Source organism: Solitalea agri (assembly GCF_023914155.1).
In the GTDB taxonomy this organism is placed as follows: Bacteria; Bacteroidota; Bacteroidia; order Sphingobacteriales; family Sphingobacteriaceae; genus Solitalea; species Solitalea agri.
In genome coordinates, this window is record NZ_JAMWYS010000028.1 from 115,084 (window position 1) to 230,426 (window position 115,343).

Consider the following 115,343-nt stretch of genomic DNA (forward strand, 5'->3'; position numbering starts at 1 on the left):
AGGAAAAAAAGTTGAAGCTGAAGAGGTTTTTCGCCTCCTCAGCTTTGCTTCTCCTTATCTCGAGTTGCTCGAAGACTTTTCCCTTAGCGAGCTCATCGATTTTCATTTCGGCTTTAAACAATTTGTGCCTGGTTTCGATAAGCATCAGGTAATTGAATTGCTTGGCTTTCAGAACTATCGGAATCGTTTGATAAAAAACTATTCATCAGGGATGAAACAGCGTGTGAAGCTGGCTTTAGCCGTTTGTTCAGATGCCCCCCTACTTTTATTAGATGAGCCAACTGCAAACCTTGATCATCAGGGCGTTGATTGGTATTTGAGCCTGATCGAGCGCTTTGCTGCAAATCGTTTAACAATTATTTGTTCAAATCAGGAACATGAATATTCGTTTTGTAAACAGCAATTAAATATTGTTGATTATAAACGGGTTTAATCTTTAATTATCCTTCAATCCTCATTTATTCTCGAAACATAATCTTTCTGACTTTTTTTGAAAGACTAACTGATTTTTAATCCCGAAAGCAATCAGGATCAAGAACCCAGTAACTAACTTTCGTGGTTGTTGGTACATTTTTAATTCATGTGGGTTTTATTATCTTTGCGGCTCAATTTCAAATACTTTAAATTTTTATGGCTAAGGCTTCGGACGTAAAAACCGGTAATATTCTTCGCTTTAACGGCGAATTGGTGTTGGTAGAAGAATTCATTCACCGTACACCAGGAAACCTTCGTGCTTTCTATCAGGCTAGCATGCGAAATGTAAAAACCAACAAATTGGTTGAATATCGTTTCCGTACTGATGAAGAGGTGACCATTGCTCGTGTTGAAACTCAAAACTATCAATACTTATATGAAGACGGTGAGAATTTGGTTGTAATGGATAATAACACTTACGATCAAATCTATGTTCCAAAAGCAATGTTTGGCGATGCAGTAAAATTCTTGGCCGAAGGAATGCAGGTAATGGTGGCACTTGAGAATGAAGAGCCTATTATGGCTACCATGCCAAGCCACGTAACCTTAGAAATTACGTATTCAGAACCGGCTGTTAAAGGGGATACTGCAACCAACGTAACCAAAGCGGCTACCGTTTCTACTGGAGCTGAAATCCGTGTTCCTTTATTTATTAACGAAGGCGACAAAGTAAGAATTGATACCCGTACAGGTGACTATATCGAGCGTGTAAAAGAATAACAGAATTTACTTCAAATAATAAAAGAGGGCCTTTGATTGATCAAAGGCCCTTTTGCTTTAATAGCTACCGGTTTAAAATATTAGTTTATAGCCTCTGCCGTGCACATTGATAATCTCAACGGCTTCATCTTCCTTAAAAATCTTCCTTAATTTACTAATGTAAACATCCATGCTTCTGGCATTAAAGTAGTTATCGTTACCCCATATGCTTATCAATGCCTGTTCCCTGCTCAGTACATCATTTTTATGTTTGCAAAGCAAGTGAAGCAACTCAGATTCTTTTGACGAGAGTTTTTGGGAATTATATCCGTTATAAATCTCCTGAAGCAATGGATCGAACAAAACCGACCCCACCTGAAATTTATCAGGCTGCTTTTCTTCTATAACCTGATTGCTACTCCGTTTTAACAGAGCGTTAATGCGTAATAACAACTCTTCAATTCTAAATGGTTTAGTAATATAATCATCACCTCCAATGTTAAATCCCTGAACTTTATCTTCAAGCATCGACTTTGCGGTGGCAAAAATGATTGGAATATTTTGATTCAATTCCCTGATCTCCTGACCAAGCGTAAAGCCATCTTTTTTCGGCATCATTACATCCAAAATACAGATGTCGAAGCTTTTTAGTTTGAATGCATCTAGGCCCTGCATCCCATCAATACACAAAGTAACCTCATATCCGCCTTTAAACTGTAAATATTCCTGCAGCACCATGCCCAGATTAGGATCATCTTCAACAAGTAAAACTTTTTTGCTCATTATTTAGTCGATAAATTAACTTATCAGAAAACTTAATTCGAAAGTGCTGCCTTTTTGTGGTTCACTTTTAACCGAAATATTCCCCTTTAACAGTTTAACAATGGAATATACATAGTTAAGACCCAATCCGAATCCTTTTACGTTGTGTAAATTTCCTGTATGTGCCCGATAAAACTGATCGAAAACTTTGCTTTGTTGCTCCCGGGTCATTCCAATGCCGTTGTCTAGAACTCTAATCAATAGTAAATTGCCAAGGTTTTGTGTTGAAATAGTGATTTCAGGAGTGCCTTCAGAATACTTTAATGCATTATCCAACAAATTGAAGATCACATTTGAGAGATGCAGCTCATCACCTGTTATCACGTACTCTGTTGCCTGTAAATCGAAATTCAAAATAGCGGTTCTGCGTTTAAATTGAAGATCCATGCTATCAGCAACTGCCGCGATCAGGTTATGCATATTGATCTGCTTCTGATCGAGTTTAAGGTCACTTTTTTCCAGACGAGCCATGCTTAATACACGTTCAACATAACTGCTCAGTCTAAGATTTTCATCATAAATAATTCCTGCATATCTGTTGATCATCTTTTTGTCGGCTGCCATTTCTTCATCTCGTAAGGCTTCACTCGCCAGCATAATGGTGGCCACAGGAGTTTTAAACTCATGGGTCATATTGTTAATGAAATCACTCTTCATTTCTGATAATTTCTTTTGCCGTAAGAGTGCTGAAATAACTACTGCAAAGCAGGCCATAATTACGAGTACTATTAAGGAAGATGCAAGAATCAGTATGCCCATTTTCTTCCATAAAAAATCGGATTTATTAGGAAATACGACTACCAAAGTTCCGGCGCTGTGCAAAACATCTTGGGGAAAAAGAGCGGTTTGGTATGTGCCTTTAATGGTTTTTTGAGAATTAGGCTTAGTTGACACCGAATGAAATACGGTTTTGCTGCTGTCGTTCACCAACGAAAATTGATAATTCAAATCGATTCGGGCCTGATTAAAACCCTCCTTTAATAACGAATCTACATTTGAGGGTCGTACTCTTTCTAACAGCGATTGTTTTTTCCAATTAGCTTCGACAGCTAGTTTTTCAAAAACTTCCACCCGCTTTTTAAATCTTGATACCGAGTCGAGCCAGGCAGAAACCAGAACATCCTCTTTTGGCTCTTTTTCGTCTTCAACCAGGTCAAATCTTCTTTCAACCATAAACTCATGCTGCCGATCACGTTGCACATCAGGAACAATCATTGGATTGGGGTGACGGAAATAAATGACGGTTGAATCCATCTCTCCATTAGGGCCCACTCTTACAATAACCCGATTGTTTAGTTTATTTCGTTTTACTTTTATCTTCGGAGCTTTATCAATGGATTTAATATCATTTGCATCCAGCATATTTCCATCGAGCATATTTCCTTCTAATTGATTAAAAACAAATATTTTAGGATGAGCTGTAAGTGAGTCTAGTCGATAACTTTCGTTGGCAATTGCCGGGGTTCTGGCTACTCTAATTTCCTCGGTATACTGTTTCTTTTTCCCTGTTCTTTTCAAATGTTTTTTAGTAGGAGGCGCAAGCGTAAAAACCGGAGGCGTTTCCGCTTGGGTCCGGATGAAACCTAAGGCCTCATTTTTCTCAAGTTTGGCAGCAACAGTTTGCATAACTGTTTTTACTGTTTGGTCGAACAGCTGCGATTTTACTTTATAAGAATCATATAAAAAATAGCCTTGCATTGCCATGAGGCCAATCAGGCCTATGCCAATTGCAACTACAATCAATACAAAACTTTTTTTCTTCATCTTATTAGTGCTTATTAAAGCAAAGCTAATCACCAAGATTAACGCTGGCGAACATTTAACACTTTTTAACATGCCTTTAACATTTTTTCACCAAGCGTACCACTACTTTTGAGGTATAAACATGTATTTAGAAATGAGAAAGTACGTACTAATTGTCACACTGGCCTCGTTGAGCATTGCTGGCTATGCGCAAGAAAAATCGCCTAAGAAAGAAGTCGTTTACCGCAAAATTGAAATTAAGGGTAATGACACTATTGTGGATGTAACTAAAAACTACGACCAGCTTTCAGAGGCTGAACGCAAAGAACTTGACCAATTAAAAGAGATAAAAATATCCCCCGACACTCACCGAGTTAAAGTAATTAGAAAACTTGACAGCGCTGGAATGGCTAAATTGAAAAAGGAAGGGAAATGGGTAGAATCAAAAGATAGTGACGTTTTTATTGTTAAAAGCGATAGCCCTAAAATCATTATGGATGGTCCTGGAAATGAGGGAAAGGTTATTGAAAAAAGAATAAATAAACGTGTGGAGGTAACTGTTGATAGTACTGGTAAAAGAAAGGTTATCGTTATTAATGCTGATGGACCTGATGATGAAATTATTGCGCCTGGAATGATTGACGAAGATATCATAATTGAAGGTGCTCCTAAAATGAAAGGAGAACGGATTAGAATCCGTAAACAGTTCTCTCCAGAATATGACTTAAATTTTAAACTTCCTACAAAAGGCTCAATTCTGGTGAGTGTAAACGATGAAGATGGCAAAGAGGTTTACAAAGAAACCATTAACAACTTTGCCGGTAGTTTTTCTAAAACCATCGAGTTGCATCCGGGTAAGTACCAGGTTTCAATTAGCCAAAAAGGCAAGCAAATTTTGAGCTATAGTTTTGTTAAGTAACTTCTCAACACATATAATGTAAAAGCCGTTCATACATACCTGAACGGCTTTATTGACTTATAATAAGGGCATTAATTCCTTTGCGACACGTTCCCCTGATCGTACTGCACCATCGATATAACCATTCCAAATCTCCGAAGTTTCGGTGCCGGCCCAATGAATATTTCCTACTGGTTCGCGCAAAGTCTTACCAACGCTGGTCCATGCACCTGGAGGCATAATGCCTGCGAAACAGCCACGGCTCCACTCTTCTTCGGCCCAGGCCTGCTCCAGATATTGTTCGTAGTTTCGGGCATCAGGTCCTAGAAATGAAGCAAAGCTATTAATAACAGCTTTTTCTCTTTCTGAAGTGGTTAATTCCATAAATGCTTTAGCCTGATTAGCTAATACAAATCCCATAAGCATCCCTTTCGAGCCATCTTTGGGCGAATTATCAAATGTTACAGAGATTAACCCGTTGTTGGTAGTGCATAAGCCATTTAATCCTTTATCGCGCCAAAAAGACTTATCGTAAATGGCATAACATTTTACTACGCTACCCATAAACATACGCTGCATCAACTGATCACGGTTGGGTGGCAGTGGTTGGTTGAACTCAATTCTGGCAGCCATGGCGGGTGGAACAGCAACTATTACTTTTCGAGCGCGATAGTTAAATCCCTCGCCAATTACATCATCGCCTTCACTATCTTGGTTTATTCGTTTAACAGGCGAATTAAGCTGAATTTCATCCGCTAATAGCGCGGCCATTCTGTTAACAACCTCCTGGGCTCCGCCAACGAAACGTTCTTCTTGGGCGCCTTTTTTAATATTCATCAGGCAATCGAAATCGGTGCCTGATTTTGTATAGAAAAGCGCATGTAATAATGATACTTCGGATGGGTGAGCTGCGAAAATAGCTTCAGCGGCTACCTGGAAAAATGACCGGGCTACTTTTGAACCCATTTGTGACTCCATCCAACTTTGTAAAGTCATTGAATCATACTGTTTAGCATTCTGACTTTGCCATGGAGCATGTAAGTCGATGCCTTTAGAAAGTTTGTTGATTTTCTTAATGGCCGCATCTAAACTTAATAAGGCATACACGGGTAAAGGAGGAATAAGTCCTTTGTAAGCTTTTACTTTGTCTTTATAAAGCAATGTGCTTTTACCCTCATCATAGGTTTTAAAAGTTTCTACCTCAAATTCTTTTGCAAGCGCATAGATTCGATCTTGAGTTGGGCCAATCCATTGACCTCCTAAATCAACGTAATTCCCATCATTTAAATATTTGGTATAAACACGCCCTCCAACTCGGTCTCGCGCTTCAAGTACTAAAACTTTTTTCCCAGCTCGTTTTAAATTTAAAGCGGCAGTAACTCCTGCATATCCGGCACCAATAATAATAACATCGAAATTCATAACAGTTTTAGTTTGATTGAGGGAGCGATGAATTTGTAAGAAACAATATCAGCTTTTATTGGTAACTTTTAGCTATTAAACGATGTTTTTCATTCAATTTTTATGCTTATTAGTTCAACTAGGACTTTAAAGAAATTTAAATAGGCATAAAAAAACCGACGCGATGGCCGGTTAGTATTCTTTTAATCAATTTGTTAGAAAGGAAGATCGTCAGCTTCACCCGGTTCACTTGATAAATCAGGAGGAGTGAATGATGGCATCTCATCAACCGGTGCTCCGGCAGCCGCTCCTGTAAGAATATTCACTCTCCAGATTTGAAGTGTATTAAAATAATCAGTCTTACCTGTCTTTGGATTGTTCCAAGCACGACCTTTTAAATTAAACGCCACTTCCACCATATCTCCCACTTTACATTTATCCATTAGTGAAACTCTATCCTGAATAGCCTCAAATTTAATGAACTCAGGATATGAAGGATTTTCTGCGTATTCAATAACTAACTCACGTTTACGGAAAGAAGATGTAACCTCCATTACTTCCGAAATTTCGTGTACTTTACCTTTAATGTCCATAATATTGACGAATTTAGCCTGCAAAATTAATAATCAATTCCTTATTAACAGATGTCTGTTTTCAACAAACCTGAAAAAATTATTGTTACCTGTCCTAAACACCTTGCAACCTACCTCCGAAGAGAGATTTTGTACATGGGGTTTGAAATTGTGGATGAGGGGCAAACGTATATAGAAACCCACGGAACGCTTACCGACTGTATTAGGCTGAACCTTAATTTACGTACCGGAAACAATGTGTTGTATGAATTGAAAAGCTTCCGTGCAATGGATGCTGATAAATTATACGACGAACTGATTCAGATGCCTTGGGAAGCATGGCTGGATGAAGCGGGTTATGTTTCTGTTACTTGTAACGTTAACAATCCGTTTATTGATAACACCATGTTTGCCAATATGCGTGTTAAAGATGCAATTGTTGATCGGTTAACACAAAAACGTGGCCGCCGACCTGATTCTGGACCTAAACGTGATAAGGCCGTAATTCACCTACATTGGCAGGAAGACAGAGTTTCTGTATATATTGATTCTTCAGGTGAAACGCTTTCGAAACATGGTTATCGCAAGCATCCCGGCTTGGCACCTATGCAGGAAAGTTTGGCAGCGGCGGTAGTGATGGCTACCGGTTGGAATGGAAGCGGAAATCTGATCAACCCAATGTGCGGAAGTGGAACCCTGGCAATTGAAGCAGCGTTGTTCGCATTAAATCGTTCGGTTGGTTTATTCCGCGATAATTTCGGCTTTATGCATATTAAAGGATTTGAGGAAGAAGTTTATGTTACTGAACGCCGCAAGGCTCGTGAGTTAGCGAAAAAACTGATTCCAGGTAAAATCATCGCAACGGACTTAAATCCTAAAGCAGTTGAATTAGCGCGTAAAAACGCCATTACTGCCGGAGTAGAACAATACATTGATTTTGAGGTCTGTGATTTCCGCGATACTGAAATTCCTGAAGGCGAGGGTGTGGTTGTTTTCAATCCTGAATATGGCGAACGTTTGGGTGATTATGAAGAACTGGTTGAAATTTACAAAGCAATTGGCGATTTCCTGAAACAAAAATGCAAAGGCTATAACGGATATATTTTTACTGGAAGCCCGAATTTGGCAAAAAAAGTGGGACTTAAAGCTTCTCGTAAAATTGAATTCTTTAACTCAAAGCTCGAGTGTCGTTTATTAGAATATGAATTGTACGACGGTACCAAGCGGAGCGAAGAAGATAGGCCAAAGAAGAAAACAGAGTAAAAGTATTAATCAACTATAATTTGTCATTCCGATAAAGGAGGAATCTCTTGCTTCGGAATGGCATATTGAAAACGTAAATTTTTCAATTGACACCATTCTCTTTTCAATCCATCGGCATTGTTCACTCTCCGTTTAAAGAGAAATTTGGTATTCCACGTCAACCGGGGCTAGCTCCTTCTTCGAAAGCCGTTCTTGAGTTATTGCCACCTTTTAATGTGCCTGATGCGGTAAATGGTCTTGATCAGTTTTCGCATATCTGGGTTGTTTTTGTTTTTCATGAAACAGCTCAAAGAGGATGGACTCCAACAGTTCGTCCGCCACGCTTAGGAGGTAACGAACGAATGGGAGTATTTGCCACGCGTTCTACCCACCGTCCCAATCCCATTGGCTTATCAGTCGTTGAACTAGATAGAATAGAAGTGAATGGAGAGAAAGTACTTCTTCATCTAAAAAATATCGATCTCTTAGACGGCACGCCTGTACTCGATATCAAACCTTATATTCCTTATTCAGATGCTTTGCCACAAGCCAATGCCGGTTTTGCTGCCAGTGCACCGGAAAGGATCATGACTGTGAGTTTTGATTCAGCAATTGCAGAACAACTTGCGGACTTGCCCGATCTAAAACAGCTTATTATTGATGTGCTTAGTTTCGACCCACGACCGGCTTATAAAGTCGAAAAGTCAGAAGATAGAGTTTATGGAATGGCTATTGGCGATAAGGATGTTAAGTTTATAATTGATAAGAACAAACTAAGGGTAATTGGGTTATAATAGCTGTCTACAAACAACACCCCAATATTGAAAAACAATTACTATGAATATCGAACTTCTACGTGATTTTTGCATTACCCAGAAAGGTGTAACTGAAGAATTTCCTTTTGATCAGGATACATTGGTTTTTAAAGTGATGGGTAAAATGTTTTGTCTGATCAGTTTAAGTAACCCGAATTCTTGTAATTTGAAATGCGATCCTGAAAAAGCTGTTCAACTTCGTGAGGAACATCCGGAAATTACAGGTGCTTTTCATATGAACAAAACTCATTGGAACACCGTTCGGTTTGATGGAACACTTAGTGACATGGGTATTTTCGAGTGGATAAAAGATTCTTATAACCTGGTTGTTGCCGGATTGCCAAAGAAGCTGCGCATGGAGCTAGAAGATTTGGAAAAATAAGAAAGTATTAATGCAATGATTCTGCAGAGCTTTTTAGTAATTTGATATACTCTTTTAAAATCAAAAAAATATGTGGGCAGTAGTTGAAAATAAACTTACCCGAACATTTCAGTTTGGAAGCTTTGTTGAAGCGTGGGGCTTCATGAGTAAAATAGCCCTAATCGCAGAGCGCATGAATCATCATCCCGAGTGGACAAATGTTTACAATCAGGTTGAGATCAAACTAAGCACTCATGATGCAGGAGATATCGTAACCAAAAAAGATCATGAGCTGGCTCAGGCGATTGATCAATTGTTGCATTAAGTCTCATCTTATCACAACAAAGTGACGCAGGGCTTGCTCAGCTACCTGTAAATTCCTTCTCTGATTTTATACTTTAGGGCTCCATTATATAGATTTATGAAGAAGACCCTATCGTTGATTTTTTCTTGTGCTTTAGCTCTCTGTAGTAGTGCCCAACAAACTCCTTTTGAAAAGAGTAATGGGAAAGAGACCGCTACTTATACTGAGCTTATTAGTTACTTTAAAAACATTACCCAAAAATATCCCGAAGCTAAATTGTTGGAGTATGGCACTACTGATATTGGTAAGCCATTAAATCTTCTGGTTTTATCAAAATCAAAAGATTTCGATCCTGTTTCTCTTCATACCAAGGGCAAAGCAATCATACTTATCAATAACGGAATTCATCCGGGAGAGCCTGAAGGAATCGATGCCACAATGATGCTGGTTCGTGATTTGTTGGAAAAGAAACAACTTCCTGATAATGTAGTTTTATGCTTTATTCCGGTGTACAATATCGATGGTATGCTAAACCGAGGGCCAAATTCTCGTGTAAATCAAAATGGACCTGTTGAGTATGGTTTCCGAGGGAATTCCCGAAATCTCGATCTGAACCGTGATTGTATTAAAACAGATTCTCGTAACTCACTTGCTTTTCAACAAATCTTTCAGAACTGGAAACCTGAAGTTTTTCTAGATAATCATACCAGTAACGGGGCCGACTATCAGCATGTGATGACTTATATAGCTACGCAAAAAGATAAGCTTAACCCTGAAGTATCGGCTTACATGAATAATAAACTGATTCCGGTGTTATTGGCAAAGATGAAGGAGCGTAAGTTTGAAATGGTTCCCTATGTAAACGTTTGGGGCAACACTCCTGATAAAGGATATGAGGGATTCAATGATTCACCACGTTACACTACCGGTTACAGCACCCTTTTTAACAGTATTGGTTTTGTGGTAGAAACACATATGTGGAAGCCTTTTGATCAACGAGTTTGGGCCACTTATGCATTTATGCAAGAGTTGATCAACCAAACGGAGAAAGATGCGAAGGAAATAATTGATACTAAACGCAAAGCGGACGAAATGGTAAAGAATCAAACTGCATTTGCCATGGATTGGAAGGTGGATACTTCAAAAGTTGAACAAATTGCCTTTAAAGGATTTGAAGGAAAGTATAAGCCAAGTGAGGTAAGCGGTTTAGATCGTTTATATTACGATAGAAGTGCTCCGTTTGAGAAACAAATTGATTATAAAAACTCTTTTAAGCCAACTCAATTAGTAGGAAAACCATGGGCCTATGTGATTTCGCAATCTTGGGGAAAAGTGATTGAGTTGTTGAAGTTGAATGGTGTGCAGATGAAACCTTTAACAAAAGATATGGCATTACGCGGTGAAATGTATTTTATCGATGATTATAAAACAGGAACACGACCGTATGAAGGGCACTATCTTCATTCAACTATAAAGGTTACGAAAGACACCATGAACGTTCAGTTTTATAAGGGTGACTATGTTGTTCAGGTTGATCAGGCTGTTAATCGTTATATTGTTGAAACGTTAGAGCCGCAAGCGATTGACTCCTATTTTAACTGGAATTTTTTCGACAGTATTTTGGGACAAAAAGAAGGCTTTTCGGATTATTTATTTGAAGACATAGCTACCGAAATCCTTAAAAAAGACCCTGAATTAAAAGCAAAATTGGAAGAGAAACGAAAGGCTGATCCAAAGTTTGCTCAAAGTGCTTATGCTCAGCTCGACTTTATTTATAAAAACTCACCTTATTACGAGAAAACACATAACCGTTATCCGATAATGCGGTTACTACAACCGGTTTATTTAGGAAACTAATAATAGAACGCCCGAAATTTCGGGCGTTTCTATTTATCAAAAAGAGTTAAAACTAATTTGCGCTGGCAGCCGGCATCATTGCCGAAACATCAATACCTAAACCGGATGCAATTCCGGCGCCTAATCTTGGGTCGGCGCTGAACCAGTGGCAAAGTTGACGGTTGATGATTTCCAATCGTTTGAAGTCCTTCTATTCCACTTATTGCTCCTGTAATATTCCTAATAGCATTCTTTTTTGCTTCATCGCTTATTAAACGAAACAGGTTGCCAGGTTGGGTATAATGATCATCATCGTCTGGAGCATTCCGGTCGTACCAATCAGCAATGGCTGAATCCAATACCCTCCTACCACCGTTACCATCTAGTGTTTTCAAAACCAGACTAGATTAACCATCAATCAAATTGATTGTTTTTATAATCAAATAGAAAAATTCGATATTTGCTCGGTTGTTTGATAGAAACGACTTATTGATATGACATTAACTCAATTAGAATATATTGTTGCGGTTGATACACACCGGCATTTTGCAACTGCAGCTGATAGTTGTTTTATAACACAGCCAACCTTAAGTATGCAAATTCAAAAGCTGGAAGAGGAGTTGGGGATAAAACTTTTCGACCGCAGCAAGCAACCTGTTTTACCTACCGAAGCGGGTAAAGAGGTTATTGCTCAGGCTCGGGTGGTTTTGCAAGAATCGGCCAGACTGAAAGAAATTGTAAAGAATAAGGTAGGTGAAATAGAAGGTCATTTGCGCTTGGGGATAATACCTACACTTGCCCCGTATCTGCTGCCCTTGTTTTTGAATTCATTCCTTGAAAAGTATCCCAAAGTGAAAATCAGTGTTTGGGAGGAAACCACAGAAAACATTATTGAACACCTGAAGTATAACCGATTGGATGCCGGAATTTTAGCTACTCCACTGAATGATAGCAGTATTTTTGAATATCCATTGTTTTATGAGGAATTGCTGTTGTATGTTTCGCAACGCAACGAGCTAATGAATAAAGAATTTGTTTTGACAGATGATATTGATATAAAGAAGTTATGGCTCTTGCAGGAAAGTCATTGCATGCGCTCACAAATTATGAATTTGTGTCACCTTCGTAGTCAGCTTAAGGAGGATAACAACTTTGAATATGAAGCAGGAAGTATAGAAACACTGAAGAAAATGGTTGAGCTGAACAATGGCATTACCGTTTTACCCGAATTGGCCATTTATGACTTAACGGAAGAAAAAAAATCGCAAGTGCGGCACTTTATTGCACCTGTGCCTGTTAGAGAGATAAGTATTGTTACCCATCGAAGTTATGTGAAAAAGCGCTTGCTCGATGCTTTGAAAGCTGAAATACTGAAAGTAGTGCCATCGCATATGCTTGAACGCGAACAGCTGAATATAGTGCCCATCTAGCAGTATGCAGTCGACAGTCGGCAGTCTCCAGTCAAACAAAATACAACTGATTGGACAGAGCTGATTGCACAAGAGCACTGCCGACTGCAGACCGCCGACTGGAGACCCTTTTTTCTTACGGCAAAAAAAAATACCTTAGCCACCCATTAATTTTTATGCAAGAGATCTTACAAACAACGCCCGTTGCGGCCATCATATTTGCTTTTACTGTTTTAACCAGTGCTTATGGTTTGTTTTTTAACCATGATGTCAATTCTCAGTTCAGCCTTCATCCTTATAGTATTAATCGGGGTAGCCGTTATTATACCGTTTTTACCAGTGGACTGATTCATGCCGATCTAGGGCACCTGCTTTTTAACATGCTAACCTTTTATTTTTTTGCCTTTCCACTTGAACAGATCTTTGTAATGGCAAAAGGGCCAGCCGGTCATTGGTGGTTTGCCGGAATGTATGTTTTAGCACTTGTTTTAAGCGATATTTCAACCATTATTAAACAAAAAAACAATATTCATTATTACAGTTTGGGTGCTTCGGGAGCTATTTCGGCGGTTTTGTTTAGCATGATACTCTTTATGCCGCAAATGAAAATTTCAATGATGTTTATACCAATAGGAATTCCGGCATACATTTTTGGTCCACTCTATTTGGCCTATTGTGTTTATGCATCAAGGAATCATCGCGATAATGTTAACCACGATGCCCACTTTTATGGAGCGGTAGCAGGATTGCTATTTACCATTATATTGTTTCCAGGTATATTCTCAGAGTTTGTTGGACAATTGATCAGATAAAAAGAGTTCTTTTTAAATCAAAAGATAGTGAGAGTCCGGTTCATAATAGGCCGGACTTTTTTATTTCAAATTAGATAATGCTCAAACTTATTTTAATTAATTCCCGGCGGAGTAACAAGGTATGGTTGGAATTTAAAGAGCATTGAAAACAAAAAAAGTTCGGGCAAGTTGCTGCTGATATATTCAGGGCGGTATTCAACCTTGGATCACCACATGGGTGAGGATGCACCAATTGTATTTATGATTATCTTTTTTATATTCACCTCTTTGTAAAGGCTTTCCGCGTGAAAAATTATTCAGATATAGAGCTGCTAAATCTCATAAAACAGGATAATAAAAACGCTTTTGAAGAATTATATAACAGACATTGGGAACGATTATTCGCAATAGCCTGTTATAAGCTATCTTCAAAAGATGATGCTATTGATCTGTTGCAAGATCTGTTTTTTCTATTTTGGGAGAAACGTAATGAAATTGTTATAACAGAGTCGGTAGCAGCATATCTCAACGTAATGCTTAAGTACCGGGTGTTTAACTTCTATAAACATACGCAGGTAAAACAGATGCACTCTGATCATGTTAAAGCCACCCATAGCGAACAGGATTCGTCTACCATTGATCAGCTTAATCTAAATGAACTAAACAGATCGTTAAAGCTAGAGATCGAACAAATGCCCGAGAAAATGCGTGAAGTGTTTTTACTGAGCCGAATGGAGGGTTTGTCGATCAGCGAAATTGCCCACCGGTTATCCATTTCAGAGCAAACCGTAAAAAATCAGATCAGCAACGGGATAAAACGTTTAAAAAATCGTTTCGGCACTAATTATTCTGCTGAATGATTATTCAGGTATTGTTTATTCTGCCTTTCTTAAAATTTATTAAAAAAAATTTTACACTCCTCTAGTACTATCTATTTTCATAATTGTCTTTATGACTGAAAACCCTAATAAATTGCAACAAAAGGACCCTATAAAGAAACCATCCGGTAAGTTTTACCCTTCAACAGTGGAGGAGCAAAAACAATTGGATGAATGGTTTGAATCATTGCCTGGCAATGATTCGGGGGCTCCTTTTGAAGATGAAAACGAAAAAAAGGTGATCCGCCAACATGTGCTCAATAGTGTGTTTAGTCGGATAGCGGAAAATGATCAGGAGGCAGAGGGAACTCCGGTGCGTACATTGAAATGGACCTGGTTAAAAGTTGCAGCCTCAGTTGCCGCAGTTACAACCATAGGCTGGATGGGGTATTCTTATTGGGCTAAGCCACATCCTATAGAGTACCTGACTGTTACTGCTCAGGGAGGAAAAGTAATGCAGGTAACATTGCCGGATAATACTACTATTTGGATGCAGTCCGGCAGTACCTTAAAATATCCCAAGCAGTTTAGTGATACTACCCGGGAGATTTACCTTGAAGAAGGTTTGGCCTATTTCAAGGTTACACATAATGCCGAGAAACCATTTATTGTGCATACTCCCAAACTAGATACCAGGGTGCTGGGAACATCATTTGTGATTAAGGCTTATCAGCAGATGGAGGACGTAGAAGTGGAGTTGATTACTGGTAAGGTAAGGGTGAGTCATGATCAGCAGATTTTAGGAGAGCTTGCCCCCAATATGCGTTTAACCTATCATAAGGCTTCTGCAAAAGCTGAAATTGAGGAGTTAAATACAGAAACTTCTGCTTCGTTTGTAAACGGTGTGATTGTATTACAAAGGGCAGGTTTTGATGAACTTTTTGCAACACTTCAGTCGCTTTATTCAGTGCATTTTAATTATGATAAAGCATTGTTAAAAGACTGCAGGTTCAACTTAAGGTTCAATACAAACTTAAAAGTGGAGCAGGTATTAGAAATTGTTAATGGTATTCATCCAATTAAATATGATGTAAAAGGGAAGGAAATTACAATAAAAACGGAAAGTTGTGATAGGTAGATAAAAAAAACAGCGCTTGCTGCAACAAGCGCTGAACGAACTGATTGTCGTGTTTTTTAAAGCCATGAAATGGTTGCTTTCGCAACTATAATGGGATGGCTTTGTGTTTTAGTGTTCAACCCAAAACAATTCAAATATATGAGAAAAACGTTTACAAAGCTAATCTGGCAAACCATGAGGCTAAGTGTAATTGTAGCAAGCATCATTATGATGACCTTCGGAGTGCTCAAAGCCGAAAAAGGCTGGGGACAAAACCTAAAGGAGCAAAAAGTTAGCGTAACCATTGAAAGCGGAACACTGGAGGCCGCTATCAGACGAATTGAGTCTACAAGTAAAATAGGTTTTGCCTATGATTACGATGTTTTAAAGAACATTCAGGTTGCGGAACACCGTTTTTTAAATCAGCCGTTGGATCAAATTTTAAATGATCTGTTAAAAAGCAATGGATTAATCTATAGTCTAAAGAATAACACTATTCTGATTGTAAAGGCGCCAAAAACAGAAAGTAAAAAGGCTACGGGGGTTATTAAAGGAAGAGTTGTTGAGAACAGTTCAGAAGCTAGCCCGCTTCCTGGAGTAACAGTAAAAGTAGAGGGCTCCACCGCCGCCACCTCAACAGATGGCGATGGTGCTTATAAACTAAACCTACCTCCCGGTAAATATCGTTTAGTATTCAGCTTTATAGGGTTTGAAACCCGCATCGTAGATAATATAATAGTAGAAGAGGGTAAAAGCCGTGATATCAATATCAGCTTGAAAGCTGCAATTGCCTTTTTGCAAGAAGCAGTAGTTGTTGGTTATGGCGTACAGGAAAAGCGTAGTTTAACTGGTTCAATTGGATCATATAAACCTATTGACGAAGTAGGACAAATCCCATTAACCATAGATAACGCCCTTATTGGTAAAATTGCGGGGGTTCAGGTGGCTCAAACTTCAGGCATGCCGGGTAGCGCTTCTGCTATCATTATTCGAGGCGTAAGCACATTAAATAAGAATGGCAACACTCCCCTGGTTGTTATTGACGGAGTGCCGGTTTATAGTATTGATAGAAATAATAATACGACAGATTTCAGTGGAAATAAACTGCCGGGATTCTCATTTGGTGGGACCGGTGTAAACGAACCCTATGCAAATGGTTCTGAAAACAAGATTGAGAATAACCCTTTGGCAAGTATTAATCCCGAAGATATTGAATCAATTGAGGTATTGAAAGATGCTTATGCCACTGCCATTTATGGTTCTCGGGGTGCAGCAGGTGTAATCTTAATTACTACGAAGAAGGGTAAGTCTGGGAAAATGAAAGTGGATTTCTCCCTGTCCTCTTCAACAAGTGATCCGGTAAAAACACCAAGCATGATGAACGGCGATCAGTATGCGGATTTTTATTCCAATTATATGAAGGCCAAGAATCCAAATGCTCCAATGGACATCTTTCCGAAGGGAGTTAACACTAACTGGCTTGATGAAGTTACCCGCACAGCGTTGGGTACAAATGCCAATTTGTCTTTATCGGGTGGTTCAGAAAATATGATTTACTCGGTCAGTGGTGGATATGATAAACAACAAAGCTATATCATCAACAATGATTTTTCCCGCTACCAAGGACGTGTAAATCTTGAAGGCAATCTTTCTAAAAGCTTTAAGGTAGGCGCTAATGTAGCCATGTCATATGTTGATAATAATGCGCTAAACGCTCAACGTGTTTACAGAAATGCGGTATTGCGTGCTCCAAATACGGCAATAACCGATGAGCAAGGGCAATATGTATGGCGCTTTACCCCAAATAAACAAGGCGCCAATGAAGATACCAATCCAGTTGCATGGGCAAACACAGGCAAAAATCATCGTGTGGATACCCGCATGTTAGGAAATGTTTTTGGTGAAGTAAAGTTCAACTCGTGGGCTACCTGGCACTCTGATTTTGGCGTTGACTGGATTAACGGTGATGCTTATTCACGTGAAGTGGATAAACTTAGTACCCGTGAAGGAATGGCCACTTCAACTTCTAACAATAACCACAGATGGGTAATTAGTAACGAACTGCGTATTAATAAAGTGTTGGGCTATAAGCATGGTTTTAATGCCACACTGGGTCAATCGTTCGAGTCGTCGAATGAAAGTATAAGCAGTGTTGTAGGCGAAGGCTTTCAGAGTGATGGCATATTAAGTATTAATGCCGCCAATACAAAGAAGGTTACCAATTCAATGGATCAAAAGTGGGCCTTGGTTTCCTATTTCGGTCGTTTGAATTACCAATATAACAACCGCTACCTGGCTGGTGTTACTTACCGTTTGGATGGCTCATCAAAATTTGGGAAGAATCATCAATACGTCGGATTTCCGTCCTTCTCATTAGGATGGGTTCCGAGTGAAGAAGCTTTCATGAAAGACATTAAATGGATTGATCAGCTTAAATTCAGAGGAAGCTTAGGTTATACCGGAAACGACGGTGGAACAGGTTATTATGGTAATCAGGGCACCTACAAATTGAGTCCTTACGGAGCTAATTACGGGAGTCTGAGTTCATTGGAGGTATCGGCACCTAATAATCCTAATCTGGAATGGGAAACCACTACGATGCTGGATTTGGGTATGGATCTAACGCTTCTTCGTTCAAGGGTAACGCTAGGCCTTGATTACTATAACAAAGACACTAAAAACTCCATTGTAGGATCGCCATTGCCAAGCTTTATGGGCTTCAGCTCTCAATCCCAAAATCTAGCCGATATAACAAACAAAGGTTGGGAGATCACTATTAATTCTCGAAATATTGCAGGGAAGAAATTTCAATGGTTTACCAACTTCAATATTTCACGAAATAGCAATACCATTAACAAACTGCATAAAATTGATGCCGAGCAAAGTGCTCGTTTAGCAGAGACAAACGGAGGCCGCTATTGGTACCCGGGAGGATCATCGACCTCTTTTTATATGTATGAGTGGGGAGGAATAAACCCACAAAATGGTAATCCTATTTGGATCAATAAAAACGGAGAGAAAGTAGAGCAACCTATCCCCTCAACAGAATATACCAACCCTGATCAACACCGTAAAGTTATGGGTGATGCTTTACCTAAGTTTTATGGTGGTTTGGGAAATACCTTCAGCTACAAAGGCTTTGAGTTAAATGCCTTCTTATCCTTCTCTTACGGTAATAAAATCTTTAACGGAGCTAAAGCCTCTATGATGAACTATACCGAAGGTACGTTCTCAGGTTTAAATGCTGCCAATTTATCAACAGACTTACTGAATTACTGGAAAAATGCCGGCGATAAAACCGATATCCCAGGTTTGGTAAATGCATCTAACAATGTTTCTATGGGCTTTTTCGGGGCTACAGATTATACGCAAGGTCGATACACTTCGCGTTTTCTAGAAGATGCATCTTACATAAAACTGCGCAGCCTCACCCTGGCCTATACATTTAAAACAAAAATGGTCTCGAATTTATACCGTTTCAAAGTATTTGTTGAAGGCAACAACTTGTTTACCATCACCAAATACTCAGGTATGGATCCTGAAGTAAGTGCATTCGGTTCTTCGGCATTAAACATGGGTTACGACGAGTTGACCTTGCCGGCTATGCGCACATTCAGATTAGGATTACAAATAGGGCTTTAATTTTTAATCAAACAATCGTTAACCATGAACAAATTAACCCTTAATAAAAACTTCTTAACAGCTGTATTTGCTGCAGCAGTATTGCTGTCGGCTTGTGATAAGCAAATAGATTTGGCACCAGAGTCTATTACAACAGAAAAAGATGCCTTAACTTATCAGAAAGGCACCGAACGGGTTTTAGGTGGCGCCTATTTAAGTTTACTTGATGCATCAAAAGGAGACGCTTTTGAGATTGGCGACTTAACTACTGGAATTGCGACCAGTTTCACCACAGATTTTGCAACCGGCGCACTTGATTCAAGAAACTCAATTGTTGGTTCTTTTTGGTCAACTAATTATAAGACGATTAACCTGGCCAATGTGATCATTAACAAATTACCAAAGTACGCAACTTTTGACCTTTCTATTCAAAATCAGCTTATTGGTGAGGCCAAGTTCATCCGTGCATTCGCCTATTTCAATCTGCTAAAGCACTTTGGCGAGGGTGCATTGGAAGGCAAAATGGATAACATGGCAGTTCCCCTTCGTTTAGATGCTTTTGATGGATATGATGGTTCTCAAAATCTACCCCGAGCTACCAATGCCGAGGTTTACGCTCAAATACTTAAAGATTTAGATGAGGCCATTCCTGTGTTGATGAATAAGTTTAGCACTAATGTTGATCAGCACTCAAGAGCTACCAAGTCCGCGGCACGGGCATTGGCTTCAAGAGTTGCTTTGTACAGCAGGAATTATGCAAAGAGCCTGAGTTATAGCGATGCTGTTTTGGCTGATGTAAACTTTAAGCTTGAAAACCGTGTCGATCTGGTGTTTCCGATTAATGGGATGGGTGCTAGAGATATCAGCTTTAGTGATGAGATTCTCTTTGGATTTCCTGTTAGCTGGAATAAAGATGTTACCCAGTACAAAGAACATGGAATCTACTATGCTTATGGATTTATCAAGCCGGATACTACGGTTTTTATGAAAACATATGCTGTTACAGATATGCGCAGAAGTAAGTTCTTTCCTGATGCTGCGAATCTTAAACGGAATATGAAGTTTTCTCATCCTGAACTTTTAGATAACCTGATCATGCTGCGCCTTTCTGAAATTCTTTTGAATAAAGCCGAAGCTGAAGCTAATTTGAATGGCGTTACCGCTGCTGCTGTTGATGCGCTGAATAAGGTTTATCAGCGTGCATTTGCTAATGATCAAAAACCGGGCTTATACACTACTGTCGACTTTGCTTCAAAACAGCTGCTCCTCGACCGTATTTTGAAGGAACGCAGATGGGAGCTGGCTTTTGAAGGACAGGATCGTTACGATATGATTCGCACTGGAAGGGCTCCGAATGCGAGCCTTCCTTCATCGAAATATGCTTTGCCTATTCCTCAGCGCGAGATCGATATAACAGATGGCTTAATAAAGCAAAACCCAGGATACTAAATAACCTAACCAATCAATAGCCAAGTGCGGGGCCATTTCGTGGATTCCGGCCCCGCTTCTATTGCCTTTTCAAACGAAAAAAAGAAGATATAGCGAGAAATTTTTACTTAACAAATAAGCCTGAGTGCTTTTTAAAATCACAACCAACAGTAAAAAGTAATGAACAAAATTCTTCTATCGGCAGCTGTTTGCTGCGCGCTGGCCTTGAGTGTGAAGGCTCAAACCCGGGAAATAAACTTTAAGCACGATGCTCCATTTAAGGAGGTACTTGCTGAAGCTAAGAAACAAAACAAACTGATCTTTTTCGATGCCTATACTTCCTGGTGCGGCCCCTGTAAAGTAATGGCCAATACGGTTTTTAAAACCGATAGTGTAGCCGATTTCTTTAACCAAACATTCGTAAACCTAAAGGTAGATATGGAAAAGGGGGAAGGCCCAAAGCTCAAAGATCGCTTTGATGTTGCAGCCTATCCAACCTTATTATTTATTGATGGTGATGGAAACCTGGTACACAAAATTGTGGGTTCTGCTCCTGTAAATGAGTTCATGGCCGAATCGCGCAAAGCCTTGCACCCTGAAAATACAGTGTACGGGTTGGAGAAAAAATTTAATGCCGGCGACCATTCTGAAGCAACCAGCCTTGCCTACATGACAGCACTTGAAACCGCTTACGAACATACTAAGATGGGTGAGGTTGCTAAGGTTTATTTCGATGCATTGCCCCAGAATACTTTGCTTGACAGCAAAAACTGGGAATTGGAAAGCCGCTTTTTGTTCGATGTTAGTTCAAAAGCCTTTGCTTACCTGTATGGCAAATCGGATGATTTAAAAGCTAAGTACGGAGCAGGAAAAGTCGATATGTATTTTAATCAGGTTTTCGGTAATACCATTGGCTCATTAAAGAAAGCGTACGCCAGCAACATTAATTTACCGGCAGCAAAAAATAGAGCCACAGCGATGGAAGCTTTATTGGCTTCAAGTAATTCTCCGTCGGATCAGCAGCAGCTTACTGCCTTGCATTTAGCACAGTTTGCAGGCACTAATCAATGGGATCAATATTGCGCATTGATCAACAATACACTGAAAAAGGCACCCGCAGGTCAAAAGCCGAACTCGTATTCAATTTTATGGGCAGGAATGGAAATGGTGCGTTCAGCTCCGGTGAAATACAGCACTACCGCTTTAAAATGGGCCGATTATTACAATGAGGATAAGGAAGATCTGTTCACGCAGATTTTAGCTTCTGACCTACGGAAAATGGCAAGCAAAAAGCTTGGCAAAACCAAAGAGGCCGAAGCGTTTGCTTTAAATTCTGAAAACTTAAGAAAGCAAGCGGCTGCTCAGGGCAAAATGACTCCTCCAATCATGAATAACTAATTAGATAAAGCATAAGAAGATAGAACGATGAAAAATAATATTATAAAGGTTTTAGCATTGACAGGGGCGGTATTGTTGACAACGGGCGCATTGCATGCCCAATCTGCTAAATATATAACCGTAACCGGAAAAGTAAAGTTTGTGCCGTCAAAAGAACACCAACAAAAGTTTCCTTTCTTATTACAAAAAAGATCGGGTGACGATTTAAAGGTTATCGATACCATTCGTGTTAAAGCTGATGGTTCTTACAGTTTTAAAGTAAATGCCAGTAAGCCTGATTTTTATGAACTGGATGTTTATAAATGGGATCGCGCCAGTTTTTGGGCCAATAAAGAGAATCTGAAGATTGATTTCAGAGGAGAAGATACGGCAAAGATAAAGATCAAAAATCCTCCGTATGTATTTATTGAAGGCGGAGATGAAAACAATCTGATCAACGATGTGAACTTCATCGTTTACCGTAATTATCAGAACACCATCGCTATTAGTCAGCTGCAGTATAAAGCTTCTTTGAAGAAAGATACCACAATGGCGAAGAACTTAGAAAAGTTTATGTGGGACCAGTATGACGATATGGATGAGCGTATTAAGCTATTAGTAAAAATGAACAGCACGAAGCCGCAGGTTCTTTACGCACTAAATTATTTAAGCCCGCGAAGGAATAAAGAATTTATAGTGGCAACACTTAATAAGCTAATAACACTTTATCCTAAGTTTACTCCTGCCAAAAACCAGCTCGAAAACATTGCTAAGGCTGAAGCAATTGCCAAGAAAACGGCTGTGGGTAGTCCGGCAATGGATTTTACTCAGAATGATGTGAATGGTAAGCCCATTAAACTTTCTTCTTATAAAGGGAAATATGTATTGGTTGATTTCTGGGCTTCATGGTGTGGGCCGTGTCGCGCAGAAAACCCCAACGTAGTAAAAGCCTATAATAAATATCATGCAAAAGGCTTCGAAATTCTGGGCGTATCCTTAGATGATAAAAAAGACAAATGGGTAGAAGCGATTACAAAAGACGGACTTACCTGGGCCCATGTAAGCGATCTGAAAGGCTGGAAAAATGCAGCTGCTAAAATGTATAACATTAATGCTGTGCCAAGCAACCTCTTGTTAGATAAAAACGGGAACATTATTGCCAAAGACCTAAGAGCTGAAGAGCTGCAGCAAAAGTTACAAGAGATTTTTGGCAAACAAGATTAATAAGATCATCTGCATGAAAAGATTTAGTAAGAAGCTCCTGATGGTTTACACTGGCGGGATGCTGAGTTTATTAGGTTTCAGTGCCAAGGCTCAGATGGCTGAAGCACAAAAGCAAACCATTAATGTGTCGAAAACAACGACCTATAATGTTAGCCCGTCCGAGGTTTGGGAGATCGTATCTAAAGTGAATCAAGTGGAAAGTTATGCCAACGGGTATGTTTCATCGTCGGTTACAAATGGTTCTGAGTTCCCTATAACCCGAACCATGAAATTCAAATCAGGAGTAGAACGGAAGGATGTGGTTCAGCAATTAAATGAACCCTACAAGTTTTACTGCTTTAACATTACTTCATTACCTCAAGGTATTGAAGAAGCAACGCTTGCCTGTACGATCACTTTGAATGAAACGGACTCGAATAAATCGGATGTAAAATGGTGGGCGATTGTAAAGGGAAATGCTGAGAGTAAGAAGAAACTCATTGCTGAAATTGAAAATGAGTTCGACAACTATGCGGAAGGCTTAAAGAAATTATTGAATAAGTAAAATAGTATAAAAAGAATAGCAATGTATAAGAGAAGATTAGGATTAGCGGTTGCGGCTCTTTTTGCAGCAACATCTTTGTTTGCGCAATCGGGCAAAAGCATTACCGTTACAGGAAAAGTGAAATTTCCTGATCCAAGCGGTAAAGACAAAATTTATTTGGGACAATATGTGGGTGAAGGTTTTAACAAAGCCTTTAAAGCAATTGATAGTACTTCCCTTGATGCCAATAATACTTTTCAGTTTAAGGTTAATACAAATAAGCCTGATTTTTATCAGATCCGCGTTTATTACATGGATAGGATTGATTTCTGGGCCGATAAGGATGATTTAAAAATCAGCTTCAGAGGGATTGATACTGCGAAGGTAAAAATTAAAAATCCTCCACATATTCACATAGAAGGTTCGGCAGACAATGATGTAATCAATCATGCCAATTTTGAGGCGTATAGAAACTATCAATCAATGATTTTGGTTTATAATCAGTTGTATTGCGCAGAGAAATCCAAAGATTCGCTTTGGATTGTAAATGCGAAAGCAAACACCGATAGTTTAACTTCTGATTTCTTTTCAAGAATGCGTTACCTGGTAAAAATGTATCAGGACAAGCCAACGGTTTTATATCCACTTCAGTTTTTAAGCTGGAAACGTGATGGTGATCTGATGATGCAAACATTGGATCATTTGGCTAAGAAATACCCGAACCTGCCGCAGGTGAAAAAGCAAAAAGAAGAAATTCTCGCTAACATGGCACAAACCAAGAAAATCGAAAATGGTCGCCCGGCACCTGATTTTGCCTATGCCGATTTGCAGGGTAAAAAGTTAGGACCTAAAGACTTCAAAGGCAAATACCTGATCATCGATTTCTGGGCATCATGGTGTGGTCCTTGCCGTCAGGAAATTCCTCACCTGAAAGAAGTTTACAAAAAGTATAAAGATAAAGGCCTGGAGATTTTGGCCGTATCGTTAGATGCCAAAGCCGATCAGTGGAAAAAAGCCATGGATGAGGAAAAAATGACATGGCCACAAGTAAACGCGCCTGATTCGAAACCGGTAATGAGCTCGTACTTGTTCAGCGGTATTCCTTACCTGGTGGTGGTTGATAAAGACGGGAAAATTATTGAGAAAAACCTTCGTGGCGAAAGTCTTGATGAAAAACTGAAAGAAATTTTCGGAATCTAAAAGCTTCTCTTTTATATAACCTAAGTCAACGTTGGGGTCTGAAAATGGCCCCTTCAATTCTGAACTTACATTAAATTAAAAAGAATGAAAAAGATATTTAGTTTGATGGTGCTGGGATTAATAATAATTACCAGCCCTAAACCAGCTCATGCCCAAATGGGTGCAGCGGCTACCATTCAATGGGATGTAACCAAAAAAGCCTCCATTAAAGCTGAGCAAGAGGCGGTTTGGAGCCTGCTTTCTGACTTAAAAGAAATAACCTTATACAGTAAAGACTTTATAAAATCGGCTGTAATTAAGGGCTCTTCAATGCCATTTGACCGTGTACTTACATTCGCCAACGGTACAACCCGAGTTGAGCAGATTGACCAGATAGAGCAAGAGCATAAGTTTATCGCTTATCGCTTTACACAAGAATCATTGCCTAAAGGAATTGAGAGTGCAGAAATTGCTGTATTTACTAAAGCAAGTGGAAAAACCACTGATGTAGAATGGTTGGCCCGTATTGAAGGAAATGCGGAAGCAAAGAAGGCATTAATAGCTCAGCTTACTGCCGAATTTGAAGTCTATGCGACAGGAATGACTAATCTGTTTAAAAATACCATTCCTGCAACACCAATGAATTAGTGGTTCTTTAATAGTTGTGTTTTTTCGGTTATGAGCCATCTCAATAAGTAGATGGCTCTTTTATTTATAATCATTCTAAAATTTAGGGTTAACGATAATTTAAAACCTGGCTAAAGCCTGCGTTACATTGGGGGGATACTTTCGCGTTGAAAATAAAAACCTGATGAACAAATTAACTTTTACTCTACTATCATTTGCCGTTACCGGAATAGCTGTAACTGCTTGTACCAACGACGACACGAAAAAGGATACTCCGGAAGTGAGCAAGGTCGTTTTAAAAAACTATTCTGAAACTCCAGCTTTATTGAAGAAACTCTCGGGTTTCGAAAACGTTGAAACGTATACTTTAATCAGCTCTAACGACGAGTTTACCAACTATCGTTTCGGTGGCTCTGCTGATGGTATTGGCATGATTAAAAATCCTGCCGGCGGTTTTGTGATGTTCGTTAACAACGAGGATAACTACTCAGTTTCACGTGTTGAGTTGGATGAAACCTTAAAACCTGTTAAAGGTTCATATGCTTTAAATTCTGATGGAGGACAGTGGCGGCTATGTTCGGGAACAATGGTTACTCCTGAAGAACATGGTTTTGGTCCGTACTATTTTTCTGTTGGTGAAAGTAATGTGGAAGCCATGACCCACAAGATCGATCCTTTTCAGAATTATATTTTACCTAATAACACAAGTCGCGGTATACCAGCCTTGGGCCACTGGAGCGGAGAAAACTCAGTTCCATTGAATAAGAATGCTTACCCGGGGAAAACTGTAATTGTAATGGGCGAAGATGCTTCTGACGCTACTGGCGGTCAGATGGCCATGTATGTTGCTAGTGCAGGCGATTTGAATACTGGTTCATTATACATGCTTAAACGTGTTGATGGTGTTCAGAAAGAAACTGATATGACCGTTGGAAAACAATATGATGTTGAGTTTGCTAAAATCGATAATCATTTGAATTTAACGGGTGCACAGATTCAGGCGTTGGTTGATCCTTTAAAAGCGATCAAATTTGGTCGTGTTGAGGATGTTGATTACCGTAAAGGAAGTGGAACCAATGCACATGAGGTATACTTTAACGTAACAGGTCAGGATCCTAGCGGCGATAATGCTGATAAGTCACGTACTGTTTGGGGTCGTGTGTATAGAATCACCCTTGATGCTACGAATCCATTAAAAGGTAAACTGGAAGTAATTTTAGACGGAGATGATGACAATGGTCCCGCTAAAGATTTCCAGAACCCTGATAACATTTGCGTAACGCAAAACTATGTTTACGTACAAGAAGATTCAAATGGTTACGGAACCGAAACCCATGATGCCTATATCTATCAATATAATATCGCCACAAAAGAACTTAAGAAAGTATTTGAGTTGGATCACCGCAGAAATGCTGCTGATGCTGTGACCTATAACGGCACTAGTTCATCCACTTTCGGTTCGTGGGAATATGGTGGCTTAATTGATATTTCTTCAGTAGTTGGTATCGATGATGTATTTGCATTATGTATTCAACCTCATACCTGGAAAAGCGAAAAGTTTGCAGGCGTTGATGGTGGCAGCAAGCGTAAAACTGAAAACCAAGGCAGTGAAGTTGTGATCTTAAAGGGCCTTCCTCGTTAATAGCTAACCTTACACTTCTACATATATTTAAAACCCTCTGATTGCTTTCGGAGGGTTTTTAGTCTTTTTTGGCATGCAAAAAAAAATTATTGTAATAGTAATAGCATTGAGCCTTGTTGCTTCTTTTCAGGCTTGTTTAAAGAAATCGAACAATGCTGAAACAGTTAGAGCATCACTCCTAATCGGGATAGATGACCTGAAGCAAAGCATCCTTAAGTTGGAGGGTGATATCCGAAAAAATGCAACACAAAAGCAGGTGCAACATGATTTTCTCGAGGCTCGATTTCAGTATAAAAAAATAGAGTTTCTGGTCGAATATTTTTGTCCTTACACTGCTGATTTTATCAATGGTGCGCCGTTGGACGAAATTGAAGTGGCCGACAAACGCGTTATAGCTCCCGAAGGTTTCCAGGTAATTGAACCTTTTATATTTCCATCGCTTGATACCACAAATAAGCAAGAGCTGTTGGGTCAAGTTCATTCACTTGCTATTACTATGAATCGATTGACCGATCAGGCTAATACAATTCCCGTTACCGATCAGCATGTATTTGATGCCATGCGCTTGGAAGTTTACCGCATTATATCAATGGGTATTTCAGGTTTTGATACTCCCTCGGCACAAAACTCTATGAATGAAGCAGCTGCAGCTATACTGAGTATGCAGCAAACGTTAAGGTTATATAACCAAGATTCGGAATGGGGAACGGCTGCTGTGCAATATCTTCAAAAACACTCCGACTTCAATAGCTTTAACCGTCTGCAATTCATTACTGATTTTGCCAATCCATTATCGACAGAACTGCACAATGTTCAATTAAGTTTAGGCATACAGCCATTTAAAGAGCTTAGAGCCGTTAAAACCACAGTTGTAACACTTTTTGATGAAGATGCGTTTGATGAAAATTTCTTCACCCCCAATTATGATTCCCATACATCAACGCAAAAGGTGGCATTGGGGAAGATGCTTTTTTTCGATCCTATTTTATCCGGAAATCATAATCGGGCCTGTGTTTCTTGTCACCAACCTGAAAAAGCATTTACCGATGGGCTGGAAAAGAGTGTGGCGTTTGATGAGGCAAGCGTGGTTGAGCGAAATGCGCCGACTTTATTAAACTCAGGGTTTCAGAAGGCACAGTTTTATGATAGCCGTGTGTCCAATCTGGAGGATCAGGCAGCCGCAGTAATTAATAATAAGAACGAGTTGCATGGCTCATTCGAAAAAGCCGTAACTAGACTAAAAGGCAGTGTAGAATATGTACAATTATTCAAAAAAGCATTCCCGGCAGAAAATGAATCAATCTCATCATCATCAATAAAGAATGCAATTGCTGCTTATGTTCGTTCGTTAAAAAGCATGAATTCCAGATTCGATCAATATGTAAGAGGCGATAAGAGTAAAATGAATAAGGACGAGATCGTCGGGTTTAATATATTCATGGGCAAAGGTAAATGTGGCACCTGTCACTTCGCGCCTTTATTTAATGGAACAGTCCCTCCTAACTATGATAGAAGTGAGTCGGAAGTGATCGGCGTTCCACAAAGCAATGCGGCAAAGTCTAAGCTTGATGGAGACAGAGGTAAGTTTAATCTTTATCAGTTTGAGCAATATCGGTATTCATTTAAAACCCCAACCGTTAGAAATATTGCTTTAACAGCGCCATATATGCATAATGGCGCCTTTAAAACCTTAGAAGAGGTGATTGATTTTTATAATAAAGGCGGTGCCGCAGGAATTGGAGCTGATCTTCCGTATTTAACCTTGCCTTTTGATAAGCTGAACCTAACAGAAAATGAGAAGAAACAACTAGTGGCTTTTATGAAAACACTAACGGACACAAGCGTTTCATCAAGTATGCCCAAACAACTACCAAAACTTGCCGAACTTACGGCAAGCCGTAAGGCAACTTATTAATAGATAATCTTTTGGCATTCATAGGAGAAGTTTTACTTGTTTTTGTGCAAGGAGTGTAACAATTATAGATACGCATTGAACCTGGTTTGGAGCCAGTGTTCTATCTGCTTATTTTAGTAGAACGAGCCGTTAACTATTAATCACACCTTATCTATAAACTTATGAAAAATGGGCTTTTCATCTTGTTGGGCTTTATACTATTGATCAGTTGTAAAAAGGATGACAATGAGACAGAGGAACCTCCTGACCAAACGCATCCAAAGATGTTTTATCGTAACCTTGGAGACATTGAAGTGAAATTTGGCCAGATTAAATATTTAGACATTGACAACGACGGGGTACGGGATTTCTATTTTAACGTTCAATTAGTGGGTGACCCTGTTTTGCAAAGAGACCGCATTCAGTATTTAGCAAACTCTCTACAGCAGCGTTACTTATTGAATGATGCTCAGGATCAATCTCCGGTATTAAATAAACTCGATCCGATTTCTAAAACGTATGAAGGCTATACCTGGTATGAGATATCTTCCATTTTACTTGCTGAAAAAATTGTAACCTTCAATGGCAATTTCTGGGAGGGGCTCTGGAAAGACGCCGATCATAAGTTTCTTCCAGTACAGGTTAAGAAGAATAGAGAACTATATCACGGCTGGATAGAGCTCTCTTTCGATAAGGGAAAAGAGTTGCTAATCTTACATCGAAGCGGTATCAGTACTGAAGAAGATAAAGAAGTAAAAGCCGGATATTAACATTCGGCTTTCAGTAGGATTTAGTACCCCCCCGCCCCTAATCACAATCGTTTTACTGATCACTTTGGTTGGACTATAGTGCAATTACTTTTAGGTGCTATTAATCCCTATTGTATAGAAGTCTGTAGCTATCTTTGGTCCTCACCAAAAATAAACATCTTAATAAAGCTACATTATGGAAGAAAGATTAGCCCAAATGCAAAAGGAATTGGTTCGACTCAAATGGTATGCGGGTATCTCAACATTACTTTTTATTACCGCAGGTCTCTTTGCATTTACCAGTTCGGGCATTTCACGTTTTAAAGAAATTTCAGTAGAACGTATTAATATTATAGAGGATAACGGCCAATTACGGATGGTTATTTCCAACAAAAGCCGATCACCTGAGGTGCTTGCGTACGGTAAGGGCCTTACGCCTCCAATTCCAGGGGCAAACAGACCCGGGCTGATTTTTTATAATGACGAAGGCACGGAAAATGGCGGATTGGTATTTAGGGGAGCGAAGGATAGTAGTGGCCAATACCACGCTACAGGTCACTTGTCTTTTGACCAGTATAATCAGAACCAGGTACTCTATCTAACTTATGCCGATGATAATGGCGATCAGAACACAGGTTTGCATGTAGATGATTGGCAAACTGCACCAGCATTTTGGGATTGGCGCGCTGAGTATAAAAAAGCACAGGAACTTCCTGATGGTCCGGCTAAAGAAGAACTATTAAAGAAATTAATGGAGCCTCGAAAAGGGCAAAGGGCGGTTGCTCAGCGAGTTTTTATCGGTAAGGACGATAGCAAAACAGCCATGGTAACACTTGCTGATCGTTTAGGAAAGCCGAGACTTCAATTGCTTGTTGATTCAAACGGAAATGCTAAACTGAACTTTTTGGATCAACAGGGAAACATTACGTATAGTTTGCCTAAATAGCGGGCGGGTAGTATGCAGGATATTTGACATAAAAAATAAAGCTCTCCAAAGCTCTTCCTCTGGAAATGCTTTGGAGAGTTTTAAACACAATATTCTAAAGTTCCCTTTCGACAAAATTCTTCATGTAATCCTTAATCAAATTACGGGTATGAATAAACGCTTCCCTATTTTGTTCATAATCTCCTGGCAGTTTAGCTGGATCAGGAAAATCATGATGGAATTGCTTTGCTTTTGATGGAAAAACCGGGCAGCGCTCCTTAGCGTTATCACAAACAGTAATTACAAAATCGAAATCAATTCCAGCGTATTCGTCAACATTGTTTGAGGTGTGTGCTGAAATATCAATTCCATCTTCGGCCATTGCTTTAACCGCTTTTGGATTAATTCCGTGTGTTTCTACTCCAGCACTGTAAATTTTTGCTTTATCACCTGCAAATAATTGTAAGTAGCCATGCGCCATCTGACTGCGACATGAATTGCCTGTGCAGAGTACCAATACGTTTTTCATTTTTTAAATTGTTGCTGATTATTTAGGTTGACTTATTACTTCCTTGAATTTTGTTTTTTGTTTGAGGGCGAAATTTACCAACAGGATAAGTGCAGGCACTTCAATTAATGGACCGATAACAGCCGCAAAAGCAACTCCTGAGTTGATCCCGAAGACTGCAATAGCCACAGCAATACCCAGTTCAAAGTTGTTTCCGGCAGCAGTAAACGCTAGCGAAGTAGACTTTTCATAGTCAGTGCCTGCCTTTTTTGCCAGAAAGAAGGCTGAGAAAAACATGATTCCAAAGTATAACAGTAAAGGAATAGCGATATGTACCACATCAAAAGGAATTTTTACAATTAAATCACCTTTTAAACTGAACATTATTACAATGGTAAATAATAAAGAGATTAAGGTAATTGGACTGATTGCAGGCAAAAAGGTATGTTCGTACCATTCTGTTCCTTTAAGTTTCATAAGAATGTTTCGAGACAGGAACCCGGCAATAAATGGAATCCCCAAATAGATGAATACACTTTGGGCAATCTGTCCAATACTGATATCAACTATTGCAGACTGGACTCCGAAAAGCAACGGTAGTTTGGTTACAAAAATCCAGGCATATAAACTATAAAACAATACCTGAAAAATACTGTTGAAAGCAACTAAGCCCGCCACATATTCCCGGTCGCCTCCGGCTAAATCATTCCAGACGATCACCATTGCTATGCATCGGGCAATACCTATCATAATTAAACCGATCATATATTCTGGATAATCCCGAAGAAATACAACGGCGAGTATAAACATCAAGACAGGACCTATGATCCAGTTCTGGATTAAGGATAAACCCAATATTTTTTTATTTCTGAATACATCTCCCAGCCTGTCGTATCGCACCTTGGCTAATGGGGGATACATCATTAAAATTAAACCGATAGCAATAGGTACATTCGTAGTACCACTGTTAAAACGGTTAATGAAATCCGGGGTTGAGGGGAAAAAGTATCCAATTCCTACACCTAAAGCCATGGCAAGAAAGATCCACAGCGTTAGGTTTCGGTCTAAAAAAGAAAGTCGCTTTTGCATATTATTCAATTCCTACTACTTTGCTTCTTCGTTCCAATAGAATAGTATCTCTCCAAATACCGTCCATTTTGCCAATTTTTTCACGCTTGCCCACTATTCTAAAATCAAATTTTTGGTGTAGTGCTAAGCTGCCTTTGTTTTCAGGGAAAATGCCCGCTTGAAGCGTCCAGAGATTGTTTTTCTCACTTTCAACAACCAAATGATTGAGTAATAAAGCTCCAATACCATTGCCACGGTAGTTCTCTCCAACGTAAACACTTACTTCGGCCACACCCGCATATACGCAACGGCCCGAAACCTTGCTTAAGGCGGCCCAGCCTGCAATTTTATTGTCAATAAGTGCTACGAATCGACATGCTTGTAAATGACCTTCATTCCATTCTTCCCAAGTTGGAGCCGATTGTTGAAAGGTGGCATTTCCGGTTGCAATACCTTCCTCATAAATTGTTTTTACTGCTTCCCAATGTTCGGGAAGCATAGGAGTAATCGTCATATTATTGATAAGTTATTAATGATAAATATCGAATAGAAAATGCTGAACATCAAATGCAGTTCAAGTTTCTCTTGAGAAGAACCTAATGTTCCCTTTAGGGGATTTAGGGATTAGCAACAGCCCGGTTGACAACAAGCCTCAGGTTTTTCGGCATAAACAGTAATGCTGTAAATTCCAAGTTTACTTTCTTTATAAGTGGATAGTTCTTCTTCACTTAAGTAATTCAAAAGTATATCATCCGGAATATTGATAACTTTTTCTTTCTGCAGGTTTATATTCTCAAAGCCGGCTTTAGCAATAAATCCAAGATATTCATCTTTTTGAATTGCTCCTGAAACACAGCCTGCATACATTTCTGCGGTTTGCTTCAAAGTTTCCGGTAATGCTCCTACCAGTACTATATCCGAAATGCTAAAATGTCCGCCAGGTTTAAGTACACGGTAAATTTCGTTGATCACATTCTCTTTATTAGGCACTAGGTTTAACACGCAGTTGCTCACAATTACGTCGGCGATTGCAGATGTAACAGGCATTTTTTCAATGTCGCCATAACGAAATTCTACATTGTTATAACCCAGTTTCTCTGCATTAGCACGAGCTTTGTTAATCATCGCTTCAGTGAAATCAATGCCAATCACTTTGCCCGTTTCACCGGTTTGACTTCTGGCAACAAAGCAGTCGTTTCCAGCTCCCGAGCCAAGGTCAATTACCACATCGCCATTTTTAATTTTGGCAAATTCTGTCGGCAAACCACAACCCAAACCTAGATCTGCATCGGCGTTGTAACCTTCGAGTTTCGAATAGTCATCGCTCATGATGTTATACACCTCATCCGAGCAGCAGGTCGACCCGCAGCAAGAGCCCATATTGGTTTCCTTGTCCTGTAAAGCTATTTCGGTATACTTTTCTTTTACAAGGTTTTTTAATTCTACTTCGGTTTTCATAATTATAAGGGGTTAAATGTTAAATACGGGTTAATAGTATCGGTAATACATTGCTTTCTACTTTTTTATTCGGCTGAAACTTGTCTTTTGGACAGCAATCTGCTTTGCAGCAAGAATCATTTGCCATCAGTATAACTTCATGATCTGCAGGACTTGTGTGTTTTACTGTTTTCATATTATTTAGCTTGAATGCTTAATTGCAATATTGCGATAGATAAGATTAAATTTTTTTAACAACAAGATTTACCTTCAACAAAGCTTTTGAAGAGTTCTCCAAACGTTTTGCTATAATGTTTCCAAACTTCTTCGTTAATACAATAGCAAACGCTGGTGCCTTCAATGGTGCCTTTAATAATTCCCACAGCTTTTAATTCGCGCAAGTGCTGTGAAATAGTAGCTTGTGCTAAACCGATCTCGTCAACCAGATCACCACAAATACAGCTTTGCGATTTCAATAGCTGTTGAATAATTGCAATGCGAGCAGGGTGGGCCAATGCTTTCATCATTTGCGCCAACTCGTTTTGCTCTTGTGTAAATATTTCGGTGCGGGTAACTCCCATTTCGTTAATTTATATATCGCAATATTACGATTAATTATTTAATTCAAAAATTATTTTTGAAAAACATAATGGCTTCGGATTATAAAGGGTAGGCCGTATCGCTTTTAGCTTCCGATAAAACAAAGAAACTTTGTACGGTTGTGATATTGGGGAGCATAGCTAGTTTATTGCGATAAAAGTCGTGGTAGGCATCCATATCGGTAGTGGCAATGCGGAGAATAAAGTCGAACGATCCGCTCATTTGCAAACATTCCATTACTTCCGGAAACTTTATAACCTCTTGCTCAAACTGGTGAAGTGTGCTGGCTGTGTGAGCGTTCAATAGCACATGACTAAAAGTGACCAACTTTCTGTTAATCTTTTTTCGATCCAAAATAGCTACGGTTCGCTTTATTACACCTTTTTCATGCAAGCGCCTTACACGGTCATGTATGGTGGCAATAGATTTACGCAAATGAAATGCTAGCTCTTTATTCGTTAATGAGGCATCTTTTTGAAGTAATTTCAAGATTTCAATGTCTACCTGATCTAATTCAGCCATTTGCGTACAAGTTTGTGTTTCAGAAAAAAAAGCAATATTAAGATTTAAATTACAACTAAACTGAAAAAAGAGTTAGTAAAATACCTTTTTTCCTGAAAATTTTCGGTAATCAAAGAGACTATTGTTATTAAAATCGGATATGTACACTTTTACATCGTGATAGTTGATCAATGACCGTTGAAGTAGTGATTAACTAATGCGTTGTTTAAGAGTGATTTAAAAAATGATCCGGGTTCAACCCATTGTGTTATTTTAATAGCGGATCATCAAAAATAGTTTGTTGTAAGTTTGCTGGATAGGCGCATGCTGGGAGTGCGCCGAATCCGAAAACAATACCAAAATCAATTAACCGACCAAAAATAAACTTTTCTTCATAACCTAAATCAAAAGAAGTGCGTTGTGTAACCAACGCACTCTTTTTTTGATCATCATTCATCCAGTCGAGATCATTTTCTGTCACTCAACCAGAACCGCATTAGTGTTACATAATGATGCTGAAAAGTAATAATAGAGTTTCTAACTAAAAATAAATATCCCGAACATGTTTGAATGGTTTTCAGTATCTTTTTCTTTTCACGGGGAAGATTAGCCTTTGTAAATTATGTATTTTTGGACTTTAACGTTAATATCCAGTTCCCTTGAAAAGAATCCTCCGTTTTCTGCTGATACTACTGGTTATTTTGTTTGTAGCCGGCGCCTGCCTGTTAAAGCGAAATGACTTTACCCCTCTTGAGCAAACGCAATATTATCCGGCAACCATGAAAGCTTTATCAGCTTTGCAACCAAACAAAGGGTATGGTAAACTTTTGAAATGTGGCTGGGCTGCTGAAAATATTACACCCGATTTTGATGTGCATGTAGCTGGTTACGGTGTTCGCTGGAAAAGCTTCTCTGGTATTCATGATAGCATTTTTGTTCGTACCCTGGTCTTTGATAACGGCTTGCAAAAAGCTGCCCTAGTTTCACTCGATATGATGATCGTTCCACCATTGGTGGTTGATCAGGTGATGCCTCAGCTAGAAAAAATGGGCTTCTCAAGAGCACAGGTTTACTTTGGAGCCACTCATACACACAGCAGTGCTGGTGGGTGGGCGAAAGGTTTAGGAGGATGGGCGTTAGCTGGTCCGTTTAATGAAGACATGATTGATAAAGTTGCCAATGGGATTATAGCGGGAGTGCAAAAAGCCCAAGCGAGCAGTTCTAATTGTACCATTGGTTTTGAGGCGATTAATGCAGCAGATCTGGTGGAAAATCGATTGTTCGGATCCTCGTTTCCCGAAGATCCTTATTTACGGGTAATTAAAATAGTAAAAGATAATCACGAGTCGGCGATGATGCTAAGTTATTCGGCACATGCAACTTGTATTCCTAAACGTGATAATTTGATAAGCTGCGATTATCCGGGTATGCTGGTGCAAAAACTCGAGCGAGGTGGCAGCTGCAATTTTGCAACTTTTTTTGCAGGAGCGGTGGGTAGTATGCGCCCGATAAAAGACACTCTAAAGGGAGTTCAACGTGCCGAAGCGTTGGCAGCCAAGCTTCAGCAGCGACTTAACCAACATGATAGTATAAAAACCGATACTACTTCATTTATTTCTACTGCTTATTTGCCTCTGCAATTGCATGATCCGCAGTTACGGGTAAATGATGAATATCGTTTGCGCCCTTGGGTGTTCAATGCACTATTGGGTAAACAACAAATTGGGATGAACCGCCTGCAAATCGGAAACATTGTTTTTATTGGAACCCCATGTGATTATTCGGGTGAAATGGTAGAACTGTCGCAAGAAATAAGTAATAAAAAACAACGCAATCTTCTTATCACTTCATTCAATGGAGGCTATATTGGTTACATCACCCCAGATAAGTACTATGATAGTGTTAAAGCAGAAACGCGCGAAATGAATTGGTATGGTCCAAATAATGGGCGCTATTTCAGTGAGTTGGTGAACGGATTGATCTTAAAGTAATATTCGCATTTCGTTATTATAATGGATGAAAATGCTTAGGCTCTTTTGGGGAGAGCAACTTTTTTAATAAGACAATTTGACCTAGATGATAATGACAATGTTCAATAAGTCCATGCAAATTGCGGTAGTAGTTTCCATATTTTTCATCAGTAAAAGCTTCCCAAAGTTTGCTTTCAGGCAGCTGATCTATCAACTTGCTTAAGTTCTCGGCGTCTGCCCAGGTTTTATTAAGCAGATTTTCCCAATCCAGCTCTGATTCAATGGGCGCCAAATCGAAGCTAAATTTATCGTGAGCATTGAGGGGTTCGCCTTGCAGAACCTTTAAAACATTGCTTACATAATAGTTGGTATGAAAAACCAAGGCGGCAATGGTATTGCAAGAGTAAACCACCGTTGTAGCTTGCTGCCACGTAACATTACTTAAGCCATCCTTAAAGCTTACAGAGGTCCAGTTTCCACCAAAGTAAACGCTTTTAAAATGCTGAGCTATTTGAGTTGTTATGGTCATGTTTTTAATTGGTTAATGGTGAATTAATAATTAATCGCCATTTAGTTTATGAATCCGATTCTGTTGAGCTGAGGATCTTTGTTAAGATGATTGCATTGATTTTCAGAGTACTAATTATTTAGGAATTTATAAAAAATACATTAGGTTTAAAACCCTCTGGTTAAACATTTCTTGCCACATTAAAGTAAAGTTCAGAAGCTCCAATTCATTTTGTAGGCTTGCGATGCTTATCCTCAGATCTATTTAAGATTTATAATTTCTTATTTTAGATAAAGCAAACGACAGAAACTATGAGTAACTCATTTAAGGAAACCTTTAACATTAAGGGCGAGGAACTGTTAAATAAGATCAAAGAATTGATCAACGAAGGGAACGTACGCAAGATCATTATTTCGGATAAAACCGGAAAAGAAATTATGTCTGTACCGCTTACAATAGGTGTAGTAGGAGCTGTTTTTGCTCCTGTTTTAGCCGCTATTGGAGCAATGGCTGCTTTGATTGGCGAGTGCTCTATTACTGTGGAGAGGGAGGTGGAGTAGGCAGGGACAATGTGTAAAAAACTAACCTCAGTTAATGGAAAGTTTAATCCTGCGTTATTTGAGATTTTCTATTTCTTCACGCATTCTGTCAATTGGAAATCCATACTTTATAGCTCCCATTGGCGTATCATTGAGGCGCTGACCAATATCATTAGCATCGCAATTATGAATGCCTCCATTTATTTCTATCATAAATTTTGTCTGGTACACATAATCATTTATTGAACCAAGTACTTTTTTATCGTTGTCGGTGTTTTTTAGTGTAATAGAGTCATAGTGCTTACGTAATATAAGCTCGTGGTTATCTTTTATTAATTGATCTGTCTTAAGTTGGTTTATGAATCCCTCAATGAACAGAGAAGGAAGATCTTTTAAATCCTTCTTTAAAATATCTAGGAGAATAAAAGTATAAAGTGTTGTTTTATGAACAAAAATTAAGCACTTCCTTCTATCGGCCGAAAATAAGTGAGCATTCCAGGCTTGCAGGCTTTCTTCAGTATTTATAGAACTATTCTTTTTAGATGGAAGTTCTAAAAGCTTAGCGAATTTTTGTGAACAGAAAATTTGAATCATTGGGATAATAAGCTACTTGTGAATATTGGTTTTTGATAGTGCCTCAGCATTTTATCGACTCAATCCTTAACCCATACGAATTCGTTAAAATATTTTTGTTCTGTTTATAGTTCTTTTGATAGCGCTTCAATTTTATCAGAAGGGTTTTGCAATCACAAAGCTCAATTAATTTGCACCTTTTTCATTTTTGCCAATCCTTTCCCATGCTTCCCGGGTCAGAATTGCAAGTATATCCTTATTACAATCCCATAATGAAACATAGTTTTTTGACATAACAATGTGCTGTTTCCACTTTGCAAATTTTTCATAAAGCATAAGCGTACAAATGTCGGTTGCTGTAATAAAGTCGCCAGTTTCAGGAAGATGAGAATGCATGGTTATTATCCCGTTTTGCTCTTGCTTGTCTTCATAATTTATTGGAATAATATTTTTATGTAGCCGTTTCACGCTAACTAATGCATGGTCGTTGTCATATGTTAAAAGATAATCATTCCCGAACACAACAACTCCGCTCACACTTGGCCCTGTCAGTACGTATACCTTTTTCTGATTGTTTTCAATTAAAGGAATAAGATTAAGGTTGGTGTTGTTATAATGTTTAAAAAGAGTGTCGGATTTAATAGTGGCTAGTGCTTTTTTTCGTATTTGATACAAAGACATCTCTTTAGGGGAGAAAACACGTTCTGTAGCATCAACCCTTGCTGTATTTACATTATAGGTGCTATCAAATGAAACTGATCCAATAACTTTCGGAATCTCATCGTTTGAGAAGAATATACATTTGGCTCCTTCATTTTCACCATATGAAAAATAGCCGCCAACTTTAGGAGCTTTATCTTTAAGCTTTTCACGGAAAATATCAGTACCATACCAAGACGCCATTTCCGATTGATATAGCAGCTTACCTTCTTTTAAGATTGCTGAAGTGGCTTGACTGATATCGTTCTGGCTAAAAACGTTATTAATTGTAAATAAGTAAAATAGGAATATTAAAAGTTTTTTCATAGAAGATAAAGGTATATTCAGGGTTTTCAAAATTTCGCTTAACGTATTACTGTTAGTAAGCCATTCGGTTCTCCAAATTAATTATTTTATTTAAATCTCAAAGCTGATAAAAGTTGAGGTAGAAGTTTTCTGTCAATCCTAGTAGGGCAACTCCACACTTTCGTTAAACGCTCCCTGTTCGTTTACAATAAAACTCATAGGCTGTTCAGGGTTTTTATAGATCTCGAACAACACAAGGCCCCATGGTTTCCAAAAGGCTTCTAACACCTGGCAATAGGTTTTGTTGTTCCAATTGTCGAAAAGGGCTCGTCCTTCACCACCGTGTAGCGGCATAGCGCTAATGGTATAGTTCTTTGTAGTGTCGGCAGGGGGCAGGCTAACATATTGCGGAATACGGTTGAATAAATAGGCTGAATAGTAGAAACGAGCGTTCATCTCCTGGAACTGAATAGGATGTAACTCTTTGCCCCTAACCAATTCAATTGCCGGGCGGTGCAGACGCTTATTTTCGCCATTGTCTTGCATGCAAACCACAACGCCAAATCCATTCATTTGCAATGAAGCTACCAGCGTGTTCATTTCATTACGGTAATCGAAACAGTCTTCGCTCTGCTTTACTTTATAAACACTTACCGACCAAGGTGTGAACTCTTCAAACTCTGTTGGAATAAATAGCGATTGAACAAACCGAAGGTGGTTGGAGAATTTGTTAATCAGGGTAGCTGAAAAGGAAAGAGGCTCTCCTGCTGGCTTTTCAAGCAAAGCAATCTGAATCTCGTTGAAGATGATGCCATACATTATCTTACCAAACCATAAAAACAATTCGTGCTCACTTAAGTCTTTTACTGCTTCGTATCCTTCAGTAAATGCTTTCTCGATTTTAGCTTCAAACGGATTAATAACTTCTGCTTGCAAACTCGCACTTACCGGTACTTTCAGCTTTCCGTAAGTGGTGTATTTCTCATTTAAATGACGGAATGCTTTGTCTTGCAGTTGAAAGCGGTTTTGCAGCCACAATGGAAATACTTCTGTTTTTTGATCTGTAGAGGTAAGAGATTCTCCGCTCAAATAACAGGTTTTATTGCCAAAGTTGAAATTATCGAAAGGGGTATGAAGATTCATGAATGATAAAAATTATAACTCTTCGTTAACAGCATTGGTGCCGAAAAGTTGAAAACGGAGGCAAAAATAGAGAATAAAAAACAAGCCGGATTAAGTAATGCAATTAAATGTATACTTAATCCGGCTTTATGCTGTAATTGCGGAACGACTTAATTTACGTAATACCGCTTCAATTTATTGGTCAGTTGGTCGTAAATGGGTTTGGTAAATTCTACAAACAAATCCTGAGGAGGCGGAGGAAGAAGCTCCCGTTTATTGCAAATGCTTAACTGATCTTTGGAAAGAGCACGTTCATCACCATTGAATGAACCCCACTCATACGCCCATACAAAGGTTCCTGGTAAGCGTTCTTGCTGTATCACTTTGTTAGAATATGAATCGATCAGTCTTACTGTTAATGCTCCAGAAGTTGAGACTTCTTTGCGCAAGATCTTTACTTTGGCCTTTACAGTTCCGTAAACATTCTTGTTATCCAACTTACCCACAATTACCGAGTCTTTACGCATATCGTAGTTGTTCTCTTTCACGTAAGTATTTCCAACAATGTATTCGTCAAAGGCTAATTGTAAAACCTGATCAGGTTGTTTTAATCCGCTTTGTTTAAAATCTTTCGGGTTGTAAAAGTAAACGAATGAATTGTCGCGATTAGAAAGCCCATTGAGGTATTTCCAAACCTGCTCACGGAAAAAATCGTTACTCAAACTAAACGCTCTGCTTTGCACCGGGATGTCTTCAACTAAAACCTTAACGGTAGCATCCCAGTAAGCATCATCTGCTTTTTTACGAGCATCTTTATAACCCGAGTACAATTGATCAGCAGCCATAAAGTGATCATAAGCAGTACGGGCGTTTTCACGATAGCCGGTAGCAAGTTCCTTTTCTCCTAGCTTATAACGTACTTCGGCTGCATTTAAAAAAGCTTCGCTTTCAGCAGCTTTATAATTTTCAGTGGGTCCAATGATTTTCATGCAGGCCGGACAATAATTCAGTTGGTTCACCAAAGCATTTATAGCCCGGTATTCACGCCCCACCGATTCCCAACGGTATACATCATTAGAAAGTTTAGCATCGTTAATAATGCGCAAGTGGTCATTTTTTGCAAACTCAAAAGCATTTTTTAAAACGGCCAGGGCTTTTTTATCCTCTGGGTCTTTTTTTAACCGTGTTACCGATTGGGAAAATGCCTTGGTATAATCTCCTTTATCAAAAGAACTTTTAGGTGAGGAGCACGAAGCAATAATAAGTGTACAAGGAATAAGTACCCGAATAAGGTTTTTCATACAAACTGATTTGGTTCAAAAACGAATATAAGTTTCTAAACAGTTAAAAGATAACCGTTAAGAAATCGGGCTAAAAATAAAGCACTTTTAGTAATTACTATAGAAATTATTTATTTGATATGTAAAATCATCATAGAGCCGTCGGGTTAGCTCATCGAATAGGAATTGATTTTGAGGAGGGGCTACTTCCGATATGCTCACTAATCGTTGACTATTGCTATCAAGAGCACGTCGGTCGCCTCTGGAAGTCGCCCATGAGTACGTCCAAATAAAATCGGAATAAGCACGATTTGAATAGATAAATGCACCTGTATGATTGTCTAAAATCTGGTAAAATAGTTCGGCTCGGGTATTTACTGTTTTGGTATAAATGGTTACGGTTGAGCTAACGGTTTCCATAATTTCTTTCCCATCTACACTTTTCTTGCCGGTACCTACCTGTTGTGAGTTAGTAACGGTTTGCTTAGTTATGATCGGTCGGCTAAAGCTGATCATCGGGAAACTCATTTGTATCACTTGGTCGGGGCGTTTTGAACTATTATTATAACCCGGAGTGGTGCCGTTGATAAAACTGGTAAAGCTACCAGGCTTATTTAATTGAAAAAGGTAATTACTTACCTGGTTATAAAAAGGGTTATAATTGAGTGAATACATTGGTTGTATGTTTCCAAAGTCTTGAATAAAGACCGTGACAGTAGCCGCGTCACGAGCTTGCTGTGCTAACTGAGCCGCATCTTTATAATTGGGAACAAGCTGCGCGGCTTTACTAAATTCATTGTAGGCTTGTTTGGCACCTTCACGCGTATTTAGAGCCATGGCTTGTTCTCCGTAATGATACCTGGCATCCGCGGCATGGTTAAAAGCATCTTGTTGTTCAGGTTTAAAATCGCGGTAATTCTCTTTAAAATTTTCACAGCAATTTACACTTTGCAATAGGTCATACATCTTGTTAATGGTAACATATTCGGCTGCTATGGTTTCATATTTATAAGGATTGTTGCTTGCTTCAAGCGATTTGATTTTGTCGAGCTGTTGACTAACACCTGTTTTATATGAATCTTTAAGAATCTCAATCAGCCTGTTATCGTTGGGTTTGCTTTTCAGTTCTTTTGCAGCTCTTTCAAAGGATGAGACATAATCGCCTTTTTCAAATGATTTTTGAGCCGAGCCGCACGAAAAGGTTACAAAAGCGATTATTAAAATGGGGATGGATACTTTCATATAAATGTTAACTTGGCGCCCTTGTGATTTGTTATTCAACGCTAACCATGCTGCTGAATATTAAATATAAATATTCCTTAATCCATTATGAAGTTAAGTTTCAAGGCATTTGATTTAAAACTGAAGTATCCCTTTACAATTGCTAATTTCTCCCGAACCTCTACTCCCTTAATGTTAACGCAAATTGAGTACGACGGGTTGGTCGGCCATGGGGAAGCCTCGATGCCTCCTTATTTGGGTGAGTCGCAACAAACCGCTGCCGACTTTTTAGTTAAAGTTGATCTGTCGCAATTCTCATCTCCAGAAAATATAGAAGAGATTCTTGCCTATGTTGATGCTATTGCTCCTGGAAATCCTGCGGCCAAAGCGTCAATTGATATTGCCTTGCATGACCTTATCGGAAAGATTAAAAATCAACCTTGTTACAGTTTATTCGGTAGTCAACCTGCTCAAATGCCGGTTACCAGTTGCACCATTGGGATTGATAAGGCCGAGACAGTAAAGAAAAAACTGCTTGAGACATCGGATTTTAAGGTGTTGAAAGTAAAATTGGGAGGTGCTAACGACCGGGAGATGATCGAGACCATTCGTTCAGTAACCGATAAGCCATTATATATTGATGCTAACCAGGGATGGAAAGACAGGCATGAAGCTTTGGAAAAGATCTTTTGGCTGGCTGAGCATGGTGCCGTATTTGTTGAGCAAGCTATGCCTAAAACACTTGTAGATGATAATGCCTGGCTTACCGAAAATAGTCCGATTCCAACCTTTGGCGATGAGGCCGTACAACGATTTGGTGACGTAGAAAAGGCCAAAGGAGTGTATTCAGGTGTTAATATAAAACTGATGAAATGCACCGGAATGCATGAAGCTGCTAAAATGATAGCTAAGGCCCGTCAATTAGATTTGAAAGTGATGATTGGTTGCATGAGCGAAACTTCATGCGCTATTATGGCCGCCGCCTCTTTGGCTCCTTTATGTGATTATGCTGATTTAGACGGTCCTTGGCTAACGATTGATAAACCTTATGACGATCCGATATTGCAAGATGGGAAGATCATCTTGCCAAATACCGTGGGACTCGGAATAACTCCAAAAGCTTAATTAAATGAAGAGCGATTTGAATTGTCAAATCGCTCTTCCTCTTCACACTTGCTCATTCATTGAAAATTACTTGTTTTGCTAGCTGAAGTTGTTAAAGCTAACAGGCAAAAATTATAGAAGTAGCATCTATATTTTTCAATAAAATACTTATTTCTTAACAATAATTACCTTTACGCCGTATAAGGGTTTTATGAGCAAGCAGGATTTTGAAATTGATCTGGTATATCTTTGGGTAAATGGGAATGATCCACAATGGTTAGCCAGAAAAAATGCGTTTTTGGGTATAGATTTAAATGATACAGAGCGAAATTGTAAAGGAAGATATGTAAATAACGATGAGTTGAGATTCTCCCTTCGTTCTGTAGAAAAGCATGCTCCATGGATTCGGAAAATCTTTATCGTTACCGATGGACAAACCCCTGAATGGCTGGATACCACGAATTCTAAAATTCAGATAGTGGACCACAAGGAAATTTTACCGCCAGAATCCTTGCCTTGCTACAACTCGAATGTGCTCGAATACTTTATTTATAAAATACCAGGGTTATCCGAGCACTTTTTATTTTCAAATGACGACATGTTCTTTAATGCCAGTCTGTCGCCTGATTTTTTCTTTGCGAACGATGGATATCCTATTGTACGACTGATTAACAAACCATTTGGTAAATGGAGGTTTATTTGGAAAAAGCTAAACCGCAAAAAACTATCGATTTATCGTGAAAAGATATTCAGGGCAGCTCAATTGGTAGAAAAAATGTTTGGCAAGTATTATTCTGCTATTCCACACCACAATATTGATGCTTATCGTAAAAGTGATTATCAAAAGTCTGTTGAACAGATCTTTAGTAAAGAAATAAGTCCTACTATTTCACACCATTTACGCAATACCAAAGATATTCACCGGAGTGCATTTATGTTTTATTCGTTGGCTGTTAAAAACGCGCACTTAAAATATATTACCCCTTCTGAGTCTTATGTTGTTAAAATGCATTTGCCTAAGTCTTATGTAAAATTTGAAGGGCAGATGCCAAAGCTTTTTTGTATGAATGATAGTGAGTATGTTTCTGACCACCACCGTGTAAAAGCAAAAGAGTATTTAGCGAATCATTATCCTTCCAAATCATTGTTTGAGAAATAATGTTATTGCCATCAAAATCCTACTTAGTTGATTCCAGGTTGATTTTCTAGCGATTGATCAATGGAAATACTTATTGTTTTGGTTGATATAGTAAAATTGGTCTCTAAAATGACCTAGATAAAGTTGCGGTTATATTTTTATTACTTTTGTGCGATATGGGAAAGCAAAATTTGGAAATAGATTTGATTTATCTATGGGTGGATGGCAACGACCCACAATGGATGGCAAAAAAAATAGCGATCACTGGGAAGTCGAATGATAATTCTGAGACTAATAATAAAGGCCGCTATTTCAATAATGATGAATTGAAATATTCGTTGCGGTCGGCAGAGCAAAATGTTCCATGGATTAGGCAAATTTATATCGTTACGGATAACCAAAAACCTGAATGGTTAAATACAGATCATCCGAAAATTAAGGTGATTGACCACAAAGATATTTTACCTCCTGAAGCTTTACCTTGTTTTAATTCAAGTGTTATAGAGTATTTCTTGTACAAGATTCCCGGCTTATCCGAGCATTTTTTGTTTTCTAACGACGATATGTTCTTTAATCATAAGCTTTCGCCCGACTTCTTCTTCACAAAAGAGGGTTTGCCAATCGTTCGACTAAAAAAGAAACTGTTTGGGAGGTGGCATAATGACGTGAAGATGGCGGTTGGAAAAGAGCTTGGGCATTACGCTAGAATGCTAATGGACTCGGCTGTTTTGGTGAATGAAAAATTTGGGAAATACTATTCAGGTGTTCCTCATCATAATATTGACGCTTACCGAAAATCAGATTATAAAGAGGCTGTGGAATCAGTGTTCATCGAGCAGGTAAAAAAATCACAAGGTAACCATGTTCGAACCTTTGGTGACTTGCACCGATCCGCTTTTTCATACTATGTGTTAGCTATAGGCCATGCAGTGGTGAAATATGTTAAGCGCAAAGAATCGAGCCGAATTCTAGTCAGCAGACACAATTTTAAGAAATACATAGAGAGTTACCACCCTAAGCTCTTTTGTTTAAACGACGACCAAAAAGTTAGTGATAAGAACCGGGAAGCTGTGAAACCATTTCTGGAAACGCATTTTCCTGTTAAATCAGCATTCGAGAAATAAGCTCAAGATTTTTAATGTACCCCCAACAGGGCTTGGGGTACATTAAAAATAGTGAATCAAGGTGAATTAACCTTGAGGATTCTTAGATCTGTAATTTTTGTATAGCTTTCTACCCATTAAACCTTCAGATAGTTTTCCATTTTAAGTATTAATTTAGAAAAGATATTCGCGTACAATTTTTTAATATCCCTATAAGCTATTGTCCTCAGTTTTCTCAAATAATAATATGAGTATAAAATATTGCATATAAGTTTGATCATTTTTGATAATTGCTTTTAATTTTACATTATATGGTAAATCAAAATTTCGAAATAGATTTAGTATACCTGTGGGTTGATGGAAGTGATCCACAGTGGATGGCAAAAAAGATAGCCGTTACAGGAAATGCAAATGATAACTCAGAGGTTAATAACAAAGGTAGATATTTCAATAACGATGAATTAAAGTACTCATTACGGTCGGTAGAAATAAATGCCGCTTGGATTAGGAAAGTTTTTATAGTTACTGATAATCAAAAACCTGATTGGTTAGATCTTAACAATCCGAAAGTTAAAATAGTGGACCATAAGGATATTTTACTTCCGGAGGCTCTGCCAAGCTTCAACTCGAGTGTAATAGAATATTTTCTTTATAAGATTCCTGGCTTGTCTGAGCATTTTTTGTTTGCCAACGACGACATGTTTTTTAATGCCAAGCTTTCTCCCAATTATTTCTTTTCGCAAGATGGATTGCCAATAGTCCGTTTAAAAAGGAAGCTGTTTGGGAAATGGCACAATAGATTAAAAACATTATTGGGCAAAAAACTAGGACAATACCGACAAAAGGTAATGGATGGAGCAATTCTGGTGGAGAAGAAATTTGGAAAATACTATTCAAGTTTACCACATCATAATATTGATGCCTACAGAAAATCTGATTATCAGCATGCTGTGGAGGTAATTTTTAAAGAGCAGGTAACAAAATCTCTTGGGAGTAAGGTGCGTACCTACGGTGATATACATCGTTCCGCCTTTTCGTTTTACTCATTAGCCATTGGGCAAGCTTATTTAAAACATGTAGGCAGAACAGAGTCGAGTAGAATACTTGTGTATCGACACAACTTCAAGAAATATTTAGATCATTATCAGCCTGACCTCTTCTGTTTAAATGATGATCAGCATGTTAATGATGAGAACAGGGAAAGAGTTAAACCTTTTCTGGAACAACTCTTTCCTGTAAAGTCGTCGTTTGAAAAATAGCTATTAAGCTAGTTTCCTATAGCTCAAAGCTTGATTTTTCAGGCAAAATACTTTCAAAAGCTACCTGGACTCCTTGCATGGTTTCTTCATAATTCCTGATATGTTCATTATCGTTAATACAAACCAAAGAATAGGACTGTTCGGTAATGGCTTTAACGGCTTTTTTCGATTTAAACAAAAGTGGAAACATTTTCGTGTCCTTATAGGTGTTATAAGGTTCGAAATTCGATTTACAGATTTGCCAGGTTCTGAAAAGTTCTTGTGTATAATCCTTCGGGCTGCGGAATCTATGAGCCGACATTTCGGTCAACTCCTTTCCTACATGTGCCCATACATCTTCAAAAGTGCTTTTTAGGTAAGGTTGAGCATTATGTGGTGTGCGCAAGGTAATAAACTCATCGTAGAATGATAAAAGGTGGTTTAATCGAGCCTTGCTACCGTATGATTCATCAAACCATTTGTGGTGGTCCCGTTTCATCACCTCTTTTTTGTCGAAAAATTTATTGATGATCGCAATGTTGTTTTTCAAGCACTTGCTCCATAATGATAACCCTAAATTGGTTCTGAATGTAGCAATGTCATTTGGCAATCCATTCTTAAAGAACCTTTCTTGTGTTATATGATTAATGATGAAGAAATCATCGTTGAAATACACAAAATGCTCAGCAAGATCCGGGATTTTATGGAGATAGATCTCTATTAAACTTGAGTTAAAGACAGGTAGAAATTGTTTCGGTATATAGTCCTCATGACTTACCATTTGTAACTTAGGGTGATTGATATTCAGCCAATCAGGTTGTTGGCCACATGTTACAAAATGAACCTTTCTTACCCAAGGTGCAAACTTTTCTATCCCTCTGAACCAATATTTTAAAAAGCCATAGTCTCTAAAACGAGCTACAGAAACCTCATTTTTCGTATTATCTATTTTACCTGAATACTTGGCGAAATCTTGTTTCCATTTCGGATCGTCCATGTCAACCCAGGTAACTACAAAGTCTATATCCATAAAGTTTTAAAAAGTTATAGTCTCCAATCAGGTTAAGGCTTCTTAATGAAGTTTTTTATCCTGTAGAAACAGTAATTTATTAGCTATCATCCTATGCTACTCGCTTTTCATGAGATCAATTTCCTGTATTCACAGGAATTGGCTGGTTCAGAATAGAAGAAGTAGTAGGTCTGTTGTTTGGCAAAAAGCTGAACCGGGCAAAGGTAATGGGTATTGCCGGTAAAATGAAATGTAAAAGTTGAACCGTGGTCTATCCCTTAAGTTGGTATACTTACTATTCATCCAATAAGTGTAAGATTAGTAAATAATGCTTCCTTTATTTATGCAATACCATTCATAAAACTTTTGTAATCCTTCTTTTAGTTCGGTTTTAGGCTGATAATTTAATAAACGTATAGCTTTCGAAACATCTGCATAGGTTTTAGGTACATCGCCGGGTTGAAGTGGCAAACGATTGATAATTGCTTTCTTGCCGCAGGTTAGTTCAATGGCTTCGATCAGTTCGTTAAGAGTAACGGTTTGGTGGTTACCAAGGTTGATGATCTCATAGTTACTCTGCTCATAATCGATACAAGCTTTTATACCCGAAATGATATCACTTATAAAAGTATAATCACGACTTGTGCTGCCATCTCCAAAAACAGGAATTGACTCATTGTTCATAATTGCTTTAAAGAACTTATGAATAGCTAAGTCGGGGCGCTGACCTGGGCCGTAAACGGTAAAAAAGCGTAAGGCAAGAAAACGAATGCCGTACAAATGACTGTAAACATGGCCCAGTTGCTCACAGGAAAGCTTGGTACTTGCATAAGGACTGATAGGCATCAAGGGTTCACTTTCATTCCAAGGAACGTTAGGGTTAATTCCATAAACGCTACTTGATGATGCAAAAACAAACTGCTTTATTCCTTTATTTTTAGCAAATTCCAATAAGTTTTGGGTGGCATTTACATTTGCCCGCTGATAGGCCAAAGGTTGTTCAATGCTTGGTCTAACGCCGGCTTTGCCTGCAAGGTGAATTATTGCATCATATTGACTCCGTAGTTGTTCTTTAATACTTGTTTCATCGGCCAAGTCAAATTCCAGTAATTCAAAGTCAGGATGGTTTTTAAATGGCACCAGATTAAGTTCCTTAATATTGCGAGGGTAGAATGGGTCAAAATTATCGACACAGGTAATTTTAAATTTTCGCTCCGATAATAAAAGTTTTATAAGATTACTGCCAATAAAACCGGCACCACCGGTTATCAATAAATGTTTCATGTAATAATTATTGAACCGGCGTAAATTTCTAAAAAAAAGTACAGGCAAACGAATACTACGTTCAACTTCTCTTAACAATCATTATGAGTTCATTTTTACAATGAATAGGATATGGATTGATGTTTAATTAGTGGGAGCTGTTGTGGCTGGAACCGGAAGCTTGCTACGGGTATAGCTGGCAACCTCGCTTTGCCCCTGATAAAGTGTAAGAGTTGATCCTCTGAGCTTATAATTATCAACCGATTCGAGTAAACTTAAATACAGTCGTTCAGCCCGCATTTTTTCACAAGCCATTTTAGTAGAAGAAAGCTCGGAAAGGTTCATTTTATTTTCGTTGACAGTAAGTTTTCCTGCAATTGTATTACAGCCTGTTGATCCGTTAAACTGATTTTTGGCCTCGTCAAATGTTAAGTAAATTTCGGCTTTAGGGTTTACCATGTAGTCGATCACAACCCCCTGCACTTCATTTAGTTCCCAGCGAGAATTGTAAAGTGATGTGTTCTTTGTGCTGCTGCAGGCTTGCACAAGTAAGATGATACACCATAGGGTAGCTGTGTTTAATAAAGTTCTTTTCATTGCGGAGCATAAATTTAGAAATGTAAATCAGGTAAGGCCGGCTTTTTTGCAGGCATCCCTTAATTTAATTAAAATTTACGACTTAGCAATTGTAGATATTTAACCAGTGTGGAATAATTGAATGCTGTAAATACAGCGAAGATGTTTAAAGAAAAAGGCAATTTGAAACGATCAAATTGCCTTTTAATACTTTTATCAGCGTTGCTTTCCTTTTAGTTCCTTATGCACGTTACGAACATACATTACTTTAATTGCTAAAAAAACAATAAAAGCAACCACCGCGATACCTACATTGGTCCAGTTACGAGCTTCAAACGAATATAAAAGCATAATAAACGAAATGAAGAGCATAATGGTTATGCAAGTATTTAAAATGATCTTCTTGCCCATATAACTAGCTTATGTTCATGCTCGGGTCTATTTCAGCAGCCCAAGCCATAATACCGCCTTGAAGGTTTGAAAGGTTGGTAAAGCCTAATTGCATTTCTAATTGCATAATGGCCGCTGCACTACGCTTCCCGCTACGACAATGAACTATAACCGGTTTGTCTTTAGAAATTTTATCGGCTTCTAATAAAATATTACCCAATGGAATCAATAAGCCACCAATATTGGCATCCTGATATTCAAATTCCTCGCGAACATCAATTAATTGAAAATCTTCGTTGTTATCAATCTTTTGCTTTAATTCCTGTACTGTAATCTCGTTCATTTAAATAAAAATTGAAGTGTAAAATCTGATAAATCATTCAGATTCTTTCACTGGGGGTTTAACAATGTTTTTACTTATTACTAATTAATAATAAGTCAATTTGTTTTAGTTTAGGCTCACAAAGATACAAGTTTATAAATCTGCTTTCATTTTGACAAACTTTATCTTCTTAAAAGCCAATTGAAACGAATGAATTACAAAGCATTAGCTGCTACATGTGCAATCATCCTGTCGGCAGAACTCACATTTGCCCAGCACGCCCTTCGCTACAATGTTTCATTTCCTAACTACAAACACCATGAGGCTGAAATAAGCCTGGATGTAGATGAATTAGAATCATCTCCAGTCCAGTTTCTCATGAGTCGCTCTTCTCCAGGACGTTATGCCACCCATGAGTTTGGCAAGAACGTTTATAATGTTAAGGCTTTCGATGAACAGGGTAAACCGCTGGAGGTAAAACGAGTGGCTGGTGACTTGTATGAAGTAACGAATCATAAGGGAGCTATTAAACTGGTTTATACGCTTTACGGAGCGCATGCCGATGGCACTTATGCTGATATCGATGAAACGCAGGCTCATTTGAATATTCCGGCTAGTTTTATATGGGTAAAAGGAAAAGAGAATAACCCCGTTGAGGTGAAATTCAATATTCCCTCAAATCTGAATTGGAAGGTGGCATCACAACTTAAATTGCAAGCCAACGGAGCGTATTATGCTCCTAATATGCAATACTTCATGGATAGCCCAACCGAGCTTAGCAATCATTTTCAGCGCAGTTGGAAAGTGAAAAATCCGGATGGAATGGAGCAAACAATTAACTTGGCTTTACATACTGTTGCATCTGAGCATGAAGTTGATAACTACGCTGAAATGGTGAAAAGATTAGTTGCTGAGGAGAAGGCTGTTTTCGGAGAACTACCTAGCTATGATTTTGGCAACTATACGTTTATTCAAAATGTGAACTTGTTTGTTGATGGTGATGGCATGGAACACCGCAACTCCACTATGATTACTGATCAGGAGTCATTCAGTGGAAATGAAACTGATCTTTTAAATACCGTTTCACATGAGTTTTTTCACCAATGGAATGTGGAGCGTATAAGACCAAAAACGTTGGAGCCTTTTAATTTTGAGCATGCCAATATGAGTAACGAATTGTGGTTCGCTGAAGGATTTACCAATTATTACGGTATTCTTCTTCTTAAAAGGGCTGGTTTTTATTCTTTAGAAAATTATTGTCAAAAACTTAATTCTTGCTTGAATAGCGTATTAACAATGCCGGGCGCAGCATGCTACTCTCCTGTAACGATGAGTAATCAGGCCGTGTTTGTTGATGCTGGTGTGGCAATTGATGAGACCAATTATTCAAATATTTTCGTTTCTTATTATCCTTATGGTGAAGCTACTGCATTGGCTTTAGACTTAAGATTAAGGACCGAGTTTAAAAATCTGACGCTTGATAAGTTTATGCAATTGGTTTGGCAAAAACACGGTAAAACAGAGATCCCATACACCAATGCTGATTTACAAAACTTGTTAGGTTCGTTTACCGGAAGCAAAGCCTTTGCAGACAATTTCTTTAACCATTACATCTATGAGGCGGAAAAGAATGATTATAAGCAACTTTTAGCTAAGGCAGGTTTGCTAATGCACAAGATCAGCGAAGGTAAGGCTTGGGCCGGAAACTTTCGTCCGCAGGAATTGGAAGGCGGAGGTTTGCAAATCGCCTCGGCTACTCAAATTGGGAGCCCTTTGTATGAAGCTGGTTTAGATATTAATGACATCATTATCACTATCGAAGGACAAAATCTGGCTGGTATGAATTCTTACCAGCAGGTTTTATCAAAACACAAACCCGGAGATAAGGTAACTGTTGAATTTGATCATCGTGGTGTTAGAAAAACTGCTGAAATGGTTTTGCAAGAAAACCCACGATTGGAAGTTCTTACATATGAACAAACTGGTTTGATAGTTACTGAAGACATGAAAAAACTAAGAGAAGAATGGCTGGGAACAAAACTCACAAGCAGTCATTAATGATATTAAATGAAACTGGCGCACCTTCTAAAGTGAGCCAGTTTCATTATTAACGAGGTCCGATTTCTAGTTTAGATCTTTGACACATCTGAAACCTACATGGTTTGATGCCGAACGATACTCACCTTTTCCACGTGTTCCAACCATATAACGGGTACAATATTGATCGGTGCACAAAAATGACCCTCCGCGTTGCACTTTCTTTTTCTCCTTAGGTTCTGCCGGGTCGTAAGGTGTATCAGGTCCTTGAGGATTATCAGAAACCTCATTTTTAGCTAATGTGTTATAATAATCTGCACGGTACCAATCTTCGCACCACTCCCAAACGTTTCCGGCAATATCATATAATCCATAGTTATTAGCTTTAAATTGTTTTGATGGGGCTATGCCAATAAACCCATCCTGCCCTAAATCTTTAACAGGAAATTCTCCCTGGAAGATATTCGCCATCCATTTACCTTCTGGTTTAAACTGATTTCCCCATGAGTAAAGTTTACCATAATCACCACCTCGGGCTGCAAATTCCCATTCAGCCTCTGTTGGCAAACGCTTGCCGGCCCATTTGGCATAGGCTTGCGCATCTTCCCACGCAATATGAACAACTGGGAAATTATCCTTTCCGGCAATTGAGCTTTCGGGCCCTGATGGGTGGCGCCAGCTAGCTCCTTCAATATAATTCCACCATTTGTAATGATTGTTTAGTGGAACTTTTCCGGCAGGAGGTGTAAATACAACTGAGCCTGCTACGAGGTTCTCTTCCGGTGCGCCGGGAAATTCTTCTTTTGTGGGCTTTTGTTCTGCAACAGTAACATAGCCCGTAGCTTTTATGAAAGCAGCAAACTGGGCGTTTGTTACCTCTGTTGCATCCATATAAAAACCTTTAACTCTTACACGGTGAATTGGTCGGGCATCATCCATAGGCTGTTCACCTCCGTCGCCCATTCCTACAGGGTTTACTCCGCCCATGCTAAACTCCCCGCCGGGAATAAAAACCATTCCTGAAGGTACAGGGGTTGTGGGTTTGATGCTACTTATTTTTGATTCATAGAAATCTTTACCCCCTCCTTGCATATATAAGGCGCTGTCGGTTGGAAATAAACCATTTGAAGTGCAGGAAACAATGCCGTCTACCTTGCCGTTTGCAAACAATTGGGTTGTTTGGGTGCTCTTTGCTTTTTGACAGGAAATCAACCCGAGTCCCAATAAAAGCCCTAATAGCGTAAATAATTGAGTTCTTTTCAAATGCATTATTAAAATACTTAATCTATATGCAAGGTATAGAATATTTTGGATTCTACCAGCCATGACCGCCATAAAATCCCACTCCTACGGTAGGCGTAACCATTGGCCCATATGGCCCGTATGGCCCACCCATATAACTAACTCCATAACCTACGCCAACGGTCATGTTGCTGCAGGCGGTTAGAAATGCAATCATTAAGAGTGCTATAATAATTTTAAAGTATCTTTTCATAATCAGGAAGGTTAGTTTTGAGGTGTGAATTCTTGTAATACTAATGGAGCCCTTTGTGGATCGAGGATAATAGCTACGCTGCTATTCCTAACTTCGGGCGAGGGAGCTAATAATATGGTGGCTCCTGCGGCTTTTGCTTTATCAAGAGTTGATACAACATTTTCAACGCGTATATAAGGCATCCAGTGAGTTCGAACATTCGCGACCGGATTTTTTAGGATAGCAGCACAAATCTTTCCTTGCTTAGTGAAAGCTGTAAATTGCATCTTAGTTTCTTTAATATCCTCGGTTTCATAACCTACTAATGACCTGTAGAAACTTTTCGATTCTTCCACATTATTGGTCCACAGTTCCATACCAAGCCAACTGTTAAGTTCAGGCTTCTTAATTACAGGATCTCCTCCTATAGCTTTTATATAAGCCAATATTCCACCTTGAGGATCACTAACCAACGCAGTTTTTCCCCGCCCATTTAATTCTTTAACTCCTCGAAGTATTTTACCCCCTGCCAAAACAGTTTGGTTTACAGCTTCATTAATATTATTCACAGATAAAGAGGCTACCCATTCTCCAGTGTTAACTTTAGAAGATGAAGGGATAGGGAAAATGCCTCCTATATCTTCATCCCCTTTTTTGATGACAGTATAGGAGGTTTCTCCTGACCCAATGGTCTCGAAATTCCAGCCAAAAACTTCACCATAAAACTTTTTTGATTGTTCAACATCAGGAGTAACTAAGTCATGCCATACAAATCTGCCTGGAGTATAAACATTTGTAGGTTCTTTGCTTACAGGAGGAACGTTAAACTTTTGCTGGCAGGATGAAATGAGAAGAGAGTAAAATACTAAAATTAGAGCTTGCGTAAATTTCATATAGCGTTGATTTTAAGATGAAAGCATATTCTTAAATATAAACATTGGAGAGAAAAGAAATAAATGCTAGCTGATTATTTTATCCGAATCCCATAACCCTCATTTAAAATGAATGGATAAGAAGGGGGATATTCAACTTATGAGAGGAGAGAGTTTATCGCGAGAAGTATCAACCAAAATCTCAAAAATTTCCCTTAACTTAAAGAGTAGATTAACCTGTTCCCTTCGTTTAATCATGTTTCCCTCCTTAAAAAACAACCTTGTGCTATGGAAATCTTAAAACAAATTATTCACGAAGCGCCGGAGTTTGCTGTGTTTTTTTCGCTCGCACTCGGGCACGCTGTAGGGCGTTTAAAAATTGGAAGTTTTAGCTTGGGTAGCGTTGCAAGTACACTCATATTTGCATTACTAATCGGTCAGTTAGGAGTTACCCTTTCCCCCGTTTTTAAAACTGCTTGTTTTGCTTTATTTGTGTATTCAATTGGTTTTAAAAGTGGTCCTGAATTTTTTGGAAGCCTTAACCGTGGAACCGTTAAGCTATTGATATTAGCAGTAGTAGTTTGTGTTACGGGGTTGGTGTTGGTTATTACTCTTTGTCATTTATTGGACATGAATAAAGGCTTGGCTGCAGGTCTGGCTGCAGGGGCTCTTACCGAATCAGCTACAATGGGTACCGCCTCTGATGCTATTAATCGATTAGGCTTAGATGCGAAGGAAACACAAAACCTTAGTTCAAACATGGCTGTAGCTTTTGCAATTACCTATGTTTTAGGAACTATTACGGTAATCATATTTCTTAGAAACATAGTCCCCTCAATTTTAAAAGTAAACCTTAAGGAAGAAGCCAAAAAGCTCGAAGCATCATTGTCGGGTGAAGGCAGAGAAATTTCCGGATCAATCAATCCTTATTCACCGGTAATCGCAAGGGCTTATAAAGTAGTTTTTATTCCTGATACGGTTCGGACAGCGGGGGATGTTGAGCAGTTACTGGGTAATAGAACTACTGTTTTCAGAGTGGTAAAGGAAGGTAAAATTATGGATAGCACTCCAGCCACACCTATAAATAAAGGAGATATATTGGCAATAATGGGAACCTATACAACCATTATGAATGCCGAACAGGTTATAGGTCCCGAGGTAAATAACCCTGAAGCATTGCGCTATAATGGAAAGTTGCTAAAAGTAGTACTCACCAATAATGCGTATCATAATAAAAGTATTAAAGAAATATCTGAACAAGCCGATCCGCATGATTTAAGGGGCGTTTTTCTGATCAGTATTAAACGACAAGAAAATGAGATCCCATTATTCCCGAATACAGTTTTACGCCGTGGAGATGTGATTCAGCTAATGGGTGATGAAGGTCAGGTTGATACAATTGCTAAGCGGGCGGGTTATGTCGAAAAGTCGAGTGATAAAAGTGACCTGGTAATGCTTACCCTGGGCATTGTACTAGGAATTCTTTTAGGGCTTCTTTCAGTAAATATTGGCGGCATTCCGATAACATTGGGAGTTGGTGGCGGCGTGCTTGTATCAGGTTTATTTTTTGGTTGGCTTCGATCTAAATATCCGGTTTTTGGAAGTTTGCCAGGTGCCGCGCAGTGGGTTTTACAGGAATTTGGGCTAAGTGCGTTTGCTGCAGTGGTGGGCCTTTCAGCAGGCCGTGATGCTATAGATGCTTTGAACAAATCAGGCCCTGAATTAATTGTTTTAGGAATTGTTGTAGCCTTAGTGCCACAGGTAATTGGGCTTTGGGTGGGACATAAATTATTAAAGTTGAATCCCATTATTTTGGTGGGGGGGCTATGCGGTAGCCAAACGGTGGCGGCAGCATTATCAGCCGTTTCTGACGAGGCTGAAAGCACTACACCGGTATTAGGCTTTACTGTTACCTATGCAATAGGAAATGTGTTGCTGGCCATATGGGGGCCAATAATTGTGAATTTGGTTTAGTCCATTTACTTGATTACCTCTTAATATACCTTCTTTGTTGAAAATTGAGACAGGGAGACTAATCCAAGTAGATTTATTGGGAAATAATAATCAACTCGTGTAAATAACATTTGTTCTTATTTGAGAAATTGGTTTAACTAATACTTCAGCTATTTACTTTCAGTAGCTTTTTTGTCACCCGACATAATATTCCGGCCCTTTATACCAAAACGGTAATTTACAGAAAGCATATACTGTTGCTTTCTATAGGCTCCACCGGCTTCCCCTCGTATTTGCCAGTGTTTGTTAATTTGCCATTGGCCTCCCAACGAAACATGCCAAGGGGTTAACAAACTTTTGTTGAACTGATAGTGGATTGAGCTGTTGGGCAAATTAGTTTCAAGATCAGCAAGGCCATTGCTTACTTTATTGTAAAGGTTTTCGTAGAGTTTTTGTTGGGGTGGAGATAGGTTCTGATACCAGCTATCGAGCTGGGTTTGCATGTCATTAATTTTTGAACCATCAATTCCCAATTGCTGAGCCGTAATTTCTCCACTGGTTTGATTAAATACTTTCTGGTTTTGGGCAGCAACCCAAAGGGCAAAGTTTTGCTGAGGATGGTTCTCCATTTGAAATGCCTTTCCAACTCTTATACCAATTATTCGTGTTTTTACCGGACGGTCTAACAACTCGAGGTCGGTCCATGCAAAGTTTATATCGTTGGTAATCCAAAATGAGCCAAATCCACCTGCTAACATAATACCAACTCCATAGTATTTTCCGGGGTTATGGGTTGTTGTTGAAAAACTGATTGGTTCTGCCAGTACAACCTTTGTATTTCCGTTCATAGTTCCGGCAAGAGCATAAACATTTAAAAAGGGGAAAATATAGGTGTCAAAACGAAAATTACTTACAAATGCTTCTCCTGTTATGTGATCAAAACGCACGATAGAATCTAAACCGATGAGTTCAGAATCATTAAAGCCAACTTGCAAATCGGTTAGTTTAAGGTCTTGTTTGGTGTATATGCCATTTGCCATAATTCCATGAGGTAATATGATATCAACCCCTTGTTTTTGGGCTTTTTGTCCAAGAGCTGGAAAAACAAATGGGTATTTGGCCTTTTTCAAGCTATCAATATAGATATCCCGTTTTTTCTTGGGTTGAACCTTTGAGTACTGCGCTTTTACTGAAATGCAGAAGCATAACAAAATTAGTAGAGAGAGCGTTTTTTTCATTGACCAATTAATTTTTAATTCAAAACTTGAGCATATGAAGTTTAATATTACAGCAATTATTCATCTTGAAAATTAGATAAACATTATCTCGATTTACTATTAAGATACTATAATTTAAATAACCAAACAACCCGTGGTTTTGGTATAACTAAATACTTACCATGGTTTTTATAGAAACTGCTTTCGACCATTATCTTTCTTATAAAAAGCAAAATTCGGAAGCCTATTTTGAAATTATCATTATTCATTTTTAGGACTATTTATTGCTTTATAGTCAATATAGAACTAAATATAAATTATAGAATAATTATAAATAAAAGAAAGTGAGATAGTTATGAGTTTAAGTGCTTTTGTGCGCCAGTAATCATTCCTATTAGCCTTATTTTGCCATTTTTAAGTGTATAACAGGTTTTAAAAATGACGGCTAAGACATAAAAAAGCTTAACTTCGGGGCGTTTCTTTAGAGGACCCTTACATTAATTTCATGAGAAGATTTTCATTAATTATTCTTCTGTTTGTTATCATTCAGCCACTCCACGCTCAGGAAAAGAAAAAGTTAAAATCTGTCCAGGAGTTGAACCCCGACACAATTCTGAACTTTCAACTCGACTCGGCAATACTGGTAACAGGTAAGCATGGTTTGTTTGTTCAGGATTTCATTGATCAGATTTTAACAGATACCGTTTTTTACCAGGGTTTCAAAAAAACGAAAGATTATGATTTCTTTGCTGAAAACGATATCCTTACGTTCGATAAAAAGTATCGACGAAACGCGCATATCTACAAAAAAATACATCACGAACATTTAAACGGCCAATACACACAAAAAATACTTAGTAAAGTAGATAGCGGGGAGGTGTTTAAAAGTAATGGTAAATATGAGCTTTATACTGTTCAAATGTTCAGTTACATTTTTGAGAACATGAACAATTCTGAGTTTACAGGTAGTAAACCTGTAAAAGGCGAGAAAGGTGAAGAAGGCTATAAAGATAAACTGAAAGTACTCATATTTAGCCCAGGGAAGCCAATTAAGGGTGTACCATTTATAAGCGAAAAGGCTGCCATTTTTGAGCCTGATATGCGTCAATATTATGATTATAAATTTTTCAGCGGAACTTATATGGGCAATATCCCTGTTTACCGCTTCAAATGCATTGCCAAACCCGAATATCGGAATACAAGTAAGGTAATGATCAATGAATTAACCACCATATTCGATAAGCGAAATTTCCAGATCTTAGGTCGGTACATAGATATGAGCTACGATAATTTTGCGTTTAGCTTTGATGTGAAGATGAATATTGATATGAATTATATAGGAGATGATCTGTTACCGGTTCGTATAAGCTATAATGGAAACTGGGATGTTCCGTTTAAGAAAAAGGAAATAGCTGCATTTAACGTTAAGCATTATGGCTATACCAAATAACATAGGCAAATAACTATATTGAAAGCTTTTTTCTATTTTGTCAATCAGTAACTTATCATTATTTTAAGTTCGAATGATGAATAAACTTTATGAAAGTATTTTCATTTGCTTTTCTGGCCTTATTATTTTTTAAGGAATCTACGAGCCCCATTAATCCGGCAGATTCTGCCTCCGTTCAAACCGATTCATTAAACTTTATTTTTACTTCTTCGCGAAGCGGCAAACTTGAGATTTGGAAAAAGCAGAACGGACAGATAACACAACTAACGCACGATAAAAAACAGGAGAGTTGGCGGGGAAAAGTATCTCCTGATGGAAAGAAAGTACTATTCTATCGTTCGCTCAAAGGCAGTAAAAGCAACACCACTTCAAAAGCTTCACTTTGGCTGATGAATATCGATGGCTCCGAACAGAAAGAGCTAATTGCCCAGGGAGAGTATGGCTGGGTTGATCAATCGGGTGCCAACTGGTCTCCGGATGGTAAGTACATAGTAATGGCGGCCACAACTACAAAAAATGGAAGCGGTCAGCTTTATATTTCCGACCAAAATGGAAAAAATCTAAAGTCATTAACTAAAAGACCAGGTTATTTTTCTGATCCTTCTTTTTCGCCCGATGGGAAAAAAATAGCTTTTGTTGCTCTGCCCGAAGAATACACAGGAACCAGTTTAGCCTATTTAGAAGTATTTATCATGGATCTGGAGGGTACTGAGGAAAACCGGCTTACATATGATGAGTTCAGAGATCATGACCCTTCCTGGTCGCCGAATGGTAAAGAATTGGTTTTTGAAACTGCTTTAAAGCCTAGTAATATTATTGCGGGTAGATGGGGTATTCGAATAATAAGTATACAAGGTGGCGAGGCAAGAAATGTTTTGTTTGACAATAATATTAATACCTCTCCATGTTGGGTAAGTGCAGAGCGATTATTATTTGAACGCATTGAGGCGCTCAAAAGCGTACCACAAACCTATTCTGTATCCATTACCGGCACTGACCTCAAGCCTTTAGAAAGTAGTAATAAAAGTTTTTTTGAAATTGACCTTATAAAGTAGAGTAGCTACACCGCCCCCTTTTTTACTTTAATTTATTTTTAAATATTTTTACATTGCAGCCTACATTTTATTTAAAAGTAATGAAAAACAAACTATTAATTATTTGCATCTGTTTTCTATCTTCTGTGGTAAATGCTCAAGAACGAGGCGTTTATTTTGGTAACACTAAGTATTTTGATAAGAATTGGAAAAGTTGTTCCAAAAGCAAAGCAATTTTTAGTCGCCTAATAATCAAACCTTCACCCGATAGTTTATATAAAGTAACAGAGCAATATAAGTCGAGTGCTATTTTTAGTACATATTCATTAAGCTCATTGGTGCCCTTAATTATGCAGGGAGCTTATTTGCGATTTTCGGAAAGTGGTGTATTGCTTGAAAAGGGTGAGTATAAAGATGGTGAAAAGGTCGGCTTATGGAACTGCTTCTATCTAAATGCGAAACCCAAAACAGAAATTAAATATACCTTTATTAATAAGCAAAGAGGATTTTCAATACTTAATGCTTGGGATTCATTGGGGGTAAAGGTTGTTGATAATGGAACTGGCCTTTTTAAATCATACAATAATGGGAAATTGGAAGAAGAAGGGCCACTTGTTAATAGTGCAAAGGAAGGAACATGGACGGGATTTTATGAAAGCGGAGATAAGAGGTATGAGGAAATTTACAAAGAAGGTAGATTTATTTCAGGAATAGCATTTAATAAGCAAGGTGTTAAAACGCCATATACCCAATCATACAGTGATGCCTTACCAGAAGGCGGAATGACGGCATTTTATTCGGAAATTCTAAATCATTTGATAATTCCTGACAAATTAAGGTATGAAACTAATAAATGTATCTGGATTTCATTTTTAGTAAATTCAGAAGGAAAGATTAAGAACGTTGAACTCTTACAGGGTATTGAGGCTGAATTTGATCTAAAAATTGTTAATAAAATTGCCTATTCCGACACAAAATGGAAACCCGCAATGATACATGGAACCCCAATTGATTACACATACACTATTCCAATTACTATAAATTTCAACCAGGAAAGCCCTAGAATGTATACAGTCCCTAATCAAAGAGGGTATTGATTTTAAAATCAATTTCTGTTAGGGTCTCTTTGGCTAACTGTTTACCTTTGCAGAATTACTGATCCATAAAATTGATTACCAAAGAAACCATAGACAGGATAATGGATGCCGTAGATATCGTCGAAGTTATCGGCGAATTTGTGCATCTGAAAAAACGTGGCGCAAACTATGTTGGCCTAAGTCCTTTTGCCAATGAGAAAACACCATCGTTTACGGTTTCTCCTGTTAAACAAATTTTCAAAGACTTTAGTACCGGTAAAGGAGGAAGCGCTATCACCTTTTTAATGGAGCTGGAGAAATTCAGCTATCCTGAGGCATTAAAATGGCTGGCTAATAAATATCAGATTGAAGTTGATGAAATTCGCAAGAAAGAGGATGGCGTTGAGAACGATGAGCGCGAAAGTTTATTCATTGTTAATGAATTTGCCCGTAATTACTTTGCCGAAACACTTTTTGAGCGGGAAGAAGGGATTAACATTGGTCAGAGTTATTTTAAAGAGCGTGGCTTTCGTGAAGAAACCCTGAAAAAGTTTCAGTTGGGTTATTGTGCCGACAGGTGGGATGACTTTACACAAGCAGCTCTAAAAGCAAGCTATAAAGAAGAATACCTGGTAACCACCGGGCTTACCATAAAAAAGGAAGATGGAAAAACATTTGATCGTTATAAAGGTCGTGTGATTTTTCCGATTCATAGCTTAACCGGAAGAGTTATTGGTTTTGGTGGCCGTGTGTTGAAAACCGGTGATAAAACAGCCAAATACGTTAACTCGCCTGAGTCATTAATCTATCATAAAAGCCAAACACTTTACGGGATCTATTTCGCCAAAAATAAGATCCGTGATGAGAATAACTGTTTTCTGGCCGAAGGCTATACCGATGTGATTTCATTACATCAATCGGGCATTGAAAATGTGGTGGCCTCTTCGGGTACTTCCTTAACCGTTGAACAAATTCGTCTGATCAACCGCTTTACGCAAAATGTAACCATTTTATATGATGGCGATGCGGCAGGTATCAAGGCTTCTTTGCGCGGAATCGATATGATCCTGGAGGAAGGGCTAAATGTAAAGATCGTTCTTTTTCCTGATGGACACGACCCTGATTCATACGTAAGAAGTGTAGGTGGGACAGCCTTCAGCACTTATGTAAAAGAGAATCAAAAAGACTTTATCCTATTTAAAACATCCATATTACTTCAGGACGCGAAGAATGATCCTTTGAAGCGGGCCGAAGTTATTCGGGATATTGTAGAGAGTATTGCAAAAATTCCGGATAGTATTAAAGCTTCGGTTTTCATTTCTGAAACAAGCCGGCTTTTGCAGATGGAAGAGCGCATTTTATTGTCGGAGTTGAATAAACTCAAACTAAAAAATGCGAAAGGTAAAGAGAGAGAACGAGAGACAAAGCCAGAAGCTGGTCCTGATTATGATGATCCGAACTTTGATCCCAGAGTGCTGGATTATGCTGATCCACAACCTGAAGTAGCTGTTGATAATGAAGACCCACAAGAGGAAGAAATTGTCAGACTACTGATTAATTATGGTACTGAAATATGGGAGGAAGATCTTTCAGTTGCCCAGTTTCTGATTCATGCCCTTGATGATATCGAGTTTGGCAATAGTTTGTACAGGACTTTCTTTGAGGAAGTGCGGTTTAAATTGAATGAAGGAGAAGTGGTTGGCGAGCGATTTTTTGTTCATCACCCAAACAATGAAGTCAGAGATTTAACGGCAACATTGCTTACTTCGCCCCATAGTTTAAGTGAAAACTGGGAGAAAATGCATGATATTCCGGTTCCTGATGAGAAATCGAAATTAAGGCAAGCGGTTTTGAGTGCAGTCTATCATATTAAGATGCGAAAGGTGATGCGGTTAATCAAAGAGAATCAGGAGAAGATGAAAACAGCAACTACTGATGATGAGATTATTGCCCTGCAAACATTCCACATACAACTAACGCAGGTTAAAAAAGATATTTCTGCAGAGTTGGGTGCGGTGATATTAAAGTAAAACCAGATTGTCTTCTGAATAGAACCCATTTTTTTAATGAGGCTGTCCTTGATCGATTTGAGCCTTCGACTTCGCTCAGGCGGACACTCTCGCCGAAGCTAGTCCCCTGAGCGGAGTCGAAGGGTTTTAGTTACCCTTTTTCCATTAGTTTAATGAGCTTCCAGCCAGTTTTGTCCAGTTCCGCTTTCAACCAAAATCGGCACTTCCATTTTAATAGCCGTTTTCATAAGCTCTTCAATTACCGGTCTAACTTTTTCTACTTCAGTTTTAGGAACATCAAAAACCAACTCATCATGAACCTGTAAAATCATGCGGGTATCGACTTTCATTGATTTCAGTTCACGATGAATATTGATCATGGCCACTTTAATCATATCGGCAGCTGAACCCTGTATGGGTGCATTGATCGCATTTCGTTCAGCAAAACCACGAACTACTGCATTTGCCGAATTAATATCGCGTAAATAACGACGACGTCCTAAAATGGTTTCTACATAGCCGTTTTCACGTGCGAAGTTGGCCGTATCGCTCATGTATTTCTTGATGCCCGGGTATTGGATGAAATACTGTTCGATAATCTCAGCAGCTTCTTTTCGTGGGATTCCAAGGCTTTGAGAAAGGCCAAATGCCGATTGGCCGTAAATAATTCCGAAGTTTACCGCCTTAGCGTTTCTTCGCTGGTCAGACGTTACCTCGTCAAATCCAATTCCGTAAACTTTGGCAGCAGTGGCCCGGTGAATATCATGGCCGTGTTTAAAGGCATCCAGCATGCCTGTATCTTTACTGATTTCAGCAATAATGCGAAGCTCAATCTGCGAGTAGTCGGCCGACAGCAGTGTGAAATCATCATTTCGAGGGATAAATGCCCTGCGAACTTCACGTCCTTTTTCAGTTCTTATGGGGATATTCTGGAGATTAGGGTTGTTAGAACTTAAACGCCCAGTTGCTGCTACTGCCTGGTTAAATGAGGAGTGCACCCTGCCCGTTTTGCGGTTAATCATCAAAGGTAAGGCATCAACATACGTAGACTTTAATTTCTGTAATTGACGGAAATCTAACACGTCCTGAACCATTTCATGTTTAGGAGCCAGTGCAGTTAAAACATCTTCGCCGGTTTGATATTGGCCGGTTTTGGTTTTCTTAGCTTTAGGATCGAGCTGAAGTTTTTCAAACAAAACCTCACCCAATTGTTTAGGTGAAGCTATGTTAAAGCGTACTCCGGCTTTTTCATAAATCTGTTTTTCTAACCGCAGGATATCGGTTTCAAGTTCTTTTGAATAATCAGCAAGTCCTTTTTCATCAATACGGATACCATCTTTCTCCATATCGGCTAGTACATAAATCAATGGATTTTCTACTTCTCTTGCTAGCTTGTCGGCATTAAGGGTTGGAAGCAATGGCGCAAAAGTTTCCTTTAATTGCAGGGTAATGTCGGCATCTTCAGCAGCGTACTCCCCCGCTTTTTCAATCGGTACAGTTCGCATATTACCTTGATCTTTCCCTTTCTTTCCAATTAATTCGGTTATAGATATAGGAGAATAATTCAGGTATGATTCCGACAGGAAATCCATGTTATGGCGGGTATCAGCATCAATCAGGTAATGAGCCAACATGGTATCAAATAATGGTCCCTGCATTTCAATGCCGTACCATTTCATCATCAGAATATCATATTTAATGTTCTGACCGATTTTTTCATTTTCAGGATTTTCTAAAACCGATTTGAATTCATTCACAATTGCCTGTGCTTCGGTTTGGTTCTCCGGAATTGGAACATAAAAGCCTTCGCCTTTTTTCCAAGAGAAGGATAATCCTACCAATTCGGCGTCATTCGCGTCGGTTCCGGTGGTTTCTGTATCAAAACTAAATGATTTTTGGGTCGAAAGCGCCTCAATAAGTTGCTTTCTTTTCTCCGGAGTATCGGTTATTTCGTAATTATGAGGAGTATTCGCTATAGTCTTGAATCCTGTAGAGGGTTCCTGTTCTTCAAGTTCAACCACAGCTTCCCTTTTGATAGTTATCGGTATGCCTCCAATAGGATTGCCAAAGAGATCAGTTTGGACATTGGTATTACTTAGCGCCTGTCCACCGGTTACTACAAACTGTTCACCAAACACCCTTCGGCCCAAAGTTCTGAATTCGAGTTCAGCAAAAAGAGGTTCAAGTATTTCTCTCGAAGGTTCTTTAATACATAATGCCTCTTCGTTAAGTTCAATTGGAGTATTAAGTAAGATAGTGGCCAGTCTTTTTGAAAGCAAGCCTTGCTCTTTAAAGTTCTCTACATTCTCTTTTTGTTTGCCTTTCAGTTCATGCGAATTGGCAAAAATGTTCTCCATCGAACCATATTTCTGGATTAACAGTTTTGCGGTTTTTTCACCAATTCCTGGTATCCCTGGTATATTATCAACGGCATCGCCCCATAAACCCAAAATGTCTATAACCTGATCAACGCGTTCAATCTCCCATTTAGCAAGCACTTCTTTCACCCCCATAATTTCCATTTCATTTCCCGAACGAGCAGGTTTGTAAATGAAGATCTTGTCGCTCACCAATTGGGCGAAGTCCTTATCAGGAGTCATCATATAGGTAATGAATCCCTCTTTTTCTGCTTTTTTGGCTAGTGTGCCGATAATATCATCAGCCTCATACCCGTCAACCGTTAAAACAGGAATGTTAAAGCCTTCAATGATCCGTTTTACATAAGGAAGAGCAGCTGAAAGATCCTCCGGCATGGCTTCACGATGTGCCTTGTAATGTTCAAACTCTGTATGTCTGTCGGTTGGAGCCTCGGTATCAAACACCACGGCCATATGTGTAGGTTGTTCTTTTTTCAATACCTCTAGTAAGGTGTTGGTAAAACCAAGCATAGCCGAAGTATTGAGGCCTGAAGAAGTAAAACGAGGTGCCTTGCTAAGCGCAAAATGAGCGCGATAGATCAGCGCCATTCCATCGAGCAGAAATAGTTTTTTTGTCACAACAATTGGGTTTATGATAAATGCAAATGTAGAAGATAAATTATGGAATTGGGTTTAAATAATGAAGGCCGGACAGAGGCTATTGTCGGCCTTTATTTCGGATTTATTTTCTAACATGACACTCCAGAATATGGTCATTTACCATCCCGGTGGCCTGCATATGTGCATAGCAGATGGTAGTTCCAAAAAATTTGAACCCTCTTTTTTTCATGTCTTTGCTAATTGCATCAGAAATTTCAGTTCGCGCCGGTACTTCTTGAGTGCTGACAAACTGATTTATAATTGGTTTACCGTTTGGTAAAAATCCCCAGATATACTTACAGAAACTGCCAAATTCCTTTTGTATGTCAATAAAGAGTTTCGCATTGCTGATAGCCGAAGTGATTTTTAATTTATTCCGGATTATTCCTTCATTTTGAAGCAGACGTTCCACATCCTTCTCGGTAAATGCGGCTACCTTGTTAACATCAAAATCGGCAAAGGCTTTTCTGTAATTTTCGCGTTTACGTAAAATGGTGATCCAGCTTAAACCAGCCTGAGCACTTTCCAAAAGCAAAAATTCAAACATTGTCTTGTCATCACGAACCTCTCGTCCCCACTCTTCGTCATGGTATTGCTGATATAGAGGGTCTTCGCCACACCATGGGCAGCGAATTATTAGTTTAGAGTCTTGAGTATTAGGTTTTAAGTCTTCTGGCATTTCAAATAAATTTTTCAGGATGTAAGATCATAAAGTTTAATAAACGAGCAACTTCATCGGCCGCCGGCTCATTTTCTCAAGACGAAGTTCTTCAGACTAACTAAGGCTCGCCAAATGATTATAATCAGCAATTACAATCTGCAAAAAAACATAATCAGACAAAGTAGACTCAATACCCGTAATGGTCTTGATTTTATCGGCTACAGGGCCAAGCATCATTTCATTATTGGCTTTAAGGCTTCGGTTAATTATTTTTTGTACCAGGGTGATGTCGTGGTCAGTCAGGGTTGCTACCTCCGGAAAATTTACCTTATAATTCGGGTTTACTTTGGTAAGTGGAATATCTTCAAACTCATCGCGGTTAACAAATTTAACCACTGTGGTTCCTGCGGCAATATCTCCTATACGTTGACTTCTCCCATTCACTAAAATGGTAATAAGAGCCAAGCCTCCAGATGTGGCACTGATCTCTAGTAAACGGAACATCCAGCGTAATAAATAATCGCTTATTGATGGGGTAGATCCATCGAGCTTAAGTACCTGGATATGCATAGAACGCTTACCGATGGTTTGACCGTTAAAATAAATCTCCATAGCTAAATGATATAGCATTAAAGGCAAAGCAAGCAATATAATTAGGGCTGTCCCCGGTTCAGTACCAAGCGATGCAAAAATGACAACAAGTATCAGGAAATAGGCCATTAATACTAAGCTGTCGATCAGGGTGGCTAAAATTCGATCGCCCACACTGGCTAGTTCATAGTTGAGCTGAACGTTTTGGGCGGTTTGGATGGTTATATTGTTACTCATAAAGATTTTGATGTGGCCTTTAATATGAAACGAAATTAAATATATTTGGCCGATACTTTTTGACAAGTATAACATTTACTGGTTAAAAAAAACGTTAGGTTCAACAAGATGCGGGAAATAGTTTTTGTTCAGCGAAATGAAGAGAAATGGAAACGTTTCGAAAATAATGTAGAGGGTAGTCCCGATGAAACTGCTGAGCAGTTTATCGAGCTTACGGATGATCTTTCGTATGCCCGTACGTTTTATCCAAACTCTGCTACAACAAAATACCTGAATAAGCTTACCGCCAAGTTTCACCTTTCTATTTATAAAAATAAAAAGGAAAAGACGAATCGTATAGTTAGTTTCTGGAAGTATGAACTACCGCAATTATTAGCCAATCACCGCAAACAGCTCTTATATTCATTCCTTATTTTTTTCATTGGGCTTTCCATTGGAGCTCTTTCAGCTGCCAAGGACGAAACTTTTGTCCGTTTGATTTTGGGCGATAGCTATGTGAATCAAACCATTCAAAATATTGAAAAGGGCGAACCTACTGCAATATATAAAAGTGGCAATGAAACAGATATGTTTATGGCCATTACGGTTAATAACATTAAGGTTTCGTTTTTGGCCTTTATTGCCGGTGTTCTACTTTCGTTGGGAACCGCCTGGCTACTTTTTACAAATGGTATAATGCTTGGCGCTTTTCAATATTTCTTTTATACCAAAGGGGTGTTAATGGCCTCTGCCTTGTCAATCTGGATTCATGGAACCCTTGAGATTTCGGCCATCATTATTGCCGGTTGTGCCGGTTTAGTAATGGGCAATAGCATTTTGTTTCCTCATACCTATTCGCGTTTAGACTCATTTAAAAAGGGTGCACGCAATGGGATAAAGATAGTAATAGGCCTAGTGCCAATTTTTATTACCGCCGGTTTTTTAGAAAGCTTCATTACCCGCTATGCTGAAATGCCGTTAGCTTTAAGTTTATTTATTATTTTGGGTTCACTCAGTTTTGTGCTCTATTACTTTGTGATTTACCCGTATCGTTTAACTAACCACCAAAACCAATTAAATGCAACACAAAATTAATTTAAGAGAAGAAAGAGACTTTGGGCAGAAGATTAATGCCGTATTCACGTTTTTACAACAAAATTTTAAACCTCTTTTTAAAAGCGTATTATTTATCGTCGGCCCAGTGGCTTTAATTGCTGGAATTTCCATGGGGTTGTACCAATCGCATGTCATGGAAATGGCTTTTGACGCCGGAGTTAATACTGTAGAATATAAGTCAACAAATCTATTTTCAACAATTCTTACTCCATCTTATTTTATCGCAATTTTTTCAATGATAGTTGCTTTTAATTTGGTTTATGTAGTAGTGTATAGTTATTTGAAAGAATATTTGGAGGACAATAGCAACGAAATTACTGTTGACCAGGTATGGAAAAACGTACGAGAAAAGTTTATTCGTTCATTCTTTTCATTATTAGGAATGATGATCATAGCTTATTTAGCCTGTCTTATTTTCATAGGGTTTTACTGGGTACTGGCATTTCAGTTTACACTAATTTTAGTAATGATTGAGAACACCAAGTTTTCTGATTTGATGACTAGATGTTTATTCTTAATAAGAAGCAAATGGTGGTCAACTTTTGGCTTACTAGCTGTAATAATGATTATTCAAGGATTAATGGGTATTGTATTTAATATTCCAACCTACATTATCACATTTGCAAATGCCTTTCATGTTGTTTCAGAAAACAAAGAATTTACTAATCAATGGGGGTTAATTCTAAGTACTATGTTTTCAACGGTGGGAACCTTGCTGTTATATTCTGTTTCAGCCTTAGCATTAGCTTTCCAATATTTCAACCTTGTAGAACGTAAAGAGGGTGTGGGGTTATTGCAAGAAGTTGATCAGATTGGCAAACCGAACACTCCAGAAGACGATGAAGGCGATTTCTAGCATCTTTACTATAATCCTATTAAATATACTATTGCAGACAAGTAAGCTATTTGCCTTGTCTGCAACTTGTGCAAATGATACAAGTAAACTGGTGAAACGCTTGCCTTCAAAGGCTAACGTAGAAAAGTTTGCAAGTGATCCTGATTTCCAATACAAACACAATACCGTCCCTCCGGTTGATTGGTGGGGCAAGTTTTGGTACTGGGTATCGAAGTGGCTGGGTAAGCTTTTTGGAGGTTTAGGTTACGATAATTTTTGGCAGTTTGTATTTATAGCCATTATTGTTGGTGTTGCCATATGGGTGATTTTTAAGCTGATCGGAGTGAAAATAACTGATATTTTTCAGCGTAAGAATGCTGGAATTGATTTGCCCTACGAAACCATAAATGAAGATGTTCGCAAAATGGATTTCGAGCAACTGATTACCGAAGCACTTGAACAAAAGAACTTTCGCCTTGCAGTTCGTTTATACTACCTGAAGGTGTTAAGGGAATTAGATGAACGTGAATTGATTTCCTGGAAACCTGAGAAAACAAATCGCAATTACATTAATGAGCTTAGTGCAAAAGATTTAAAGGCCGATTTTCAACAGATAACGCTTTGTTTTGAATACGTTTGGTATGGTGAGTTTAAGGTTGCAGAGCAAGAGTTTGCCACTATTCGCGGGGCTTTTGCTGCATTTCACAAACAGATTGGAGGCAAATGAAGGGGAATAGAAAATACATCACCATACTTACAGTTATGGTGCTAGCCTATGGATTAATTGAATATTACCGTCCCAAGCCCATTAACTGGACGATAACCTTATCGAACAAAGACAAGATTCCGTTTGGCACTTTTGCCACTTATGAATTGTTAAAAGATATTTTTCCGAAACAAAAAATAAAATCGACCCGCTTACCGGTCTTTAATCAACTAACCGAAACGAGTGACACAGCAGGTAACTACATTTTTGTTGCCCCTGCTTTTTCCATCGACACCAATGATGTAAGCAAAATACTTGATTACGTTGCGCGAGGCAATTCCGTTTTTATTGCTGCATCTTCTATCGATGGTAAACTAGCCGATAAGCTTGGTGTTGAAACCGCGCGTGAAATAAATGAAAAGGAATTTACTACCCAATTGGTTTGGAGCCAAACAGAACCAAAATATACATTCAAGCAACCTCGGGACAATAGTTTTTTTGACTCGCTGGATAACAAGCGAACAGTGGTCTTAGGTAGAAAGAATAAAGATAAACCTGACTTTATTAAGGTGAAACATGGTAAAGGTAATTTCTATTTAAACACCAATTCAACTGCATTTTCTAACTACTTCGTGCTCGATAAGGCAACCAGCGATTATGCATTTAAGTGTTTATCGTATTTGCCGGTTCAACCTGTTATATGGGATGAATATTTAAAACAAGGTCGCGTTGGCGAGGATGATGTTTTCAGAGTGCTCTTTGAGCACGCATCGCTTAAATGGGCTTATTATATTATGATTTTGGGTATTCTCATTTTCATAATATTTGAAGCCAAACGCCGTCAACGGATCATCCCTGTTATTGAACCTTTGCCCAATAATACACTTGAATTTACCAAGGTAATTGGTGCATTGTATTTTAACAAAGCCGATCATACGGATGCTGCAAAGAAGAAAGTTAATTTCTTACTGGAGTTTATCAGAACCCATTTCTTTGAACGAACCAACGAACTCGACGGTGATTTTATAGAACACTTCACCAGAAAGACCGGTTGGGACAAAGAAAAAATGCAGCAGCTTATTGAGACAGTTAGATGGGTTCGACTACTTCCTGATAATTATGAGCTTGCAGAAAGTGATCTTATTCAACTGAATAACCTGATAGAAGAGTTTTATCAGTTTATTGCCGAAGCTAAACATCCATCAGTAGGCGTAAATAACAATAATTAGTTTTAAGAATTTTAATAGTAGATAACCTTGGAAAATAATATGGAAACATTATCGGAAGGAACACAAGAATCGCAGGTGTTTCAATCGCGTATTGATTTTGAACAATTGAATAAAAGCATAGATCAAATTAAAAAGGAGCTAGCCAAAGTTATTGTCGGGCAACATAGCTTTATCGAATTATTGATCACAGCCATTTTTGCCGACGGACACGTACTTATTGAAGGTGTGCCTGGTGTGGCGAAAACATTAACCGCCAAGCTAATGGCCAAAACAATCCGTTCCAACTTTAGTCGTATTCAGTTTACCCCCGATTTAATGCCTTCGGATGTATTGGGGACTTCGATTTATATGCCAGCCACCTCAAATTTTGAATTTAAGCAAGGGCCAATATTTTCGAATATTATCCTGATTGATGAGATCAACCGCTCACCGGCGAAAACACAATCAGCATTGTTTGAGGTAATGGAAGAACGCCAGGTGACCAATGATGGGATAACCTATCCAATGGCCTTTCCTTTTTTGGTGATGGCCACTCAAAATCCAATTGATCAGGAAGGTACTTACCGCTTGCCTGAAGCCCAGTTAGATCGCTTTTTGTTTAAAATAGAGGTGAAATATCCTTCATTGCAAGACGAAATTCAGATCTTAAATGGTCATCATTCAGGTTTTACAACTAAGTTGGATGAAGTTAAAGCAGTTTTAGACTCGGAAACTATTTCCTCGCTTCGTGATAAAATACGACAAGTACATATTGAGCAGAAGTTAATAGAGTATATAGCACAGATTGTAAACAGTACCCGCGACAATAAATTCCTTTATTTGGGAGCTTCAACGCGTGCATCGGTGGCTTTGTTAAATGCCTCAAAAGCTTTAGCTGCTATCAGGGGGAGAGATTTTGTTACACCTGAAGACATTCAGGAACTGGTGTTCCCTGTACTGCGTCATCGTATCATACTTACCCCTGAAAAGGAAATGGAAGGTGCTTCGGCCGACGATATCATCAAGCTTATTATTCAAAAAATTGAAGTTCCAAGATAGTGCGATTCATTAAAGACTTATACCTAAGCAACCGGTTCTTCACCCTATTGATTAGCAGTGGAGTATTGTTTGTTGTGGCATTCTTTATCCCCATTTTATACGGATTTGTAAAGGCTGCTTTTGCCGCTTTTATGGTGCTCACTATCGTTGATTATATTTTACTCTTTGGACAACGCCATGGTTTTTTTGCGCGTCGAGAAATGGCTGAAAAACTATCAAATGGCAGTGAAAATGAAATTTACATTTATCTCGAAAATCATTTTCCGTTTGGAGCCAATGTAAAGATCATAGATGAAATTCCGCATCAGTTTCAAAAACGTGATGTTTTGTTTCTCGAATCATTGAAAAGCGGCGAAGGAAAAGCAATTCGTTATTGGTTGCGACCGGTAAAACGCGGGGAGTATGAGTTTGGGGCTATAAATGTATTTGTTTCAACGGTAATTGGCTTAGCTCGTCGTCGTTACCATTTTGAACAAGGGAAAACGGTTCCTGTTTATCCGTCGTTTATTCAGATGCGTAAATATGAATTGATGGCTATCTCCAACCGATTACCGGAGCTGGGTATTAAACGCATCAGAAGGATTGGGCATAGTTCGGAATTTGAGCAGATTAAGACATATGTTCCGGGAGATGATACAAGAACGATCAACTGGAAGGCTACAGCCCGTAAAGGATCATTGATGGTTAACAACTATCAGGATGAAAAGTCACAGCAGGTGTATTGCATTATTGACAAAGGTCGAGTAATGCAGATGCCTTTTGAAGGAATGAGTCTGCTTGATTATTCAATTAACGCTTCATTGGTACTCGCCAACTCGGCTATGATTAAGGGAGACAAAGCTGGAGTTATTACTTTTTCCAATAAGATCAGTAGCATACTAAAAGCCGATAAAAAGCCGGTTCATTTGCAGCATATTTTAGAGTTGCTGTATAACCAGCGTACGCAGTTTAAAGAATCGGATTATGAAAAGCTCTTTGCCAATATCAGGCTAAATATTAACCAACGAAGCTTATTGGTCTTGTTTACCAATTTCGAAAGTCTGGCCGCAATGCGCAGGCAACTACCCTTTTTGCAACAATTGGCTAAACATCACTTGGTGCTTACGGTGTTTTTTGAGAATACAGAGATGGAAGAACTGTTGACAATGCGTCCGGCAAATACTGAAGAGGTTTACCTAAAAACCATCGCCGAAAAGTTTGTTTACGATAAAAAATTGATTGTGAAAGAATTAAATCAGCATGGTATTCACACGCTTTTAACTCCACCGGCAAAACTTACCGTTAATACTTTGAACAGATATTTAGAGTTTAAGTCGAGAGGATTGATTTAGCCATGTATGAACCCAATAAGAGAATAAGTTGGGAGTGGCTGAATGAATAAGCTTTTGCTCCCAACTTATTTTGCTTTCCGTTAATCCTTTCTTATTTTTATAAAGCGCATTATCTGGTTTTATAGCGCCTTGCTATAAAATCATGCGTTTTCTCTTTGTTTTAAAATTCATTTCTATTTCGTTTACCTGAGGCTCTCAGGCATTAGTGTTATCATTTAACGTATTGTTTAATTCAGAATTTACAATGATCCAGGTAAAAGGTTATGCTGCCCCTCAGGCAAAAGCGCCATTGGCGCCATTTAACTTCGAACGTCGGGAAGTAGGTCCCTTTGACGTTCAGATCGAAATTCAATATTGTGGTGTTTGTCACTCCGATATTCATCAGGTTAGGGATGAATGGGGCGGGTCAATTTTTCCGATGGTGCCAGGGCATGAAATTGTCGGTAAGGTTACCAAAGTGGGAGAAAAGGTTACCAAATTTAAGCCAGGTGATTTGGCCGGCGTTGGTTGTTTGGTTGATTCGTGCCGAACTTGCACTAGCTGTGTTCAAGGGTATGAACAATATTGTGAGGTGCACTGGGTAGGTACTTATAATAGCTTGGAGATGGATATGAAGACACCGACGTACGGTGGTTATTCAAATTCTATAGTAACGGATGAAAGTTTCGTTTTAAAGATCTCTGATAAACTCGATCTGAAAAGAGTTGCACCATTGCTGTGCGCCGGTATCACTACTTATTCTCCGCTAAAGGAATGGAAAATTGGCAAAGGTCATACTGTTGCTGTTCTGGGTTTAGGCGGTTTGGGACATATGGCCGTTAAACTTGCGGTTTCAATGGGTGCTGAAGTTACGGTATTGAGTACTTCGGCATCAAAAGAAAAGGATGCTAAAGAATTGGGTGCTCATAAATTTGTGGTCACCAAAGATGAAGAACAATTAAAAAGTGTTACCAACTATTTCGACTTTATTATTAATACGGTTTCTGCACAGCATGATTTAAATGTTTATTTGAACCTATTGCGTTTAAATGGAACAATGGTTCTATTAGGCGTTCCTCCCGAAGCTCCAATGGTTCATGCATTTAATCTTATTGCTAAACGTCGCCGCTTGGCGGGCTCCTTGATTGGCGGGATTAAAGAAACCCAGGAAATGCTCGACTATTGCGCCGAACACAATATCATGTCGGATGTGGAGATGATTTCGATTAACGAGATCAATGAAGCTTATGAACGTATGATTAAAGGCGATGTTCATTATCGATTTGTAATAGATATGGCAACGCTGTAGTTCGCCAAACAATCCTTTTAAAGCGGCTGTCTAAAAACCAGGAGAGTCGCTTTCTTGTTCTCTATTAAGTTTCACGCTTAATCAATTAAGTATGAAAAATCTAAATGTCCTCTTTATTACAACCTCTCATGATCAGTTGGGAGCAACCAACCATAAAACCGGTGTTTGGCTCGAAGAATTAGCCACACCTTATTATGTTTTCAAAGATGCCGGGGCAGCAATAACTATTGCATCGCCTAAAGGTGGGCAGGTGCCACTTGACCCCAAGAGTGAGGAGCCAGATTCGGTAACACCAAGCGCTGAACGTTTTAAAAAGGACCACGAAGGAATTCAACAACTTTCAGCGTCATTAAAAATAAAGGACGTTAAAGCCGATGATTTTGATCTGGCTTTTCTTCCAGGTGGACATGGCCCCATGTGGGACCTGGCAGATAATACCGAGCTCAAGGAATTGCTTGAAAACTTTTATAAGCAAAATAAACCAATAGGTTCGGTATGTCATGGTGTGGCAGGACTGGTTTCGCTACGTAAACCCAATGGCGACCCTATGATTAAAGGGAAAAAGCTTACCAGTTTTACCAATAGTGAGGAGGAACTAGTAGGATTAACGAATGTTGTTCCTTTTTTACTTGAAACGGAGTTGCTCGATCTTGGGGCTGATTACAGAAAAGGTGACGACTTTGCACCGTTCGCACAACAGGACGGTTTGATCTTTACAGGTCAAAATCCAGCCTCTTCTGATTTGGTGGCTTCTGCAATGCTGAAAAGCTTTAAAGACTAAGTTTTCAGGTAAAAAGTTTAACAGTTTTGACTGATTTTAAAAAGAAATTCTAGTTTTATGGTCTCTACTATTAAGTCGAACTGTTATGAAACTAGTTTACATTGTTAAAATTGCTGTTTTATCATCCTTGTTTTTTACTGCCTGCAATCAGGAGAAAACAACAACGATGGGCACCACACCAGCCGAACAGGCTAAAAGTGCAATGATCGCCAATAGCTTAAGGGCTTCGCAAAATGCCGCAAAAATTTCAGCTAATACTATTCCTGTAAGTTCAGTACCTATTGGATCTCCATCTACTCAAAACTTTGGACAATCGACAAGTATGAATGCTGTAGGTGGAGTAAATCCGCCGCATGGTCAACTTGGACATAGGTGTGACATTGCAGTTGGGGCTCCCTTAAATAGTCCGGTACAACCTGTTAGTGCGTTAAATACAGTAAAAGCAAACCCGTCAACAGCTCAGGTTTCTTTGCCGGCAACAGCACAGACAATTTCTCAGCCTGTTACCATAACAAAACCAGGAATGAATCCACCACATGGGCAGCCAGGGCATAGATGCGATATCGCCGTAGGAGCACCATTAAATTCAAAACCAAAAACTATAGCAGCAACACAAAACAGTGCTACTGTGCCAGTTACAACTACAAGTCAGAGTCAACCTGCAGCTGCAACAGTTTCACCTGTGGTTACACCAGAGGGTATGAACCCTCCCCATGGTCAACCGGGTCACCGATGCGATATCGCTGTAGGTGCGCCTTTGAATAAGAATTAAGATTGATCAATAGATATAAAATAGCAAAAGCGGCGTTCATGTATTGAAAGCCGCTTTTGTTATTCTATTGGTAGGCTAAGTTTAGTTGCCTAATTCTTTTAATGCAATATAAGCCATAAGACCCGTGCTTATTTCAAGCGCTTTTTCGTCGATATCAAAGGTTGGAGTGTGTACTGATGAGGTAATTCCTCTTTCTTCATTACGAGTTCCTAGACGATAAAAACAGGCGTCTGTTACTTGTGAATAATAGGCGAAGTCTTCTGCTGCCATCCAAATATCCAGGTCAAGCACATTTTCTTTTCCCAAGTATTCTTCGGCAGAAGCTCTGGCCGCTGCGGTAATCTTCTCTTCATTCACTAAGAACGGGTATCCATTTGCAATGATGAATTCACAACTTCCCCCCATGCTTTCTGCAATGCCTTCAGCAATTTTCTTCATGCGAACATGAGCCTCTTTTCGCCATTCTTCATCAAGTGTGCGGAAAGTGCCTTCCATTTTTACCTCATTCGGTATAACATTGGTAGCTCCATTGGCTATTACTTTACCGATGGATAACACCGAAGGTAAACGAGGATCCGCAATGCGGCTAACCACTTGCTGTAATGCCACAATAATATGTGCTGAAATTAGTACCGGATCGATATTCATGTGTGGTTGAGCTCCGTGACCACCTTTACCTTTTACAGTGATGTAAAGCTCATCGGTTGAAGCCATGTATTGCCCCGCACGAAATCCAACTTTTCCGGCGTCAATTAAAGGCATTACATGCTGACCAACAATTCCTGAAGGTTTTGGATTTTCCAGTACACCTTCTTTTATCATTATGCTGGCTCCTCCTGGTAATAATTCTTCTCCTGGCTGAAAGATCAGTTTTACCGAACCAGCGAATTCATCTTTTAAGCTCGATAATATTTTGGCAGTACCAAGTAAAGAGGCACTATGCACATCATGCCCGCAAGCATGCATTACACCTTCATTCTTTGATTTATATTCAACCTCATTAGCTTCCAAAATAGGAAGGGCATCCATGTCAGCTCTTAAGGCTAAAACCTTTTCAGAAGCTTTATTACCTTTAATAAGACCTACAATTCCAGTTTCGGCTTTATGCTCAAATGGAATTCCCCATTCAGTTAATTTTGAAGCAATGAACTCTGATGTTTTATATTCTTTGAAAGAAAGTTCTGGATTGGCGTGTATATGTCGACGGTTGGCAATCGTTTCGTTATGAATATTCTTTGCCAGTGCTTGTATCTTTTCCTTAAGCATGGATTTGTTAATGGTTAGTGGCTAATAGTTAATGGGGGTTAAAGAAGCGATGTTCCTATAAATCATTAATTATGAAACCATGTGAGTGTTTTACTGAGGTATTTCGGTTTCACCCTCTTGATAGATCTTTTGCGAGTTTAGTTTATCAGATACGATAAAGGCCACGTCAAAATCTTTTTCAAGCATTTTTTTAAGCTTTTCAGCGTCGGTACGGTTGGCAAAATCACCTACACGTAATTTGTAGTTGGGCATTTGATAGCTTAAATAGCTTCCTAATTCAGGATATTTGAGTGCGAATTTTATCTGCAAGCTATAGGCCTCATTACGATTAGGACCTGAATAGATCTGCAGCCTGTATCCAAATGCAGGAGGTTTTCGGTTTATTTCGATACGTTTGGCCAATAATTCATTTATGCCAGGCTGAGCGGTTACCTCCACATTGGCCAACAGAATTGAATCTTTTAACGGTGTAATATTCTCAAACCCCGAATTGTCATCTATTTCAACTTTTTTAGGAGTTTCAACAGGTGATTTTTGTGGTTTGGTTTCAGGAATTATGGTTGGTTTGCTTGTTGCAGGCGTGCTTTGTTTAGCAGGAGCCTCTGCTGGTTTTTTGGTGGTGGAAGGCTTTGCTGCCGGCTTGGCAGGTTTTTGCTGAGCACAAACCATAGCTGGTAATACTAAAATTAAAGCAAGCAGAATAATGATGTTCTTTCCCTTAATCATCTCGTTCCGGATATTAAAAGTTCAATTTAGCAAAGTTAAACTTTAGACTAACACACTACTAAAAAATAAAGTACGATTTCTGAATTTACAGTGGTAAACCAGAAATCGTACTTCGTAAGATTAATTAAAACTGTCGGGACTAAATTTGACCAGCTCCGTGGCAGTTTTTGTATTTTTTACCGCTTCCGCAAGGACAAGGGTCGTTACGGCCAATTTTTTGTTCCACACGAACCGGTTGTTGTTTAATAGCTACCTCTCCAGCTAATTCAGGAGGAATACCATGTCCTCCGTTATCGCTAAATTCAGGATGGCTAACTTTTAAATTGCTTAAATCCGTGCGCTCAATTGGAGCAGCCTCGCGAACTTCTTCTGTCTCATTCATTGGAATATTTCCTTTGAATAAGAAGTCTAAAGATTCTTTATTGATGCTTGATAAACGTTGCTTGAATAAGTTGAATGATTCGAATTTATACACCAATAACGGATCCTTTTGTTCGTAAACCGCATTTTGTACAGATTGCTTCAATTCATCCATTTCACGTAAATGCTCTCTCCATGCATCGTCAATGGTGTATAACAACATTGAACGCTCAAAAGCACGCACAATCTCTTCGCCATTGGTTTCGTATGCTTTTTTCAAATTTACCGAAATCTGAAGGCCACGAACGCCATCGCTAAATGGAACTACAATATTTTCGATTACCTCGCCACGGGTTTCATAAACATCTTTAATAACCGGATAAGCATTTTTAGCAATGGTATCAGATTTACGGCGATAGAAGTCAGAAATTTGCTGATAAACTGACGATACTACATTTGCAGAGTTGTCTTCTAAAAAGTCTTTATCAGTCATCTCGGTATGGTATGCAAAGTAACGCAAGATATCAAGTTTAAAGCCTTCAAAGTTTTTCTCTTCACGATACTGTTGAACCAACTCTTCGATGGTATCAAATACCATATTGTCGATATCTACTTCTAAACGCTCACCAAACAATGCATTATGACGCTTGCTGTAAATTACAGTACGCTGTGAGTTCATCACATCATCATATTCCAGCAAACGTTTACGGGTTCCGAAGTGGTTTTCTTCAACTTTCTTTTGAGCACGCTCAATAGACTTGGTGATCATCGAATGTTGAATAACTTCACCTTCTTCTAAGCCCATTTTATCCATTAATGAGGCAATACGTTCAGAACCGAATAAGCGCATTAACTCATCTTGCAATGAAACGAAGAACTGTGATGATCCAGGATCTCCCTGACGACCTGCACGACCACGTAACTGACGGTCAACACGACGCGACTCGTGACGCTCGGTACCAATAATTGCCAAACCTCCGGCTTCTTTCACACCAGGGCCTAACTTAATGTCGGTACCACGACCTGCCATATTGGTAGCAATGGTAACTGTTCCTGCTTGTCCTGCTTCGGCAACAATTTCTGCCTCGCGTTGGTGTAGCTTGGCGTTCAACACGTTGTGCTTAATGCCGCGAAGTTTAAGCATACGGCTTAATAACTCAGAGATCTCAACCGAAGTGGTACCCACCAATACCGGACGACCAGCCTGTGTTAATTTTACGATCTCATCTACTACTGCATTATATTTCTCACGGGCAGTTTTATAAACCAAGTCTTCCTGGTCTTTACGCGAAATGCCTCTGTTTGTTGGCACTTCCACTACATCGAGTTTATAGATTTGCCAAAACTCACCTGCTTCTGTTGTTGCAGTACCGGTCATACCACAAAGTTTGTGGTACATACGGAAATAGTTTTGAAGAGTAATAGTTGCAAAGGTTTGAGTTGCATCTTCAACCTTTACATTTTCTTTTGCTTCAATTGCCTGGTGCAAACCATCAGAGTAACGACGACCTTCCATGATACGGCCGGTTTGCTCATCTACAATTTTTACTTTTCCTTCGTCAATAATGTATTCAACATCTTTCTCGAACAAAGTATAAGCTTTTAATAACTGGTTAACCGAATGGATACGCTCTGATTTAATAGCGAAATCGCGCATTAACTCGTCTTTCTTAGCTACTTTTTCTTCGTCGCTTAAGTTAGATTTTTCAATTTCGGCAATCTCATTTCCTACATCTGGCATGATAAAGAAATGCTGATCTTCACCATTGGCGGTGATCATTTCAATACCTTTTTCGGTAAGTTCTATAGAGTTGTGCTTTTCGTCGATAACGAAGAATAATTCGGCATCGGCTTTAGGCATTTCTTTTTGTTGGTCTTGCAGATAGTAATTCTCCGTTTTCTGTAAGATTTGGCGGATTCCCTGCTCACTTAAAAACTTAATTAAAGCTTTGTTTTTAGGTAAACCACGGAAAGCACGTAATAGGGCTAAGCCTCCTTCGTCTGATTTATTTTCAGCAAGTGATTTTTTAGCTTCAGTTAAGAATCCGTTTACTGCATTTTTTTGTGCATTTACAAGGCGCTCAATACGTGGTTTCAAATCATAAAACTCATGCTGATCGCCACGAGGAATTGGACCTGAGATAATTAGAGGAGTACGGGCATCATCAATTAATACCGAGTCAACCTCATCCACCATGGCAAAATGCAGTTTACGTTGCACCAGCTCCTCAGGGTTGCGGGCCATGTTATCACGTAAATAATCGAAACCAAACTCATTGTTAGTTCCGAATGTGATATCCGCTAAGTAAGCGCGGCGACGTTCTTCGGAGTTAGGTTGATGTTTATCAATACAATCAACTGTTAATCCATGGAACTCATATAAAGGACCCATCCACTCACTATCACGACGAGCCAGGTAATCATTCACGGTTACAATGTGTACACCTTGGCCAGAGATTGCATTTAAATAAGCAGGTAAGGTGGCAACAAGGGTTTTACCTTCACCAGTAGCCATTTCCGAAATTTTACCTTGATGCAAAACGGTTCCACCTAACAGCTGAACATCATAATGAACCATGTTCCAGGTAACTTCGTTTCCGGCGGCAATCCAGGTGTTTTTGTGAATAGCTTTGTCGCCATTGATGATAACGTTGCTTTTACGTGCGGCCAACTCACGGTCAGCTTGCGTAGCGGTTACTTCAATTTCAGTGTTCTCAGTAAAACGACGTGCGGTTTCTTTAACAACGGCAAATGCTTCAGGTAAAATTTCCAACAATACTTTTTCAAGTTGTTGATCTCTTTCTTTCTTAAGCTTGTCAACCTGATCATAGATAGTTACTTTTTCAGTAATGTTCATGTCATGGTCTTCAGCTTTTTTCTGAAGGTTTTCAATTTCTGAATCAATCTCACTAAGGAAATCAGCTATTCTTTTCTTAAACTCAATCGTCTTAGCACGAAGTTCATCATGACTAAGGCTCTGTAATTTGGAGTATTCAGCCTTAATTTGCTCAACTATAGGGAGCAAGGCCTTGATATCTCTTTCCGACTTGCTGCCGAATAGTTTTGTTAAAAAACCTAACATTCTTCTAAAATTTTACTGCAATAAAAACTCAAGTATCGAGCCAATTGGGCATTAGCGACAAATTGACACGACGCAAGGCGGTAAAGTTAATGTTTTTTAAGTATAGCATTCCAAAAGGATGTAAAGTTTTACACTTAAGTATTAATTACAAATTTGTCATTTTGTAAAGGGTTTTTTACTAATTGTTTGGATTGTATACTATTTTGGTTACGTTTGCAATGACCAACACATCAGAAGCCTTTACTGAGGATTAATAGTTTCTTATTAACCCTATTTAAATTCAAAAATTTATGAAGAAAGTTTTTGTAAGCACAGCTATGGCTTTTCTGTTGTTGTTGAACCTGGCCCACGCACAATCTACCAAGTTAAAAGCAGTTACATTTAGTTTGAGACACGGTGAGCATCCTACCGGAAAGAAGTTTGACATTGAAGGCATAGGCTCATTTTTATATGATATGCAGGCCGATTTTATCGCACTGCAGGATGTTGATAGTATGGTAACTCGTTCGGGAAACTTAAATCAACCTCAAGTTCTTGAGCAGGTTACGGGTATGTATAGTGTTTATGTACCACTTAAAAAAGTAGAGAATGGAACCAATGGAATCGCCCTGCTATCTAAATGGGCAATAACCTCAACCCGCAAAATAGAATTGTCCGCAGGTAAGAAAGCGGCTCCCCAGGCAGCCATTCTTGTCAATGTAATTGATGGCAATAAACATCCCCTCACCTTTATTTGTGCATTCTTAAATGAGGAATCGCCTGTTGTTAGAAAAGATCAGTTGAATGCGATTTACCGCGAAATTCTTGAGATCGAAAATCCTGTAATTATGGCGGGAAACCTGAATGTTACTCCTGAGGATTTAGAGTATGATCAGATTCAGAAAAAATGGCAGGATTCAGGAAGTTCAGCGTTCACTTACGAATCAAGCGGCGTTCAGAAAAGAATTGATTACATCTTGCTTTCGAAGCGAAATACCTGGAATGTGTTACAGTATAAGGTTTATACCAATCAATATTCTGATCATTATCCGGTTGAAGCCAAGCTGGAAGTGTTTTAAAGAGCTGTTCAGCCTAAAGTCCATAAATATCCTAATTGAAAAAGCCAACCCTCAACAGGTTGGCTTTCTTTTTAGCTTTATTTATTGGTTTTAATAATGCTGCAACGATTCGGATTTTTTTGCACCACATTTCTAACTGCGTTGCAAACGCTTGGCAGTCTTTCGCACGCGTTGCAAACGCGCGCGAGCTGGGTCGAATCTTTCTCATCAAAAATTATCAGCATTATCCGGTTTGACATTCACCATTAAAGAATCAAATTGCGTAAAATTTGATCCATTGGCAGTTAAGCTATCTGTAAATTTTAAATAGTCGGGAATAACTCCTGTTTCTTTAATTGACTTCTTAGTAAATTCTTCAAACAATGCTCTAATTTTTACTCTGTCATTATAACGGGTAAAAATATTTATTCTGTTTCCTATCTGCTTGTCAGGGTCAAAATTCAATAATTGGGTTTTATCGTTTATACTAATTAATAGTACTGTTTTCTTTCTAACATTAAATCGCTTTAATAAAATACTCTCATCTATTTTAGTATCCTTTGTCAAAGTTGTATCAATAAATAGTTGGTTATCTGTAGACACAACAATATGCCATTTAGTTGTTTTTAGAGAACTTGCAGGGTTAAAAAAGAATGATATATTTTCTTTATCCGTTTTCGTGCAACTCAGAAGTATCATCAGCAATAACAATGATATATTTTTCATAAGATCATCCTAATTCTTCTTCAACTTGTTTTTCATTCGCTCTAAAAAACCTGGCTTTTCTTTTTCTTCTGTTTTATTAGTGGGTTTGTCAGCATCAGCAACACTATAGCTATCGATCAGGGTGATTATTTTCAAATTGCTTTTAACCTGCTCAAGTGTCAAATCTGATGTAAAGTCGATGGCTTTCGTTTCGCTAGGTAATAGATCGAAATAGTTTTGGCTAAATGCCGAATGCTGGTCATTAGGTAACAACAAGTAAACATTTTTTGCCAGCACGTCAGTGCTAAGGCTTACTCTGAAACCTTTATCGCTTTTGGTAATTTCGTGCTTAATGTTTGGTTTAGTAAGGTTCAGGGATTTAAGCGTATCAAGGTAAAGGGTATTCTTTGAGGCTAGTTTTCCGTCAACCATTAATTCAACCGAAAGCAAATGCTCAGTTTTATTTACCTTATTCAAATGCTCATTTAATGACTCTGTGTAAATCACCTTGCTGGAATTGGCCGCTATCTGTACCGGTTCAGATTTGCTCCAAACTACGGTTCCTTTAAAATCAATCAGTTTAAGTTTTAGTTCGCCTTGTTTGTTTTCTCTTAAATCAGAGACGGCGTAAACATTCAGGTTGCCTTTTTCAATTTCAGGCTCAACTAAAATTGGAGCAAATGCATCTTTAGCAAAATACTGGAGAGCCTTCCATCTGCCAAAGTAATCGATACTACTCCATGAAGCTACCGGCCAGCAATCATTAAGTTGCCAGTAAAGTGTGCCCATGCAGTAAGGCATATTTCGGCGGTGTGCTTCAATGGCCAGCTTAATGCCTTCTGCTTGTAAAATCTGCCCTACGTATAAAAACGATTCGAAGTCTTTTGGTGTTCGATAGTAGCGATCCATATACACCTTGATCAAACCGTTGCCTTTATAACTCTTTTGATGCGTTTTCATCACTGCCGAATTAATATCGAAATCTTCGGGTTTGGCAAAACGTTTTACCGTAATAATATCAGGGAATGATTGAAAGCCATATTCGCTCATAAAGCGAGGAACGTGGGTATTATAATCTTCAAAAGGCAGTTCGGCATGCCAAACACCCCAGAAGTGATTGTCGCCTTTTTTAAAGTCATCCGCTTTTCCCCAGTTACTTATCGGTGAAGATGGAAAATAAAATCGGTTGGCATCATAGTGTTCAACTGTTTGCGGTAAAATCTCATTGAAAACCTTTTTGTAGCCTTCTTCCAGCTCCTGCTGATCTTTTTGGGTGTATTTGTAAGTGCTTTGCCAACCCCAGTTTTTCCATGCAACACCAATTTCATTGTTTCCGCACCAAAGAGCCAAGCTTGGATGCTTACGCAAGCGCTTCACATTGTATTCGGCTTCAGCTTTAACATTGGTTAAAAACGTCGAGTCAGAGGGATACATGGTGCAGGCAAACATAAAGTCTTGCCAGATAAGGATGCCGTTTTCATCTGCCAGATTATAAAACTCATCACTTTCATAAACTCCTCCGCCCCAAATACGAAGCATGTTCATATTCGACTGCTTTACATCAGCAAACACTTTTTGGAGCTTGTCGGTGGTTACACGCGGTAGAAAGCTATCCGAAGGAATATAATTGGCACCTTTCATGAAAACCGTGGCTCCATTAACTTTTACATAAAAGCTTTCACCTATCGGATCAGGTTCGTTAACGACTTGCAGGGTTCTCAAGCCAATTTTTTGTTCTTTTTTGTCCCCTCCGTCCTCAGTAATTACTTCAAGGGCTACCTTGTACAATTTTTGGTCACCCAATCCATTTGGCCACCAACGTTTAGGGTTTTCAATTTTGAAAGTCACACTTACATTTTGCCGCCCAGGAGTAAGGTATTGATTCATATAAACCGTTTCGAACTCATTGTCGGGACTTGAAACTTTGAGTTGCACTGTTTTGTCAATAGCTGACTCTACTTCAAGGGTAGCTTCTAATGAGGCCTGTTTGTTGCCCAAATACAATTGCTGAACAAAGGTATCGATGATTTTTACCTTGTTCCAGGCAACCAGTTTTACCGGTTTCCATAAGCCTGAAGTAACCAAACGTGGACCCCAATCCCAGCCAAAGTGATAGGGCGCTTTGCGACTAAAAACACTCGTTTTTACTGGCGATGCATCATTATCGGCTGGATATTTTATTGAGGAGGCATTTGCCTGTGGCAGTGCGGTATTAACCGGAGAGTGAAAATAAACCTTTAGCTTATTCTCGCCTAATTTTAAGAAATTTTTAACATGAGCCTGGTACCCAATAAACATGTTATTGGTTTTGAGTACTAATGAATCATTTACAAACACATCTGCATAGGTATCTAATCCATCGAACTGTAAATCGATATTGCTGTATGAATTAAGTTCCTCGTCAATATTTATAACAGTTTCGTATACCCAGTCTTTAGTTTCCACCCATTGAACGTCTTTTTCATTGGTTCTGTAAAATGGGTCATTGATTACTTTGTTGGCTAAAAGGTCAGTATGCACTGTTCCAGGAACAGTGGCAGGTAGCCATTGAGCAGCATCTGGCTGTTTAAATTTCCAGCCTTGGTTTAATTCAATAACTTTTACCGATTGTGCCCAAGCTGTTGACGTGGTTAACATGGCGATAATAGTCAGATATGTTTTGTTAAAGATCTTCATGGTCGGTTTGGTTGTTTGCCCTGTCGTTTTTACTGTTATGAAAGACTAGTCAGTAGCTCTTTCATTGCTTTTACTTTCTCTATATCAACAATTGGTTTCTCAAATTCTGATAATTGCCCTTCTTTGCCCATTTTAATGTTAGGGTTACGATACTCCATTTCGGTGTTGACATACTTAGTGGCGGAAGAATGAAAATGCCTGATTCCTGCATTATAAAGAAGTTCCATGTTAGTGGCATTCACACCGCTGCCAGCCATAATGGCGATTCTGTTACCGGCTTTTTCAACCAATGATTTCAGAATTTCTAATCCTTCGGGGGCTGTGTTAAAGGTTCCGGAGGTTAAAATTCTTTTTATTCCACAAGCGTAAATTGTTTCAAGCGCCTCAAATGGATCGTTACTCATGTCGAAAGCGCGGTGAAAGGTTACATCCATCGGCATGGCAAGTTCAACCAATTGCTTTGTTCGCTTTTCATCAATTGATCCATCGGCATTTAAGATTCCGATCACAACACCATCAGCACCGAGTTTCTTAGCTTCAGTAATATCATATTTCATCACCTCAAACTCAGTGGCGTTATAGCAGAAATCACCACCCCGAGGTCGAATAATTACATATAGTTTTATGCCTTGAACTTTACGGGCCATTGCAATGGTTCCCATGCTAGGGGTAGTGCCGCCATCCTGCATACTGTCGCAAAGTTCAACGCGATGAGCCCCACCTTTTGCCGCCTCGGCAACTGATTCGGCCGAATAGCAACATATTTCAAGTGTAGGACTATTTATGTCATTCATATATATCCTGAAAATTAATATTCTATAACAAGTTCATCTGAAAATATCCACGGATGATTACCGGCCCCGGGATGCCATCCTGGTAAATTTCCAATATTTTCAATTTTAACCTTAATAAATTTGATCTTTTCTTTAGTTGAGCATTGTTTCCAAAACTCTTTTATGTCAATTTCCTGTTGCGCAAACGGGACTTCATTTTCCATAGTTCCTAAATCTTGGTACGTTTTTCCGTCTACTGATGCCTGAAAGTTTATGGTTTTAGGTAGAAATATCCAGGATCCGGTATTCTGCATAAACCGCATTTTCAGGGTTTTAATCCACATAGGTTTTTCCAGTTCTATAGTTAATGTATAGCTGTCATTGTTAGAGGCAAACCAATTGCCATCTCTGAAGTTATAGGTTCCGAAGGTTGCATTCAATAATACATCAACGGTGTTTGGATAGGTTTCGCTTGGGGTGACATCCGTTGTGATTTTTGGGAACTTTGCTTTTGGATTTTTAATAACTGCACGCGTAAAGTTTAGGGTTGAAACTTCACTCTTTATATCCTTATTAATAATTGCTACCGCGTTTACTGTTTCACTTGTATTAATGTCGATTGGACGAGTATAAAGTTTTGATGCAGTAGTGGGCGTTGTTCCATCAAGGGTATAGTAAATTTTTGCATCCGGAGTTTCGGTTTTCAACTTCACTGATTTTTTTCCGAAGAATAACGTTTTTCCAGAAGCTTCGTAAGGCATGAATAATAAACGTTCGCTTTTAGCATCGGCGGGCAATACTATTGTTTGCACAGGACGATTTTCTGCGGCAACAGCCCATTCTTTATTAGGTGTTGAAGAAAGGTTAAATGCTAATAAGCCTCCTTTGATAATATCTGAATGAGAAATGAATCCTTTAGCGTAAGGGTTATTGTTTAATGAGGCTGATTGAATATAATGCTGATCTTCGGAGCCATTGGTAGCATTAATGGTAAAGGCTTTTTCTGTATCAGGGTTAATGGTTACCGATTCAAAAAGCGGGGTTCCAATTGTATATTGACCTGATGCTGGATTTACCGGGTAAAAGCCCAATGCTGAGAAAACATACCAAGCCGACATTTGACCACAGTCTTCATTACCACAAAGGCCATCGCGATTAGCAGTATAAAGTTCCGTAGCAATTTTATTAACCAGTTTTTGCGTTTTCCAAGGCTGGCCTGCAAAGCTATACAGGTAAGCCACATGATGACTTGGCTCATTTCCTTGAGCATATTGCCCAATCAAACCGGTTACGTCAAGAGCATGCTCATTGTCGTTTAATGGTTTCTGATTATAAAGGCTATCCAGTTTTGCTGTAAATTTTTCATTTCCGCCATACAGCTCTATCATTCCATTTATATCCTGCGGTGCGAAAAAACTGTACTGCCATGAATTACCTTCTGTAAAGTCACCACTGCCTAAAATCGAAACTTGTGAAGGGTTAAAATTAGGGTTCCATTGGCCATAAACGTTTCTTCCTCGCATAAAGCCAACCGCGGGGTCAAACACATTTTTATAAGTTAACGCTCTTGTTAAAAAGTATTCATAGTCATTTTGTTTCCCAAGTTTTTGAGCTACCTGTGCTATGCACCAATCGTCATAAGCGTATTCGAGCTGTTTCGAAACGGCGTTATTTTCAAGCTCTCGAGGAATAAATCCATTCAATTTGTAATATTTCAAACCCCGATCATCATCCATTGCACTTTTCTTCATGGCCTCGTATGCTAAACCTGTATCAAAAGTTGCAAGGCCTTTTAATATCATGTCCGAAATAACCGGGACAGAATGATAGCCAATCATGGTTCCTGTTTCGTTGGAGGCTAATTCCCAAATTGGTAAGTGTCCGCTTTGAAGGTAATCATCTAACAATGATTGAATGATTTCATTGTTCTTCTCTGGGTCGATAATAGTAAATAGTGGATGAAGTGCTCTGAAGGTATCCCAAAGAGAGAAAACCGTATAATGATTGCCTGTGGTTTTATGAATTTGCTTATCCATACCTCTGTATTGACCATCCACATCATTGTACACATTGGGATGGATAAAGCAGTGATAAAGTGCGGTATAAAATATTTTCTTCTGATCCACTTTTGCAGAATCCAAAGAATCTACCGGGGAGTTGATTTTTATCTTTTGAAGCTGCTTTTCCCAGGTTTTGTCAGCAGCAGTTTTGATTTGCTCAAAATCCCAGCCCGGCAATTCTGCTTCCAGGTTTTTTCTGGCACCTTCAATACTTACCGATGAAATGGCCACTTTTGTAAGGATCTCTTCCCCTTCTTTCGTGGTGAAACGAAAAATTCCCTTTACTTCTTTTCCTTCCATCTTTCGGCCATCAACGACCAGGTCTTGACCGTCGGCAACAGCGAATTTTTTAAAAGGTTTTGAAAATTTTATAATGAAGTATACATATTGATCATCGGCCCAGCCTTTTGAACGACGTAGTCCAACCACTTCATCATTGCCATTTATTTGGATAAAACTTTCGCGAACCTCGTCTGAAATACCATGTTTTAGGTCGATAACAATATTGCTTACCGGCGATTTAGGGAATGTATAACGATGAAACCCTACACGGGTAGTTGCGGTAAGTTCCGCCTTGATTTTGTAATCTTCTAAAAAAACACTGTAATAGCCTGGCGAAGCCAGTTCGGTTTCGTGTTTAAACCTTGATCGGTAACCTTCTGATGGATTGTTTTTACTACCTGGATTAAGTTTCCACGCACCAATTGTTGGCATTAATAAAATGTCGCCGTAATCAGCACCGCCTGTGCCGCTAAGGTGTGTATGCGAGAAGCCGATTATTGAACTGTCTGAGCTGTGATAGCCCGAACACCAATCCCAGCCTTCGGTACCTGTATCAGGACTTAATTGTACCATGCCGAATGGCAAAGTAGCTCCTGGAAAAGTATGGCCGTGGCCCGCTGTTCCAATAAAAGGATCGACGTATGATGTTAGCTTTTGTGCTTGAGAAACATTGATGGTCGTACTTAGCAAAATAGATAAACTAATTTTGATAAAACGTCTATTCATGGGTATATAGGTTTGGACTTTCGAAAATCGAGATTCTAAGGCTAAAAATCAAAAGCTAATACGATGAATTCTGTTGTCTTTTCGCGTCGAAATTGAAATAATTGCGTTAAAGCTGAAATGAGACTGTTTTAATTGACGACCTATCCTTGATTTGAGTAAAAATTAATTAGTAGGAGATCCGGCAATTAATCATGTTTTGCCTTTGCTGCTCCATTTTTAACAACCGGTAGATTAATATAGAATGTTGTTCCAACACCTGATACTGAATTAAAACGTATTAACCCACCTGCATTCTCGATCGAGCTCTTTACGAATGCTAAACCAATCCCCATTCCTGAGCTTTTAGTGGTAAAGTTGGGTGCAAAAACTTTTTCGCGCATTTCGTCCGGAATACCGCTTCCGGTATCAGAAATTGTAATAGAAACTTCATTTTCCGAACCGGTCAAGTCGATCATTACAATGCCCTTTTCATCAGTTGGCATGGCCTGAAGCGCATTTTTTACCAGGTTATTGAATGAGCGAAGCAATTGGTCTTTATCAGCAAAAATCCGCGTGTTATTATAATTCCAAGAGCGGAAAATTACGTCGGCGCTTTCAGTTTCCTTAAAAATATTTACTGTTTGCTCAAGGATCTCTTTTACATCAAAGACCTCATTGCGTGTTTCGGGCATTTTGGCGAAACTCGAAAACTCTGAAGCGATGAATGAAAGACTGTCGATTTGCTGAACAAAACTTTTACTGAATTTCTCAAACTTTTGATCAAAGTTCGGGTCTTTGTCTCGCCATGAACGTTCGAGGTGTTGAATGCCCAGTCGCAGTGGTGTTAAAGGGTTCTTAATTTCATGAGCGATTTGCTTGGCCATTTCTTTCCATGCATTTTCACGTTCCGACATGGCCAGTTTGTGACTACTTACTTCCAGCTCCGAGATCATATTGTTGTACTCGTTAATCATTGCGCCAATTTCATCATTGTTTTGCCATTCAATAGGCTTATTGCGGCCAATTCGAGTAGTTTTAAAGTTTTGGAGTAGCATTTCAAGCGGCCTGGTAATCGAATTGGAGAAAACAAACGCTATTATACCAATGGCTAAAAATACAAAGGAGTACACATTGATGATCGAACTTAGAAAGATGGATATTTTGGAGCGATAATCTTCCTCATTTTCGAAATAAGGAATATTGATATAGCCTAATATTTTATTTTTTGAGTTAAGTATTGGTGCATATGCCGAAATGTAATTTAACTTTCCAATTTGTTCAATCTCGGTGATATACTCGGTAAACCCGTTTTTCGAAATATCATAATAAGGTCGTGGATTGATATATTCTGAAATCAAACCCCGGTCAAATAATTTGGGTTGAGTAGAGCGAATTAATCGTCCGTCAGGGCCGTAAAGGTTAACATCCGACGAACTGATTTCTGCAAATGAGGCAAACTTTACCGGAAATTCGTCATTAATAAATAAAGAATCGTTTTGAATAATCTGCGCATTAAAGTTTACGCTCGCAAGGTTTATCCGTTCAATAATTAAGGCGGTCTGCTGATCTTTATATTGCTTCCTAACATTTAATAAAGTAACCCAACCAATAACCAGAATTGACACCATTACGGCAATAATCATCGACAACTGAATCCGGGTTTTAAATAAAAGATTGATCGAGTTAAAAACCTGCTTAATCTTAAAATTGAGCAATAGTTTGTGATAATCGCGAACAAATGTTATAAAGTTCCGAAGTACAAAAATTAGTGTAGCATAAACAATGGCAAACCCTAAAACATAGGAGAATATGGCCAATTCATTAAAGAAGCCGAGGTTTTTGCGACTAACAATGATCTCGGTATTATTGCCAACACGGTAAATAAGGTGGTTGTAGCCGTTAAGGCTCAAGAAATAACTTTCTTCAGATTTGAACTTACTTTTAAATTCAGAATTGTTGGCACGATAAGCATAATCACCCCTGTTGATGAGCAACTTTCCTTTATTGTACAATGCATATGAATAATTCTCAAGCTCCTTGTTAACGTTCAGATTATTTTCGAGCAATAGTTGGGGATATCTGTTGCCGTGTTCTGCCAGTTTGGAGCTAATATCGAATACAAGTAATGCAGGTTTAATAGTATTTTGAATACTTACAATACCTATGTAATGCTGGATACCCGGTATGCCTTTAGGCTGAAAAAGCGTGTCAGATGAAAGACTATTCTTGTTCAGATCAATATCACTTTCTGCAAACAATGATTTTAAACCTCCAATATCTTTACTGTTGATGGTATCGGCAGTAAGAGTAAGTGGATAAGTATTCACTTCATAACGTGAAAAGTAACCGCCGAAATAAACCTTTTGCAGTCGTTCATTTAGTAATAGGCGGTTTTTTTCGTTTGATAAGAAGAAATTTATTACAACCGGGTCGGTTTTAATTTTTTGTTTAATGTCGGCAAAAACAATTTCAGCAATTGGATCCGCCGAATCTTCGAGTTTTAAGGCCAGCAGCTTTCGATTTTCCCTTTCCTTTTCACCTAAAAAACTATTAAGGCTCGATGCTACTATGGTTGAAAAGATGAGCAAGACCAATGTTCGTTCCGGAAACGCAAGCATTGTTTTGCCTAATCGAGCGCTACGTTCAATTACAAGAAAGTAGAGGGCGATTAGTAAATAATAAACGTTATAGTTTCCACTAAGAACAAAATAGATGGAGATGAGGGTTATGGAGATCAGGAAAACGCCAAGTTTTTCATATTCTGAAAAGTTAAACTCGTTAAAAAAGCGAACCAGAAGGAAGGACACTAAAAAGAACGTGTATAAAACAAGCCCTATAATCAGCAGACCAATGACACAATATTCTCCAATATCGAGTATTTGGGAAAGATCGAATTCAATTCTTGAATTTAAGATCAATCCTTCAAAAGTTGAATACTGAAGCGCGCAAAGTTTGAAGATGAAGAGAACGAACAGGCCTGTAAGTAAATAACCCAACGTTTTTCGTCCATATGATAAATCAAAAGGCTTTAATTTTTTAAAAGCATACCAGGCAATGCCAAACACAAGCAGTGCATTTAGCATTAAATCACCTAATGAGTTATTGGGGTAAGCTGAGGCATATATTGTAGGGTCGAATAATTTTGTACGATAAAACTCTCCCGGAACACTAAACTCTAGCATTATCAATCGAATGATCAGTGGGAGCACAATGGTGAATAGCAGAGTGATCCATTTCCGGCCTTTTTCATAAAAATAGTCACCAATTAATATTAACAATACAAATGATATTGCCAGAATGAGACTCTCGATAACAATTTTTGCGATCGAGATGTCCTGATCTTTTAAGATTGAATCTATTTTTAGTGCAAAAAGCACCATATCTGATCCAATGGGTACGTAAACAATGCCTTTTTCGTTAAAGTCGGCTAATTTAAAGTAGGAGGGTATCCTTAGTTCATCGGCAAATGAATTGTTAAGGTAAGTGTTTTGGAAGGAGTAGTCGGCTTTAATTAGCATTAAAAACAAACTCGTAGTGGCATTTGCCGTATGCTTACTTGCATAGTACCAGCCGTTAGAAAGTTTTATAAATGAATTGCCATTTCTGATTTCCTCCGGGTTGGTAACAATGATATGATTGCTGCTCCAAAAAATAAGCTGCTTGTCTTTAAACTGCAGCAGGTTTATGTTTTGTTTTTTTAGCTTATCGAGTACTTCGGCAGTATTAACCGTTAATGAGTTGAGGTTGCGTTCTTTAATCGAGCTTGCGTAAAAGTTGTCGATGAACTCTGATTTTTCCGTAATGATTCGACTTGCCCTATTGGCAACTATTCTTAACTCTGTATCGGGTTTAGAAAAATAACTAACAGTATAATTGACTATAAACAGTATTCCAATTAATGTGAGCGTATAGAAAATAAACTTTGCGTTGTTTCTTAGCATGCCAAGTAAAGATCAGTACTAAACATAAAACCTTTGTTGAAGTATAAACCTCATGCAAAGACATGATTATGTTTTGGAAAACGTCATAAACGTAAAAAAATAAACTAACTTTTGGATAAAAGCAAGAAATATTTTGCAATACTATATAAACAAAAAAAGCAGCTTACATTAAAATAAGCTGCTTTTTTAGATACTCGTTAAGAGTTATTTTTTTACAGTATCAGTAGCTGGTTGTGCTGCTGGAGCTGCTTTGTTAGCTGCAGGTAATTGGGCAGGCGTTTGAGCTGGCAAAGTGGTATTTTCAATTTGCTTTTGAATAGCTGATTCACCTTGGTCAACGTTTCTGTTGATGAACATATTGCTCGAAAGGCTAATCACTAATAAACCAATTACTAATGACCAAGTTGCTTTTTCAAGAAAGTCTGAAGTTTTTTGAACACCCATCATTTGATTACCACTGCCAAATGAAGCGCTTAAACCTCCACCTTTAGGGTTTTGTACTAAAACGATTAATACTAATAAAATAGCTACTAAAATTGCTAAGATCACTAATGCCGTATACATCTTCTTGTTATAAATTAATATTCTTTATGCTTAATTAATTGCTTGATAGCTTAGCCTTTAGCCCTAAGTTTCTCAATTTGAGTCGCAAAGTAAGTGTTTTTTTCCGGATATTTCAAACACAATTTTTCGTATACCGAAATGGCTTTATCGATTAAATGCTGGTCGGCGTAAATCTTGGCCATAGTTTCAGAGACTATTCCACTAGATTCAACAAGGCTTTTTTCTGATTTATCTTCAAAAGATATTTCATTCAGCTGAACCGCTCTGATCATAGGCTCTTCACGAATAAACTTCTCAATGATCTGGTCTTCCTTTTTTCGCATGTCGAACTCAACAACAACTGTTTGTTCAAGCTCGTTTAAGTTAGAAAGGTGCAGGGCGTTTTCTAAGAATCCTTTACCAATGTCGGCGGTAACTACTTTTTTAATAGGTTCTGATTGATCAAGTTTTATACTGTCAGCAGCTTTATTTACCTCTTGCTGCATTCTTCTCATGCGTCGCAGCCAGAATGTGAAGGTATGCGGAAGCTTGTCGTCAAGATTAACAGCAACTGTTTTATCTCCAGTTCTCGTTACAATTAAAGGCATCGACTCAAACAATTGACCCGAATCCACTTTAATTTGAGAAGAAACTACTGGCTCAACTGGTTCGTTTTGTGGTTCCGGAGTCTTTTCCTCAGTTGTTTCACTGTCTTGCTGAAGGATCAGATTAATAGGTGTTTCCAAACTGTCCTTCCAACGGTGAAACTCCGGCGGTGCTTGATAATCATCTTCCTCGTCTTTAATCTCTCTATCATCAGAACTTACTCCAGTCTGAATAGGAGTTTTAACTTCATGAAGTTCAGGTAAGTCATCACTAACTTCGGTGAAATAATCAATTGGAGCACTAGTTTCTACTGGTTCCGTTTCAGTTACGATTATAGCTTCTTCATCCAGAATTATATCTTCCTGCTCAACAAATACTGTTTCAAATGCATGGGTTTCCTTACTTTCTTCCACAACTTCAACTGGTTGAGTCTGAAAGGTTGGAATTGTGAAGGCTTCAGCCGGTTCTTTAAATAACTGGACAGCTACCGGCGGGTTTAAAAAAGCATACAAAGCTTCCCGACTAGGAGCATAAGCAGCAGCAACGTTTCGCAGCATTTCGTAATTGGCGCTGTTATGGTGTTTTGCAACTTTAGCATTCATAAAATGCAATGAAGCACAATACGGATACTTTGCTAGTCCTTGCTTTATCAATGCTTCAGAAGTACTTGCCGTACTAGTTGGATTGATAATCGAATGATTAAATTCTTCTGCGTTCAAATTTTACCAGTTTGAAAAAGCCCTGTTATAAATATCTGTTGTTAACTTATCAATAATTAGTTGATTGACCTCAATTTGAAATGTCCCTGATAAGTTTTGTGATTTTGAGAAGTTCTCAAATTGAGAGAACGATTGATCAAAGCTCAGTTTTTCATCTTTAGTATTGGTATATTTAACCTGCACCGTGATTGTAAGCCTGTTTTGCTCAGCACTTCCGGTTTCTCCAGTCGAAGTAAACGAGACAGGTTCAATTCGGTAGCCGGTAATAGTTCCCTCAAAGTTTACATCGCCAATAGTTTTCGTCAAGCCCAATGGGGATTGGCGGGTGATTCTATCTTTTAATGACTCCGTAAATTTCTGACTCAACGTAGGATCGACCAAAGGAGCCCTGTTCTCAAAAAATTGAACCGAAAATGTTTTAACCGTTGGAGGAATTGACGCTCCGGTAAATGAATAGCATCCTGTGAGTGAATGTGCAAGGAGCGAAAAAACTGCCAAATAAATTAATCTCTTCATTCTAAATATCAAGCCGAATTACTCTATAAATTTAACTCTTTAATTTTACGGTAAAGGGTGCGTTCGGAAATTCCTAATTCTGACGCTGCATATTTTCTTTTTCCCTTATGCTTTTTGAGTGCCTTTTTTATCAAATCAGCCTCCTGGTCGTTTAACGAGAGGCTTTCTTCCACTTCTTCAGCCAGGTTAATAGGATGATACTGCGGCTGCGGTGTGTGAGTATGAGTATGGGCAACCGGAGTGGGTTCAATATTTATTGGCTGAGAAATATGTTCGGGCTCAAATGGCTGCACATCGCTGTAAAGCTTTGTTATCAGTTGAGGGTTCGACTGAACAATATGACTGATTCCATCTGGATGCTGAATGATTTCTACCACCAGTTTTTTCAAGTCGGTGATATCTTTACGCATATCAAACAATACTTTGTATAAGATATCCCTTTCTGAAAAATCGTTCGAGGGATTAGCCTCTTTACGCAGCATTGGTAACGTTGTTGATTGCTCCGTTGGCAAATAATGTCGTAAGGTTACCGCATCAACCTCACGGTTTTTTTCTAATACGGCAATCTGCTCTGCTAAATTCCTTAATTGCCTAACGTTACCTGGCCATGAATAACTCTCGAGCATCTGACGAGCATCTTCGGTTAATTGAACTGAAGGGCTGCGATATTTCTCACTGAAATCAGCGACAAACTTTCTGAATAATAAATAAATATCCTCTTTACGTTCTCGTAAAGAAGGGATTCGCAAAGGAACCGTGTTTAAGCGATAATAAAGGTCTTCCCTAAATTTACCTTTTTGAACAGCCTCATAAACATCAACATTGGTTGCAGCAACAATGCGAACATCTGTTTTCTGAACTTTTGATGATCCAACACGTAAGTATTCACCGGTTTCCAAAATACGTAATAAACGTGCTTGTGTGCCTAAAGGTAATTCGGCAACCTCGTCTAAAAAGATGGTTCCGCCATTTACTACCTCAAAATAGCCCTTGCGGTCGTCAAGAGCATTGGTGAATGACCCTTTAACGTGGCCGAATAATTCGGAGTCAACAGTTCCTTCAGGAATCGCTCCACAGTTAACTGCGATGAATGGTCCGTGCTTGCGATGGCTCATATTGTGAATAATATGAGAGAACGCTTCTTTTCCAGAACCACTTTCACCGGTTATAAGCACCGAAATATCAGTAGGCGCCACCTGACGGGCAATATCAATGGCCCGGTTCAATAATGGCGAATTACCAATTATTCCGAATCGTTGTTTAATTTCTTGTACGTTCATTAATGTGTATCAATAATGAATGAAGGATTGAATGATAGGATGAAAGAATAAATACTAAGTATTATTGCTCATTCTTTCTTGCTGTTGCCACAACAGATAAGATCTCTTCAGTTTCCTTCATTAACGACTCAAGTTTTACAGCAGGTAATATACCTGCTTCTAAAATCACTTCAAGTCAAAAGAGTGACTCATCAGTTTCCTCAACTACAATACTTAATTTTGAGAAGAATTCGGCTTTTGACCTTGCTCTGCAAACTGCCCGATAATTGGCACCAACAGAAGAAGGTGATCACAGCAATTTTTTCCCAATAATTTCGGCTTCGATAGTCTTTGGCAAATGCCTGAATAAGTTAATATTTCGAACTACAAAAGTTTTGGCTCTTGCTTTGAACTCCCTGATGAATTCTTCTTTTTGTAATTTTCCCATGGTATGATGAATAAGAGTGTTGTTCGTGAATATCTAAATAAATTCTTTCATTCACTCATGCTCTCATTCAATCATTAAGGAATTTTATACCATTTTCCCAATCAGTGTAGCTGAAGTACAACGTTCCACAACTACATTAACATAGTCGCCGGGCTTAATATTTTCAACTACAGGGAAGATTACCATAGCGTTCTGATCATTCCGTCCGCAGAAATCCTGATCTGATTTTTTTGATAAACCCTCAACCAGTACTTTTTGCACTTTACCTAGCTGTTGCTCAAAACGTAGCTTAGAGTGAGCTTGTTGCTTGTTAATGATCTCCGTTAACCTGCGATTTTTAACCTCTGTAGGAATATCGTCTGTAAATTTCTTTGCAGCAGGTGTTCCCGGACGTTCAGAGTACATAAACATGTAAGCATAATCATACTGAACAAAATCCATCATGCTTAAAGTTTCCTGATGCTCTTCTTCTGTTTCGCTACAAAAACCAGCAATAACATCGGTTGAAATAGCACATTCAGGAATAATACGACGAATAGCATTTACTCTGTCCATGTACCACTCTCTATCGTACGTACGGTTCATCAGGTCTAAAATACGGCTGTTACCTGATTGTACAGGCAAGTGAATGTACTTACATATATTCTCGTACTTAGCCATGGTATACAACACCTCATCCGTAATATCTTTTGGATGAGAGGTTGAAAAGCGAATGCGAACCTCCGGGCTAATTAACGCCACACGCTCAAGTAGCTGTGCGAAATTAACAGATTCGGTTCCTTCTTCGTTGGTCCATTTATAAGAGTCAACATTTTGGCCTAAAAGTGTTACCTCTTTGTAACCACTGTTATATAGATCAGTAACCTCTTTAATGATTGAATGTACATCGCGGCTACGTTCACGGCCGCGGGTAAATGGCACTACGCAAAACGAACACATATTGTCGCATCCACGCATAATAGAAACAAATGCCGAAATACCGTTGCTCGTTAAACGAACCGGATTAATATCAGCGTAAGTTTCTTCACGTGATAGTAAAACATTTACGGCTTTATTGCCACCATCTACGCTTTCAATAAGGTTAGGAAGATCGCGATAAGCATCAGGGCCAATTACAATATCCACCAGTTTTTCTTCTTCTAAAAACTTGGCTTTTAAACGCTCTGCCATGCAACCTAAAACGCCAACAACCATATCAGGCTTGCGAACTTTTGCAACTGCAAACTCTTTAAGGCGGTTTCTTACGCGTTGCTCTGCATTTTCTCTGATCGAGCAAGTATTGATAAAGATTACGTCAGCTTCCTGGTAAGTATTGGTAGTTGTAAATCCCATATCGAGCATAATGGAAGCAACAATCTCCGAGTCAGAGAAATTCATCTGGCATCCATAACTTTCGATATAAAGTTTACGTCCATTATTTCTTCCTGTTTGGTTATCCAATACTAACGCCTCGCCTTGGCGCGCTTCATCATGTTCTTTTACCGTAATCCCCGAGTTAAACATATCTCTTCACTTGTTATAAACTAAATCCTTAATGGTTTGTCATTAAAAACCAATTGCTTGTAAATCGATTTTTAATTGACTTTCAAAAAAATAGGACCGCAAAAGTAATCAATTAACCCGACAAATGACACTTTGGCAGTAAGTTTGTCTTTACATATTGCTAAATTACATCAGCACCTTGCTTCAATGCTTCAGAAGAATCGAAAATTATTGTACGGGCTAGTCATTGTCCTTGCTTCTTGCATGCTCTTATTAGGAGGTGCGGCCTGGTACCTTGCGCTACGACTGGAACCAATATTAAAGGAACAATTACAAAAGCAGGTGCATCAGGACTCTAATGGGTTATATCAACTAGAGATCAAAAAACTATCAATAAAACTGTTTTTGGGCCGTATATATTTTACCGAACCTCGTTTAGTACCCGATAGTATGCGACTTCGTCAGTTACGATTGGCTCATCAAGCACCGCTATCAGTTTTCAATGTTTCTTGTCAGTCTATTGTTTTATCTGATGTCGATTTTTGGCATCTCTATAAGAAGAAGCAGCTTTCAATAGGACTGTTAATGGTAAAGCAGCCCAAACTGTTACTGGTTAGAGACTTAACTGTTACTCCCAAAAAAGACGGACAAACCCGTAAAAGTTTATATCAACTGGTAAAGCCAATTCTTAATAGGATAAGTTTAGCTGAAATAAAGATTGTTGATGGAGAAGTAAATTATAAGCGAGTGTATGCTGATAGAATAACTTCGCTTAAACTCAATAAAATAACAGTTCTGTTTGATGATTTTTTAATGGATTCTCTGGCTGAAATTGATATTACCCGGTTTTTCTACAGTAAAAATATTCACGTTCAAATAGACGACTATAGCTATTTGACACCAAGTAATCGCTACAAGATCTTTGTCAAGCAATTTAATCTGTCAACGCAAGACTCAACAGTTATTGCGCAAAATGCAAGCTTGATTCCACAATACAAAAAGATGGATTTTGCAAGAAAAGCAGGAGAACAGATTGATCGTTTCAATATTAATACTGATTCGCTTATAATTCAGGGATTTCATCTGAAATCATTTCTTTTTGATGAGCGCATCTTTGCGAATAAGGTGGAATTAATACGGCCTTCATTGGAAGCCTTCCGCGATAAAAATATCCCACGTAAGGATTTGAAAGAGAAGCTTCTTTTTCATGAAATGCTACAAACGATTGATCATGAAGTGCTTATAAAAAAGGTGACGATTAATGAAGGTCGGATTGAATATGAAGAAAAACCCCAAGGGAAAAGTAAGAGCGGAACGGTTTTCTTCACTAATTTGAAAGCTACCTTTACAAATGTTTCTAATTTGCTGGATCCGGCAAGGCCAACGATTGACATAAAAAGTAGTGCGTATTTGATGGGATCGGGAGAAATGAATTTTGAATTTCGTTTTCCGGTTAATCCTGCGGAGAAAACTTTTACGGTAAATGGTTCAATACGGGCTATGGATCTCCGACGTTTGAATCCAGCCATTGATCAACTGGCTTTTGTGCGTGTTAAAAGTGGCAGATTAAAAAGCCTGAATTTTTCAATAAAGGCCACTCCGATTGCTTCTAAAACCTATATGAAGTTTTTATATGACGACCTGGAGATCCAATTGCTGAATAAAGAGACTGGTACCACAGAGAAACAAGGGCTGGCCACAACGTTAGTAAATGCAGTAATTATTGATAAAAGCAATCCCATACCACAGGTCCCGGTAAGAATTGCCAATGTGATTTACCAGCGCGATAAAACCCGATCGGTATTCAACTTTTTATGGAAAAGTATTTTTACTGCTTTAAAACCATCGGTTGGTATTAATGATAAGAAAGAAAGTAAGATTAAGGAGATGGAAGAAAAGTTTAAAGCACTTAAGCTACGTTCGAAGAAGAAAAAGGAAGATAAAAGGAGAAAAGACGAGATCGAGAAGCAGCTTCAAAAAGAGAAACGGAGTAATTCATAGTTAAATCACAAAAAAAGCGTCCCGAAAATCGGGACGCTTTTTTATGTTCAAGAATTTGAATTAAACTTTATAAATCCACCCGTGTGTATCGGCTGTAGCTCCTGATTTAATTGCATCGAGGTGTTTGTGAACTTTGTTTGAAAAATCACGGCCAGCAGGATCAGGTAGGATATAATCTTTGTCGCCATTGGTAATTTGAGCGATCTGGCTAATGGTTGCAGCAGTTCCTACACCAAAAGCTTCAGTTAATCGACCTTCTTCAATAGCTTTAACAACTTCAGCAACAGCAACCGGACGCTCTTCAACAGTTAGTCCCCATTCACGGGCAACGGTTAAAACGCTATCGCGAGTGATGCCTTTTAGAATAGTGTCTTTTGCTGGAGGAGTAACTAATTTACCATCGATAACAAACATAACGTTCATTACACCCGACTCTTCAATAAACTCATGCGTGTTTGAATCGGTCCAGATAACCTGATCAAAACCGGCTTTTTGAGCCAGCATTGCAGGGTACATTGAAGCACCATAATTAGCAGCAGCTTTTGCGTAACCAATACCTCCTGGGCAAGAACGCGAATAGGTGGTTTCAAATTTCACTTTAACCGGTTTGCTGTAATAAGCTCCAACCGGACAGGTGAAAATAATGAAAGTATATTTTGCTGACGGGCGAACACCAATATATTCATCAGTTGAAAACATAAACGGACGAATATAAAGAGCCGAATCAGGTTTGTTTGGAATCCAGTTTTTGTCGATATCAATTAACTGAGACATACCTTTCATGAAAATATCTTCAGGAACAGTAGGCATACACATACGTTCAGCTGAAATATTAAAGCGCGCAAAGTTAGCTTCCGGGCGGAAAATGACCGCTTCGCCTTGCTCATTTTTAAAAGCTTTTAACCCTTCAAAAATTGCCTGACCATAATGAAGGGCAGCCATTGCAGGTGTAAATTCAATAGGAGCGTAAGGCTTAATTGCAATATTTTTCCATTCGCCATCGCTATATTCAGCTACCAGCATGTGGTCAGAGAATACTTTTCCAAAAGGTAGATCATTAAAATCAACGGCGCTGATCTTTGATGTTTCTACTTTCTGAACATCAATATTTAATGTCTCAATCATCTTTATTGTATCGATTAATTTATGCAAGATTACTCATTTTTTGAGAGCTTTTCTAATTTATCTGCCTCATATGCAGCGGTTATTAGGTTTTTAAAAGTGTTTTGCAAACTACTTTTTTGGTGGTACAAACTCCTCTACCCATTTCTTTCCCCAGTCTTCAATTTCCTGGGTTGACCATAATTCGGGATAGAATACTAATTTCTGAAAACGCGGAGGAAGGTACTTCTGCCAGTTGGTTCCGCCGGTCGCTTTAATATCTTCCGGATCACGCTGCATGTAACGAACTGCCGATCGGTAATGCATTAATTTCCAGTTTACATTCACATGTGTATCGAAACTACGAAGCAGTTCTTTCAAATAATTCACATCCTCGCCTTTTGTTTCTAAGCTTTTAAATAATTGCCAGAAATTTTTGGTTTGTAGGTTTGTTCCTAACTCAATAAAACGCTGACTGTACTTTTGCTCAAATTGTTTAAGCGTTAAGGTTTTCTTGCCTGTAGAGAGTTCTGTGGCACCGGTTTTCCAGTACAAATTTTCATATTGTTCGGCTATTGACAAGTTTTTCAATGCTTCCCTTTTCTCGGCAGGAACAAGTGTTAAGAAATCAGAAGCATAGATCTCAATCATTCGGTATTGACCCGATTGAAATCCACTTGCAGGAAGTAATGACATACGGAATGCCAGGAATTGCTCCTTTTCCATACCGTCAACCATTACATCAAACGAGTCAATTAACGATTCGAAATAGCGATTAATACGCTTCAATCGCGCTGCAAAGAAATCAACCGTCAGTTGATCTTTAGTGGTAATTTGCTCACATTCATGTAAAATCAAATTCAGGTATAATTCTGTGATCTGATGATACATGATAAATATTTTCTCATCCGGAAACTGCGTCTTTGGACGTTGAAGTGTTAAAAGGGTATCTAAGTGGATATAGTCCCAGTAAGTTAAAAAATCAGCATAGAGCAGTCCATCCAGGTAGGAATTCATATCCTGACCCATTGCATCGTATTTCTGATGCAGTTGCCCGAGCCTTTTTAAAAGTTCGTCATTTAGTTGCATAATAATTTATTGATAGGATTAGGTGGAGCAAATGTAGAGTAATGTTTTAAAAAAGCCTCAATTTGAAGCTTTAAATACAAAACGCTTTTTAACTATCTTCGCTGCAGAACGTAATTACACCCATGAAGCTACCCCGTAAAGGAAGAAGTCTCTCGCTGTTTTCATCCCAATTAATCTTAATTAGCTATTTATTTAAATGGCTGTTGATCTGTTTAATTATAGGATCGATTGCTGGAACCGCATCAGCAGGCTTTTTATTGTCGTTGCAATGGGCAACCGAATGGCGTGAACAACATTTTTGGATTATATGCCTTTTGCCCCTTGCGGGTTTGTTGATCGGCCTTATTTACCATTATTACGGTCAGGATGTTTCAAGAGGAAATAATCAACTCTTAGAAGAGTTTCATAATCCTAAAAATATAATTCCATTTAAAATGGCTCCCATGATATGGCTCTCGACTGTTTTAACCCACCTTGTAGGAGGTTCTGCGGGGCGTGAGGGTACAGCCGTTCAAATGGGTGGATCATTGGCTGATCAGCTTACGCATCTCTTCAAATTTAAACCCCGCGATCGGAAAGTCATCTTAATTGCCGGTATTGCAGCCGGCTTTGCTTCGGTTTTTGGAACTCCATTAGCTGGAACCATTTTTGGACTAGAAGTGATGGTGATTGGACAATTAAGCTACACGGCAATTTTACCTTCATTGCTTTCTGCGGTTATTGCTGATTATATGTGCCGGGCTTGGAATGTGGGGCATACACATTATCATATTGATCTAATTCCGGCATTAAATTCGATCAATATTTTATGGACAATTTTGGCGGGTATTGTTTTTGGTATCGTGGCTATGCTGTTTTCATGGTTAATGCATAAGATAGCTGATTGTTTTAAAACGATAGTTAATTATGCTCCGCTTCGCCCCCTTTTAGGAGGAGCAGTGCTTGTAATGGTTATTGCTGCAATTCAATGGCTTGTTCCTGCTTATAGCACCCGATATCTTGGGCTTGGGGTTCCGGTTATTGTTGAATCGTTTAAACAACAACAATTGTTTGTGGACTTTGCCGCTAAAATATTGTTTACTGCTTTTACATTAGGTGCCGGGTTTAAAGGTGGAGAGGTAACTCCGTTGTTTTTTATAGGGGCTACGTTAGGCAGTGCTTTGTCGCTAATAATTCCTTTGCCGGTTGGACTTTTAGCTGGAATGGGATTTGTTTCAGTATTTGCAGGAGCAGCAAATACGCCACTGGCATGCATTGTAATGGGGCTAGAATTATTTGGAATTGAAGCCGGGGTGTTTATTGCCTTGGCTTGTATAGTTGCCTTTTTATTTTCTGGAAATTCCGGAATTTATACTTCTCAACGCATTGGCTCGGCTAAGCATATTTTGCTTTATCGTTATTTAAGGAAATAGATATATTAGAAAATACCTCTATGGAAATAAAACTGCTTCTACTTTTCCCTTTTTACTGGCATTTAAAATAATAGTTAACAAGGTTCATTTATATCAGGAAGCATTGTTATCCTTTGAGTCGAAAAGTTTGTTTAACTTAAAATAATTAAACAATATGTACGAAGTAGTTTACTTAGACTGATAAAAGCGTTTAGAATGAAAGAGAATTTTTTAAAATGTGTTATCGTTGTTGCCACAATACTTGCTTTAGGGTCAAAATCAACCGCGCAAGTTGTTGAAGGAGGCGCTATTAATAGAACTTCGGCAGCTGTACCGTTTTTAAGTATTACACCCGACTCTCGTTCAGGTGGCATGGGTGATGTTGGAGTGGCTACTTCTGCTGATGCAAATGCTATCAGCCATAATGCTGCTAAGCTCGCTTTTGCAGAGGCTCCAACGGCAATTGGTTTGAGCTATAGCCCATGGTTAAAGGGTTTAGGTATAGACGGTGTTTTCCTGGGCTATTTATCAGGATATCACCGAATTGATGACCGACAGACTATTGCCGCTTCGTTTCGCTACTTTACTTACGGAGATATACAATTTGCTGATGGAAACGGAAATGCATTGCAGGTCTATAAGCCAAGTGAGTTTTCATTTGACGCTGCTTATATACGTAAACTGAGTGAGACATTTTCAATGTCGATGGCAGCCAGGTATATTCATTCAGATTTAGGATCCGGTAATTACAGCGGTATCGAAATTAGTGCAGGAAATGCTTTCGCTGCTGACCTGGGAATGCTGTATGCGAAGGAAAGTCAGCTTTTCGGAACGCCGACGAATTTTTCAGCCGGCTTGAATATTTCGAATATAGGTCCAAAGATTAGCTATGGCAATTCTAAAAGTTTTTTACCGACTACGTTAAAGTTAGGAGGAACGGCTGACTTTGTATTCGATGAGAATAATTCATTGGCTTGGTCCTTAGATTTTAATAAGTTATTGGTCCCCGAAAATGGAAATGATGAAACCTCTGTTTCTGGTGGAATTTTTGATTCATTTTCATCACTCAAACTTGGTGTAGGAACAGGCTTAGAGTACTGGTACGCTAAATTGATTGCCGTTCGCGGTGGTTTTTATACCGATGCCAGCTCAAGTGATGCCAGTCAATATGTAACCACTGGACTGGGAGTTAAATACAGCTCATTTGCTTTCGATTTTTCTTATCTCATCCCTACAGCGGCACATGATCCTTTGGAAAAAACGGTACGTTTTTCATTGGCATATAATTTTAATAGTTCATCAAAACTTAAAAAACAGACTAACAATAATTAATTATTTAAATAGTTCTTAGATGTTATGGCCCGCTTTAAAGCGGGCTATTTTTTTTGAAATCCATTTAATATAGTGGTGCGAATACTTTTTCACTTTAATTGTAAGTTTGCGGCAAATTAAAATACTATGAATTTTAGGGTAGGCTTTGGCTTCGACGTACATCAATTGGTTGATGGGCATCCATTCTTTTTAGGAGGAGTTAAATTAGAGGCTGATAAAGGAGCTTTTGGTCATTCTGATGCCGATGTTTTATTGCATGCTTTATGTGACGCTTTATTAGGTGCAGCTAATCTCCGTGATATTGGGGTTCATTTTAAAAACACCGATGACCGATGGAAAGGTATCAGCAGTTTAATCTTATTGGAAGAAACTATGAAACTGGTTGCTGAAAAGGGTTATAAAGTTGGAAATGTTGATTGTACCGTTTGTTTGGAAGCCCCAAAGGTAAACCCTCATATTCCTGCCATGCAAAAAGCAATTGCCGAAAAATTGGGGGTTGATGAGGATGCTGTTTCGATAAAAGCCACTACTAACGAGAAATTGGGCTTTATTGGACGCGAGGAAGGAGTTACTGCTTCGGCAATTGCGCTGATTTATAAATAAGGAAAACGAATTAACCGAAAAACCACATGAAGGAACAGCATAGGCTCCATGGCCTCGACTATTTAAGAGGATTGGCGGCATTGGGTATAATGCTTTATCATGTCGATTTTTGGATCAATGGTAAAAGCGGAATTGACGGGTTTCTTCCTAAAGTTGGAATTTACGGAGTTTCTATTTTTTACATTTTGAGTGGGCTCACACTTTATTACGTTTATATCGATAAGCTATCGCTCACTCTTAACCAACTCAAGAATTTTTTTCTAAAACGGTTTTTTAGAATTTTTCCCCTGCTTTGGCTTTCGATAATTCTTACCGCATTATTGAATAAAAAACTTCCAGCTGCTGATGTGCTGATTTATAATTTAACCGGCCTTTTTGGAATAGTTAAGAGGGAATATTACTTAGCTGCAGGAGCCTGGTCAATTGGTAATGAATTGGTGTTTTACTTGTTTTTTCCTGTATTTATTCTGCTAATTAAAAAAAGTAAGCCTTTATTCTTTATATTTTCAGCTCTTTTACTTGCCATTTATAGCTATTTCGCATTTAGCGGACTAAGCCCAAATTTAACCTTGGAAGAACAATGGGCTATTTACATCAACCCATTAAATCAGGTATTTCTTTTTCTAAGTGGATTTTTAATAGGGTATTTCTTTAAATTTTTAAACATACAGTCTAATTTCAATCTGCTAATATTAGCGCTGGCGGTTGTGGTATTTGCATTTTTCCCTGTTTATGGTGATGCTGGTAAAATAGTTATGGGTTATAATCGACTATTATTTTCACTGCTTTGCTGGCTGATTTGTGTATGTTTTTATAAGCTTTCCATTAATATTCCCAGATGGATTGATAAACCTTTGAGTTTACTGGGGGAGGCTAGCTATTCGCTTTATTTACTTCATCCCATCATTTGGTTTTTGGTTGGAGGAGCAATAAATGTTTTCTCAAAGCATGTATTTGTTATTCCCGATTTTATAAAAGGAAGTAGTGTTATTCTTGCATCACTTCTGGTATCTTACTTCTCCTATCTGAAATTTGAAAAGTATTTTATGAAAAAAGGAAATGAGGTTATAAGTAAGCTGAATACAAAATTTGTGAAAGCTTAAAAGCCTCGTTGTCGCATTGCTTCGAAAGCTAAAATAGCCGTACAGGTAGAAACATTTAGCGAATCAATTTTTCCGCGCATCGGTATTTTAATTTGTTTGTCCGCTCCGTCAAGCCACTTCTCAGTTAGTCCTGTTGCTTCAGTTCCCATTACTATTGCACAAGGCTTGCTCATGTCGGTATTGTGGTAAAACTCCGTCGCTGTTAAAGCGGCAGCATAACTGGTAATATTCTCTTTTTTTAGCCATTCTAATACTTCATCACTTGTTGAGGTTACTACTTGGGTGGTGAAAACGCAACCAACGCTTGAACGAATTGCATTAGGGTTATAAATATCAGTTCGCGGATCACAAACAATAACGGCATCTACTTGAGCCGCATCTGCAGTACGTAAAATGGCGCCAAGATTTCCCGGTTTTTCTACTGCTTCTAGAATGATAAGGAATGGATTTTCAGGCAGTTTAAGTGTTTCTAGTGTATGATAATGAGGTTCGGCAACAATAATTAATCCGTCAGAGCCTTCTCTGTAGGCTATTTTATCAAAAACTTCTTTACTGATGTGAAAGATATCTTTTGTATTTACGCCTTCAATGCGCTCATTACCCCAAACTTCTTCACAAACAAACAGCGTTCTTATTTTAAAGCCAGCATCTAAGGCTAAACCCAATTCACGGTTTCCCTCAAAAACAATCAGGTTTTGTTTTCTTCGTTCCGATGATTTCTCCTGAAGTTTTAATACGTTCTTAATTTTCGGATTTTGGGTAGAGGAAAGGATTTCGTGCATTTTAAATCAGGGAATAAAATTGCTGGATTGAATTAATAAAAGTTAAATAGTAAAATTTTTAAACCGTAATTTGACTTCGCAAGTCAGCAATACATCAATTTAACGTTTTCTCATTCGGCAAATTCTTTTCGAGCTCACTAAAATCAACACCACATTTACAGTTAGCGCCGCAGCTATTCTTCTTTGGTTTTACCTGGCGATAAACCATTCGGCCAACATACCATAGGGCCACTAAAAAAAACATTCCAACTAATAGTTGCTGAATCATGGCACAAAGTTATTTAGAATTAATCTAACCTTAAAATTGTTTTTGCATAAAATTGTATAATACGTTTATTTTCAACAAATTAAGTGTTTGAAAATGTCTATTCTTGTCAATCTATCTATTATCTACATAATTTATAATCTTATGAAGAAGTTGTTGTTATTCGGGTTACTCTTCCTGATCATGATCCAATTTATTCTAGGGTGCAATAATTATTACTATAAAGTCACTCAAATTGATTATAAAAATCAGCCGAGCACAGATATTCAAACTTTAGCGATAGGGCGAAATGTTATTTTACATGATTTATCTTCACAAAATTCTTTTACACTGACCAATTTAAATACTCACTCCTCTCAAGATGAAGTTCAATTCAACGTAGTGTCATCTTCAACTGAAGAGCTAAACCATGATCAGGTGGCTATCAAAAACAAAGGCAAGCTCGATAAGAAACAATACTCAGGTAAATATAACGAGATGCATATCTACGTGGATGACATGGATTCTTTGGAAAACGAAAAGTATGTTCTTAAAACCGACAGAATTGAGAAGATCAATGTTATAGAGTTTGATAAAAAGAAAACGAGTAACAAGCATTTGACTACCGGATTATTAATTGGGGGTGGAGTAATTATTGGATTTTTTGTAATTGCAGGTATAAGCTTCGCTGCTGTAGGGGTAATGTAAAATAAACTGCGTCAGGGCTCTTATTTTCCTGTTTATAATGAATTAACTCTTATATTTTCACCTCGAATTCGCTAAATCAATACCTTAATTTACGATTGGCGTAAAACAGCTATTATCCTTTGTTTTTACCTGGCGATAAGTCATTCGGTCAACATACAGCAAGCCCGCAAAAAAAAACAGTCCAACTAATAGTTGCTGAATCATTCTGCAAAGTTATTTAGAATCAATCTTTAAAGCAATGTTAATAAGTCATTAACAAGTCATTTTCATTTTTGTTATACACGCAGATATTCAAATTATTATCCCTATCTTTGCGCCAAATTTTTGAAAGAGCTTTTCGAATGCAAAATATTAGAAACATTGCGATCATCGCACACGTTGACCACGGTAAAACTACATTGGTTGACAAGATCTTACACACTTGCTCCCTTTTCCGTGACAATCAGGAAACCGGCGAGTTAATACTTGATAATAACGACCTGGAGCGTGAGCGTGGTATCACCATCGTTTCTAAAAACGTTTCGGTTAATTATAAAGGCACCAAAATCAATATCATTGATACTCCGGGCCACGCCGACTTTGGTGGTGAGGTTGAGCGTGTATTGAAAATGGCGGATGGGGTGTTGTTATTAGTGGATGCGTTTGAAGGTCCAATGCCTCAAACTCGTTTCGTAACCCAAAAAGCTCTTGCATTAGGCTTGAAACCAATTGTGGTTATCAACAAGGTAGATAAAGAAAACTGCCGTCCTGATGAAGTTCATGAAAAAGTATTCGAATTATTCTTCAACCTTGAGGCTACTGAAGAGCAGCTAGACTTCCCGACTATTTACGGATCTTCTAAACAAGGTTGGATGAGTACAGATTATACTCAAAAAACTGAGGATATTCTTCCGTTATTAGATGCAGTAATTGAGCACATTCCTGCTCCTCCAGTTTCTGAAGGTACTTTACAAATGCAAATCACCTCTTTAGATTTCTCTAAATTCGTTGGTCGTATTGCAATTGGTCGTATTGCACGTGGTACAGTTACGGAAAATCAACCGGTTACCTTAATGAAAAAAGATGGCAAACTGGTAAGATCGCGTATTAAAGAACTTTACACATTCGAAGGTTTAGGCCGTATTAGAGTTGAATCTGTTAAGGCGGGCGATATTTGTGCGGTTGTAGGTATTGATGGCTTTGATATTGGTGATACTATTGCTGATTTCGAAAATCCAGAGGCATTACCAGTAATGCACATTGATGAGCCAACCATGAATATGTTGTTCACCATCAATAACTCTCCTTTCTTCGGTAAAGAAGGTAAGTTCGTTACTTCTCGTCACTTAATTGAGCGTTTAGAGAAGGAAATGGAGAAGAACCTTGCCTTGAAAGTTGAGCCTACTGCTTCAAATGATTCTTATTTAGTATTCGGTCGTGGTATTCTTCACTTATCGGTTTTGATTGAAACCATGCGTCGTGAAGGTTATGAGTTGCAAGTTGGTCAGCCTCAAGTAATCATCAAAGAAATTGATGGTGTTAAATGTGAGCCAATTGAAACCTTAATCGTTGATGTTCCTGCTGAAACTGCCGGTAAAGTAATTGAGTTAGCAACAATGCGTAAAGGTGAGTTGTTAATTATGGAGCCAAAAGGTGATTTACAACACTTAGAGTTTGAAATTCCTTCACGTGGTATCATTGGTTTACGTAATAGCGTTTTAACTGCTACTGCAGGTGAGGCTATTATGGCACACCGTTTCAAATCATATGAGCCTTGGAAGGGTGAGATCTCTCAACGTTCTGCAGGTGTATTGGTTTCTATGGATAAAGGTTCTTCAACTGCTTACCGTATCGATAAATTACAAGACCGTGGTATTTTCTTCGTTGATCCGGGAGAAGAAGTTTATGAAGGTATGATCATTGGTGAACACAGCCGTGATTCAGACTTAACGGTAAACATTACTGAGGGTAAACAGTTAACCAACTTCCGTACAACTTCAAAAGATGATGCAACTCGTATTGCTCCGGCAACTAAGTTCTCATTGGAAGAAGCGATGGAATATATCCAATCTGACGAGTATGTTGAGGTTACTCCTCAAAGCATGCGTTTACGTAAGATCATTTTGAAAGAAAATGAGCGCCAGGTTGCTGCAAAGAAAAAAGGATAACACTTAATAACTGTTAAAATATAAGGTCGGCTGGTTGAAATACTAGCCGACCTTTTTTTATACTATTCCCTACATTTGGGCTTATTTTCCACTTGAAATGATCGAATACTATCAGCAGCAACTCAATAATACAACCGCGCAGATAACCCGTTACTCCCAACTCGTTAATCGTTACTCATTATCTCGATTGGTGGTGATTTTAGCCGGGCTAGCCTTATTATTTTTCTCTTTTAAATTCGATAATATTTGGTTTAGCCTGACATTAGCATTATTTATTGCCATCCTATTTGGCTGGTTAGTAAAAAGTCAAATGGCTTTTGAAGTGCAGAAAGACTATTTTCTTACAATGAAAGCTGTATTGGAGAATGAATTAAGTGAGTGTGAGTTTAGGGAAAGTATTTATTCTGACGGAAGTCAGTTTATTGATGATCATCATCCATATTCTTCAGACCTGGATGTTTTTGGTCCAAGATCACTGTTTCAAATGATCAATCGCTGCGCAACAAATTTGGGAGTTAATGAATTGGCCAATTGGCTTAAGGCTCCTGCCGAAATAGTTGCAATTGAGGGTAGACAAGAAGCGGTGAAGGAACTTTCTGAAATGCATACCTGGCGCCTGCATTTTCAAACGGTTTTATTCTTCTGTTTAAAACTCGATAACGACATTGTTTCCAATTTACATAGTTATTTGAAACAACCTATTCAACGGAATAAAGCGTTGCGGGCTTACGTAAAAGTAGCTCCTTTTGTGTTCTTAGGTTTTCTGGCCTTGGCTGTATTTATTCCAAAAATGCTTGCTCTGTTGTTTATTGTCAGCTTGATTCACGTTGGTATAATTGTAAGTCATCAACTATATATTAACAAAACAGATGCACAAATCGGGAAGATTGGTAAAACGCTAAGCAAGTTTTCAGAGGCCTTCAAAACCATTGAGGATGAAAAATGGCAAAGCTCATTATGCATTCATCTGGCTGATGATTTTAAAACCAATTCAGGAAAAGGGGTTTCTGGTTCTATAAAAGAGCTGGCCGGATTGATCAAAAAACTTGATTACAGGCTAAATGTTTATGTAGCCGTTGTGTTAAATGCTGTTTTTTTATGGGACTTAAAGCAGGTGTTCGCTATTGAAGATTGGAAGAAATCGAATACCGCGAATATTGATGAGGCATTTCATGTACTGGCAAAGTTTGAAGTTTTAAATAGTTTGGCCAGTTTAAGTGCAAACAATAATAAATGGATTTATCCAATTGTAACTAAATCTGAAAACTATTTATTGGAGGCAAGAGATTTAGGCCATCCGCTTATTGCCGAATCATTTAGAATAACCAATGATTATGCGCTTATTAATGAGCGTAAAATTGATATTATAACCGGATCGAACATGGCGGGGAAAAGTACGTTTCTCCGTACTATCGGTATAAATGCAGTAATGGCTTTGTGCGGCGCACCTGTTTGTGCCGCCCAAATGCGCCTTTCTCCTATGCACCTCATCACTTACATGCGTATTCGTGATTCACTCAATGAAAGCACCTCTACTTTTAAAGCCGAATTAAACCGATTGCAGATGGTGCTGGAAACGGTTCCGCAAAAAACTAATGCATTCTTTTTGGTGGATGAAATGCTCCGTGGCACTAATTCGGTTGATAAATACAGAGGTTCAAAGGCAGTAGTGGAAAAGCTTATAGCCAGTAACGGTGTTGGTATTGTCGCGACGCACGATTTGCAGATAGCTCATCTGATTCAGAAATATCCATCTTATATCCGAAACTATTATTTTGATATTGAGGTTAGAAATGGAGCGATGGTTTTTGATTATAAATTGAAAGATGGTGAATGTAAAACCTTTAATGCTTCCCTGCTGTTAAAGCAAATCGGGGTTGAAATCGAAGAATAAATTGATAAATGAAAGCAACATTCGGCTCAATCTTTTGAAACACCATTTGGGTTTTATAAAGGAATTTACTGCAATCAAACCCACAAATTGGCG

General features: G+C 38.6%; 101 protein-coding genes and 1 pseudogene (2 of these 102 only partly in view). 54 read left to right on the plus strand and 48 right to left on the minus strand.

Going from position 1 to position 115,343, the window contains the following annotated elements; translation table 11 throughout:
* Positions 1-433, plus strand: partial view of an ABC transporter ATP-binding protein gene (locus NF867_RS08140; protein WP_252587318.1) — the 3' portion only. It extends 191 nt beyond the left edge of the window; the window shows 433 of its 624 coding nt (coding positions 192-624); its start codon lies off the left edge, out of view; its stop codon occupies positions 431-433.
* A gap of 197 nt (positions 434-630) precedes the next feature.
* Positions 631-1,194 (plus strand): elongation factor P, encoded by a 564-nt coding sequence (gene efp / locus NF867_RS08145; protein WP_252587319.1) that lies wholly within the window; start codon positions 631-633, stop codon positions 1,192-1,194.
* A 72-nt stretch (positions 1,195-1,266) separates the two neighbouring features.
* On the opposite strand, the gene NF867_RS08150 is transcribed toward efp, so the two are convergent.
* Together NF867_RS08150 and NF867_RS08155 are read right to left on the minus strand one after the other, a co-directional pair.
* Positions 1,267-1,956, minus strand: coding sequence for a response regulator transcription factor (locus NF867_RS08150; RefSeq protein ID WP_252587320.1), 690 nt, complete (start codon positions 1,954-1,956; stop codon positions 1,267-1,269).
* Positions 1,957-1,971: 15 nt separating this feature from the next.
* On the minus strand, positions 1,972-3,759 hold the full coding sequence (locus tag NF867_RS08155) for a sensor histidine kinase (RefSeq protein ID WP_252587321.1): 1,788 nt from the start codon (positions 3,757-3,759) through the stop codon (positions 1,972-1,974).
* A 133-nt stretch (positions 3,760-3,892) separates the two neighbouring features.
* Between NF867_RS08155 and NF867_RS08160 the strand changes: the two genes are divergently transcribed.
* Complete coding sequence (locus NF867_RS08160) at positions 3,893-4,657, plus strand: hypothetical protein (protein ID WP_252587322.1); 765 nt, start codon at positions 3,893-3,895, stop codon at positions 4,655-4,657.
* Positions 4,658-4,714: 57 nt separating this feature from the next.
* On the opposite strand, the gene NF867_RS08165 is transcribed toward NF867_RS08160, so the two are convergent.
* Positions 4,715-6,091: a flavin monoamine oxidase family protein gene (locus NF867_RS08165; RefSeq protein WP_341870041.1), complete on the minus strand. Its 1,377-nt coding sequence runs from the start codon at positions 6,089-6,091 to the stop codon at positions 4,715-4,717.
* Positions 6,092-6,252: 161 nt separating this feature from the next.
* Complete coding sequence (locus NF867_RS08170) at positions 6,253-6,630, minus strand: DUF3127 domain-containing protein (RefSeq protein ID WP_252587324.1); 378 nt, start codon at positions 6,628-6,630, stop codon at positions 6,253-6,255.
* A 51-nt stretch (positions 6,631-6,681) separates the two neighbouring features.
* Here NF867_RS08170 and NF867_RS08175 point away from each other — a divergent pair, with 51 nt between their 5' ends.
* From NF867_RS08175 to NF867_RS08195, 5 genes are all read left to right on the plus strand, one after another.
* Entirely contained in the window at positions 6,682-7,872 is a 1,191-nt protein-coding gene (locus tag NF867_RS08175) for a THUMP domain-containing class I SAM-dependent RNA methyltransferase (RefSeq protein WP_252587325.1), read from the plus strand.
* A gap of 86 nt (positions 7,873-7,958) precedes the next feature.
* Positions 7,959-8,645, plus strand: coding sequence for a tRNA (N6-threonylcarbamoyladenosine(37)-N6)-methyltransferase TrmO (tsaA, locus tag NF867_RS08180; protein WP_252587326.1), 687 nt, complete (start codon positions 7,959-7,961; stop codon positions 8,643-8,645).
* Positions 8,646-8,688: 43 nt separating this feature from the next.
* The gene (locus tag NF867_RS08185) at positions 8,689-9,048 is read left to right on the plus strand and encodes an MmcQ/YjbR family DNA-binding protein (RefSeq protein WP_252587327.1); all 360 of its coding nucleotides are present in this window, start codon (positions 8,689-8,691) and stop codon (positions 9,046-9,048) included.
* A 70-nt stretch (positions 9,049-9,118) separates the two neighbouring features.
* Positions 9,119-9,352, plus strand: coding sequence for a 4a-hydroxytetrahydrobiopterin dehydratase (locus NF867_RS08190; protein WP_252587328.1), 234 nt, complete (start codon positions 9,119-9,121; stop codon positions 9,350-9,352).
* 96 nt (positions 9,353-9,448) lie between these two features.
* Positions 9,449-11,188, plus strand: coding sequence for a M14 family metallopeptidase (locus NF867_RS08195; RefSeq protein ID WP_252587329.1), 1,740 nt, complete (start codon positions 9,449-9,451; stop codon positions 11,186-11,188).
* 89 nt (positions 11,189-11,277) lie between these two features.
* On the opposite strand, the gene NF867_RS08200 is transcribed toward NF867_RS08195, so the two are convergent.
* Positions 11,278-11,562: a catalase-related domain-containing protein gene (locus NF867_RS08200; protein ID WP_252587330.1), complete on the minus strand. Its 285-nt coding sequence runs from the start codon at positions 11,560-11,562 to the stop codon at positions 11,278-11,280.
* 99 nt (positions 11,563-11,661) lie between these two features.
* Here NF867_RS08200 and NF867_RS08205 point away from each other — a divergent pair, with 99 nt between their 5' ends.
* The 15 genes from NF867_RS08205 to NF867_RS08275 all read left to right on the plus strand — a co-directional run bounded on the left by NF867_RS08205 (position 11,662) and on the right by NF867_RS08275 (position 30,512).
* Complete coding sequence (locus NF867_RS08205; RefSeq protein ID WP_252587331.1) at positions 11,662-12,597, plus strand: LysR substrate-binding domain-containing protein; 936 nt, start codon at positions 11,662-11,664, stop codon at positions 12,595-12,597.
* A 155-nt stretch (positions 12,598-12,752) separates the two neighbouring features.
* Positions 12,753-13,388, plus strand: coding sequence for a rhomboid family intramembrane serine protease (locus tag NF867_RS08210; protein ID WP_252587332.1), 636 nt, complete (start codon positions 12,753-12,755; stop codon positions 13,386-13,388).
* Between the two features lie 284 nt (positions 13,389-13,672).
* On the plus strand, positions 13,673-14,227 hold the full coding sequence (locus tag NF867_RS08215; protein WP_252587333.1) for an RNA polymerase sigma factor: 555 nt from the start codon (positions 13,673-13,675) through the stop codon (positions 14,225-14,227).
* Positions 14,228-14,318: 91 nt separating this feature from the next.
* Positions 14,319-15,323: a FecR family protein gene (locus tag NF867_RS08220; RefSeq protein ID WP_252587334.1), complete on the plus strand. Its 1,005-nt coding sequence runs from the start codon at positions 14,319-14,321 to the stop codon at positions 15,321-15,323.
* Between the two features lie 138 nt (positions 15,324-15,461).
* The gene (locus NF867_RS08225) at positions 15,462-18,944 is read left to right on the plus strand and encodes a TonB-dependent receptor (RefSeq protein WP_252587335.1); all 3,483 of its coding nucleotides are present in this window, start codon (positions 15,462-15,464) and stop codon (positions 18,942-18,944) included.
* A gap of 24 nt (positions 18,945-18,968) precedes the next feature.
* Positions 18,969-20,372, plus strand: a complete 1,404-nt coding sequence (locus tag NF867_RS08230; RefSeq protein ID WP_252587336.1) for a RagB/SusD family nutrient uptake outer membrane protein — start codon at positions 18,969-18,971, stop codon at positions 20,370-20,372.
* Positions 20,373-20,531: 159 nt separating this feature from the next.
* A complete protein-coding gene (locus tag NF867_RS08235; RefSeq protein WP_252587337.1) occupies positions 20,532-21,749 on the plus strand; it encodes a thioredoxin family protein in 1,218 nt (405 codons plus the stop codon).
* 27 nt (positions 21,750-21,776) lie between these two features.
* A complete protein-coding gene (locus NF867_RS08240) occupies positions 21,777-22,952 on the plus strand; it encodes a TlpA family protein disulfide reductase (protein WP_252587338.1) in 1,176 nt (391 codons plus the stop codon).
* Positions 22,953-22,965: 13 nt separating this feature from the next.
* A complete protein-coding gene (locus tag NF867_RS08245; RefSeq protein WP_252587339.1) occupies positions 22,966-23,496 on the plus strand; it encodes an SRPBCC family protein in 531 nt (176 codons plus the stop codon).
* A gap of 21 nt (positions 23,497-23,517) precedes the next feature.
* Positions 23,518-24,675 carry a TlpA disulfide reductase family protein gene (locus NF867_RS08250; RefSeq protein WP_252587340.1) on the plus strand — a complete coding sequence of 386 codons (1,158 nt, stop codon included), beginning with the start codon at positions 23,518-23,520 and terminating at the stop codon, positions 24,673-24,675.
* Between the two features lie 84 nt (positions 24,676-24,759).
* Complete coding sequence (locus NF867_RS08255; RefSeq protein WP_252587341.1) at positions 24,760-25,302, plus strand: SRPBCC family protein; 543 nt, start codon at positions 24,760-24,762, stop codon at positions 25,300-25,302.
* A gap of 163 nt (positions 25,303-25,465) precedes the next feature.
* Positions 25,466-26,923: a PhoX family protein gene (locus tag NF867_RS08260; protein WP_252587342.1), complete on the plus strand. Its 1,458-nt coding sequence runs from the start codon at positions 25,466-25,468 to the stop codon at positions 26,921-26,923.
* Between the two features lie 73 nt (positions 26,924-26,996).
* Entirely contained in the window at positions 26,997-28,838 is a 1,842-nt protein-coding gene (locus NF867_RS08265) for a cytochrome-c peroxidase (protein WP_252587343.1), read from the plus strand.
* Positions 28,839-28,999: 161 nt separating this feature from the next.
* Positions 29,000-29,587 carry a hypothetical protein gene (locus NF867_RS08270; protein ID WP_252587344.1) on the plus strand — a complete coding sequence of 196 codons (588 nt, stop codon included), beginning with the start codon at positions 29,000-29,002 and terminating at the stop codon, positions 29,585-29,587.
* Between the two features lie 175 nt (positions 29,588-29,762).
* Positions 29,763-30,512, plus strand: coding sequence for a hypothetical protein (locus NF867_RS08275; protein WP_252587345.1), 750 nt, complete (start codon positions 29,763-29,765; stop codon positions 30,510-30,512).
* A 94-nt stretch (positions 30,513-30,606) separates the two neighbouring features.
* Here NF867_RS08275 and NF867_RS08280 read toward each other — a convergent pair whose 3' ends face one another.
* From NF867_RS08280 to NF867_RS08310, 7 genes are all read right to left on the minus strand, one after another.
* Positions 30,607-31,020 (minus strand): arsenate reductase ArsC, encoded by a 414-nt coding sequence (locus NF867_RS08280; RefSeq protein WP_252587346.1) that lies wholly within the window; start codon positions 31,018-31,020, stop codon positions 30,607-30,609.
* Between the two features lie 18 nt (positions 31,021-31,038).
* A complete protein-coding gene (gene arsB, locus NF867_RS08285; RefSeq protein WP_252587347.1) occupies positions 31,039-32,088 on the minus strand; it encodes an ACR3 family arsenite efflux transporter in 1,050 nt (349 codons plus the stop codon).
* Position 32,089: 1 nt separating this feature from the next.
* Entirely contained in the window at positions 32,090-32,581 is a 492-nt protein-coding gene (locus tag NF867_RS08290; protein WP_252587348.1) for a GNAT family N-acetyltransferase, read from the minus strand.
* 110 nt (positions 32,582-32,691) lie between these two features.
* Positions 32,692-33,525, minus strand: a complete 834-nt coding sequence (locus tag NF867_RS08295; RefSeq protein ID WP_252587349.1) for an arsenite methyltransferase — start codon at positions 33,523-33,525, stop codon at positions 32,692-32,694.
* Between the two features lie 230 nt (positions 33,526-33,755).
* Positions 33,756-34,085 carry an ArsR/SmtB family transcription factor gene (locus NF867_RS08300; protein WP_252587350.1) on the minus strand — a complete coding sequence of 110 codons (330 nt, stop codon included), beginning with the start codon at positions 34,083-34,085 and terminating at the stop codon, positions 33,756-33,758.
* A 79-nt stretch (positions 34,086-34,164) separates the two neighbouring features.
* Entirely contained in the window at positions 34,165-34,626 is a 462-nt protein-coding gene (locus NF867_RS08305) for an Lrp/AsnC family transcriptional regulator (RefSeq protein WP_252587351.1), read from the minus strand.
* Between the two features lie 247 nt (positions 34,627-34,873).
* Positions 34,874-35,062 (minus strand): hypothetical protein, encoded by a 189-nt coding sequence (locus NF867_RS08310; RefSeq protein ID WP_252587352.1) that lies wholly within the window; start codon positions 35,060-35,062, stop codon positions 34,874-34,876.
* Between the two features lie 202 nt (positions 35,063-35,264).
* On the opposite strand from NF867_RS08310, the gene NF867_RS08315 reads away from it, so the two are divergent.
* A complete protein-coding gene (locus NF867_RS08315; protein ID WP_252587353.1) occupies positions 35,265-36,596 on the plus strand; it encodes a neutral/alkaline non-lysosomal ceramidase N-terminal domain-containing protein in 1,332 nt (443 codons plus the stop codon).
* Positions 36,597-36,612: 16 nt separating this feature from the next.
* Here the strand turns inward: NF867_RS08315 and NF867_RS08320 are convergent, their stop codons facing one another.
* Positions 36,613-37,104 carry a DinB family protein gene (locus tag NF867_RS08320; RefSeq protein WP_252587354.1) on the minus strand — a complete coding sequence of 164 codons (492 nt, stop codon included), beginning with the start codon at positions 37,102-37,104 and terminating at the stop codon, positions 36,613-36,615.
* A 290-nt stretch (positions 37,105-37,394) separates the two neighbouring features.
* Here NF867_RS08320 and NF867_RS08325 point away from each other — a divergent pair, with 290 nt between their 5' ends.
* Positions 37,395-37,643, plus strand: coding sequence for a DUF4342 domain-containing protein (locus tag NF867_RS08325; protein ID WP_252587355.1), 249 nt, complete (start codon positions 37,395-37,397; stop codon positions 37,641-37,643).
* A 54-nt stretch (positions 37,644-37,697) separates the two neighbouring features.
* Here the strand turns inward: NF867_RS08325 and NF867_RS08330 are convergent, their stop codons facing one another.
* From NF867_RS08330 to NF867_RS08350, 5 genes are all read right to left on the minus strand, one after another.
* Complete coding sequence (locus tag NF867_RS08330) at positions 37,698-38,216, minus strand: DUF6933 domain-containing protein (RefSeq protein WP_252587356.1); 519 nt, start codon at positions 38,214-38,216, stop codon at positions 37,698-37,700.
* Positions 38,217-38,381: 165 nt separating this feature from the next.
* A complete protein-coding gene (locus tag NF867_RS08335) occupies positions 38,382-39,221 on the minus strand; it encodes a hypothetical protein (protein WP_252587357.1) in 840 nt (279 codons plus the stop codon).
* A gap of 138 nt (positions 39,222-39,359) precedes the next feature.
* Positions 39,360-40,343: a hypothetical protein gene (locus NF867_RS08340; protein WP_252587358.1), complete on the minus strand. Its 984-nt coding sequence runs from the start codon at positions 40,341-40,343 to the stop codon at positions 39,360-39,362.
* A 149-nt stretch (positions 40,344-40,492) separates the two neighbouring features.
* Positions 40,493-41,623 carry a hypothetical protein gene (locus tag NF867_RS08345; protein ID WP_252587359.1) on the minus strand — a complete coding sequence of 377 codons (1,131 nt, stop codon included), beginning with the start codon at positions 41,621-41,623 and terminating at the stop codon, positions 40,493-40,495.
* Positions 41,624-41,710: 87 nt separating this feature from the next.
* Positions 41,711-42,844, minus strand: coding sequence for a hypothetical protein (locus tag NF867_RS08350; protein ID WP_252587360.1), 1,134 nt, complete (start codon positions 42,842-42,844; stop codon positions 41,711-41,713).
* Positions 42,845-42,931: 87 nt separating this feature from the next.
* Here NF867_RS08350 and NF867_RS08355 point away from each other — a divergent pair, with 87 nt between their 5' ends.
* From NF867_RS08355 to NF867_RS08370, 4 genes are all read left to right on the plus strand, one after another.
* A complete protein-coding gene (locus NF867_RS08355; RefSeq protein WP_252587361.1) occupies positions 42,932-43,948 on the plus strand; it encodes a dipeptide epimerase in 1,017 nt (338 codons plus the stop codon).
* Positions 43,949-44,138: 190 nt separating this feature from the next.
* Positions 44,139-45,086 carry a stealth family protein gene (locus NF867_RS08360; RefSeq protein ID WP_252587362.1) on the plus strand — a complete coding sequence of 316 codons (948 nt, stop codon included), beginning with the start codon at positions 44,139-44,141 and terminating at the stop codon, positions 45,084-45,086.
* A gap of 155 nt (positions 45,087-45,241) precedes the next feature.
* Positions 45,242-46,189, plus strand: coding sequence for a Stealth CR1 domain-containing protein (locus NF867_RS08365; RefSeq protein ID WP_252587363.1), 948 nt, complete (start codon positions 45,242-45,244; stop codon positions 46,187-46,189).
* A gap of 290 nt (positions 46,190-46,479) precedes the next feature.
* Positions 46,480-47,427 (plus strand): Stealth CR1 domain-containing protein, encoded by a 948-nt coding sequence (locus tag NF867_RS08370; protein ID WP_252587364.1) that lies wholly within the window; start codon positions 46,480-46,482, stop codon positions 47,425-47,427.
* Positions 47,428-47,443: 16 nt separating this feature from the next.
* On the opposite strand, the gene NF867_RS08375 is transcribed toward NF867_RS08370, so the two are convergent.
* The 5 genes from NF867_RS08375 to NF867_RS08395 form a co-directional block, all read right to left on the minus strand.
* On the minus strand, positions 47,444-48,436 hold the full coding sequence (locus tag NF867_RS08375; RefSeq protein ID WP_252587365.1) for a Stealth CR1 domain-containing protein: 993 nt from the start codon (positions 48,434-48,436) through the stop codon (positions 47,444-47,446).
* Between the two features lie 297 nt (positions 48,437-48,733).
* Positions 48,734-49,699: a GDP-mannose 4,6-dehydratase gene (locus tag NF867_RS08380; RefSeq protein ID WP_252587366.1), complete on the minus strand. Its 966-nt coding sequence runs from the start codon at positions 49,697-49,699 to the stop codon at positions 48,734-48,736.
* Between the two features lie 123 nt (positions 49,700-49,822).
* Positions 49,823-50,275, minus strand: coding sequence for an META domain-containing protein (locus tag NF867_RS08385; protein ID WP_252587367.1), 453 nt, complete (start codon positions 50,273-50,275; stop codon positions 49,823-49,825).
* A 195-nt stretch (positions 50,276-50,470) separates the two neighbouring features.
* The gene (locus NF867_RS08390) at positions 50,471-50,665 is read right to left on the minus strand and encodes a DUF6358 family protein (protein WP_252587368.1); all 195 of its coding nucleotides are present in this window, start codon (positions 50,663-50,665) and stop codon (positions 50,471-50,473) included.
* Positions 50,666-50,669: 4 nt separating this feature from the next.
* Complete coding sequence (locus NF867_RS08395; protein ID WP_252587369.1) at positions 50,670-50,987, minus strand: rhodanese-like domain-containing protein; 318 nt, start codon at positions 50,985-50,987, stop codon at positions 50,670-50,672.
* Between the two features lie 189 nt (positions 50,988-51,176).
* On the opposite strand from NF867_RS08395, the gene NF867_RS08400 reads away from it, so the two are divergent.
* Positions 51,177-53,024, plus strand: coding sequence for a M61 family metallopeptidase (locus NF867_RS08400; RefSeq protein ID WP_252587370.1), 1,848 nt, complete (start codon positions 51,177-51,179; stop codon positions 53,022-53,024).
* Positions 53,025-53,090: 66 nt separating this feature from the next.
* On the opposite strand, the gene NF867_RS08405 is transcribed toward NF867_RS08400, so the two are convergent.
* From NF867_RS08405 to NF867_RS08415, 3 genes are read right to left on the minus strand one after another with little or no spacing between them, the layout of a single operon-like run.
* Positions 53,091-54,272 (minus strand): formylglycine-generating enzyme family protein, encoded by a 1,182-nt coding sequence (locus NF867_RS08405; protein WP_252587371.1) that lies wholly within the window; start codon positions 54,270-54,272, stop codon positions 53,091-53,093.
* A gap of 46 nt (positions 54,273-54,318) precedes the next feature.
* Positions 54,319-54,498: a hypothetical protein gene (locus NF867_RS08410; protein WP_252587372.1), complete on the minus strand. Its 180-nt coding sequence runs from the start codon at positions 54,496-54,498 to the stop codon at positions 54,319-54,321.
* A gap of 11 nt (positions 54,499-54,509) precedes the next feature.
* The gene (locus NF867_RS08415) at positions 54,510-55,370 is read right to left on the minus strand and encodes a VOC family protein (RefSeq protein ID WP_252587373.1); all 861 of its coding nucleotides are present in this window, start codon (positions 55,368-55,370) and stop codon (positions 54,510-54,512) included.
* A 267-nt stretch (positions 55,371-55,637) separates the two neighbouring features.
* Here NF867_RS08415 and aspT point away from each other — a divergent pair, with 267 nt between their 5' ends.
* Positions 55,638-57,323, plus strand: a complete 1,686-nt coding sequence (gene aspT, locus NF867_RS08420; protein WP_252587374.1) for an aspartate-alanine antiporter — start codon at positions 55,638-55,640, stop codon at positions 57,321-57,323.
* Between the two features lie 149 nt (positions 57,324-57,472).
* On the opposite strand, the gene NF867_RS08425 is transcribed toward aspT, so the two are convergent.
* Positions 57,473-58,540, minus strand: coding sequence for a hypothetical protein (locus NF867_RS08425; RefSeq protein WP_252587375.1), 1,068 nt, complete (start codon positions 58,538-58,540; stop codon positions 57,473-57,475).
* A gap of 484 nt (positions 58,541-59,024) precedes the next feature.
* On the opposite strand from NF867_RS08425, the gene NF867_RS08430 reads away from it, so the two are divergent.
* The 4 genes from NF867_RS08430 (at position 59,025) to dnaG (ending at position 64,109) form a co-directional block, all read left to right on the plus strand.
* On the plus strand, positions 59,025-59,969 hold the full coding sequence (locus NF867_RS08430; protein WP_252587376.1) for a hypothetical protein: 945 nt from the start codon (positions 59,025-59,027) through the stop codon (positions 59,967-59,969).
* Positions 59,970-60,058: 89 nt separating this feature from the next.
* The gene (locus tag NF867_RS08435) at positions 60,059-61,024 is read left to right on the plus strand and encodes a TolB family protein (RefSeq protein WP_252587377.1); all 966 of its coding nucleotides are present in this window, start codon (positions 60,059-60,061) and stop codon (positions 61,022-61,024) included.
* Positions 61,025-61,104: 80 nt separating this feature from the next.
* Positions 61,105-62,100, plus strand: coding sequence for a hypothetical protein (locus NF867_RS08440; RefSeq protein ID WP_252587378.1), 996 nt, complete (start codon positions 61,105-61,107; stop codon positions 62,098-62,100).
* Between the two features lie 71 nt (positions 62,101-62,171).
* On the plus strand, positions 62,172-64,109 hold the full coding sequence (gene dnaG / locus NF867_RS08445) for a DNA primase (protein WP_252587379.1): 1,938 nt from the start codon (positions 62,172-62,174) through the stop codon (positions 64,107-64,109).
* A gap of 149 nt (positions 64,110-64,258) precedes the next feature.
* On the opposite strand, the gene polA is transcribed toward dnaG, so the two are convergent.
* From polA to NF867_RS08460, 3 genes are all read right to left on the minus strand, one after another.
* Positions 64,259-67,054, minus strand: a complete 2,796-nt coding sequence (gene polA, locus NF867_RS08450) for a DNA polymerase I (protein ID WP_252587541.1) — start codon at positions 67,052-67,054, stop codon at positions 64,259-64,261.
* Positions 67,055-67,187: 133 nt separating this feature from the next.
* On the minus strand, positions 67,188-67,784 hold the full coding sequence (locus NF867_RS08455) for a DNA-3-methyladenine glycosylase I (protein ID WP_252587380.1): 597 nt from the start codon (positions 67,782-67,784) through the stop codon (positions 67,188-67,190).
* A 96-nt stretch (positions 67,785-67,880) separates the two neighbouring features.
* Positions 67,881-68,594 carry an RDD family protein gene (locus NF867_RS08460; protein ID WP_252587381.1) on the minus strand — a complete coding sequence of 238 codons (714 nt, stop codon included), beginning with the start codon at positions 68,592-68,594 and terminating at the stop codon, positions 67,881-67,883.
* A gap of 108 nt (positions 68,595-68,702) precedes the next feature.
* On the opposite strand from NF867_RS08460, the gene NF867_RS08465 reads away from it, so the two are divergent.
* The 9 genes from NF867_RS08465 (at position 68,703) to NF867_RS08505 (ending at position 77,669) form a co-directional block, all read left to right on the plus strand.
* Positions 68,703-69,668 carry a stage II sporulation protein M gene (locus NF867_RS08465; protein WP_252587382.1) on the plus strand — a complete coding sequence of 322 codons (966 nt, stop codon included), beginning with the start codon at positions 68,703-68,705 and terminating at the stop codon, positions 69,666-69,668.
* A complete protein-coding gene (locus NF867_RS08470) occupies positions 69,652-70,545 on the plus strand; it encodes a hypothetical protein (RefSeq protein WP_252587383.1) in 894 nt (297 codons plus the stop codon). Before NF867_RS08465 ends, NF867_RS08470 begins: the two co-directional genes overlap by 17 nt.
* Before the next feature lie 31 nt (positions 70,546-70,576).
* On the plus strand, positions 70,577-71,251 hold the full coding sequence (locus NF867_RS08475; protein ID WP_252587384.1) for a DUF4129 domain-containing protein: 675 nt from the start codon (positions 70,577-70,579) through the stop codon (positions 71,249-71,251).
* Positions 71,248-72,459, plus strand: a complete 1,212-nt coding sequence (locus NF867_RS08480; protein WP_252587385.1) for a DUF4350 domain-containing protein — start codon at positions 71,248-71,250, stop codon at positions 72,457-72,459. Before NF867_RS08475 ends, NF867_RS08480 begins: the two co-directional genes overlap by 4 nt.
* Before the next feature lie 39 nt (positions 72,460-72,498).
* Positions 72,499-73,497 (plus strand): AAA family ATPase, encoded by a 999-nt coding sequence (locus NF867_RS08485; protein WP_252587386.1) that lies wholly within the window; start codon positions 72,499-72,501, stop codon positions 73,495-73,497.
* Entirely contained in the window at positions 73,497-74,828 is a 1,332-nt protein-coding gene (locus NF867_RS08490) for a DUF58 domain-containing protein (protein WP_252587387.1), read from the plus strand. Before NF867_RS08485 ends, NF867_RS08490 begins: the two co-directional genes overlap by 1 nt.
* Before the next feature lie 244 nt (positions 74,829-75,072).
* Complete coding sequence (locus NF867_RS08495) at positions 75,073-76,116, plus strand: NAD(P)-dependent alcohol dehydrogenase (protein ID WP_252587388.1); 1,044 nt, start codon at positions 75,073-75,075, stop codon at positions 76,114-76,116.
* Between the two features lie 91 nt (positions 76,117-76,207).
* Positions 76,208-76,897 carry a type 1 glutamine amidotransferase domain-containing protein gene (locus NF867_RS08500; protein ID WP_252587389.1) on the plus strand — a complete coding sequence of 230 codons (690 nt, stop codon included), beginning with the start codon at positions 76,208-76,210 and terminating at the stop codon, positions 76,895-76,897.
* 85 nt (positions 76,898-76,982) lie between these two features.
* Positions 76,983-77,669, plus strand: a complete 687-nt coding sequence (locus NF867_RS08505) for a hypothetical protein (RefSeq protein ID WP_252587390.1) — start codon at positions 76,983-76,985, stop codon at positions 77,667-77,669.
* Positions 77,670-77,750: 81 nt separating this feature from the next.
* Here NF867_RS08505 and NF867_RS08510 read toward each other — a convergent pair whose 3' ends face one another.
* The 3 genes from NF867_RS08510 to secA all read right to left on the minus strand — a co-directional run bounded on the left by NF867_RS08510 (position 77,751) and on the right by secA (position 83,103).
* Positions 77,751-78,935, minus strand: coding sequence for a M20 metallopeptidase family protein (locus tag NF867_RS08510; RefSeq protein ID WP_252587391.1), 1,185 nt, complete (start codon positions 78,933-78,935; stop codon positions 77,751-77,753).
* A 90-nt stretch (positions 78,936-79,025) separates the two neighbouring features.
* The gene (locus NF867_RS08515; RefSeq protein ID WP_252587392.1) at positions 79,026-79,661 is read right to left on the minus strand and encodes an SPOR domain-containing protein; all 636 of its coding nucleotides are present in this window, start codon (positions 79,659-79,661) and stop codon (positions 79,026-79,028) included.
* 139 nt (positions 79,662-79,800) lie between these two features.
* A complete protein-coding gene (gene secA, locus NF867_RS08520; RefSeq protein ID WP_252587393.1) occupies positions 79,801-83,103 on the minus strand; it encodes a preprotein translocase subunit SecA in 3,303 nt (1,100 codons plus the stop codon).
* Between the two features lie 290 nt (positions 83,104-83,393).
* Between secA and NF867_RS08525 the strand changes: the two genes are divergently transcribed.
* Positions 83,394-84,161 (plus strand): endonuclease/exonuclease/phosphatase family protein, encoded by a 768-nt coding sequence (locus NF867_RS08525; protein WP_252587394.1) that lies wholly within the window; start codon positions 83,394-83,396, stop codon positions 84,159-84,161.
* A 207-nt stretch (positions 84,162-84,368) separates the two neighbouring features.
* On the opposite strand, the gene NF867_RS08530 is transcribed toward NF867_RS08525, so the two are convergent.
* The 11 genes and pseudogenes from NF867_RS08530 to miaB form a co-directional block, all read right to left on the minus strand.
* The gene (locus tag NF867_RS08530) at positions 84,369-84,866 is read right to left on the minus strand and encodes a hypothetical protein (protein WP_252587395.1); all 498 of its coding nucleotides are present in this window, start codon (positions 84,864-84,866) and stop codon (positions 84,369-84,371) included.
* 9 nt (positions 84,867-84,875) lie between these two features.
* On the minus strand, positions 84,876-87,521 hold the full coding sequence (locus tag NF867_RS08535; RefSeq protein WP_252587396.1) for a beta-mannosidase: 2,646 nt from the start codon (positions 87,519-87,521) through the stop codon (positions 84,876-84,878).
* A 35-nt stretch (positions 87,522-87,556) separates the two neighbouring features.
* Positions 87,557-88,315, minus strand: a complete 759-nt coding sequence (locus tag NF867_RS08540; RefSeq protein WP_252587397.1) for a copper homeostasis protein CutC — start codon at positions 88,313-88,315, stop codon at positions 87,557-87,559.
* A 14-nt stretch (positions 88,316-88,329) separates the two neighbouring features.
* Entirely contained in the window at positions 88,330-91,362 is a 3,033-nt protein-coding gene (locus tag NF867_RS08545) for a GH92 family glycosyl hydrolase (RefSeq protein WP_252587398.1), read from the minus strand.
* Positions 91,363-91,547: 185 nt separating this feature from the next.
* On the minus strand, positions 91,548-95,282 hold the full coding sequence (locus tag NF867_RS08550) for an ATP-binding protein (protein ID WP_252587399.1): 3,735 nt from the start codon (positions 95,280-95,282) through the stop codon (positions 91,548-91,550).
* Between the two features lie 204 nt (positions 95,283-95,486).
* Complete coding sequence (gene secG / locus NF867_RS08555; protein ID WP_252587400.1) at positions 95,487-95,846, minus strand: preprotein translocase subunit SecG; 360 nt, start codon at positions 95,844-95,846, stop codon at positions 95,487-95,489.
* Positions 95,847-95,896: 50 nt separating this feature from the next.
* On the minus strand, positions 95,897-97,150 hold the full coding sequence (locus NF867_RS08560; protein ID WP_252587401.1) for a hypothetical protein: 1,254 nt from the start codon (positions 97,148-97,150) through the stop codon (positions 95,897-95,899).
* 3 nt (positions 97,151-97,153) lie between these two features.
* Positions 97,154-97,666, minus strand: a complete 513-nt coding sequence (locus tag NF867_RS08565; RefSeq protein ID WP_252587402.1) for an LptE family protein — start codon at positions 97,664-97,666, stop codon at positions 97,154-97,156.
* Between the two features lie 23 nt (positions 97,667-97,689).
* Complete coding sequence (locus tag NF867_RS08570; RefSeq protein ID WP_252587403.1) at positions 97,690-98,946, minus strand: sigma 54-interacting transcriptional regulator; 1,257 nt, start codon at positions 98,944-98,946, stop codon at positions 97,690-97,692.
* 175 nt (positions 98,947-99,121) lie between these two features.
* A pseudogene (locus tag NF867_RS18485) lies at positions 99,122-99,217 on the minus strand (four helix bundle protein); the annotation flags it as partial.
* Between the two features lie 240 nt (positions 99,218-99,457).
* Entirely contained in the window at positions 99,458-100,876 is a 1,419-nt protein-coding gene (miaB, locus tag NF867_RS08575) for a tRNA (N6-isopentenyl adenosine(37)-C2)-methylthiotransferase MiaB (protein WP_252587404.1), read from the minus strand.
* A gap of 243 nt (positions 100,877-101,119) precedes the next feature.
* On the opposite strand from miaB, the gene NF867_RS08580 reads away from it, so the two are divergent.
* The gene (locus NF867_RS08580; protein WP_252587405.1) at positions 101,120-102,856 is read left to right on the plus strand and encodes a DUF748 domain-containing protein; all 1,737 of its coding nucleotides are present in this window, start codon (positions 101,120-101,122) and stop codon (positions 102,854-102,856) included.
* 60 nt (positions 102,857-102,916) lie between these two features.
* Here the strand turns inward: NF867_RS08580 and NF867_RS08585 are convergent, their stop codons facing one another.
* On the minus strand, positions 102,917-103,981 hold the full coding sequence (locus tag NF867_RS08585; RefSeq protein ID WP_252587406.1) for a branched-chain amino acid aminotransferase: 1,065 nt from the start codon (positions 103,979-103,981) through the stop codon (positions 102,917-102,919).
* A 108-nt stretch (positions 103,982-104,089) separates the two neighbouring features.
* On the minus strand, positions 104,090-105,046 hold the full coding sequence (locus NF867_RS08590; RefSeq protein ID WP_252587407.1) for a tryptophan 2,3-dioxygenase family protein: 957 nt from the start codon (positions 105,044-105,046) through the stop codon (positions 104,090-104,092).
* A gap of 122 nt (positions 105,047-105,168) precedes the next feature.
* On the opposite strand from NF867_RS08590, the gene NF867_RS08595 reads away from it, so the two are divergent.
* The 4 genes from NF867_RS08595 (at position 105,169) to NF867_RS08610 (ending at position 109,475) form a co-directional block, all read left to right on the plus strand.
* On the plus strand, positions 105,169-106,458 hold the full coding sequence (locus NF867_RS08595) for a voltage-gated chloride channel family protein (protein WP_252587408.1): 1,290 nt from the start codon (positions 105,169-105,171) through the stop codon (positions 106,456-106,458).
* A gap of 195 nt (positions 106,459-106,653) precedes the next feature.
* Positions 106,654-107,769, plus strand: a complete 1,116-nt coding sequence (gene porV, locus NF867_RS08600) for a type IX secretion system outer membrane channel protein PorV (protein ID WP_252587409.1) — start codon at positions 106,654-106,656, stop codon at positions 107,767-107,769.
* A 126-nt stretch (positions 107,770-107,895) separates the two neighbouring features.
* Complete coding sequence (gene ispF / locus NF867_RS08605) at positions 107,896-108,372, plus strand: 2-C-methyl-D-erythritol 2,4-cyclodiphosphate synthase (protein WP_252587410.1); 477 nt, start codon at positions 107,896-107,898, stop codon at positions 108,370-108,372.
* 26 nt (positions 108,373-108,398) lie between these two features.
* The gene (locus NF867_RS08610) at positions 108,399-109,475 is read left to right on the plus strand and encodes an acyltransferase family protein (RefSeq protein ID WP_252587411.1); all 1,077 of its coding nucleotides are present in this window, start codon (positions 108,399-108,401) and stop codon (positions 109,473-109,475) included.
* Here NF867_RS08610 and NF867_RS08615 read toward each other — a convergent pair.
* Entirely contained in the window at positions 109,472-110,257 is a 786-nt protein-coding gene (locus tag NF867_RS08615) for a TrmH family RNA methyltransferase (protein ID WP_252587412.1), read from the minus strand. The two genes, NF867_RS08610 and NF867_RS08615, sit on opposite strands and share 4 nt — an antisense overlap.
* 94 nt (positions 110,258-110,351) lie before the next feature.
* The gene (locus NF867_RS08620; protein ID WP_252587413.1) at positions 110,352-110,525 is read right to left on the minus strand and encodes a FeoB-associated Cys-rich membrane protein; all 174 of its coding nucleotides are present in this window, start codon (positions 110,523-110,525) and stop codon (positions 110,352-110,354) included.
* A gap of 141 nt (positions 110,526-110,666) precedes the next feature.
* On the opposite strand from NF867_RS08620, the gene NF867_RS08625 reads away from it, so the two are divergent.
* From NF867_RS08625 to NF867_RS08640, 4 genes are all read left to right on the plus strand, one after another.
* A complete protein-coding gene (locus NF867_RS08625; protein ID WP_252587414.1) occupies positions 110,667-111,209 on the plus strand; it encodes a hypothetical protein in 543 nt (180 codons plus the stop codon).
* 341 nt (positions 111,210-111,550) lie between these two features.
* Positions 111,551-113,356 (plus strand): translational GTPase TypA, encoded by a 1,806-nt coding sequence (typA, locus tag NF867_RS08630; RefSeq protein WP_252587415.1) that lies wholly within the window; start codon positions 111,551-111,553, stop codon positions 113,354-113,356.
* 97 nt (positions 113,357-113,453) lie between these two features.
* A complete protein-coding gene (locus NF867_RS08635) occupies positions 113,454-115,250 on the plus strand; it encodes a MutS-related protein (RefSeq protein WP_252587416.1) in 1,797 nt (598 codons plus the stop codon).
* Positions 115,251-115,284: 34 nt separating this feature from the next.
* Positions 115,285-115,343 carry the beginning of a hypothetical protein gene (locus NF867_RS08640; RefSeq protein WP_252587417.1) on the plus strand. 439 nt of this gene lie beyond the right edge of the window, so only the first 59 of its 498 coding nucleotides appear in the window; its start codon is at positions 115,285-115,287; its stop codon lies beyond the right edge, outside the window.

Excerpts from the sequence above, each read along its gene's own strand:
- NF867_RS08175 (WP_252587325.1), top strand. The coding sequence starts at position 6,682 with ATGTCTGTTTTCAACAAACCTGAAAAAATTATTGTTACCTGTCCTAAA.
- NF867_RS08500 (WP_252587389.1), top strand. The coding sequence starts at position 76,208 with ATGAAAAATCTAAATGTCCTCTTTATTACAACCTCTCATGATCAGTTG.
- NF867_RS08170 (WP_252587324.1), bottom strand. The coding sequence starts at position 6,630 with ATGGACATTAAAGGTAAAGTACACGAAATTTCGGAAGTAATGGAGGTT.
- NF867_RS08625 (WP_252587414.1), top strand. The coding sequence starts at position 110,667 with ATGAAGAAGTTGTTGTTATTCGGGTTACTCTTCCTGATCATGATCCAA.
- NF867_RS08335 (WP_252587357.1), bottom strand. The coding sequence starts at position 39,221 with ATGAAAAAACTTTTAATATTCCTATTTTACTTATTTACAATTAATAAC.
- NF867_RS08255 (WP_252587341.1), top strand. The coding sequence starts at position 24,760 with ATGAAAAAGATATTTAGTTTGATGGTGCTGGGATTAATAATAATTACC.
- NF867_RS08410 (WP_252587372.1), bottom strand. The coding sequence starts at position 54,498 with ATGAAAAGATACTTTAAAATTATTATAGCACTCTTAATGATTGCATTT.
- NF867_RS08615 (WP_252587412.1), bottom strand. The coding sequence starts at position 110,257 with ATGCACGAAATCCTTTCCTCTACCCAAAATCCGAAAATTAAGAACGTA.
- NF867_RS08240 (WP_252587338.1), top strand. The coding sequence starts at position 21,777 with ATGAAAAATAATATTATAAAGGTTTTAGCATTGACAGGGGCGGTATTG.
- NF867_RS08220 (WP_252587334.1), top strand. The coding sequence starts at position 14,319 with ATGACTGAAAACCCTAATAAATTGCAACAAAAGGACCCTATAAAGAAA.
- NF867_RS08535 (WP_252587396.1), bottom strand. The coding sequence starts at position 87,521 with ATGAAGATCTTTAACAAAACATATCTGACTATTATCGCCATGTTAACC.
- NF867_RS08570 (WP_252587403.1), bottom strand. The coding sequence starts at position 98,946 with ATGAACGTACAAGAAATTAAACAACGATTCGGAATAATTGGTAATTCG.
- NF867_RS08245 (WP_252587339.1), top strand. The coding sequence starts at position 22,966 with ATGAAAAGATTTAGTAAGAAGCTCCTGATGGTTTACACTGGCGGGATG.
- NF867_RS08155 (WP_252587321.1), bottom strand. The coding sequence starts at position 3,759 with ATGAAGAAAAAAAGTTTTGTATTGATTGTAGTTGCAATTGGCATAGGC.
- NF867_RS08340 (WP_252587358.1), bottom strand. The coding sequence starts at position 40,343 with ATGAATCTTCATACCCCTTTCGATAATTTCAACTTTGGCAATAAAACC.
- NF867_RS08235 (WP_252587337.1), top strand. The coding sequence starts at position 20,532 with ATGAACAAAATTCTTCTATCGGCAGCTGTTTGCTGCGCGCTGGCCTTG.
- NF867_RS08210 (WP_252587332.1), top strand. The coding sequence starts at position 12,753 with ATGCAAGAGATCTTACAAACAACGCCCGTTGCGGCCATCATATTTGCT.
- NF867_RS08515 (WP_252587392.1), bottom strand. The coding sequence starts at position 79,661 with ATGATTAAGGGAAAGAACATCATTATTCTGCTTGCTTTAATTTTAGTA.
- NF867_RS08620 (WP_252587413.1), bottom strand. The coding sequence starts at position 110,525 with ATGATTCAGCAACTATTAGTTGGAATGTTTTTTTTAGTGGCCCTATGG.
- NF867_RS08525 (WP_252587394.1), top strand. The coding sequence starts at position 83,394 with ATGAAGAAAGTTTTTGTAAGCACAGCTATGGCTTTTCTGTTGTTGTTG.
- NF867_RS08390 (WP_252587368.1), bottom strand. The coding sequence starts at position 50,665 with ATGGGCAAGAAGATCATTTTAAATACTTGCATAACCATTATGCTCTTC.
- NF867_RS08330 (WP_252587356.1), bottom strand. The coding sequence starts at position 38,216 with ATGATTCAAATTTTCTGTTCACAAAAATTCGCTAAGCTTTTAGAACTT.
- NF867_RS08485 (WP_252587386.1), top strand. The coding sequence starts at position 72,499 with ATGGAAACATTATCGGAAGGAACACAAGAATCGCAGGTGTTTCAATCG.
- secG (WP_252587400.1), bottom strand. The coding sequence starts at position 95,846 with ATGTATACGGCATTAGTGATCTTAGCAATTTTAGTAGCTATTTTATTA.
- NF867_RS08595 (WP_252587408.1), top strand. The coding sequence starts at position 105,169 with ATGAAGCTACCCCGTAAAGGAAGAAGTCTCTCGCTGTTTTCATCCCAA.
- NF867_RS08465 (WP_252587382.1), top strand. The coding sequence starts at position 68,703 with ATGCGGGAAATAGTTTTTGTTCAGCGAAATGAAGAGAAATGGAAACGT.
- NF867_RS08530 (WP_252587395.1), bottom strand. The coding sequence starts at position 84,866 with ATGAAAAATATATCATTGTTATTGCTGATGATACTTCTGAGTTGCACG.
- NF867_RS08310 (WP_252587352.1), bottom strand. The coding sequence starts at position 35,062 with ATGAATGATGATCAAAAAAAGAGTGCGTTGGTTACACAACGCACTTCT.
- efp (WP_252587319.1), top strand. The coding sequence starts at position 631 with ATGGCTAAGGCTTCGGACGTAAAAACCGGTAATATTCTTCGCTTTAAC.
- NF867_RS08370 (WP_252587364.1), top strand. The coding sequence starts at position 46,480 with ATGGTAAATCAAAATTTCGAAATAGATTTAGTATACCTGTGGGTTGAT.
- NF867_RS08635 (WP_252587416.1), top strand. The coding sequence starts at position 113,454 with ATGATCGAATACTATCAGCAGCAACTCAATAATACAACCGCGCAGATA.
- aspT (WP_252587374.1), top strand. The coding sequence starts at position 55,638 with ATGGAAATCTTAAAACAAATTATTCACGAAGCGCCGGAGTTTGCTGTG.
- NF867_RS08355 (WP_252587361.1), top strand. The coding sequence starts at position 42,932 with ATGAAGTTAAGTTTCAAGGCATTTGATTTAAAACTGAAGTATCCCTTT.
- NF867_RS08425 (WP_252587375.1), bottom strand. The coding sequence starts at position 58,540 with ATGAAAAAAACGCTCTCTCTACTAATTTTGTTATGCTTCTGCATTTCA.
- NF867_RS08160 (WP_252587322.1), top strand. The coding sequence starts at position 3,893 with ATGAGAAAGTACGTACTAATTGTCACACTGGCCTCGTTGAGCATTGCT.
- NF867_RS08380 (WP_252587366.1), bottom strand. The coding sequence starts at position 49,699 with ATGAAACATTTATTGATAACCGGTGGTGCCGGTTTTATTGGCAGTAAT.
- NF867_RS08190 (WP_252587328.1), top strand. The coding sequence starts at position 9,119 with ATGTGGGCAGTAGTTGAAAATAAACTTACCCGAACATTTCAGTTTGGA.
- polA (WP_252587541.1), bottom strand. The coding sequence starts at position 67,054 with ATGGCGCTGATCTATCGCGCTCATTTTGCGCTTAGCAAGGCACCTCGT.
- NF867_RS08545 (WP_252587398.1), bottom strand. The coding sequence starts at position 91,362 with ATGAATAGACGTTTTATCAAAATTAGTTTATCTATTTTGCTAAGTACG.
- NF867_RS08195 (WP_252587329.1), top strand. The coding sequence starts at position 9,449 with ATGAAGAAGACCCTATCGTTGATTTTTTCTTGTGCTTTAGCTCTCTGT.
- NF867_RS08585 (WP_252587406.1), bottom strand. The coding sequence starts at position 103,981 with ATGATTGAGACATTAAATATTGATGTTCAGAAAGTAGAAACATCAAAG.
- NF867_RS08230 (WP_252587336.1), top strand. The coding sequence starts at position 18,969 with ATGAACAAATTAACCCTTAATAAAAACTTCTTAACAGCTGTATTTGCT.
- NF867_RS08540 (WP_252587397.1), bottom strand. The coding sequence starts at position 88,315 with ATGAATGACATAAATAGTCCTACACTTGAAATATGTTGCTATTCGGCC.
- NF867_RS08250 (WP_252587340.1), top strand. The coding sequence starts at position 23,518 with ATGTATAAGAGAAGATTAGGATTAGCGGTTGCGGCTCTTTTTGCAGCA.
- NF867_RS08375 (WP_252587365.1), bottom strand. The coding sequence starts at position 48,436 with ATGGATATAGACTTTGTAGTTACCTGGGTTGACATGGACGATCCGAAA.
- NF867_RS08290 (WP_252587348.1), bottom strand. The coding sequence starts at position 32,581 with ATGACGATTACTCCTATGCTTCCCGAACATTGGGAAGCAGTAAAAACA.
- NF867_RS08455 (WP_252587380.1), bottom strand. The coding sequence starts at position 67,784 with ATGCCAGAAGACTTAAAACCTAATACTCAAGACTCTAAACTAATAATT.
- NF867_RS08415 (WP_252587373.1), bottom strand. The coding sequence starts at position 55,370 with ATGAAATTTACGCAAGCTCTAATTTTAGTATTTTACTCTCTTCTCATT.
- NF867_RS08470 (WP_252587383.1), top strand. The coding sequence starts at position 69,652 with ATGCAACACAAAATTAATTTAAGAGAAGAAAGAGACTTTGGGCAGAAG.
- NF867_RS08225 (WP_252587335.1), top strand. The coding sequence starts at position 15,462 with ATGAGAAAAACGTTTACAAAGCTAATCTGGCAAACCATGAGGCTAAGT.
- miaB (WP_252587404.1), bottom strand. The coding sequence starts at position 100,876 with ATGTTTAACTCGGGGATTACGGTAAAAGAACATGATGAAGCGCGCCAA.
- NF867_RS08550 (WP_252587399.1), bottom strand. The coding sequence starts at position 95,282 with ATGCTAAGAAACAACGCAAAGTTTATTTTCTATACGCTCACATTAATT.
- NF867_RS08395 (WP_252587369.1), bottom strand. The coding sequence starts at position 50,987 with ATGAACGAGATTACAGTACAGGAATTAAAGCAAAAGATTGATAACAAC.
- NF867_RS08275 (WP_252587345.1), top strand. The coding sequence starts at position 29,763 with ATGGAAGAAAGATTAGCCCAAATGCAAAAGGAATTGGTTCGACTCAAA.
- NF867_RS08185 (WP_252587327.1), top strand. The coding sequence starts at position 8,689 with ATGAATATCGAACTTCTACGTGATTTTTGCATTACCCAGAAAGGTGTA.
- NF867_RS08440 (WP_252587378.1), top strand. The coding sequence starts at position 61,105 with ATGAAAAACAAACTATTAATTATTTGCATCTGTTTTCTATCTTCTGTG.
- secA (WP_252587393.1), bottom strand. The coding sequence starts at position 83,103 with ATGTTAGGTTTTTTAACAAAACTATTCGGCAGCAAGTCGGAAAGAGAT.
- ispF (WP_252587410.1), top strand. The coding sequence starts at position 107,896 with ATGAATTTTAGGGTAGGCTTTGGCTTCGACGTACATCAATTGGTTGAT.
- porV (WP_252587409.1), top strand. The coding sequence starts at position 106,654 with ATGAAAGAGAATTTTTTAAAATGTGTTATCGTTGTTGCCACAATACTT.
- NF867_RS08405 (WP_252587371.1), bottom strand. The coding sequence starts at position 54,272 with ATGCATTTGAAAAGAACTCAATTATTTACGCTATTAGGGCTTTTATTG.
- arsB (WP_252587347.1), bottom strand. The coding sequence starts at position 32,088 with ATGCAAAAGCGACTTTCTTTTTTAGACCGAAACCTAACGCTGTGGATC.
- NF867_RS08495 (WP_252587388.1), top strand. The coding sequence starts at position 75,073 with ATGATCCAGGTAAAAGGTTATGCTGCCCCTCAGGCAAAAGCGCCATTG.
- NF867_RS08435 (WP_252587377.1), top strand. The coding sequence starts at position 60,059 with ATGAAAGTATTTTCATTTGCTTTTCTGGCCTTATTATTTTTTAAGGAA.
- NF867_RS08565 (WP_252587402.1), bottom strand. The coding sequence starts at position 97,666 with ATGAAGAGATTAATTTATTTGGCAGTTTTTTCGCTCCTTGCACATTCA.
- typA (WP_252587415.1), top strand. The coding sequence starts at position 111,551 with ATGCAAAATATTAGAAACATTGCGATCATCGCACACGTTGACCACGGT.
- NF867_RS08510 (WP_252587391.1), bottom strand. The coding sequence starts at position 78,935 with ATGCTTAAGGAAAAGATACAAGCACTGGCAAAGAATATTCATAACGAA.
- NF867_RS08480 (WP_252587385.1), top strand. The coding sequence starts at position 71,248 with ATGAAGGGGAATAGAAAATACATCACCATACTTACAGTTATGGTGCTA.
- NF867_RS08505 (WP_252587390.1), top strand. The coding sequence starts at position 76,983 with ATGAAACTAGTTTACATTGTTAAAATTGCTGTTTTATCATCCTTGTTT.
- NF867_RS08430 (WP_252587376.1), top strand. The coding sequence starts at position 59,025 with ATGAGAAGATTTTCATTAATTATTCTTCTGTTTGTTATCATTCAGCCA.
- NF867_RS08350 (WP_252587360.1), bottom strand. The coding sequence starts at position 42,844 with ATGAAAGTATCCATCCCCATTTTAATAATCGCTTTTGTAACCTTTTCG.
- NF867_RS08265 (WP_252587343.1), top strand. The coding sequence starts at position 26,997 with ATGCAAAAAAAAATTATTGTAATAGTAATAGCATTGAGCCTTGTTGCT.
- NF867_RS08270 (WP_252587344.1), top strand. The coding sequence starts at position 29,000 with ATGAAAAATGGGCTTTTCATCTTGTTGGGCTTTATACTATTGATCAGT.
- NF867_RS08150 (WP_252587320.1), bottom strand. The coding sequence starts at position 1,956 with ATGAGCAAAAAAGTTTTACTTGTTGAAGATGATCCTAATCTGGGCATG.
- NF867_RS08360 (WP_252587362.1), top strand. The coding sequence starts at position 44,139 with ATGAGCAAGCAGGATTTTGAAATTGATCTGGTATATCTTTGGGTAAAT.
- NF867_RS08400 (WP_252587370.1), top strand. The coding sequence starts at position 51,177 with ATGAATTACAAAGCATTAGCTGCTACATGTGCAATCATCCTGTCGGCA.
- NF867_RS08320 (WP_252587354.1), bottom strand. The coding sequence starts at position 37,104 with ATGACCATAACAACTCAAATAGCTCAGCATTTTAAAAGCGTTTACTTT.
- NF867_RS08205 (WP_252587331.1), top strand. The coding sequence starts at position 11,662 with ATGACATTAACTCAATTAGAATATATTGTTGCGGTTGATACACACCGG.
- NF867_RS08345 (WP_252587359.1), bottom strand. The coding sequence starts at position 41,623 with ATGAAAAACCTTATTCGGGTACTTATTCCTTGTACACTTATTATTGCT.
- NF867_RS08610 (WP_252587411.1), top strand. The coding sequence starts at position 108,399 with ATGAAGGAACAGCATAGGCTCCATGGCCTCGACTATTTAAGAGGATTG.
- NF867_RS08260 (WP_252587342.1), top strand. The coding sequence starts at position 25,466 with ATGAACAAATTAACTTTTACTCTACTATCATTTGCCGTTACCGGAATA.
- NF867_RS08580 (WP_252587405.1), top strand. The coding sequence starts at position 101,120 with ATGCTCTTATTAGGAGGTGCGGCCTGGTACCTTGCGCTACGACTGGAA.
- NF867_RS08460 (WP_252587381.1), bottom strand. The coding sequence starts at position 68,594 with ATGAGTAACAATATAACCATCCAAACCGCCCAAAACGTTCAGCTCAAC.
- NF867_RS08590 (WP_252587407.1), bottom strand. The coding sequence starts at position 105,046 with ATGCAACTAAATGACGAACTTTTAAAAAGGCTCGGGCAACTGCATCAG.
- NF867_RS08365 (WP_252587363.1), top strand. The coding sequence starts at position 45,242 with ATGGGAAAGCAAAATTTGGAAATAGATTTGATTTATCTATGGGTGGAT.
- NF867_RS08385 (WP_252587367.1), bottom strand. The coding sequence starts at position 50,275 with ATGAAAAGAACTTTATTAAACACAGCTACCCTATGGTGTATCATCTTA.
- NF867_RS08305 (WP_252587351.1), bottom strand. The coding sequence starts at position 34,626 with ATGGCTGAATTAGATCAGGTAGACATTGAAATCTTGAAATTACTTCAA.
- NF867_RS08280 (WP_252587346.1), bottom strand. The coding sequence starts at position 31,020 with ATGAAAAACGTATTGGTACTCTGCACAGGCAATTCATGTCGCAGTCAG.
- NF867_RS08325 (WP_252587355.1), top strand. The coding sequence starts at position 37,395 with ATGAGTAACTCATTTAAGGAAACCTTTAACATTAAGGGCGAGGAACTG.
- NF867_RS08295 (WP_252587349.1), bottom strand. The coding sequence starts at position 33,525 with ATGAAAACCGAAGTAGAATTAAAAAACCTTGTAAAAGAAAAGTATACC.
- NF867_RS08300 (WP_252587350.1), bottom strand. The coding sequence starts at position 34,085 with ATGGGAGTTACCCGCACCGAAATATTTACACAAGAGCAAAACGAGTTG.